Origin of the sequence: Pseudomonas sp. ADAK18 (genome assembly GCF_012935695.1) — a bacterium.
In the GTDB taxonomy this organism is placed as follows: Bacteria; Pseudomonadota; Gammaproteobacteria; order Pseudomonadales; family Pseudomonadaceae; genus Aquipseudomonas.
The window spans coordinates 789,684-903,408 of record NZ_CP052859.1; the positions used below are offsets into that span (position 1 = coordinate 789,684).

Consider the following 113,725-nt stretch of genomic DNA (forward strand, 5'->3'; position numbering starts at 1 on the left):
AATCAGTGCCTGCAGGTGGTCGTCGAGCTTTTCCAGGCCGTTAAAATAGGCGCTGAAAGCCCGGTCGAACTTGTCGAAATGCCGTTCGTCCTTCACCAGGATCGCGCGGGCCAAGTAATAAAACTCGTCCATGTCGGCGAAGGTCACGCGCTGTTTCAGCGCGTTGATCAGGTCCAGCAGCTCACGCACCGAGACCGGCACTTTGGCTGCACGCATTTCATTGAACAGGTTGAGCAGCATGGCAATTGCCCTTATCGAGTGCCGCGACGGCTCATGAACGCCAGGCGCTCGAGCAGTTGCACGTCCTGCTCGTTCTTCACCAGGGCACCGGCCAGGGGCGGAATCGCCTTGGTCGGATCACGCTCGCGCAGCACCGCTTCGCCGATGTTGTCGGCCATCAGTAGCTTCAGCCAGTCCACCAGTTCGGAAGTCGATGGTTTTTTCTTCAGACCGGGCACCTTGCGCACGTCGAAGAACACGTCGAGGGCTTCGCTGACCAGGTCTTTCTTGATGTCCGGGTAATGCACGTCGACGATTTTCTGCAGTGTGGTGCGGTCGGGGAAGGCGATGTAGTGGAAGAAGCAGCGGCGCAGGAACGCGTCCGGCAGCTCTTTTTCGTTGTTGGAGGTAATGATGATGATCGGGCGCTTCTTGGCCTTGATGGTCTCGTCGATTTCGTAGACGTAGAACTCCATCTTGTCGAGTTCTTGCAGCAGGTCGTTGGGGAACTCGATGTCGGCCTTGTCGATTTCGTCGATCAGCAGAATCACCCGCTCCTCGGACTCGAAGGCCTCCCAGAGCTTGCCCTTTTTCAGGTAGTTGCGTACGTCGTGGACCTTGTCTACACCCAGCTGCGAGTCGCGCAGGCGGCTGACCGCGTCGTACTCGTACAGACCCTGATGGGCCTTGGTGGTGGATTTGATATGCCAGGTGATCAAGCGGGCGCCAAAGGATTCGGCCAGTTGCTCGGCGAGCATGGTCTTGCCGGTGCCCGGTTCGCCCTTGACCAGCAACGGCCGCTCCAGGGTGATGGCGGCGTTGACGGCCAGTTTCAGGTCATCGGTGGCAACGTAGGCCTGGGTGCCTTCGAACTTCATCGGTCATTCCTCGAGCGTGACGCCCACAGGCAGCGGGCCTGGGGACGAATCATCAGTAATGGGCCGACTATACCGCGCAGGCCCGGCGACTGTGAACGCAGACGGGCTATTCAGTCTCTGAATGGGCGGTCACATTGAGTTCAGTCCGCGCTGGGCTTGGGTTGTTCATAGCGGGCATTGAACGCCTGGACGAAACCGTTGCGCAAAATCTGTAAAAACGCCTGGAACGCGCTGATATCTTGCTGATGCACGCTTCCGCTGAGTTCCACGCGGGTAGCGAATTGGTTCTTGCGCTGGTTTTTCAGCACCGTCTCGCCGGCACCGACCACTGCTTCCCAGATTGACCGGAAAAGCCCCTTGTCCTTGTTTTCCACGTCCTGCTGCCAGTTGAACACCTCGACATCCCGCAGCAACGGCTTGATATAGCCGCTCAATTGGCCTTTTTCAGCCTGGGCTTCGATCACCACATCGCCGGTACCTGCATTGAAGTCGAACTTGCCGTAGGCCGACGCGAAGTCGTTCAAGCGCTTGAGTTGAATATCACGGGCGCGAAAACGGAATTCAAAGTCTTCGAAATTACTCAGCGGATCGAAGGTAGCCGTCGCCTCCAGTGGCGCATGGCCCAGCAGCAGGGCTTTGCCGTCGAAACGCGCGTCGCGCTTGCCTTGGACGTCCACCACGTTGGTCAGGTTGTAGAGCGTGGCATTGACCTCGGTGGCGCCGATGTTGACCGGGGGTTTGGAGCTGAAGTTATGGAACGCGATCGTACCGTCGTTGATGTGCACTTCGTTGAGGGTAATCGGCAACAGTTTGCCCAACTGCGCGCGCCAGTCGGTGCCTTGACCGGTCTGAGACGCCTGTTTGTTGGGGCCACCGTCGACGAAGTTCAGTTCCGGCGTGATGAACTGCACCTCGGCGACCACCGCATGGTCGTACCACAGCGAATGCCAACTGACCGACAGGTCGATCACCGGGGCCTTGACGAACGGTACCGGGACTTTGCCGTCGACCTTGACGATCTGCAGGCCGTTGATCCGATAGGCGCCACGCCACAGGGCCAGGTCCACATCGGTTACCTGGCCACGGTAATCACCCATGTCGGCGAGTTTGTCATTGAGGTAGTTGCGCACCAGGTAGGGCAGGGCGATATCCAGGGCAACCAACACCACCACAATCACAGCGAAGGTCCATAGCGGCCAGCGGTAGCGACGTTTCATAGGGCGTTTCTCCATCCGTATAGGCGATTGACTACGGTGACCGCTGGACGTTCGCCTTGACTGGACGCTTCGGGACACGAGGCATACCCTTGGGACCTCTCCAAATGGTGCAATGAGGACCCGTCATGAGCCGCATTTTTGCAGACAACGCGCACTCCATCGGTAACACGCCCCTGGTTCAGATCAACCGTATCGCGCCCCGTGGCGTGACGATCCTGGCCAAGACCGAAGGGCGTAACCCGGGGTATTCGGTGAAGTGCCGGATTGGCGCGAACATGATCTGGGACGCTGAAAGCAGCGGCAAACTCAAACCGGGGATGACCATTGTCGAGCCCACGTCGGGCAATACCGGGATCGGTCTGGCGTTCGTCGCCGCGGCCCGGGGTTACACATTGCTATTGACCATGCCGTCGTCCATGAGCATTGAGCGGCGCAAGGTGCTCAAGGCCCTGGGGGCCGAGTTGGTGTTGACCGAGCCGGCCAAGGGCATGAAGGGCGCGATTGAAAAGGCCGGGGAAATTGTCGCCAGTGATCCGGCCAAATACTTTATGCCGGCCCAGTTCGATAACCCAGCCAACCCGGCGATCCACGAGAAAACCACTGGTCCGGAAATCTGGAACGATACCGATGGCGCGGTGGACGTGTTGGTAGCGGGCGTGGGGACGGGTGGCACCATTACCGGAATATCCCGCTATATCAAGAACACCCAGGGCAAGCCGATCTTGTCGGTGGCGGTGGAGCCCATCACTTCCCCGGTGATTACCCAGACGTTGGCCGGCGAAGAGATCAAGCCCAGCCCCCACAAGATTCAGGGTATTGGTGCCGGCTTTGTACCGAAAAACCTCGATCTGTCGATGGTCGACCGGGTTGAGCTGGTCAGCGATGACGAATCCAAGGCCATGGCCCTGCGGTTGATGCAGGAGGAAGGAATCCTCTGTGGTATTTCCTGTGGCGCGGCGATGGCCGTGGCGGTGCGCCTGGCCCAGAAGCCGGAAATGCAGGGCAAGACCATCGTCGTCATACTGCCGGACTCCGGTGAACGGTACCTGTCGAGCATGTTGTTCAGCGATTTGTTTACCGATCAGGAAAACCAGGCTTGACCCAAATCAGCCCGATTGCATGGGCCTTATGCATAATTGGCCCATCATCGCGCATTGCTTAACACCGATTGTTGGATTGCGCGGGTTTTTCCCGAGGCCCGGAGTGTTTATCATGGCCGGCTGCTACGTCTGGTTTCCCTTCAACGGGAGGTTGTTGGCCAGGCGCCTATTTCCAGGAGTTGCTGCATGACCTTTTCTTTGGCCGCCAAGTTGTCGGTGTTGCTGCTGTTTATCGGCAGTACGCTTTATGTGCATTTGCGTGGCAAGGCGCGTCTTCCGATGTTGCGTCAGTTCGTCAACCACTCGGCGCTGTTCGCCCCCTATAACGCCTTGATGTACATCTTCTCTGCGGTGCCGTCCAAGCCCTACCTGGACCGCAGCAAGTTCCCGGAGCTGGATGTGCTCAAGAACAACTGGGAAGTGATCCGCGAAGAGGCCATGCACCTGTTTGACGAGGGCTATATCCGCGCCGCCGAGAAGAACAACGACGCCGGCTTCGGTTCGTTCTTCAAGAAAGGCTGGAAGCGTTTCTACCTCAAGTGGTACGACAAACCACTGCCGTCGGCTGAACTGCTGTGCCCGAAAACCGTGGCTTTGGTCAGCAGCATTCCTAACGTCAAGGGCGCGATGTTCGCCTTGTTGCCAGGCGGCAGCCACCTCAACCCGCATCGTGATCCGTTTGCCGGCTCCCTGCGTTATCACCTGGGATTGTCGACACCTAATTCCGACGACTGCCGCATCTTTGTCGATGGCCAGGTCTACGCCTGGCGCGACGGTGAAGACGTGATGTTCGACGAGACCTACGTGCACTGGGTGAAGAACGAAACCGAGAAAACCCGGGTGATTCTGTTCTGTGACATCGAGCGGCCTCTGAGCAGCCGATTGATGACCCGTATCAACCGCTGGGTCAGCGCCCAATTGGGTCGTGCTACTGCGCCGCAGAACCTGGATGACGAGCGCGTTGGCGGGATCAACCAGGCCTACGCCTGGAGCAAGCGGTTCAGTGACAGCTTCAGTGGTGGGGTCAAGCAGTGGAAGCGCAAGTATCCGAAGGCGTACCGCATCCTGCGGCCAGTATTGGCGGTGGTGGTGTTGGCGGCGTTGGGGTATTGGTTGTTTGGTTGAGGCCTTTGCAGGCATAAAAAAACCGCTCGGATGAGCGGTTTTTTTATGCCTTTGGCTTATCTGGACAGCCTGCCAAAAGAGAGGGCTCTTCGGCGTTGCTTGTCATGGCTGCATTCAGAAAGCGGCGCTGATTAGCGGTAAGCGGGGCAGTCTTGAGCCCTCTGACTGCCTTGGAAGATGCTTTCCGGGTGCCGGTTTTTTTCAAAAAGTGCTTCCATATTGGTCATTGGTGAGAGGCCTCCTGAGGTTGAGTGCATTGGTTTTTCCCAAGGCTAGGTGCGGTGCCTCCAAATGTCCTTACTGGCCTTTTGGCGAAGTCGTTGCAAAGCATGTCGCCGGCTGGTTATAGTCAGCCTCAGGTGTTTCACAGCACCTTTTTATCCCTTCAAAAAAGATCAGCACATGCCAGCTTCCTTGCGCATAGCGGTAGTCGATTCAGCGGTCAGCGCTGTGGTCGTGCCGTGCGGGAATCAACAGCCTGTGCAGATCAGTCATTACCCCCCACCTGTCAGTAGCACGCCGGTATACGCAGTCGTATCACCGCCGGGCGTTGGCATTTCGGGCTGATCAGCTGATTGCTGTTGCCCCGTGCCCGCCTGAAGAAAACCTACTGAATTTCAGCCTCGGCTGAGTTGGCTTTTTGCCTGATGACAGGTGGTATCCATGTCTGTTCTTTCGAAACAATCCGTGGCCGCGGCGGCCTCGACGAGTCTGTTTGTCTTGCTGTGGAGCAGCGGGGCGATTTTCTCCAAATTGGGCCTGGCCCATGCGTCGCCCTTTGCCTTTCTGCTGATCCGTTTTGCCATTGCCCTGCTGGGGTTGGTGATCCTGGTGCCGATCCTCAAGCTCAAGTTGCCGCGCCCCGGTCAACCGATGCGGTATGCGGTGGCCACCGGTCTGGTGTTGTTGGGGGCGTATCAGATTTTCTATCTGCTGGCCCTGGACCTCAAAGTCACTCCGGGCGTCATGGCGACCATCATGGGTGTGCAACCGATCCTGACCGTGGTGCTGATGGAGCGTCAGCGCTCCTGGCGTCGGATGTTTGGTCTGGCGTTGGGGTTGGCGGGGTTGATCATGGTGGTTTACCAGGGCATCGGTTTGTCCGGGATGTCCCTGGCGGGGATGCTCTTCGGCTTGCTGGCCCTGGCAAGCATGACCTTCGGCGCCATCATGCAGAAGCGCATCACTGATAACCCGCTGGGCACGCTGCCCGTGCAGTACCTGGCAGGCCTGTTGTTGTGTGCGGTGTTCGTGCCGTTCCAGCCGTTTCACTTTGAGCACAATACGGGCTTTTACCTGCCAGTGCTGTGGATGGGCTTGGTGGTGTCGCTGCTGGCAACGTTGCTGCTGTATCGGCTGATCGCGCGGGGCAACTTGGTGAATGTCACCAGTCTGTTTTACCTGGTGCCCGCCGTGACGGCGGTGATGGATTACCTGATCTTTGGCAACAAACTGGCGATGTTGAGCCTGGTGGGAATGGGGTTGATCATCATCGGATTGGCTTTTGTGTTCCGTAAAAGCTGATCAATAAACACCCTGTAGGGGCGAAAAAGCTTCTACAGGGTTTTAGCCAATTTCCCCGGCCTGAGCACTAACCATAACGCCCCAGCAATCAACACCCCACCATACAGATGGGCCATCGACAGCGGCTCATCCAGCAGCAGTGCGCCCCACAACACGCCGAACGGCGGAATCATAAAGGTGACGGTCATCGACTTCACCGGCCCAATAGATGTCAGCAAGCGGAAGTACAGGATGTAGGCAAACGCCGTGCATACCAGCCCCAAGCCCAACAATGACAGCCAAACATGCCAACCGCCCCAACTGGCCGGTGGATGGCTGATCGCGCTCCAGCCGAACCAGGGCAATAGAAACAACGTTGCGCCGAGCATGCTGCCAAGGGCTGACAAGCGACTATCAAGGCCACCTTGTTGATCGAGCCAGCGCCTGGCCAGGAACCCGGCGAAACCGTAGCACGTCGTTGCCAGCAAGCAGGCGAGGGCGCCCATCAGCAGTTCTATGTCGAACGCCACCGGGCCGGCTCGGGTCAGGATGCCGACACCGAACAGCCCCAGGCAGACGCCGGTGATCTTGGAGGGGGTCAGACGCTCACTGAAGAACAGGCCGCCAATCAACACCCCCATCAGCGGCGTGGTGGCATTGAAAATCGCCGAATAACCGGCGGGTAGCACTTGGGCAGCCACCGAATACATGGTGGCGGGAATCCCCGAGTTGATGACTCCCAGTAGCAGGACAGTCTTGAACTTGCCTTGAAAATCCCAGCGTACGCGCATCATCGCCAGGATCACCAACAGGCCGGTGGCGGCAATCGACACGCGAAAGAACGCCGTAGGAATCGTGCCTATTTCAGGCGCGATGATCCGCATGAACAGAAAGCTCGCGCCCCAGATAGCGGCCAGCACCAGCAGGTGCAGGGTGTCGACAGGTCTCACGGAAAACTCCTACTTGATGGGGGTGGAAGTGTTGCCCAGCGGCCTGCCTGACACAATTACTAATCCACTATTTACAGAACAAATCGGGTCACAGCGCCTGCTGACGGCTGGCCGGAAAAATGACCCTTCTCCTGTTCCCCGACACTGGCTAAGCTCAGGTCTTCCAAATGCCGTAGAGGTTTCCCTTATGTCGCAGCAAACGCCCGCCCTCGACATTGCGCAAATGATCCTCGACGGCTTCGACGATTACCGCGAGCATTTTCGCCAGATCACTGACGGCGCCCGGGAACGTTTCGAAAAAGCCCAGTGGCAATTGGGGCAGGCAGCGTCGGCAGCCCGTATCAACCTCTACGAAGAAAAAGTCAGCGAGGTGATCGCGCGGCTGAGGGCCAGCTTCGACGACGCATCGTTGCTCGACATTGCCGCCTGGCCGCTGGTGAAAAGCGCCTACATCAACCTGATCGACCTGCGCTTCGACGATGAGTTGTCCGAGACCTGGTACAACTCGACCTTTTGCGGGCTGTTCAGCCATGACCTGATCAGCGACGGCTGCATGTTCATCCACACCACCCGCCCAAGCCTGCGCCGGGCCCGGGCCGCGCAAACCCGCACCTACAAGCCGCAAGGCAAGCTGTCAGGCATGCTTGAGCAAATCTTTGCCGACTACAGCTTCAGCGAACCCTACGCCGATTTGCCGGCGGACCTGCGCCGACTGGAAGCGCAGTTGCGGGAGAACCTGCCGGATTGGGTGTGCAAGGATCCGGACCTCAACGTCGAGCTGTTTTCCTCGGTGCTGTACCGCAACAAAGGCGCGTACCTGATAGGGCGTATCTACACCCGCGACGAGCAGTGGCCATTGGTAATTCCGCTGTTACACCGGGAGGGGCGCGGCATCCAGATTGACGCGCTGATTACCGATGAGGCGGATGTGTCGATCATCTTCTCCTTTACCCGTTCCTACTTCATGGTGGATGTACCGGTGCCGGCGGAATTCATCGGCTTCCTCAAGCGCATCCTGCCGGGAAAACACATCGCCGAGCTCTATACCTCCATCGGCTTCTACAAGCACGGCAAGTCCGAGTTCTACCGGGCGCTGATCAACCACCTGGCCACCACCGACGACCAATTCATCATGGCGCCGGGAGTGCGTGGCATGGTCATGAGCGTGTTTACCCTGCCGGGCTTCAACACGGTGTTCAAGATCATCAAGGACCGCTTTTCTCCGTCGAAAAACGTTAACCGCGCCACGGTGATCGAGAAGTATCGATTGGTGAAAAGCGTCGATCGCGTCGGACGCATGGCCGACACTCAGGAGTTCGCCGACTTCCGTTTCCCCTTGAGTAAATTCGAGCCCGAATGCCTTGCTGAATTGCTTGAAGTGGCGGCCGGCACGGTCGAAGTCGAAGGCGATACCGTGTTGATCCGTCACTGCTGGACAGAGCGGCGAATGACCCCGCTCAACCTCTACCTGGAAAACGCCAACGAGGCCCAGGTACGCGAAGCGCTGGAAGACTACGGTTTGGCGATCAAGCAGCTGGCGGCGGCCAATATTTTCCCCGGTGACATGCTGCTGAAGAACTTCGGCGTCACCCGCCACGGGCGTGTCGTGTTCTATGACTATGACGAAATCTGCTACCTGACCGAAGCCAACTTCCGCCACATCCCGGCACCGCGTACGCCGGAAGATGAAATGGCCTCGGAGCCCTGGTATTCCATCGGGCCGCTGGACGTATTCCCCGAAGAGTTTCCTCCGTTTCTGTTTGCCGACGCTGGCCAGCGCAAACTGTTCGATCAGTTGCACGGCGAGTTATACAACGCCGACTACTGGAAAGGTCTGCAGGAAGCGATTCGCGCCGGCAAGGTAATCGATGTGTTTCCGTATCGGCGCCACGGGCTGCCGGATGAATAACGCCTGGGTGCATTGGCTTGAACTGGCGTAGGTGTCTATCGAGCACCCGTTGGCGGAGACGGTACGGGATGTTCGATAGACCTGAGACTTGCTTGATACTGATGTGATCATCTACCGGAGAAGGTGACCATCAAGCTCCTGGCCCGCAAGCTATGGCGGCTTGGGAGCTCAGGGGCTTCCTTTTACTGACTTGACCAATTTTCTTTGCGGATGCCTTGGAGCCAGGGTTGATTCTTGCCCAAGCCTGTCAGGGTGTCCGTCACATTGGAGGCGCGGTTCTTATCTGTTTCATTGGTGCTATTGAGTTGGATGTCCCTGACTTTTTTGTACAGTGAGCCCATTTCTTTGTTCAGCTCTTTCTCATCTCTTTTATTTTCCCTGTGGTTGCTGATCTTTGTGAACGGATTCTTAGAGTCAGTATTGTTCGCCAGTTTGTCGATTCTCTGTTGTATCAGGCTAACGGGGCGTTGATAGTCTTCGGATGTAAGGCTGCGGATCGGAAAGTCTTTCGGGAGTCTTTCAAGGGTGTCTTTCGTGTTCTTCGCCTGATTGAGCTTTTCCTGTGTGGATTTGCTCAAGCTGGATAGCGGTGTCTGATTCACCAGTGGGGTGGACGAGCTCTGAGCCCACGAGCCGTGAGGTGCTTGACTTTCAGGTGCGATACTTTGGTATTTGTTAGCGTAGCTGGAAGTATTGTTGTAGGTATTAGGATACGAGTTACCATCGATCGGCATAAAGTACTCCTTGGCGATTACACTAAAGGTTGCGTTATAGCGATTACATTGGAACCGATCCCTCTTTTCATAAGTTGTCAGCCTTTTATGATGGTGTTTGATACCTTTCCTTATCAGCTGTGGGAGCGTTCTCCTATTCGGTAGGACATTTTCCAGGGAGAGCGGGGGTGTCGTAAGCGGTCGCCTCGTCCGCAGGTACGGAATCTGCGACAATCCTTCGTTACGAGAATGTCACCGCAGGCTTACCTGCCTCACTAAAAAGACCTTTGCCCACCCGATGACTGACCAAGCACCCGCTATCGACCAACTGCTGAAAAACCTCGATCACGCCATGCTCACCGACCGCCACCGGTTGCGTCGGCAGCTGCTTGAGCTGCGCAAGAAGCCCGATGAGGAGAAACTTGCGCAGTGGGTGACGAAGATGCAGGCCTCCTGTGCTCAGGTGACGGCGCGGCGGGCCAGCCTGCCTGTGATTCGTTATGACGACAGCCTACCGATTGCCGCCAAGCGTGACGAAATCAAGGAAGCGTTGCTAAAGCATCAGGTGCTGATCATTGCCGGTGAAACCGGCTCGGGCAAAACCACCCAGTTGCCAAAAATCTGCCTGGAGATCGGTCGTGGCCAATATGGCTTGATCGGCCACACCCAGCCACGGCGGATTGCTGCGCGCAGTGTGGCGAGTCGGGTCGCCGAGGAATTGGCTACCCCGCTTGGGTCGTTAGTGGGCTATCAGGTGCGGTTTGAGGACCAGAGCGACTCCAGCACCCTAATCAAGCTGATGACCGACGGCATCCTGCTGGCGGAAACCCAGAACGACCGTTACTTGGAACGCTACGACACGATCATCGTCGACGAAGCCCACGAGCGCAGCCTGAACATCGACTTTCTGCTGGGTTACCTGAAAACCCTTCTGCCGCGTCGTCCGGACCTGAAAGTCATCATCACTTCGGCCACCATCGACCTTGAACGCTTTTCCAAGCATTTCGACGACGCGCCGATTGTCGAGGTGTCCGGTCGTACGTTCCCGGTGGAAACCTGGTACCGCCCGCTGACTCTGGAGCAGGACGAGGAGGGCAATCGCGTCGAGGACGACTTGACCGTGGATCAGGCGATCCTGGCCACCCTCGATGAAATCGCCGCATTTGAACGCAGCGAGCACAAGAGCCCCGGTGATGTGCTGGTGTTCCTGCCGGGCGAGCGAGAGATCCGTGACGCTGCCGATATGCTGCGCAAGGCCCAGCTCAAGCACACGGAAATTCTGCCGTTGTACGCACGGCTGTCACCGGCCGAACAGCAGCGGATCTTCCAGTCCCATCCAGGTCGACGCGTGGTGTTGGCGACCAACGTCGCTGAAACCTCGCTGACCGTGCCGGGTATTCGCTATGTGATTGACAGTGGCACCGCCCGCATCAGTCGCTACAGCTATCGCGCCAAAGTCCAGCGCCTGCCGATCGAGGCGATTTCCCAGGCCAGTGCCAACCAGCGCAAAGGCCGTTGCGGGCGGGTCGAGCCGGGCATCTGCGTGCGCCTGTTTAGCGAGGAAGACTTTGTTGGACGGCCGGAGTTTACAGATCCGGAAATCCTGCGCACCAACCTGGCAGCAGTGATCCTGCAGATGCTGCACCTGCGCTTGGGTGAAATCACCGACTTCCCGTTTATCGAACCACCGGATGGCAAGGCCATCAGCGACGGTTTCAACCTGCTGCAAGAGTTGTCGGCGGTGGACCGCAATAGCCAGTTGACCCCGATGGGCCGGCAGTTGGCGCGTTTGCCGGTGGACCCGCGCATGGGCCGCATGTTGCTGGAAGCGGCCAAGCTAGGCAGTTTGCAGGAAGTGTTGATCGTCGCCAGTGCCATGTCGATCCAGGACCCGCGCGAGCGTCCGCCGGAGCGTCAGCAGGCCGCCGACCAGGCCCACGCACAATGGAAAGATCCCGATTCGGACTTCGCCGGGCTGGTCAATCTGTGGCGTGGATTTGAAGAGCAGCGCCAGGAACTGACCGCCAGCCCGCTGCGCAACTGGTGCCGCAAGAACTTCCTCAACTACCTGCGTTTGCGTGAGTGGCGTGACTCCCATCGTCAGTTGAGCCTGATCTGCCGTGATATGCAGCTGACGCTGAATAAAGAACCGGCAGACTTCCCGAAACTGCACAAGGCCGTGCTCTCGGGCTTGCTGAGCCAGGTCGGCCAGAAGACCGAAGACGGCGACTACCTCGGTGCCCGCCAGCGACGTTTCTGGATTCATCCTTCGTCGGGCATCGGCAAGAAGCGTCCGCAATGGTTGATGACCGCCGAACTGGTGGAAACCACCAAGCTCTATGCGCGGATGGTGGCCAAGATCGATGCCGACTGGATCGAGCCGCTGGCCGGGCACCTGATCAAGAAAAATCACTTCGAGCCCCATTGGGAGAAGAAGCGCGGACAAGTCGTGGCGTTTGAGCAGATCACCCTGTTCGGGTTGATCGTGGTCGGTCGCCGGCCAGTGCATTACGGGCCGATTGATCCGGTGACCTCCCGTGAGCTGTTCATCCGCGAAGGGCTGGTGAGGGGCGAGATTCAGTCTCGGGCCAAGTGCCTGGCGGCCAATCAGCAACTGCTGGAACAACTCGACGAACTGGAAGCCAAGGCCCGCCGTCGCGACATCCTGGCGGACGAGGAAACTCTGTTTGCCTTCTACGACGCGCGCTTGCCGGCGGAGATCCACCAGACCGCCACCTTCGACAGCTGGTACAAGGTCAACAGCCAGAAGGACCCGCAACTGCTGATCATGCGCGAGGAAGACGTGCTGGCCCGCGAAGCCAGTGAAGTCACCGCTGCACATTACCCGGACACCTTGCACCTGGGCGACCTGGCCTTGGCCTTGAGTTATCACTTCGAGCCCAACCATCCCCGCGATGGTGTGACCTTGCGCGTGCCGGCGCCGTTGTTGCCGGCACTGCCTGCCGAGCGTCTGGAATGGCTGGTGCCGGGTGTAATTGAGGCCAAGTGCATCGCCCTGGTGCGCAACTTGCCCAAGGCCCTGCGCAAGAACTTCGTGCCGGTGCCGGATTTCGTCAAGGCAGCCCTGCAACGTATCGAGTTTGCCCAGGGCTCGCTGCCTCAGGCCTTGGGGCGCGAGTTGTTGCGCATGACGGGCGCGCGGGTCAGCGACGAAGCCTGGGCTGAATCTGCTCAGCAGGTGGAAAACCACCTGAAGATGAACCTGGAAGTGGTCGACGGTCAGGGCAAGTTCCTTGGTGAGGGACGCGACTTGGCCGAACTGACGGCGCGCTTCGCTGAAGCCAGCCAGGCGGCCTTGGCCGTGCCACAAACGGCGAAAAGCCAACAGCCGGTGGAGGCCAAGGTGTTCGCGGCAGTGGCCGAGAAGACCCAGCAGAAGATCGCCGGGCTGTCGATGACGGTCTATCCGGCGTTGGTGGAGGAGAACGGCACGGTCAAGGAAGGACGTTTCTCCACCGCCGCCGAAGCCGAGTTCCAGCACCGTCGGGCCTTGCAGCGGCTGTTGATGCAGCAATTAGCGGAGCCGGCAAAATTCCTGCGGGGTAAATTGCCTGGTTTGACCGAACTGGGGCTGATGTACCGTGAACTGGGGCGCATCGATGCCTTGGTGGAGGACATTCTGCTGGCCAGCCTCGACAGCTGCGTGTTGGAAGGGGAAGCCAGTCTGCCTCGTGATGGTGCCGGCCTGGCTGCCTTGGCCGAGCGTAAGCGCGGCAGTTGGACCGAACATGCCGAACGCCTGGCACGCTTGACCCTAGAAGTGTTGAAACTGTGGCACGGCCTGCAAAAACGCTTCAAAGGCAAGATTGACCTGGCCCAGGCTGTGGCTCTCAATGACATCAAGCAGCAACTGAGCAACCTGGTGTACCCGGGCTTCGTGCGGGAAACCCCAGCCCAGTGGTTCAAGGAATTGCCACGCTTTCTCAAGGCCATCGAGTTGCGCCTGGAAAAATTGCCGAGCCAGGTGCAGAAGGATCGGGTTTGGAGTGCCGAGCTGAGCGGGTTGTGGAGTCAGTATCAGGCGCGCCTGAACAAACACGCCCAGGAAGGCAAGCACGACCCCCAGCTAGCGTTATACCGCTGGTGGCTGGAAGAGTACCGGGTATCGTTGTTTGCCCAGCAGTTGGGGACCAAAGTGCCGATTTCCGACAAGCGCTTGAGCAAACAATGGAGCCAGGTGGAAGCCTGACCGCACTCCGGAGGCTGGCACGCTTTGCAAGTGGCGCCAAACCCCCGGCTTTATGGCAAACTTCGCTGTTATAAATGCCGGGATCGTCGAGAAGGGCTGGTGCAGCTGCGACGCGATGGAATAAAGCGTTTCCAGTTTGATGTCCGCTGGGCGGAATTGAACTACTTACGGTGTGGTACGACGGTACCAATACCATCTGCCTGAACAGATTTAGAGGAACGACCGTGCATAACGTCGTCATCAGCGGCACAGGCCTGTACACCCCGGCCGACAGCATCTCCAACGAAGAGCTGGTGCAGTCTTTCAATGCTTACGTACAACAGTTCAACCTGGATAACGCAGCGGCCATTGAACGTGGTGAGGTGCAGGCACTGACCGAATCCAGCGCCGCCTTTATCGAAAAGGCTTCGGGCATCAAGAGCCGCTTTGTCATGGACAAGGCCGGTATTCTCGACCCCCAGCGCATGGCGCCACGCCTGCCCGAGCGTTCCAACGACGAGTGGTCGGTGCTCTGCCAGATGGCTGTCGGCGCTGCCGAACAAGCCTTGCAGCGCGCCGGCAAGACCGCTGCCGACATCGACGGTGTGATCGTCGCCTGCTCCAACCTGCAACGGGCTTACCCGGCCATCGCGATTGAAGTCCAGGAAGCCTTGGGCATCCAGGGTTTTGGCTTCGACATGAACGTGGCTTGTTCTTCCGCGACATTCGGCATCCAGAACGCGTGCAACAGTATCCAGCTGGGCCAGGCGCGGGCGATCCTGGTGGTCAACCCGGAAGTCTGTACTGGCCACTTGAACTTCCGCGACCGTGACAGCCACTTCATCTTCGGTGATGCAGCGACGGCGGTGATCCTTGAGCGGGCCGACCTGGCCACTTCCAAGTACCAGTTTGACGTGGTCAGCACCAAGCTGCTGACCAAGTTCTCCAATAACATCCGCAACAACTTCGGTTTCCTCAACCGCGCCGCGGAAGAGGGCATCGGCGCACCGGACAAGCTGTTCGTGCAGGAAGGCCGCAAAGTCTTCCGTGATGTCTGCCCGATGGTCGCCGAGTTGATCGGCAAGCACCTGGCGGAAAACCAGTTGAATGTAGATGACGTGAAGCGCTTCTGGCTGCACCAGGCCAACCTGAGTATGAACCACCTGATCGTCAAGAAACTGCTGGGCCGCGAGGCTACGGTGGAAGAAGCCCCGGTGATCCTCGATACTTACGCCAATACCAGTTCGGCGGGTTCCGTGATTGCGTTTCACACCTACCAGGATGACTTACCCAAGGGCGCTGTGGCGGTACTCAGCTCCTTTGGCGCGGGCTATTCGATTGGTAGCGTGATTCTGCGCAAGCGCTGATTAACAAAGGGACTCGGTCAGTATGGGAGCTGGCTTGTGTGGGAGCGGGCTTGCTCGCTCCCACACAAGCCTGGTTCCCACACTGACTGTGTTCTTATCTTGAAATGTGTTTGTACCGAGGTCTGAATGGCAGCAGCGGACGACTCGCACCTGCTCGAACGATTGCTCAAGGGCGAGCAGCGTGCCTACAAAGAATTGGTCACCACCTATCAAAGCGCCATGCGCGCTGTCGCCTACGCCATTGTTGGCCAGCGTCATGCTGATGAAGTGGTGCAGGACGCCTGGCTCTCGGTGGTGCGCAACCTGGGCAAATTCGAGGGGCGTTCCAGCCTCAAGACCTGGCTACTGACTATTACCGCTAACGCTGCCAAAGGCCGCTACAAACAAAATCGCCGGGAAGTCCTGCTGGATGACCTGCCGTCTCCCCACGGTACCATCGGTGATGATCGCTTCGTGCCGGAGGATGGTCACTGGTTGATCGCACCGTTTGCTTGGCACCAGGACACGCCTGAAGCGTTGCTCACCGAGAATGAGCTGCGCGAATGTCTGGAGCACACGCTGTTGAGCCTTTCCGAATTGCAAAGCAGCGTGTTGCTGTTGCGCGAGCGCCAGGGGCTGGAGTTGGAGGAAATTTGTAATCTTCTGGAGATCTCACTCTCCAATGTGCGTGTGCTGTTGCATCGGGCACGGCTTAAAGTCTTCGCCACCGTGGAGCATTTTGAGGAAACCGGCGAATGTTGACCTGTAAAGAACAAGTGGCACGTTCCAGCGACTATCTCGACGGGCAACTGACCTTTCGCGAACGCTTGCTGGTGCGTCATCACTTGATGTTCTGCCCCAATTGCCGGCGTTTCATCCGTCAGATGCGCCTGATGCAAGCCACCTTGCGGGTCATGCCCGAGCCACCTGTGACGGATGTCGACCAGTTGGCTGAACGCTTGGCCGCCGAGCGCTCTCGCGACCCGCAGTAACCTGACAGTTTTCACAGCAACACCCAAACCCGCGTCGGCCTCAGACGCGGGTTTTTTTTCGTTCGAAAAATCACCTTATTAAAAAGATTTCATTTTTGTCATTGTTTTTACATTTTGTTTCATTTGGCGTTTTCGGTACTTTTTTGCCGCAAGACGCTTGCCAGGCATGGCTTTGAGCTTATTTCCATTGGCTATAAAAAAGTTCCCATGTAACAAAATCTTTATGTTGCAGCAACCCGGCTGAAATATCCCCTCCCCAAGATCCCCACCCAACACAAGCGGCTCTAGTCCGCGTGTTTTGCCGATGCACAAGACCATCAATTAGGGGAATTCTTCGATGATCCGTAAGCACTTCGCCGGTTTCGTGGCCAGCGCTCTGGCCCTGGCGGTTACCGCCCAGGCTTCCGCTGGTACTGTCACTACTGACGGCGCCGATATCGTGGTCAAAACCAAGGGCGGCCTTGAGGTTGCGACTACCGACCAGAACTTCAGCTTCAAGTTGGGTGGTCGTCTGCAAGCCGATTACGGTACGTTTGATGGCTTTTACACCAAGAATGGTAACTCGGCGGATGCCACTTACTTCCGTCGCGCCTACCTGGAACTGGGCGGCACCCTGTACAAGGATTTCAAGTACCAGGTCAATTACGACTTCTCCCATAACTCGGGCAACTCCGACGACGGCTACTTCGACGAAGCGTCCATGTCTTATGTGGGCTTCAAACCGGTCACGATTCGTGTGGGTCGCTTCGACGCAGATTTCGGCCTGGAAAAAGCCACCAGTTCCAAGTGGGTCACTGGCATTGAGCGCAACTCGGCTTACGAATTGGCTGACTGGGTCAACTCCCACGAAAACGGCATGGGCATTCAAGTCAGCTCGGTAGTGGGCGATATGGCTTACCTGTCCGCCAGCGTTGCGTCCAAGGACATCAACGACAAGGACGGCAAGGGCGTGAAGCAATTCAACGGCCGTGCTGTGTTTGCGCCGATGCATGAAACCGGCAACGTCTTGCACGTGGGCCTGGATGTCGCGGTACGTGATTTGAAAGACACCGCATTCGACTCCCGTATCCGTCCTCGCCTCGGCGCACGTGGTGTATCCACCTCCGGTGGCAACGACGCTGGCACCAACGGTAACCGCGCCACCTTTGGCGGCGGTGTGGGGCTGGATGCCAGCAACCTGACCAGCACCGACGCCTACGACACCGACACTGTATTCGGCGGCGAATTCGCCTTCGCTACCGGCCCCTTGTCCCTGCAGGCTGAATACCTGAACCGCAAGATGAAGGCTGACAGCAGCGCCTATCAGGACGTGAAAGCCACCGGCTTCTACGGCCAGGTGGCTTACACCCTGACCGGCGAGGCCCGTGTCTACAAACTTGACGGCGCCAAGTTCGACACTATCAAACCCGAGAACAAACAGTACGGCGCGTGGGAAGTGTTCTACCGCTACGACAACATCAGCGTTGACGACAAGAACATCGTTCGTAACAGCGCCACCCGCGAAACCGGCGACGCCAAGGCCAACCTGAACACCATCGGGGTCAACTGGTACGCCAACGAGTCCGTCAAAGTATCGGCCAACTACGTCAAAGTCAGCACCGACAAGATCAAGAACGCCAATGGCGATGACAGTGGTGACAACTTTGTCGCCCGAGTGCAGTACGTGTTTTAAGCAACCTGCAACACTGTTTCAAAGCGCTCTTCCTTCATCCGTTAAAGCGCTCCTCGTTTTTTGCCCCGCCGTTTGGCGGGGTAATGAGATGGTCACCCCCAACACCCTGTGAGGGCTACGCTTTCACGGGGTGTTTTGTTTTCGGAGGCCATCATCATGAGCGAGTCAGCACTGATCGGTATCGATCTCGGCAAACATACTTTCCACCTGCACGGCCAGGATAAGTCGGGCTGTGAGGTGTTTCGCAAAAAATGCTCACGGACGCAAATGATGCAGTTTTTCGGCAACTCGCCGAGCTGTATCGTGGTGATGGAGGCCTGTGCGGGGTCGCACTATGTTGCTCGTCAGTTGGCGGCAATGGGGCACACGGCCAAGCTGATTTCTCCGCAGTTCGTTAAGCCCTTCGTCAAGGGCAATAAAAACGACTTTGTCGACGCTGAGGCAATCTGCGAAGCCGCTTCGCGCCCATCTATGCGCTTCGTCACGCCTAAAACCGAATCCCAGCAAACCCTGTCCGTGCTACACCGGATGCGCGAATCGCTGGTGCATGACCGCACCAAAACGGCTAATCAGATGCACGGTTTCCTGCTGGAGTTTGGGATCAGTCTGCCCAAAGGGTTGGCCATCATGAAGCGTCTGGCGAGCGCCTTGGCCGAGCATGAATTACCCGTTCGTCTGACGATATTGTTGCAACGCCTGCACGACCACTTTGCCTACCTGGATGAGCAAATCAAGGTCTTGGACAAAGAGCTGGCGGGCCAACTGGCCGACGATGATCTGGGCAGTCGTTTGCTGAGTCTTCCATGTGTCGGCCCGATCACCGCCAGCCTGCTGGCTGTAGAAATGGGCGACGGCAAGCAGTACCGATGCAGTCGGGACTTTGCCGCCTCAGTGGGCTTGGTGCCCAGACAGTACAGCACCGGTGGCAAGGCCAACTTGCTGGGAATCAGCAAGCGTGGTGACAAGCACCTGCGACAACTGTTGGTGCAGTGTTCCAGGGTCTATATGCAAAATCTGGAGCACCAAAAAGGCGCCTTGGCCGATTGGGTGCGCTCATTGCTAAGTCGACGACATTCGAATGTCGTGGCCTGTGCCCTGGCTAACAAACTGGCGCGTATCGCTTGGGCGATAGCCGCTCACCATACGCAATATGAAGCAGGGCCAGACGCCTTGAACGCCTGACCCCGCGGTTGTTGCAGTACCACGATTCACCTTCAGGTTTTGCGATAGCTGAACAACAGATGATGTGAACGGCACACCGGCCTGGCGAAGATCCTGACATAAAAATCGGCTTCAGAAGCCGACGGGTTTTTAAGGATCGTCAGGCGCGACTCTCATCGTGGCGCTGGGGCATGCCCCAAACAGACGCCGGATAGATTTAAGCAAGCCAACCACACCACCCGTTAATCAGTATTGCAAAAATGGGGGTGACCATAGATTTTTTATGGGTCAAGCCTTACTCGGCAGCAGGCGCTTCTGGCTTGCGACGCTTGAGCGGGGCCATGCCGTCCTTGCTGACCAACGACAGGTTGTCGGTCTTCGGTCGGTTGGCGATCTTGCGCTTGGTTGGCGACTTGGCGCCGGTTTTCTTCTTGTCGCCCTTGGCGTCGACCTTTTTCTTCTTCACGCCAACAGCCTTGCCCGACGCCTTGACCTTTTTCGGTCCGCCGTAGGTGCCTTTGACTTCCTTGATCGTGCGGCGCTCGAAAGACTGCTTCAGGTAGCGCTCGATGCTCGACATCAAGTTCCAGTCACCGTGGCAGATCAGCGAGATGGCCAAGCCATCATTGCCAGCACGGCCGGTACGACCGATACGGTGCACGTATTCGTCGCCGCTGCGGGGCATGTCGAAGTTGATCACCATATCCAGGCCATCCACGTCCAGGCCGCGGGCGGCCACGTCGGTGGCAACCAGGATCTTCACGCCGCCTTGCTTGAGGCGGTCGATGGCCAGCTTACGGTCCTTCTGGTCTTTCTCACCGTGCAAGACAAACGCCTTGTACTCCTGAGCCACCAGGCGGCCGTAGATACGGTCGGCCATGGCCCGGGTGTTGGTGAAGACGATGGCCTTCTGATAGGTCTCGTTGGCCAACAACCAATTGAGGATCTGTTCTTTATGCACATTGTGGTCAGCGGTGATGATTTGCTGACGGGTAGTGGAGTTCAGGTCGCTGACGCTGTTGACCTGCAGATGCTCAGGGTTGTTCAGGACCTTGGCGACCATGTCGCGCAAGGTCGAGCCACCGGTGGTGGCCGAGAACAGCATGGTCTGCTGGCGATTGGTGCACTCTTGCACCAGGCGTTGCACGTCATCGGCAAAGCCCATGTCGAGCATGCGGTCGGCTTCGTCGAGGACCAGGACTTCAACTTCCTTGAGGTCCAGGTTGCCGGCGTTCAGTTGTTCAATCATCCGACCTGGCGTGCCGATCAGAATGTCCGGCACCTTGCGCAACATGGCGGCCTGGACCTTGAAGTCTTCACCGCCGGTGATCAGGCCGGACTTGATGAACGTGAACTGGGAGAAGCGTTCAACTTCCTTCAAGGTCTGCTGGGCCAGCTCGCGGGTCGGCAGCAGGATCAGGGTCTTGATGCTGACACGGACTTTTGCCGGGCCGATCAGGCGGTTGAGGATCGGCAGGACGAAAGCGGCAGTCTTACCGCTACCGGTTTGTGCCGTCACCCGCAGGTCACGCCCTTCGAGCGCGAGCGGGATGGCCGCTGCTTGCACAGGCGTTGGCTCGACAAATTTAAGCTCGGCCACGGCTTTGAGCAGGCGTTCGTGCAGGGCGAATTGGGAAAACACGGGTGCTACCTCGAAGAAATACAAAAAAACAGCTGCATAGGGTAACGGTTTCGGGCGCTCAGGCCGAGTTTCTTTACGCGAACAACGCTAATCAGGCGCTTTTTTGTCAGGGGATTTGTCCGCAACACTAACTTTGAAGCACTTCAATGCTCTAATCGCCCCGTCAGTCCTACAGAAGAATCGCTTTAACCCATGGATATCAAACAGCTCTGGCTCAACGTCCAAGACCTCTGGGGCGCCCTCGACCAACACCCACTGCTGCATTCAAGCCTGGCGCTGGTGGTGTTGCTGGTGGTGGCCCTGCTGCTCGGACGGGTGGCACGTTACCTCATCCTCCACGCCGTCAAACTGCTGGGTCGGCAACCGGCCCTGCACTGGCTCAATGACCTGCGGCACAACAAGGTCTTCCATCGCCTGGCGCAGATGACCCCGTCCCTGGTGATTCAGTTCGGCCTGTACCTGGTGCCGGAGCTGAGCAAAACCAGCACCGTGTTCATCGGCAACGTCGCCCTGGCATTCACCATTCTGTTCCAGGTCCTGGCCCTGAGCGCCCTGCTCAATGCCCTGCTGGACATCTACGCCCGCACCGAACACGCCCGCACCCGCTCCATCAAGGGCTATGTGCAACTGGCGAAGATGGTGCTGTTCGTGTTTGGCGCCATCATCATCGTCGCCACCTTGATCGACCGCTCGCCGCTGTTACTGCTCTCAGGCCTGGGCGCCATGTCGGCCGTGATTCTATTGGTCTACAAGGACACCCTGCTGTCATTCGTCGCCAGTGTGCAACTGACCAGCAACGATATGTTGCGGGTCGGCGACTGGATCGAAATGCCTCAGGTCGGTGCCGACGGCGATGTGGTGGACATCACCCTGCACACGGTCAAGGTGCAGAACTTCGACAAGACCATCGTCTCCATCCCCACCTGGCGGCTGATGTCCGAGTCGTTCAAGAACTGGCGCGGCATGCAGGCTTCTGGCGGGCGGCGGATCAAGCGCAGCCTGTTTATCGACGCCAGTGGTGTGCGTTTCCTGCGGGACGATGAAGAAGTACGCATGACTCAGGTGCACCTGCTGACCGACTACATCGGCCGCAAGCAGGCGGAATTGAAAGCCTGGAATGAAGCCCAGGGCCACAGCGCGCAACTGACCACCAACCGTCGACGGATGACCAACCTGGGGACCTTTCGAGCTTATGCCCTGGCCTACTTAAAGAGCCATCCGGACATCCAGCCAAACATGACCTGCATGGTCCGCCAGATGCAGACCACCGCCCAAGGCGTACCCCTGGAAATCTACTGCTTCACCCGCACCACGGCGTGGGCCGACTACGAGCGGATCCAGGGCGATATCTTCGATTATTTGCTGGCGGTGCTGCCGGAGTTTGGCCTGAGCCTGTACCAACAACCCAGCGGCAATGACTTGCGGGCCAGCCTGTTTCCGGTGAAGCAGAACGCCAGGGCCATGGAAGCCCTGGAAAACTGATATCGACGACTGCGAGGGGTGCTACGAGCGCTGGAACTGCGGATCACCCGTCAGTTGGAACAGCAATTGAGCCCCCTCACTTTAGAACACCCGTAAGACTGATCACGCCGCCGGCTTTACGCCAGGTCCGGACTTTATCCCCAACCGGCTGATCCACACCGCCCCCAGAATCACCATCCCTCCAAGGAACAACCGTCCCAACGGCTCATGCTGATTCCAGATCAATAAGTTGATCAGCAAGCCCACCGGCACATGCAGATTGTTCATCACCGCCAAGGTGCCGCCGCTGACCAGGCAAGCGCCTTTATTCCACCAGTACATCCCCAACGCAGTACTGACCAGGCCGAGGAACACCAGCACACCCCATTGCAACGGCGCCTCCGGCAAGAAGTTGGCCTTGCCGAACAGCAGGAACGCCGGTAATGCCACCGCCAACGCCCCCACGTAAAAGTAGCCAAACCGCCGATAGTGCGGCAGATCGCTGGGATGACGCACCACTAGATGCTTATAGAGCACCTGCCCGGCGGCATAGGTGAAGTTGGCCAGTTGCAGCAGCAGGAAGCCCATGAAGAAGTTCGGCGTGATCTGGTCAAAGCGAATCACCGCCGCGCCCGCCACAGCCACCAGTGCCGCAATCAGTGCCCAAGGGTTGAAACGCCGGTTCAAGGCGTCTTCGATCAGGGTCACATGCAACGGTGTCAGGATGGTGAAAAGCAACACTTCCGGCACCGTCAACACGCGAAAGCTCAAGTACAGGCAGACGTACGTCACGCCAAACTGCAGAGCGCCGATCAGCAACATGCCACGCATGAACGCGGGCTCCACGGAGCGCCAGCGGGTCAACGGAATAAACACCAGGCCTGCCAGCAGTACGCGCACCAATACCGCGAAGTAACTGTCGACGTGCCCCGCCAGATATTCGCCGATCAAGCTGAAGGAAAATGCCTGGATCAGGGTGACAATCAGTAGGTAGCCCATGTTCGCCTCATATCGAATGGGCGGGACCTTAGCGGTTTTCGAACACTTGCGAAACTCAAGGCAAAAAAAACCCGATCTCGCTAAAGCGTCAATCGGGCAGGAGCACTCAGGAGCAACAAGTGCAAAGGGAGGTTCGATACGCGTACTTGAAGGGTTGCGTGGCCTTATATAAACAGCGGGCGATTATCTGGAGATTAACAATCAGGCCACCTGGGCCAGCAGTGCCTTGGCCTGGTTCAGGCCCTTTTCCTGGAAGTCGCCGCCCATGTTCACCCCTTCGGCGTGAATGAAGGTGACATCGTGGATGCCGACAAAGCCCATGACCTGGCGCAGGTAAGGTTCCTGATGGTCACTGGCGCCACCGGCATGAATGCCACCACGCGCGGTCAGGACAAAGGCGCGCTTGCCATTGAGCAAACCCTGGGGACCGGTAGCGGTGTACTTGAAGGTCACACCGGCCCGCAGCACATGGTCGAGCCAAGCCTTGAGCGTGCTGGGAATGGCAAAGTTGTACATCGGAGCGGCCATCACCAGAACGTCGGCTGCCAGCAACTCATCGGTCAATTCATTGGAACGGTCCAGGGAGGCCTGTTCAATATCGTTGCGTTGTTCGACCGGCTTCATCCAGCCACCCAGCAGGTTCGCGTCCAAGTGCGGCACTGGGTTGATGGCCAGGTCACGCACGGTGATCTGATCGGCCGGATGGGCGACCTGCCACTGGCTGATGAACTGTTGGGTCAGTTGGCGGGAGATTGAATCCTGCTGGCGGGCGCTGCTTTCGATGATCAGAACACGGGACATGGCTATGTAGGCTCCATCGGTAAATGCTGTAAGTTGATGGAGTGAAGGTTAAACAGAGCTCATTCGATAAAAAAGCGTAAAAAACTGCTATAACCCATCTATAAATTTGTTTATAAGCGGAGTATTGCTGTAGGCGTGCTCCGCTTATGCGTTATTTCGGTGCGCAGGTCAGGGCGATGCGCATCCGGATAATGTCGCGGGTGAACTTGGCCGTGGTGTTGGTGCTCTTCCCCGCGGGGACCGTGACTTGGCGAGTGCGAGGGGATTCCGGGCCGTTGGTGAAGACTACCTTGCACACCGCGTCGTTGGTGCCGTAGTTATTGAGTTGGATCGAACTGATATCGCCGTCAACGTCAGATGCTTTGTAGTCGACACTGACGCCCTCGATCTTTTTCGTCACGTCAATGGGATAGGCAAACGCACTTAACGGCAGCAGCGTCAGCAGCACACAACAGAATTTTCTCATTCGGCAGTCTCCAGTAAGGACTGCCAGCTTAGGACAAGAGGAGCTCATCTTGAAAGCGCCCCGCGTTACCCTTGATCAATGGCGCACGCTGCAAGCCGTGGTCGACCATGGAGGCTTTGCCCAGGCGGCCGAAGCGCTGCACCGTTCGCAATCCTCGGTGAGCTACACCGTGGCCCGTATGCAGGACCAACTGGGCGTGCCATTGCTGCGCATCGACGGGCGCAAGGCCGTACTGACCGAAGCCGGCGAAGTGCTGCTGCGTCGCTCCCGACAACTGGTGAAAAACGCCAGCCAGCTGGAAGACCTGGCTCATCACATGGAACAGGGCTGGGAAGCCGAAGTGCGCCTGGTGGTCGACGCTGCCTACCCCAACGCCCGGCTGGTGCGCGCCCTGACCGCCTTTATGCCGCAAAGCCGCGGCTGCCGCGTACGCCTGCGCGAAGAAGTGCTGTCCGGCGTCGAGGAGCTGCTGATCGACGGCATGGCTGACCTGGCCATCAGCGGCTTCATCATCCCTGGCTACCTGGGCACTGAAATGAGCGACGTGGAATTTATCGCCGTGGCCCATCCAGAACATTCGTTGCACCGATTGAACCGTGAATTGAGCTTCCACGACCTGGAGAGCCAGATGCAGGTGGTGATCCGCGACTCGGGGCGCCAGCAGCCGCGAGACGTCGGCTGGCTTGGCGCCGAGCAACGCTGGACGGTCGGAAGCCTGCCCACCGCCGCCACCTTCGTCAGCAGCGGCCTGGGCTTTGCCTGGCTGCCCCGGCACATGATCGAACGCGAACTCAAGGAAGGCTTGCTCAAGCAGCTACCCTTGGAGAAAGGTGCCAGCCGCAACCCGACATTTTACCTGTACTCGAACAAGGACAAACCCTTGGGCCCGGCCACGCAGATTCTCGTCGAGCTGCTGCGTACCTTTGACACCGCACCGCTGGACGCAGCTTTTGCCGCACCGCAGCAAGCCTGAACAGGAGTTCATCAATGGCCTATTTCGAACATGAAGGTTGCACCCTGCATTACGAGGAATACGGCCACGGCCACGGCACACCGCTGATCCTGATCCACGGCTTGGGCTCCAGTTGTCTGGATTGGGAGTTGCAGGTGCCGGTGCTGGCACAACATTACCGGTTGGTCGTCGTGGACATACGCGGTCATGGCCGCTCCGACAAACCCCGGGAGCGCTACAGCATCCCAGGGTTTACCGCCGACCTGGTGGCGCTGATCGAGCATTTGCATCTGACACCTGCCCACGTGGTGGGCCTGTCCATGGGCGGCATGATCGCCTTTCAACTGGCCGTGGATGAACCCCAGTTGGTCAAGAGCCTGTGCATCGTCAACAGCGCGCCTCAGGTCAAGGTCCGCACCGCCAGCGATTATTGGCAGTGGGTCAAGCGCTGGAGTCTGGCGCGAATACTGAGCTTGAATACCATCGGCAAGGCCTTGGGCACGATGCTGTTCCCCAAGCCTGAGCAGGCCGAATTGCGGCGCAAGATGACCGAACGCTGGGCAAAAAACGACAAACGTGCTTATCTCGCCAGCTTCGATGCGATTGTCGGTTGGGGCGTACAGGAACGACTTTCCAGGATCACCTGTCCAACTCTGGTCATCAGCGCCGACCACGACTACACCCCGGTGGCGCAGAAAGAAATCTATGTAAAACTGCTGCCTGATGCGCGGCTGGTGGTGATCAACGATTCCCGCCATGCCACGCCCTTGGACCAACCCGACGTCTTCAATACCACCTTGCTCGATTTTCTGAATACAGTCGAAACCACTACCCAGGATCACTGACCCATGCTGAAAAAAATCGCATTCTTTGCAGGCTCCGTTCTGTTTGCTGCCAACCTGATGGCCGCTGAACCTGCCAAGGCGCCCCACGTACTGATCACCACCACCAATGGCGATATCGAAATCGAACTGGATCCGGTCAAGGCGCCGATCAGCACCAAGAACTTCCTGGCCTATGTCGATAAGGGCTTCTACACCAATACCATTTTCCACCGTGTGATCCCGGGTTTTATGGTTCAGGGCGGTGGGTTCACTGCACAGATGTCGCAAAAACCGACCGAAGAGCCGATCAAGAACGAAGCCAGCAACGGCCTGCATAACGTGCGTGGCACCTTGTCCATGGCCCGTACCAACGACCCGAACTCGGCCACCAGCCAATTCTTCATCAACGTTGCAGACAATGCGTTCCTTGATCCAGGCCGCGATGCTGGCTACGCAGTCTTCGCCAAAGTCGTCAAAGGCATGGACGTGGTCGACGTCATCGTCAACTCGCAAACCACCACCAAACAGGGCATGCAAAACGTGCCAATCGATCCTGTCCTGATCAAGTCGGCCAAGCGCATCGACTGAGGTCTACAGGGAGTTTCGCGCGGCGCCCACAAGGCCCCGCGCGTATTTGAACAGGAGAGCCCGCCCGGCGGGCGTCAGACCTAATGCTCTATCGTCGTTTTGAACAACTGATCGATATTTTCCGCGACGCCCCCACCGCGTCTCCTCCCGATAAAGTCCTGCCGTTCTATCTCTATTACCTGCGTCAGGTGTGGCCATGCTTTGCCGCGCTGCTGGTGGTGGGCCTGATCGGCGCACTGATCGAAGTGGCGCTGTTCAGCTACCTGAGTCGCATCATTGACTTGGCCCAGGGCACGCCGCCGCCCGACTTCTTCCAGATTCACGCCACCGAGCTGATCTGGATGGCCGTGGTCGCCTTGCTGTTGCGCCCGATCTTCGGCGCCCTGCATGACTTGCTGGTGCACCAGACCATCAGCCCCAGCATGACCAGCCTGATCCGCTGGCAGAACCACAGCTATGTACTCAAACAGAGCCTGAATTTCTTCCAGAACGATTTTGCCGGGCGTATTGCCCAGCGCATCATGCAAACCGGCAACTCCCTGCGGGACTCCGCAGTCGCTGCGGTGGATGCCATCTGGCACGTGGCGATCTACGCCATCAGCGCCCTCGTGCTGTTCGCCGAGGCTGACTGGCGCCTGATGATCCCGCTGGTCGCCTGGATCGTCTGCTACAGCCTGGCTTTGCGTTACTTCGTCCCTCGGGTCAAGGAACGCTCGGTGATCTCCTCCGAAGCGCGCTCAAAATTGATGGGCCGGATCGTTGATGGCTACACCAACATCACCACCTTGAAGCTGTTCGCTCACACCCACTTCGAGCAGAACTACGCCAAGGAAGCCATCGTCGAGCAGACCGAGAAAACCCAACTGGCCAGCCGTGTCGTCACCAGCATGGACGTGGTGATCACCACCATGAACGGCCTGCTGATCGTCACCACCACGGGCCTGGCCCTGTGGCTGTGGACCCAATCGATGATCTCCGTCGGCGCCATCGCCCTGGCGACTGGCCTGGTGATTCGGATCGTCAACATGTCCGGCTGGATCATGTGGGTGGTCAACGGCATTTTCGAGAACATCGGCATGGTCCAGGACGGCCTGAAAACCATCGCCCAACCGGTCGCCGTCACCGACGTGGCAAATGCCCAGCCCCTGAGCGTGCCACACGGCGAAGTGCGTTTTGAGCAGGTGGATTTTCACTACGGCAAGAAAAGCGGAATCATCGGCGGCCTGAACCTGGAGATCAGAGCCGGGGAAAAAATCGGCCTGATCGGCCCGTCCGGTGCGGGCAAGTCCACGTTGGTGAACTTGCTGCTGCGCCTGTATGACCTGCAAGGCGGGCGCATCCTGATCGACGGCCAGAACATCGCCGAGGTCGCCCAGGAAAGCTTGCGCGAACAGATTGGCATGATCACCCAGGACACCTCGCTGCTGCACCGCTCGATCCGCGACAACCTGTTGTACGGCAAGCCCGACGCCACCGACGAAGAGCTCTGGGCCGCCGTGCACAAGGCTCGCGCTGATGAGTTCATCCCGCTGCTGTCGGACTCCGAAGGCCGCACCGGCCTGGATGCCCATGTCGGCGAACGTGGTGTGAAACTCTCCGGCGGCCAGCGCCAGCGGATTGCGATTGCCCGGGTCCTGCTCAAGGATGCGCCGATCCTGATCATGGACGAAGCCACCTCAGCCCTCGACTCGGAGGTTGAAGCGGCGATCCAGGAAAGCCTGGAAACCCTGATGCAAGGCAAGACCGTAATCGCCATCGCCCACCGGCTCTCGACCATTGCCCGGATGGACCGGTTGGTAGTGCTGGAAAAGGGGCAGATCGCCGAAAGCGGCAGCCATGCCGAGCTGCTGGCTCATCGCGGGCTGTATGCGCGGTTGTGGCAGCACCAGACGGGAGGTTTTGTAGGAATCGACTGACGCCAACTGTCTCAAAATCCGAACAATTCTGACAGTTTTTCTCTATCAAACTGGTCATACGCCATAATCCTGCTGTACTGCAATCAGGATTCAGGAGGATCCTGACATAAGCGGCAAGGAAGCTTCACCGACCAGTTAATCAGATAGAGCAATCTATTAAGGACGTGTTCATGTCTTCTCTGTTCAAACGTTCCGTTACGGAAGGATTAGGTACGTTTTGGCTGGTGTTGGGCGGCTGCGGGAGTGCCGTATTGGCCGCATCGTTCCCCAATGTCGGGATTGGTCTGCTCGGTGTGGCCCTGGCATTCGGGCTCACCGTGCTGACCATGGCCTATGCCATCGGTCATATCAGCGGTTGCCACCTTAACCCGGCAGTATCCGTGGGGCTGGTAGTGGGCGGGAGGTTCCCGGCCAAGGAGTTACCGGCATACATCGTATCTCAGGTTATCGGCGCCATCGTCGCGGCTGCGCTGCTGTACTTCATTGCCAGCGGCAAACCAGGCTTTGAACTGGCCGGCGGCCTGGCATCCAATGGCTATGGCGAGCATTCACCGGGTGGTTACTCGATGGCTGCGGGCTTTGTCACTGAGTTGGTGATGACAGCGATGTTTGTGCTGATCATCCTCGGCGCCACCGACCGTCGTGCTCCAGCTGGCTTGGCGCCAATTGCCATTGGCCTGGGGTTGACGCTGATCCACCTGATCTCGATCCCCGTCACCAACACCTCGGTCAACCCGGCTCGCAGCACTGGCCCGGCGCTGATTGTCGGCGGTTTGGCACTCCAGCAGTTGTGGATGTTCTGGGTCGCGCCGATCCTCGGTGCAGTGGTCGGCGGTGTGGTTTATCGCTGGTTGGGCAAAGAAGAGAAAGCCTGAGGCAAACGGGTTCAGCCCTGCCGATAAGGCAGGGCTGTTCTCGCCTCCTCGGCGTACGCCACAATCCCCACACGCTCCCGCTCCAGAAAGTCCGCCACCGCCGTCTTCAAACCGGGATGGCGCAGGTAATGCCAGGAATGGGTAATGACCGGCTCGAACCCACGAATCAGTTTGTGCTCGCCCTGGGCACCGGCGTCGAAACGCTGCAAACCGTGGGCAATCGCGTAATCCATACCTTGATAGAAACATGTCTCGAAATGCAGGCGGTCGAACTCCGCCAGGCAGCCCCAGTAACGCCCATAAAAACTGCCGCCGCCGATCAAGCTGAAGGCCATTGCAACAGGCCGTGATCCTTGCTTGGCCAGCACCACGCGAATCACTTCAGGCATGCGTTCGGCCAACAGGCTGAAAAAAGCCCGTGTCAGGTAAGGCGACTGCCGGCGCACGGCGTAAGTATTGGCGTAGCAGGCATAGACAAAATCCCACTGAGCCTCGCTCAGCTCGTGACCTTGCAACCACTCGAACTCGATGCCTTGCCCCGCTACCTGTTCGCGCTCCTTGCGCATCTGCTTGCGCTTGCGCGAACTCAAGGCGTCGAGGAAGTCCTGGAAATCTCGGTAACCACGGTTCTGCCAATGGAACTGGCAACCCAATCGCTGCAGCCAGCCTGGCTGCAGGGCCAGGGCGCTGTCGGTCAACTCATCGGTGAAGTTGATATGGGCACTGGAAAGACCTTCGATTTCCAGGTAGCCAGGCAGGCTTTTGAGTAACTCAAAACCGTCCTCTGCACTGGCTGCCAGCAGGCGCGGCCCACTCACCGGACTGAAAGGAACGGCCGTCAGGAGTTTGGGGTAGTAGTCGATACCGGCACGCTCGCAGGCATCGGCCCAACCATGGTCGAAGACGTATTCGCCATAGGAATGCCACTTGCGATAGCTGGGCAACGCGGCGATCAGGCGCCCGTCTTCATAATGCAGCAAGTGCTCAGGCTGCCAGCCGGAGTGCGGACCGAGGCTGGCGCTGTCTTCCAGGGCACTGAGGAAGGCATGGCGCAGGAAAGGCTGGTCGACGGGGACCAGTGCATTCCAGTCGTCGGGGGCAATCTCGGACAGGTTATTCAAACGTTGTAACGGCATCCGCTTCCCCGACGATGATTGCTGGTAGACGGGGCGAGTATCGCAGTTCCAGCACTTTCACGGCCATAAAAAATCTATGGTCACCCCCATTTTTGCAATACTGATTAACGGGTGGTGTGGTTGGCTTGCTTAAATCTATCCGGCGTCTGTTTGGGGCATGCCCCAGCGCCACGATGAGAGTCGCGCCTGACGATCCTTAAAAACCCGTCGGCTTCTGAAGCCGATTTTTATGTCAGGATCTTCGCCAGGCCGGTGTGCCGTTCACATCATCTGTTGTTCAGCTATCGCAAAACCTGAAGGTGAATCGTGGTACTGCAACAACCGCGGGGTCAGGCGTTCAAGGCGTCTGGCCCTGCTTCATATTGCGTATGGTGAGCGGCTATCGCCCAAGCGATACGCGCCAGTTTGTTAGCCAGGGCACAGGCCACGACATTCGAATGTCGTCGACTTAGCAATGAGCGCACCCAATCGGCCAAGGCGCCTTTTTGGTGCTCCAGATTTTGCATATAGACCCTGGAACACTGCACCAACAGTTGTCGCAGGTGCTTGTCACCACGCTTGCTGATTCCCAGCAAGTTGGCCTTGCCACCGGTGCTGTACTGTCTGGGCACCAAGCCCACTGAGGCGGCAAAGTCCCGACTGCATCGGTACTGCTTGCCGTCGCCCATTTCTACAGCCAGCAGGCTGGCGGTGATCGGGCCGACACATGGAAGACTCAGCAAACGACTGCCCAGATCATCGTCGGCCAGTTGGCCCGCCAGCTCTTTGTCCAAGACCTTGATTTGCTCATCCAGGTAGGCAAAGTGGTCGTGCAGGCGTTGCAACAATATCGTCAGACGAACGGGTAATTCATGCTCGGCCAAGGCGCTCGCCAGACGCTTCATGATGGCCAACCCTTTGGGCAGACTGATCCCAAACTCCAGCAGGAAACCGTGCATCTGATTAGCCGTTTTGGTGCGGTCATGCACCAGCGATTCGCGCATCCGGTGTAGCACGGACAGGGTTTGCTGGGATTCGGTTTTAGGCGTGACGAAGCGCATAGATGGGCGCGAAGCGGCTTCGCAGATTGCCTCAGCGTCGACAAAGTCGTTTTTATTGCCCTTGACGAAGGGCTTAACGAACTGCGGAGAAATCAGCTTGGCCGTGTGCCCCATTGCCGCCAACTGACGAGCAACATAGTGCGACCCCGCACAGGCCTCCATCACCACGATACAGCTCGGCGAGTTGCCGAAAAACTGCATCATTTGCGTCCGTGAGCATTTTTGCGAAACACCTCACAGCCCGACTTATCCTGGCCGTGCAGGTGGAAAGTATGTTTGCCGAGATCGATACCGATCAGTGCTGACTCGCTCATGATGATGGCCTCCGAAAACAAAACACCCCGTGAAAGCGTAGCCCTCACAGGGTGTTGGGGGTGACCATCTCATTAAACCGGACGCTGTCCGGTTTTTTTTCGCCCTCAGTTTTTGGCTTTGGCAGCGGCTTCATCCAGTTCCTGGAGCCTTTTGTCGATTAGTTGACACTTGTCCGGCAGATCGGCGCTGGCGGTGTCCAGGTCCATGTGCTGCAGCTCTTCGTTTATCTCTTTGGCTTTGGTCGGGTTCTGTTCCGTGAGTTTGCTCACTTCCTTGGCCAGTTGTTCACGCTTGGCGGTGGCTTCTTCCGGAGTACACGCCCAGGTGGGCAGGGCAGCGAACAGCGTGGCGGCAACGAACATATTCAGCAGGTTTTTCATCGTTCTGACCTCCATGACGGTGATGTTCAGTTGAGGTGGCGGCCAATGCAAAAGTTCAGTGCAATGACGCCTGTCCACAAGGCTGAACGGCTGTTGACGCTGCATGTCACAACCTATGAAGGGCATCTATCCGTGTGCCTGAAGGAGGAATCAGGATGACGACTTACAATTGGGATTTGATTGAACGTCTGCTTCATGAAGTGCAGAACAGTGCGGGTGACAGTTTTGCCCCGCGCAAGTATGCCGAGCAACACGCCGCGCAAAAGGCTACGGCGGGCGAGTCCACTGGCAACCTCGACGAACTGAAAGTCACCGCCACCGAATACGAAAAGCTGCTATTGGACCGTGGCTTTATCGAGTCGCGTCCCGAGGAAGAGGGCGGCAATGGCGAGAACTTCATCCTGACGCTCCGTGGCTCCCAGCTGCTGAGCCTGATCGACAGCTGCATTCCGGGTAACGATCACCCGCGCCAGGTACTGGATGAACAGGTGGATGCGTTGGATCCAGCGACGTTCGATGAAGTGGCGTCCAAAGCGCAGATAGCCTGAATCCAGAGGTGCTGATTGCGCCTGTGCGCAAGGCGAGGATCGCAGTGAATTGCGCTGAGGCTATAGTGAGGCGCTTCGCAAACACTTGAGCGCCTTGAAATCACTGCGCACCTTGTCGATTTTTTGCGCCAGCTTCTGCCGTTGCTGCACGGTGCTTTCGGCCATCAAGTCAACGATCAGGCTGCGGGCCGCCTGTTCCGTCTGGGCATAGGCCTGCCGATAAGCCGGGGTCCACAGGCTTTCACGGTCCACCAGCAGTTGCTGCATTTTCTGCGAGAAGTCGCTGCTCTGGCGTTGCTCCACAGAAGCGATGAACTGCGTCTGCCAATGGGCGCGATTGCCGATCCACTGCTGGTTCTGTTCACCCAGGGTAATTGACCAGGCCATTACTCGATTCTGTTGGCTGGGGCTAAGCGAACCGAGCCAGGTATCCAGGCGCTGGATCATGCGCTCGCTGCGCTCGTTGATCTGTTGTTCCAGTGATGGCTTGAGGTATTCGTCCTGGCGTTTGCGCAGATCCTTCGCCAGCGCCTGTTTCATGTCGTTGACCTGCTGATCGTCCAGGCCACGCAACAGTTCGGTCGCCGACGGGGTGATTTGCCGGGCGACTTCGGCAATCGCCTGCTTGGCCTCTGCGGTGCGGGTTTGCAGGGCGGCGTCGGTGACTTGATTGCTGTCGACCATCTGTTGCAGACGGTCCAGCCAATCCAGGTAGCCCGGCAGTTGGGTGGTGCAATGCCAGGCCAGGTGTTCCTTGAGGGTATCGTTGAACCAGCTCTTTTGCCCGGCGTTCATGTCCAGGTAGTCGTTGAGGGTCCAGGGGATGATTACGTCGAGGTTGCGATAGGCCAGGCCCACCCGATTGCAGCCGGCAAGCACGAGGCTCAGGGCCAGCAGGACCACCAGTAGTTTTAACCGACGCAGCATGGGCGAGTCCTTGCGCAGATGGGATAGTTCATCTGAACCCGCCACGAGGGCGACAGTTCAGCCCATCAATAAAACGACCGCTCGGCCTTCAAGGTCAACAGGCCGTCACATTGCGAGTTGTGTCCAGAGTATGCCGAGCAATCGCCGCCACTGAGACTGGAGTCGCTGTAGATCAGGTTGAGATCGATGCCCATGAACGGCCGGGAGAACTTCACTGACCAGTCGCTGAAGCTGGAAATCGAGCCGCCATCAGTCACCGACACCGGACTGCCCAACTGATGGGTGGTGTACTTGATGCTGACGCCGATGCCGAAGGGCTGGGTTCCACCACCCAAGTCGGCAAACAGCGTGCTGTCGCGGCGGTCCGGGTCGTTGCTGAAGGCGGCGCCAAAGCGATTGCCCAGCAGGGTCAGGCCGCCATAGAACTCTTGGCTGTCGAGGGGGCTTAACTTTGGATAACTGTAGTGAATCATCCCCAGTTCATAGCCCAGAGTTTGATCGAAAGGGTGCTTGAAGCCCATGTAGGAGTCGACTTCAAGGTTAGTGGCCGATGAAAGCCCCATGCTAGGCGACCATTGGCCGAAATACAGGCCGCTGTCGTGGGACAGGTCCAGGCCACCGTGGAAAGAATCGCTACCGGCAGACGTGGGTTTGACCAGGCCTTGGGCCATGCTGCGGCTGGGGGTGGTGCCTAGCTTGAGGTCGAAGTCCCCCAGTTCACGCTGGAAAACCTGCGCTTCGGCGAGAGGGCTGGCCAATAGGGCGCAGGCCAGGAAAATGCAGGTTTTGAGCATGCTTCACTCCGTGGAAAGCGAGGAGCAGTAACAGGAAGTATCAGGCAAACGCCCGATTTAGACGTGTGCAAGCATACCGGCGAAAGCCTGGTGATGAGGCCCGTTCGTCGATTAGCTCAATAGAAGGTGGAGCAAGGAGGGTATTTCGGGCTCTAGTCCTAGCGCCTTGGAAGGCAAAGCGCTTAGGGACCAGGTGTCACGCGCGGGTGTTACTTTTTACCCAGGGTGATCTGCTTGGACGGGCCGAAAGTCTGGCCGCTCACGCCTTTGGCAATCTGCTGGATTTCGCCACCGGACTTGAGGAAAGCAGCAATCTGGCTGTTGATCGATTCGCTGGTTTCAACGGCGGGAGCTGGCTTTGCTTTGCTGTTGGATGCTTTTACACGCATGGCGGCCACTAACCTGTAGAAAATTAACTTGGCCAGGCATCGTACATGAAAAGCTTGACAATTGCTTGACAAATATCCCCCTGAAATAAGCGGCACTCTTCTGAAATGCCTAAGTTGATGTTTGAAATAAACGCCTAACTCGCTGTTTTAACTAGAAACCGATGGTCAGAAAACAGCCTGGATCATGGGCGAAATGTAGGGTGCTGACCAGACGAGCGGAGGCCTACTGGGAAAAGACCAGCCCAGGCCATGATTTTTCGGGGCTGTGGACCCGGTCGGGGCTCCGTTGCCGTCAAACTCGGGTAGAATGCCGCCCACGTAACGAGGGTATTGGAAATGGCTTTAGTCGGGCGCTACAACAGCTTGCAAGTGGTTAAACACACTAACTTTGGTTTGTACCTGGACGGTGATCAAGAGGGCGAAATCCTCTTGCCTAATCGTTATATTCCCAAAGATATTCCCAGTGAAGATGAAGACTGGCTTAACGTTTTTATTTATCTGGACAGCGATGACAAACTTATCGCTACCACCGAAAAGCCAAAAGTACAGGTGGGTGAATTTGCCAGTCTGAAAGTGGTTGAAGTCAACAGCATCGGCGTGTTCCTGGACTGGGGGCTGCCCAAGGATCTGTTGCTGCCGTATTCCGAAGAAAAGCGCCAGATGACCGCCGGTGAATACTGTGTGGTGCACGTCTACCTCGACAAACACACCAAGCGCATCACCGCCACTGCGCGTCTTGACCGCTATCTGGACAAGACCCCGGCCAACTACAAAGTCGGCCAGGAAGTTGATCTGCTGGTTGCTGAAGCCACCGATATGGGCTTCAAGGCGATCATCAACAACAAGCACTGGGGCCTGATCCACAAAAACGAAGTGTTCAAGTTCCTGCGCCCGGGTAAAGAAGAGAAAGGTTTTATCAAGGAAATCCGCGCCGACGGCAACATCAGCCTGAGCCTGCAACCGGTGGGTGAAGAGGCGGCCTCCAGCCTGAACTCGAAGATCCTCGCCAAGTTGCGTGACAACAACGGCACGTTGCCGGTCAGCGATAAAAGCGATCCGGCCTTGATCAGCAGTTTGTTCGGCGTCAGCAAGGGCAACTTCAAGAAGGCCATTGGTGCGCTCTACAAGCAGGGGCACATTGTGATTCATGCGGATCGCATTGAGTTGAGCTGACCGAGATGGGTTGTGTTGCGGGAGCACGTCTGCTCCTGCAAGCAGCAGCTGTGCAATTGATTGTGTACAGGATTGAGCTGCACCGTTGCTGAGCGCATCTGCACCGTTTAATCGCTTTATCTCCCTTTCTGTTGGCTGATCCCTCTCTCTTTTGACCCTTGTCCTAGAGGGATTGTGTCGTCTTTTATTCCGTTGGCACGCATTCTGCTCATCATCTCGTATACAAACCATGCCGCCTCCCGTACGCACTCCCGTTGCGGGTGGCAGGCCGGTATTTTCGAGGAGCCCTGCGATGTCCGAACAATTGCCCAAAGGCTACAGCCCGCGCCTGTACAACCAGGACCTGGGACCGCTGCCGCAAAAATGGAACTGGTACAACATCTTCGCCTTTTGGATGAGTGATGTGCACAGCGTCGGCGGTTATGTATTTGCGGCCAGCTTGTTTGCGTTAGGGTTAGCCAGTTGGCAGGTGTTGATCGCCTTGCTGGCCGGTATCTGCATTGTTCAGTTGATTGCCAATCTGGTGGCCAAGCCGAGCCAGCAGGCCGCCGTCCCATATCCGGTGATCTGCCGGATGGCCTTTGGTGTGTTCGGGGCGAATATTCCGGCGGTGATTCGCGGTTTGATCGCCGTTGCCTGGTATGGGATTCAGACGTACCTGGCGTCCAGTGCCTTGATCATTGTGGTGCTGCGCTTTTTCCCACAGATGGCGGCGTACGCTGAGCCGCATTTTGCCGGCCTGTCTTACTTGGGTTGGTTCGGTTTCCTCAGTTTGTGGTCGCTCCAGGCATTGGTGTTCTGGACCGGCATGGAATCCATTCGCCGTTTTATCGACTGGGCCGGTCCCGTGGTCTATGCGGTGATGTTCGTGCTGGCCGGCTGGATTGTCTGGAAAGCAGGCTGGGCGAATATCAGTTTTACCCTGTCGGAAAAGTCCCTGTCTGGCTGGGAAGCATTCGGTCAGGTGATCGTCGCCACGGCGCTGGTGGTCTCGTATTTTTCCGGACCTACTTTGAATTTCGGCGATTTCAGTCGCTACTGCCGCACCATGAAGGACGTGCGGCGCGGTAATTTCTGGGGGCTGCCGGTGAACTTCCTGGCGTTCTCTGTGGTGACCGTGGTGATTGTCTCGGGCACCTTGCCGGTGTTCGGTGAAATGCTCCACGACCCGATTGCGACCGTCTCGCGCATCGACAATGACATGGCCGTATTGCTGGGGGCGTTTGCGTTCGTCACCGCGACCATTGGCATTAATATCGTCGCGAACTTTGTCTCGCCAGCCTTCGATTTCGCCAACGTGGCTCCAAGCAAGATCAGTTGGCGTGCCGGCGGGATGATCGCGGCGGTGGCTTCGGTCTTCATCACCCCTTGGAACCTGTTCAATAATCCGCTGATGATCCATTACACCCTGGACATACTGGCGGCGTTTATCGGGCCGTTGTTCGGGATTATGTTGGTGGATTACTACCTGATCAAAAATCAGAAGATTGATGTCGACGCGCTGTTCGATGACAGCCCGAGTGGACGTTATTACTTCGACGGCGGGGTCAACTGGACGGCAGTCAAGGCGCTGGTGCCCGCGACGCTGGTGGGTGTGGCGATTACCTTCATTCCCGTGCTGCAGCCGATGGCCAACTTTGCCTGGTTCACCGGTTGCTTTCTCGGCGGTGCGTTTTTTCTGGTCCTGGCTCGCCGGGAGCAGGTCCGTGCCCCGGCGACACTGGTTACTGGCTGAGCGGATTTGCGCCGGTCACGGTAGCGGCGGCGGGGCGCAGCAACAGCGCCCCCGCCAGCAACAAACCGCTACCGGCCACGATCAGGGCGGGCTGCAGCCCGCCACTGAAGTGACTGCTCACCGCCGCCAGCAGCGGGCCACTTAGTTGGCCAACGGCGAAACATGCGGTCAGCAAGCCGGCATTGCGTTGGGTGCCGTGCGGTGCGATTTCACGTAGACGTTGCATCACCAACTGCATGCACGCCAGGAACGGCATCCCACACAGCAGTACCCCCAGCGCCAACCCCGCGCCATTGCCCAGCAGACAAGCGGAGACGCCGGCGCCTTGCAGCCATAACGTCGCGATCAACCAATGCCGGGTAGCGTTCGGGTTGTGTCGACGCAGGCTGACCAGCAGCACGCCAATCGCCGAGGCCAAGCCAAAGCACGGCCAGAACAAATCAGCCTGCCAGGCACCTTTGAACTGGGCACTGGCCATCTGCGACAGAAACGTCGCCGGAATGATGTAGCCCAGACCGTAGAGGCAATAGATCCAGCCCAAACGCGCAATGCTGCCGTTGGTGCCACCCTGAGCATTGGCGGCAGGCGCCGTGGTGGCGTTTGCCTGGGGCAACAGCGGCAGAATCACCAGCAACATCACCAGGGCGACCGCTGCGTAGATCAGCCATAAAGTGGCAGACGTCTGATTCAGCAAGTGTGAGCCGAGCGCGAGAAGCCCGGTCAGAAAAATCCCCAAACCCGGTCCGGCAAAGACCAAGGCCCCCAGGCGTGGGCGACCAGCGGCAATAGCCAGTGGCTGGCTCAAGCCTGTGATCATCACCAGTACCCAGGCGCTGGCGACGCCGGTACCAAAGCGCAATAACAGGTGTGACCAGAACCCATTGGCCCAGAACGAAGCCAGGGTCAGCAGTACACACAACCACAATCCACCGAGCAGCCGCCCGCGCACATGATGATGGCTACGGGCGAACATCGAATCCACCGCCCCGACGAAATAGCCCAGGTAGTTGGCCGCCGCGATCAGGCCGGCCTGTGTCAGGTCGATCTGCCCTTCACTGAGCAAATGGGGCATTTGGGGAGTAAGGGCGAAGCGGCCAATGCCCATGGCCATCATCAGAGCGATAAAGCTGGCGAGTAAGCGGATGAGGGGGGACATGGTCAGTTTTCCTGCAAGCAGCGAGTGACCGTTAGGCTAGGACGGATTGACTTTCTTTAAAATTGAATAATAGTGAGTAACTTGTTCTGTTTAGGAGAATGGTGTGGAGTTCAGTCAATTGCGGATTTTCCAGGCCGTGGCCGAGGAGGGCTCCATCACTCGTGCCGCCGAGCGCCTGCATCGGGTGCCGTCCAACCTGTCGACCCGGCTCAAGCAGATGGAAGAACAGTTGGGTGTAGAGTTGTTCGTCCGTGAGCGCCAGCGCTTGCAGTTGTCACCGGCCGGCAAGGTCCTGCTGGACTACAGCGCACGGCTACTGGCCTTGCATGACGAAGCCCATGGCGCCGTGCAGGGCGGGCAGCCCGCCGGGGACTTTGTCCTGGGCAGCATGTACAGCACGGCGGCGATTCATTTACCGACGTTGCTGGCGCGTTATCACAAGGCTTATCCGATGGTGAACTTGCAGGTGCAATCGGCGCCCAGTGGTGAGTTGCTAGAGGGCCTGATCACCGGGCGTCTGGACGCAGCATTGGTGGATGGGCCGCTGACCCTGGCCACGCTGGACGGCGTGCCTCTGTGTGAAGAGCGTTTGGTGCTGATTTGTGAAGCTGATCACCCACCGGTGCGCGGGCCCCAAGACGTCGCCGGGCGCTCGGTGTTCACCTTCCGACGCAGTTGTTCCTACCGGGCGCGGCTGGAGGCGTGGTTTTCCCACGATCGTGTGGCCATGGGCCGGGCCATCGAAATTGAGTCGTATCAGGGCATGCTGGCCTGTGTCATCGCCGGTTCCGGGGTGGCATTGATGTCTGAATCGATGCTCGAGAGCTTGCCCGGCAAGGACAGCGTGTCCGTTCATCCGCTGGCGGAGCCTTTTGCCAGTGCCACCACCTGGCTGATGTGGCGCAAGGGTATGCTCGGGGCTAACCTCAATGCGTGGATTGATCTGCAACAAGAGGGCAAGGTAGAACCCGTACAAGATGCCCGAGCGATTGCTTGAACGATCCGTCAGGATTTTGATCCATTCAGTAATAGTTCGTTGTGCTTTCAAGCAAGCATTACGTAGGACTTAGGGCTACTATCTGTATGAAACGGCGACAGAACTCTGCCGTTCGGCATTACCCCAAGGGGGCACCATGAAAGAGAAACTGCAAAACTGGCTGCACGACCTCGGCGTCGCACTGGGCTTGATCGAGCCTCCGCTGCAACCGGTGCCTATTCGCACCGATGATGAGCAACGTCGGCCGCGTCGCAGGTAAGTCCTGAAAGGCGCTCACGCGAAGGTTGGGTTTATCGTGCGAGCGCTGCCGGGTGGGTTACTCAGGGTTGTTTTGGCCCCTGAGGCTGGGCCTGCAGGCTAAAATTTCCCAAATCTTGTTTTCGCTGAATCATTGAATTTGTCTGACTATGAAACCGTTCTGGTCGGACATCTCCTGTTGCGGTACCCGCCAGTATTTTCATTGTTCTAAAGCCCTATGTTGTTGCTTCCCTCAAGGCAAAAGCAGAGCGATGTGCATATGAGCTCCGGGTTTCGGTTGTCGGGCATTGTGGTGCTTATCGCAGGCTGCGTAAGCCCCCATGCCTCAGACTCTAAAAACAACGTAGAAGACATCGTCATCTCCCACTTCCAGTCTCTGGAACCTCAAAGCTGTCGTCCTTCAGACGTCCCTCTTGATCGGAACCAGGTACGGGATTTTTTCCAGCGCGCCGCAACTATTGATAGTCGCACGTTGCATGATCGCTACGAGTGGGCGCCTTGTTACCTTGAAGGTACGTTGAAATACCAGGGGCAAGCGTGCACGTGGCAGGTGAGGGCGGGAGCCACCGGGGTGATTGAGTGTCTGGCGCTGGAGCAATATTTTGCGTGTGAGGAGTGCGACGATCTATTTGTCAGGGCTGAGCGCTAGATCAGGTAAAAAAAACGGGTGCGACAACCGACGTCGCACCCGTTGAAGAAAGCTTCGTTATCAGACCGCGCGAACAGCCGCTGCCTCAGGCCGACGAGACAACAAACTCACCAGCACAAAACTCACCAGACCCACGCCGAGGCTGTAATAGATCGGCGTATTGGCGTCCAACCCATCCTTGATCATGAATGCCAGGGCCGTGACAAAACCCAGCGTCATGGACGTGATCGCACCCGAGGTGGTCGCGCGTTTCCAGAAAATCGCCCCGATCAGCGGGATCAGCATGCCGCCCACCAGCAGGTTGTAAGCCAGGGTCAAGGCGCTGATCACGTCGCTCACTACCAGGGCAATGCCCAGCACGGCGATGCCGGTCAGCAGGGTAAACAGGCGGTTGATATTCAGGCTCGACTGTTTACCACCCCGCAGGCGCGGCAGCAGGTCTTCGGTCAATACAGTGGAGGCGGCCAGCAAGCCGGCGCTGGCGGTGGACATCATCGCAGCCAGTGCGGCGGCAATCACCAGGCCGCGAATACCGTCAGGCAGCGAGACTTTGACGATGGCGGCGAAGGCGTTGTTGACGTTGTCCAGGTCCGGAAGCAGTACATGGGCGGCCATGCCGATCAGTGCACAGGCCAGGCCGTAGAGGATGCAGTAGAAACCAGCGAAGGTGCCCGCGTACTTGGCGACCTTTTCGTCACGGGCGGTGAACACTCGCTGCCAGATGTCCTGGCCGATCAGGATGCCGAAGAAGTAGATCATGAAGTAGGTGATGATGGTGTCCCAGCCGATTTCGGTGAAGCTGAAATTCGACGCGGGCAGCTTGGCCACCAGTTCGTCCCAGCCGCCGACGCGGTACAGGCAGATCGGCAACAGGATAAACATCAGGCCGACGGTCTTGATCACGAATTGCACGATGTCGGTCAGGGTCAGCGACCACATGCCGCCGATGGTCGAGTAGACCACCACCACGCCGCCGCCCACCAATACCGAGATCCAGAACGGCAGGTCGAACAGCACTTGCAGCACGGTGCCGATGGCCAGGATCGAGGTCACGCCGATCATCAGCGCGTAGGCCAGCATGATCACCGCACTGGCCTGGCGGGCCATGGGGTTGTAGCGCTTCTCCAGGACCTGGGTCACGGTGAAGATTTTCAGCTTGAGCAGCGGTTTGGCGAGGAACAGGTTCAGCGCAATGATTCCCGCGCCCAACGCGGCGCACAGCCAGAACCCGGAAATGCCGTGGACATAGCCCAGGCGTACGGTGCCAACGGTGGACGCACCACCGAGCACGGTAGCGGCCATGGTGCCCATGTACAGCGTCGGGCCCAGGTTGCGGCCGGCCACCAAGTAGTCTTCATGGGTCTTGGCGCGGCGCATGCCGTAGTAGCCGAGCACCAGCATGCCGGCGGCGTAGATGAGGACGACGAATAGATCTAAAGCCATGACGGCGGGTCTCCGATTATCTTTTTTATGGGCTATCAGGCGGCTTGTTGCATCGCCGGTTTATCGAGCGCATCCGTGCGCTTGCTACGAGAATCGTTTGGCCCGTAAACCGAAGCCGGTTCCGGAAACAGACGAAGCAAGGTCAGGTACACCACCGAGGCCAGGCCCAAGGTCACTGGCAGGCTGATGTCGATGCCATCGGCCAGGTTGCCCAGTGGCCCGACAAACTGCCCAGGCAAGTTGACGAAGCACAGCCCCACCAGCGCACTGGGAATCCAGGCGCCCAGGCCGCGCCAGTTCCAGCCATGGCTGAACCAGTAGCGTCCGCCGGTCTCACCGCGGGTGAAGACTTGCAGGTCGTCCGGGCAGTAGAAGCCTCGGCGTACGATCAGGCCGATGATCATCATCACCATCCACGGCGTGGTGCAGGTAATGATCAGCACGGCGAAGGTCGACACGCTCTGCACCAGGTTGGCGGCGAAACGTCCGATGAAGATGAAGGCAATCGACATCACACCGATCAGCAACGTCGCCTTGACCCGCGACAACAGCCGTGGGAACACGCTGGACATGTCCAGGCCGGTGCCATACAGCGAGGTGGTGCCGGTGGACATGCCGCCGATCACCGCGATCAGGCATACCGGCAGGAAGAACCAGCTTGGCGCCACCGCCAGCAGGCCGCCGACGTAGTTATTGGCTGCGATATAGTCCGGCGCTTTGATCGCCACGATGGTCGCAGTGGCCAGGCCGAACAGGAACGGAATCAGGGTCGCGATCTGCGCGGCGATTACCGCCAGCATGATCCGGCCTTTAGGCGTTTCCCGAGGGATATAGCGCGACCAGTCGCCAAGAAACGCGCCGAAGGAAATCGGGTTGCTCATGGCTACCAGTGCGGCACCGATAAAGGATGCCCAGAAGCCGGTCTGGCCGAGGCCGACGGTGCCCGCGAAGTGGCTGTCGAAAGTCGGTGCGAAGGCAAAGATCCCCAGCAAGAACAGCAAGCTCGCCGCCCACACGGCAATACGGTTGACCCACAGCATGAAGCGGAAGCCGTAGATGCACACCGTCAGTACCAGGATCGCGAATACGCCGTAAGCGAGGCCCAGGGTCAGGTCGGTTTCCGGCAAGCCAATCAGCCGTTTCGCACCACCGACCAATGCATCGCCTGAACTCCACACCGACAGTGAGAAAAACGCGATAGCGGTTAGCAGTGATAGGAACGAGCCGACAATCCGCCCGTGCACACCGAAATGCGCACCCGAAGACACTGCGTTGTTGGTGCCATTGAGCGGCCCGAACAGGCCCATGGGTGCCAGGATCACCGCGCCCACCAGCACGCCGAGGACAATCGCCCAGACGCCGGCCTGGAACGACAAGCCAAACAGCACCGGGAAGCTGCCCAGTACTGCGGTGGCAAAGGTGTTGGCACCGCCGAAAATCAGGCGAAACAAATCCTTGGGCCCGGCTGTGCGCTCATGGTCCGGGATCTGTTCGACGCCGTTGGTTTCTATGTTGCGAATACTGTTTTCGTTGTTTTTATTATTCATGATCTGCTCCGATCACATTGGCTAAGGGGGCGGCAGCCCTTCCGGCATAGCGGACAAATGTTCGTGACAGGCCAGCCACAGGCCTTTTTGTTGTTGTGTGCGCAAACCTTGTCGTTTGAAGACAATGGTCTCGCGTTCCTGGCTAAAGCTTTGCTCCCCGTTCATGCGCAGCTCGGTGGCCACGTCATGAATAAATATCGCCACGTCACCTTGCAGGTTGACGAAAGCGTTGCTTGAGGTGCAGGACAGCACCTCGAAGCCTTCATCCCGGCGCCAGCTGTCCCACAACACCTGATAGGCATCGCGACTCAGCAGCGGCTCGGGAAGGGTGTAGAACACGAAGCTGGCGTGCGCACTGAACGCGCCGAAGTAGGCGTCGCGATCATTGCGGGCGAAGGCCGACACCAGGTCGGCCGCCGCGTCCAAAACCTCGTCGCGTTCGTTCATTAGCGGTGGACCACGCCCGGCAGTACGCAGAGCATTTCGTACAGCAGGTTGGCGCCCAGCAGCGAGGTGTTGCCGGTGGTGTCATAGGGCGGCGAAACTTCTACCAGATCGCAACCAATCAGGTCCAGGCCTTGGCAGCCACGGATGATCTCGATCGCCTGGATGGTGGTCAGCCCACCGATTTCCGGGGTGCCGGTGCCAGGCGCCCAAGCCGGGTCGATGCCGTCGATGTCGAAGCTCAGATAGACCGGGCCACCGCCGACCTTCTCACGCACTTCGGCCATCAATGGCGCCAGGGAGTGGTGCCAGCATTCCTCAGCCTGGACTACGCGAAAGCCCTGCTTGCGGCTCCAGTTGAAGTCTTCAGCGGTGTAGCCCTGGGCTCGCAGGCCGATCTGCACCACGCGGTCGCAATCGAGCAGACCTTCTTCCACGGCGCGGCGGAAGGTGGTGCCGTGGGCGATTTTCTCGCCGAACATATGGTCGTTGACGTCAGCGTGGGCATCGATGTGCACCAGCCCGACCTTGCCGTGTTTCTTGTGGATCGCCCGCAGGATCGGCAGGGTGATGGTGTGGTCGCCGCCCAGGGTCAACGGAATCACATCGTGCTCAAGGATCTCATCGTAAGACTCTTCGATGATCCGCACAGCGTCCAGCAGGTTGAAGGTATTGATGGCGACATCGCCGATGTCCGCAACGGACAACGAGTCAAACGGCGCGGCGCCGGTGGCCATATTGTAGGGGCGGATCATCACCGACTCGGCGCGGATTTCACGGGGCCCGAAGCGGGTGCCGGCGCGCAGGGAGGTGCCGATATCCAGGGGCACGCCGATAAAGGCGGCATCGAGACCCTCGGCCGATTGCAAATGGGGAAGACGCATCATGGTGGCGATGCCGGCGAAGCGCGGCATTTCGTTGCCGCCCAGTGGTTGGTGGAAAATCTTGTCCACGGGATTGCCTCATCGTTGTTTTGTTTATTAGAGGCCGATTCTGCGAAATGCCGGGGAGGGGAAGAATCGCTGGGCGCAAATACTTAGTTCAGATTTTTCTAAACTAATCTCTGAGGTAGACTTTACCGATTGTTACTCGGAGCCACTCATGGCCAACGCCTTGCCCGACCTGAAACTCCTGCGCATTTTTGTCAGCGTGGTGCGGCACCAGGGGTTTGCCAACGCCCAGCACGAACTCAACCTGTCGACGTCGGCCATCAGCACCTACATGAGCCAACTGGAAGGCGCGTTGGGCCTGGTGCTGTGCCATCGCGGGCGGGGCGGTTTCAGCTTGACCAGCAAGGGCGAACTGTTCCACCAGGAAACCTTGCGTCTACTCGGCGAACTGGAAGGCTTCGAGCAATACGCCGCTGCGCTCAAGGGCGAGTTGCGCGGCACCCTCAAGCTCGGCGTGCTGGACTCCACCGTCAGCGACAAGGCCCTGCCGTTCGCCGAGGTGATCGGTGCCTACAGTCTTGAACACCCGGCGGTGCATTTGCACCTGTCGGTAATGAGCCCCTACGAACTGCAACTGGGGGTGCAGGACAATCGTCTGGACTTGGCCATCGGCGCTTTTTCCACGCGCATGAGCGGGCTGATCTACATGCCGCTCTATCGGGAGCAGCACTGGTTGTATTGCAGCACACGTCACCCGTTGTTCAACGAACGGCGCATTCCTGAACAAGTGATCACCCAGCAACGCATGGTCGGTCGTGGTTACTGGAGCCAGGCCGAACTGGCACGCCACGGCTTCAAGCACAGCGCCGCTACCGTGGAAAGTATGGAGGCGCAACTGATCCTGGTGCTGTCAGGTGCCTACATCGGCTACCTGCCGGAGCACTATGCTCAGGCCTGGGCCGACAAGGGTGACCTGCGGGTGCTGTTGCCAGCGACTTTTGGTTATCAGGCGCCGTTTTCGATGATCATGCGCCGGGGCCGCAGTCGCGAACCGCTGATCCAAACCTTCCGCGACTTGCTCAAAGCCCAGCTCAACCAGGCCTGAAAACTCATGTCCAGACCCCAATGTTCCCGCTGCCTCAGGCCGCTCACTCACTGCTTGTGTCCGCTGATCCCGAGCCTGGATAGCCGCACCCGCGTGTTGCTGCTGCAGCATCCCAGTGAGGTCAACCACGCCTTGAACACTGCGCGGTTGGCGGCGCTGGGGCTGATGAATGCGCAGTTGGTGGTGGGGGAGGTGTTTGAGAATCTGCCAGCCTTATTGAACGTACCCGGGTACCGGACGCGACTGTTGTTTCCTGCCGAGGATGCGCAACCGTTGCAGGCGTATACGCCGTCCGACGAGCCGTTGCTGTTGGTAGTGCCCGACGGTACCTGGCGCAAGGCGCGCAAATTGCTGCACCTCAACCCCTTGTTGGCGGCGTTGCCGCGAGTCACGTTGGCCGAGGGCGCCGTGTCCAGATATCGGCTGCGCAAGGCGCCGGGGCCAGGGGCGTTGTCGACGGTGGAGGCGATTGTGCAGGCGCTTCAGGTATTGGAGGCCCCCGTGTCGTTCGAGCCGTTGTTGAAGCCGTTCGAGGCGTTGATCGAAGGGCAGATCGCAGCGATGGGCGATGAGGTTTTCCAGAAAAACCATGGTCCAGGATGATTGTTTTGTTACTTATTCCATTAAGCGATAAACACCATACTTTGCGTGATATGGCCCGCCAGCGTTTGCCGGTATGATGGGCGCCCCCGCAGTCTGGATTGCGAATACGCCATGACCTTGCAGTACCCAACTATCGCCGATTGCGTCGGCAACACCCCGCTGGTCCGCTTGCAGCGCATGCCGGGCAATACGAGTAATACCTTGTTGCTCAAGCTCGAAGGGAATAACCCTGCGGGCTCGGTCAAGGACCGCCCGGCGCTGTCGATGATCACCCGCGCCGAGCTGCGTGGGCAGATCCAGCCCGGCGATACCCTGATCGAAGCCACCTCCGGTAATACCGGGATTGCCCTGGCCATGGCCGCGGCGATCAAGGGTTACAAGATGATCCTGATCATGCCCGACAACGGCAGCGCCGAGCGCAAGGCAGCGATGACCGCCTATGGCGCCGAGCTGATTCTGGTGACCCAGGAAGAAGGCATGGAGGGTGCACGCGATCTCGCCGAGCGCATGGCTGCCGAAGGCCGTGGCCAGGTGCTGGACCAGTTCGCCAACGGTGATAACCCGGAGGCGCACTACACCAGCACCGGTCCGGAGATCTGGCGCCAGACCCAAGGCACCATCACCCATTTCGTCAGTTCCATGGGCACCACCGGCACCATCATGGGCACGTCGCGCTTCCTCAAGGAGCAGAACCCCGAGATCCAGATCGTCGGTTTGCAACCCATGGAAGGTTCGGCGATCCCCGGGATTCGTCGCTGGCCGCAAGAGTACTTGCCGAAGATCTACAACGCCGAGCGCGTCGATCGCATCATCGACATGGCCCAGCGTGAAGCCGAAGACACCACCCGGCGCTTGGCCCGTGAAGAGGGCATCTTCTGCGGCGTGTCCTCAGGTGGCGCTGTGGCGGGGATGTTGCGCTTGTCCCAGGAGCTGGAAAACGCGGTGATTGTTGCGATCATCTGTGACCGTGGCGACCGTTACCTGTCGACCGGCATTTTCGACGCGCCTAACTGATGGCCAAGCACGAGAGAGGCTTGCGCTTCCAACCGACGGGCGGCAGCCGGGCCCCACAAATACCGACGGGCAAGAAACAGCGCCTGACCATCGAGCGCCTGGCCAATGACGGCCGTGGCATCGTGTTCTTCGAAGGCCGCACCTGGTTTGTGATCGGTGCACTGGCTGGCGAAGAGGTCGAGGCGCGGGTGCTGGGCGCCCATGGCAAAGTGGTCGAGGCCCGTACCGAGCGGGTGTTCAAGGCCAGCGAGTTGCGCCGTCCCGCACCCTGTGTGCATGCCGGCCGCTGTGGCGGTTGCAGCCTGCAGCACTTGCCCCACGACGAACAACTCGCCCTGAAACAGCGCATGCTCGCCGAGCAGTTGTCCCGCGTGGCGGGTGTCGAACCCCAAGAGTGGGCCGCGCCATTGAGCGGCCCGGAATTCGCCTATCGCCGTCGTGCCCGGGTGGCCGTGCGCTGGGATGCCAAGGCGAAAAAACTTGAGGTGGGTTTCCGCGCTGTCGCCAGCCAGGACATCGTCGCTATCGACGATTGCCCGGTGCTGGTACAGGCCTTGCAACCGATCATGCAGCGTTTGCCGAATATGCTACGGCGTCTGAGCAAGCCTCAGGCTCTGGGCCATGTCGAACTGTTCAGCGGATCGTCCATCGCCGTGTTGTTGCGGCACATGTCGCCGTTGTCCGAAGCGGACCTGACGATCCTGAAAGAATTTTGTACGTTCCATGAAGCGCAACTGTGGCTCCATGGCGAAGGCGAGCCGCAGCCATTCGAACCAGATCAGGCCCTGGGTTATCGGTTGGAGCGCTGGGATCTGGAGCTGGCCTATCGGCCGGGGGATTTTATCCAGGTCAACGCCGGGGTCAACGAGGCGATGGTTGCCCAGGCCCTGGAGTGGCTGGCGCCGAAGTCTGATGAACGGGTTCTGGACCTGTTTTGCGGCCTGGGCAATTTCGCCTTGCCCCTGGCGCGTCAGGTGCGGGAGGTGGTGGCGGTAGAAGGTGTGCAGGCGATGGTTGATCGTGCTGCGGCCAACGCCATCAGCAACAATTTGCATAATGTGCAGTTTTTTCAGGCCGATTTGTCCCAGCCTTTGACCGACGCAGAGTGGGCCAAAGAGGGCTTTTCTGCGGTACTCTTGGACCCACCTCGCGATGGTGCCCTGGAGGCTGTGCGCAAGCTCGCCACTCTGGGGGCCGATCGCCTGGTGTATGTGTCCTGCAACCCAGCGACGCTGGCGCGGGACACGGTCGAGTTGGTCAAGCAAGGCTACCGGCTAAAGCGTGCCGGGATCCTCGACATGTTTCCGCAGACGGCCCATGTCGAGGCCATGGCGTTATTTGAAGCGGGCTAGGATGCCTGTTTAATCCGACTGGCCTGCATCTCTGGGCCTGTGACCTGCCAGGGAGTGTGCGCAAGCTTGTTTTGTAAAGCAGGTCAGCGATGATTTTGATGCACTAAAGGTGCGTCGTAGGGAAGGTAAGCAAGATGGTACAGGTGAGAGCACACCAGCCGATCAACACCGACGGCAGTATCAATCTCGAGGCATGGCTGGATCATGCCGTCAGTGTCGACCCGGCACTGGACCGTGAAGCCTTGAAAGCAGCCTGCGAGTTCGCTCGTGAGTCTGAGCAGCAAGACAATGCGGCCAAGAACCTGTGGGCCGAAGGCACCTCAAGCTTTCGCACAGGGTTGGAAATCGCCGAGATCCTCGCCGATCTCAAGCTCGATCAGGATTCGTTGATCGCGGCCGTGCTGTATCGCGGCGTGCGCGAAGGGCATATTGCGCTGCCCACCGTCAGCCAGCGGTTTGGCGCCGTGGTCGCCAAGTTGATTGATGGTGTGGCGCGCATGGCCGCCATCAGCGCCAGCCTCAGCCCGCGTCAGTCCATGGTGATGGGCACCCAGGGCCAAGTGGAAAACCTGCGCAAGATGCTGGTAGCGATGGTCGATGACGTGCGCGTTGCCCTGATCAAACTGGCCGAGCGTACCTGCGCGATTCGTGCGGTAAAAACTGCCGACGACGAAAAGCGCAATCGCGTTGCCCGGGAAGTTTTCGATATCTACGCGCCGTTGGCCCACCGTCTGGGCATCGGTCATATCAAGTGGGAGCTGGAGGACCTGTCCTTCCGCTACCTCGAACCCGATCAATACAAACAGATCGCCACGCTGCTCCACGAGCGGCGGCTGGACCGTGAGCGCTTTATCAGTGACGTGATGGGCCAGTTGCGCTCCGAGTTGCAGGCTACTGGCGTCGAGGCTGACATCAGTGGCCGGGCCAAGCACATCTATTCCATCTGGCGCAAAATGCAGCGCAAGGGTCTGGCCTTCAGCCAGATCTACGACGTACGCGCCGTGCGGGTGCTGGTGCCGGAAATGCGCGATTGCTACACCGCGCTGGGCATCGTCCACACGCTGTGGCGGCACATTCCCAAGGAGTTCGACGACTACATCGCCAACCCCAAGGAAAACGGCTATCGCTCGTTGCACACCGCAGTGATCGGCCCCGAGGGCAAAGTGCTGGAAGTGCAGATCCGCACCCACGCCATGCACGAAGAGGCTGAGCTGGGTGTGTGTGCTCACTGGCGCTACAAGGGCACCGACGTCAAGGCCGGCTCCAACCAGTACGAAGAGAAAATCTCCTGGTTGCGCCAGGTGCTGGAATGGCACGAAGAACTCGGCGATATCGGCGGCCTGGCCGAACAGTTGCGGGTGGATATCGAACCCGATCGGGTCTACATCTTCACCCCCGACGGTCACGCCATCGACCTGCCCAAGGGCGCCACGCCGTTGGACTTTGCGTACCGCGTGCACACCGAGATCGGCCACAACTGCCGTGGCGCCAAGATCAACGGGCGCATCGTGCCGCTCAACTACAGCCTGCAGACTGGTGAACAGGTCGAGATCATCACTAGCAAGCACGGTACGCCGAGCCGCGACTGGCTGAACCCGAACCTGGGCTACATCACCACATCCCGGGCGCGGGCGAAGATTGTCCATTGGTTCAAGTTGCAGGCGCGTGATCAAAACGTCGCGGCCGGCAAGACCTTGCTCGAGCGCGAGCTGGCACGTCTGGGGCTGCCGCAGGTCGACTTCGACAAGCTGGCCGAAAAGGCCAACATGAAGATCGCCGAAGACATGTTCGCCGCCCTCGGTGCCGGCGATTTGCGCCTGGCGCAGTTGGTCAACCTGGCCCAGCAGTTGGTGGAGCCGGAGCGTGGCAGCGAGCAGTTGGAACTGATCCCGCGCAAGGCCACGGGCTACAAACCGGGCAAACGTGGTGATATCCAGATCCAGGGCGTCGGCAACCTGATGACGCAAATGGCTGGCTGCTGCCAGCCGCTTCCGGGCGACGCAATCGTCGGTTACATCACCCAAGGCCGTGGGGTGAGCATTCACCGTCAGGATTGTGCCTCGGTGTTGCAGCTGGGCGGGCGTGAGCCGGAGCGGATCATCCAGGTCAGTTGGGGCCCGGTGCCGGTGCTCACCTATCCGGTGGACATCGTCATTCGCGCCTACGATCGCTCCGGTCTACTGCGGGATGTGTCGCAAGTGCTGCTCAATGAGCGGATCAACGTATTGGCGGTCAATACACGCTCGAACAAGGAGGACAACACCGCGTTGATGTCCCTGACCATCGAGATTCCGGGGCTGGACGCGCTGGGACGGCTGCTGGGGCGTATTTCCCAGTTGCCGAACATCATTGAGACCCGGCGCAACCGGACGCCTTGAGTAGTGGGATGAGCGCGCACTAGTGTGGGAACAGGCTTGTGTGGGAGCCGGGCTTGCCCGCGATGCAGGCGCCTCGGTGTATCAGATACACCGAGTCGATGCCGTCGCAGGCAAGCCAGCTCCCACAAGCCCGCTCCCACATTTGAGCTTCAGCGTTCCCATTTCAGCGGACAGAGATTGATTGATGTATTCACTTGAAGACTTGCTGCACCTGATGAGCCGCCTGCGGGACCCGCAATACGGTTGCCCGTGGGACATCAAGCAAACCTACGCCACCATTGTTCCGCACACCCTGGAAGAAGCCTACGAAGTCGCCGATGCCATCGAGCGCGGGGATTTTGATCACCTGCAAGGTGAGTTAGGCGACCTGTTGTTTCAGGTCGTGTATTACAGCCAACTGGCACGGGAAGAAGGGCGTTTCGAGTTTGCCGGGGTGATCGACAGCATCACCCGCAAGCTGATTCGTCGTCACCCCCATGTGTTCCCGACGGGAGATCTGTACGCACCGCTGGATATCCCACAGTTAAGTGAAGAACAGGTCAAGGTACGTTGGGAGGAGATCAAAGCTGAGGAGAGGGCAGAAAAGTCCGATACACCTGAGCAGTTATCCTTGCTCGACGATGTGCCCACAACCTTGCCCGCTTTGTCCCGCGCAGCCAAATTGCAAAAACGCGCAGGGCAAGTCGGTTTCGATTGGCCAGCGGCGTTGCCGGTAGTGGATAACGTGCGCGAAGAGCTGGATGAAGTACTTGAAGCCATGGCCGATAACGACCCGGCGGCTATCGCTGATGAAGTCGGTGACCTGCTGTTTGCGGCGGTCAACCTGGCTCGTCATCTCAAGGTTGACCCGGAAACCGCCCTGCGCGGCGCCAATGCCAAATTCGAACGACGTTTCCGATTTATCGAACAGGCATTGCGCGAGACCCACCGTCCCATAGAAGATTGCACCCTCGAAGAGTTGGACGCCCTGTGGGGCGAAGCCAAACGTCAGGAAAAGAATGTGTCCAGCTGCGGTTGAGCAGTTGCCTAAGTGAGTAAGCACCATGAGCCTTTCCCTTCGCGACCAGTTGCTCAAAGCAGGTCTGGTCAATCAAAAGCAGGCCAAGCAGGTCGGCAAGGATAAACAGAAACAGCAGCGTCTGGTCCATAAAGGCCAGGTCGAAGCTGATGACACCCAGGCGCGTCTGGCCATTGAGGCGCAGGCCGAGAAGGTCAAGCGTGACCAGGAACTGAACCGCCTGCAGCAGGAAAAGGCCGAGGCCAAAGCGCGCACAGCTCAGGTCAAGCAATTGATCGAAACCTCGCGCTTGCCGAAGTTGACCACCGAGGATTACTACAACTTCGTCGATGACAAGAAGGTCAAGCGCCTGTCGGTCAACACATTGATGCGCAATAAGCTGAGCAACGGCTCCCTGGCGATTGTCCATCACGGTGGCGGTTACGAAGTGATTCCGCGTGAGGCGGCGCTGAAGATTCAGGAGCGGGCGCCAGAGCGAATTGTCCAACTCAACATCCTGACCGAGAGCCAGGTGCCGGATGAGGATGATCCGTATGCGGCCTACCAGATCCCTGATGATCTGATGTGGTAAGGCAACATTGTGGCGAGGGGGCTTGCCCCCGTTGGGTTGCGCAGCATCCCCAGTAGGCCCATAAAACAACAAACCCCGCTCAACGGCGGGGTTTTTGTTTGCCGGTACCGCGGCTGCGTGGGCCGGGTACCAGCGGGATTTCAATGCTTCAGGAGCTTTGCGCCTGGCGTTTCATCTCTAGGGTTTCGAGCTCGCTTTTATAATTGTGGGCATCGATTTCGGAGTGAAACATACCTACCAGCAGGTCTTGTTGATGTACATCCCAGATACGGATGCCATTGGCTACGCCTTCATGGGACATATGTGCATCGTCGCGTTCAGTTACTTTTACAGTCATCTGCTTGCTCCAATCTCTGGTTGATCTGCGGCAAGGCGTCGCAGGCCTTTGTTATATGGTTTGTTAGCTTGCTAAGTAAATAAGCAAAAAGTGCAACAGACCTTTACTGAAATTGGAACAGTCCTTCAGCCCCCGAAAACCGCGACATTGCGTCGCAGGCGGTTGAGTTTTATGACAAAAGTTTCATGTTTGCGTCATTTGAGAGGAGAGGAGAGGAGAGGAGAGGAGAGGCTGTGGCGAGCGGGCTTGCCCGCGTTGGGCTGCGTAGCAGCCCCAGTACCTTATTCCCAACCTGTTTGAATAGCGCGCGGTGCTTACTGGGGTCGCTTCGTGCCCCAACGCGGGCAAGCCCGCTCGCCACATGAGGCGAAAAAAAGCCCCGCATTCAGCGAGGCTCTCTATATCGATAGCGGTGGATCAGCTGCCTTTGACAGCCTTGCCGTCCACAGTACCGTCTTGCAGCATGATGTTGTATTCCTTGCCGTCGGTTTCTACCTGACGCAGGGCAACCAGGATGCCGCCCCAGTCCTTGGCAAACCACATCTGGGTAATGCGCTTGGTTTGTGTCGGGTCACGCACACGCTCGACCTTGATGGCATCAATGGAGCCTGCCTTGGTCTGGACCTTTTCCGGGCCGATCACGCGGAAATCATAGGTGTCTGTATCGGTGCCTTCGGCCACCCGATAGCTCATGCTTTTCTTGCCAGCGGCGACATCACGCTGCAAAACCAACTGGTAGGTGGACTTGTCCAGCATCCCGCTTTCCAGTGGGAGGTTGACCGCGTCCTTGTTTTCAAAACCGGTGACCTTGTTGGCGGTCCAGTCGAAATCCAGGTTGATCTTCTTCGTCTTGCCCAGGCCACCTCGTTCGAAGGTGTAGCTCTGTGGCTGCAGGGCATTTTTGTCGAGACGGATGACGCTGGTCTCGGTCAGGCTGGCGATCATCATGGAAGCCTTGAAATTCAAGGTCCAGGTGCCGTTGTCATTCTTGGTCAGGCTGCGTTCGGCCGAACCACTCATGGGCAACTGTTTCCAGTCGGCGGTGTAGCTGGCGGAGAACGGTTGAAGGTCTGCCGCTTGCACGGCAGGCAAGGCAAACAGCGCAAAAGCGAAGAGCAGGGCGCGACGCATAAAATCTCCTAGGTTCGAATCAAGTGGCCGCTGGCCGCGAGTAACTGACCGTCCAATAATGCACCCTGTTCACTGAGAATCAACCGCTCCTCAGCGAACCAGCGAACAGCCAACGGGTAAATCCTGTGTTCCTGGGTATGAACCCGTTGCGCAAGCGTCTGCGCAGAGTCCGCAGACTCTACCGGAACTACTGCCTGTACGACCAGAGGCCCGCCATCGAGTTCCTCGGTGACGAAGTGCACGCTGCAGCCGTGCTCCGCATCGCCGGCCTCAAGGGCGCGTTGGTGCGTATGTAACCCTTTGTATTTGGGCAGCAGGGAAGGGTGGATATTCAGCAGGCGCCCCTGGTAATGCCGCACGAAGTCAGCGCTGAGAATGCGCATGAAACCGGCCAGGACCACGAGCTTGGGGTTAAAGGCGTCGATCAGTTCGATCAAGGCTGTATCGAAGGCCTCGCGGCCTTCGAAAGCCTTGTGATCCAGGGAGCGGGTATCGATACCGGCGTCCCTGGCGCGTTGCAGGCCGTAGGCGTCGCTGCGGTTGGAAATCACCGCAGCGATGCGCACAGGGCTATCGCCCGTGCGCGTGCTGTCGATCAAGGCCTGCAAGTTACTGCCGGTGCCGGAGAGCAGCACCACGACATCACAGGTTGCGGGCATCCGCTCTTGCATCAATGTGCCTTAAGGTTTTTCAGTTCAACCTGAGCTGCGCCTTCGGCGGCAGTTGCGATCTGGCCGATGACCCATGGCTGCTCGCCGGCTTCACGCAGGACGTTCAACGCGGTTTCAACGTGCTCTTGAGCTACGCAGATCACCATGCCTACACCGCAGTTCAGCACGCGGTGCATTTCGGTTTCGTTGACGTTGCCTTTCTCTTGCAGCCAGTCGAATACCGCCGGACGCTGCCAGCTGGCCACGTCGACAATTGCCTGGGCGCCTTTAGGCAGTACGCGTGGGATGTTGTCCAGCAGGCCGCCACCGGTGATGTGGGCCATAGCTTTGACGGCGCCGGTGTCTTTGATCAGCTTGAGCAACGGCTTGACGTAGATACGGGTCGGGGCCATCAGCAGATCGGTCAGTGGCTTGCCGTCGAGCTGGATGTTTTCGATGTCTGCACCGGACACTTCGATGATCTTGCGGATCAGCGAGTAGCCGTTGGAGTGCGGGCCGGACGATGGCAGGGCCAGCAGGGCGTCACCGGCAGCCACTTTGGAGCCGTCGATGATTTCGGATTTTTCCACAACGCCGACGCAGAAGCCGGCCAGGTCGTAATCTTCGCCTTCGTACATACCTGGCATTTCAGCGGTTTCGCCGCCGACCAGGGAGCAACCGGACAGCTCACAGCCTGCGCCGATGCCTGTTACCACCTGGGTGGCGGTTTCGACGTTGAGCTTGCCGGTGGCGTAGTAGTCGAGGAAGAACAGTGGCTCGGCACCGCAGACCACTAGGTCGTTGACGCACATGGCGACCAGATCGATGCCGATGCTGTCGTGCTTGTTCAGGTTCAGTGCCAGGCGCAGCTTGGTGCCCACGCCGTCGGTGCCGGACACCAGGACAGGCTGCTTGTAACCGGCCGGGATTTCGCAGAGGGCGCCAAAACCGCCCAGGCCGCCCATGACTTCGGGGCGCGCAGTGCGCTTGGCGACGCTCTTGATGCGTTCGACCAATGCTTCACCGGCGTCGATGTCTACACCGGCGTCCTTGTAGCTCAGGGAGGGTTGCTTGCTCATGATCCAGGCCTTTAGGGGGGATTCAGGGGTAACGACCGAATGGCGCGGGGCACTTGGAAAAATGCCCAGACGTTGCCGGTCTGCGAAGGCGCGCGATTTTATCAGGCTTGAGGGGCAGCGGCCATCCTCGGGCCGACGGGCAGGGGCATATGGTGTTAAAAAAAACGCTAATCGACGCGCTTCGAGGCTGTATTAAGGTATAGCCTTTAACCGGCTATCGTTATGACAGTACGAAAACTTACCAAGACCCTGTGAATGTTTTACTGCTTGCTGTGGTCACAGCCTTGCCAAGCGGTCTTCATTTGGTCTGTTCCAGCCGTTTTTTGTGTCGGGAATCTTCCATGCGTCTGTGTAAATTCTTCTTTGTGGGCTGTTTGTCATTGGTCAGCCTGGCGAGTCATGCCGAAACCCTCCATGGCCTTTATCAAGTATTGGAACCGGTCAGCGGCCAGTCTCCGGATGAGCGCGCCCAAGCGACACAGCGCGCCCTGGAGACCCTGGTCATCCGCTTGACTGGTGACGCCAAGGCCGCTCAAGGCCCGGGCCTGGCGGAGATTCGCAAAGACCCGCAACAGATCATCAGCCAGTACGGTTATGACGCAGGGCCACCCGAAAGCCTGCAGGTGGATTTCGATCCGGTCAGCACCGATCGCGCCTTGCGCGGGGCGGGTTTGGCATTGTGGGGCAGTAATCGGCCGTCGATCCTTGGCTGGTGGCTGAATGACTCCACCGAGGGCAGCAGTCTGGTGGGTGATGGCCAAGCCATCGCCCAGCCGTTGCGGCGTGCAGCTCAGCACCGGGGTTTGCCGCTGCGCCTGCCCCTGGGCGATCTGGATGAGCAGATTGTTGCCACCGCGCCCAACCTTGAAAGCCCGGATGCGACGCCATTACGAGCGGCGTCCGAGCGTTATGGCGCTGATGCGTTGCTGGCGGTGCACGCCCGTGAAGATGGCGGCCAGTGGCAGGCCAAATGGCGACTGTGGTTGGGTGACAAAAGTGAGCAGGGCACCGCGCAGGCGGCTGATACCGCAGCTCTCGCCGATGCCGTATTGCTGGCAGTCAGCGAGCGCCTGGCACCGCGCTTTGCGGTCAAACCTGGGGTAAGCAGTGAACAATTGCTGGAAGTGCAGGGCATGAACCTGGAGCGCTACGCCGCTTTAGGCCGCTTGCTTGAGCCTTTTGGCGGGCACCCTTTGCGGGTGGATGGCAGTCGTATTGTCTACCGGGTCAATGGCAGTGCCGACCAGTTGCGTACGCAGTTGAGCCTAGCCAAATTGCAGGAGGTTCCGGCGGGTGAAACCCCGGCACCTGTGCAGCAACCCGCTGTAGACGGTGCGCAGCCAGCACCGGCAGAGCCGCAGGCGCAGTTACGTTTTCGCTGGTAAATGTTCTTCCTTATATAGCAGCAACTGAAAAATGGAGTGGGTTATGGCGGATACGCGTCGTTGGGTGTGGCTTGGCGGGATCGTCCTGCTGTGTGTGTTTGTATTTTTGCTGCATTCGATCCTGACGCCGTTCCTGGTCGCCTTGTTGCTGGCCTATCTGTTCGATCCGGTGGTGGATCGCCTGGAGAAGGCTGGCCTGTCGCGGACGTGGGGCGTGGTGACGGTGTTTGCGCTGTTCACCCTGATCATCATGGCGCTGCTGCTGGTGTTGGTGCCGATGCTGGCCAAGCAGTTGTTTCGCCTTTATGAACTGGCGCCGCAAATGCTCGACTGGCTGCAGCACACTGCCATGCCTTGGGCCCAAACCAAGCTAGGCCTGGCTGATGGCTTCTGGAAGTTCGACAAGGTCAAGGCCGCCATCAGTGAGCATATGGGCCAGACCACGGACATTGTCAGCGTGGTGCTCAGCCAGGCCACGGCGTCCAGCCTGGCGTTGATTGGCTGGTTGACTAACCTGGTGCTGATTCCGGTGGTGGCGTTCTACCTGCTGCGGGACTGGGACATCATGATGGCGAAGATCCGCAGTCTGCTGCCCCGTAACCGCGAAGAGCGCATCGTGTCTCTGGCCGAGGAGTGTCACGAAGTGCTTGGTGCTTTCGTCCGTGGTCAGTTGCTGGTGATGCTCGCCCTGGGGATCATCTATGCCGCTGGGCTGATGGCTATCGGCCTTGAGCTGGGGCTGTTGATTGGCCTGATTGCGGGCTTGGCAGCGATTGTGCCGTACATGGGCTTTGTCATCGGTATTGGCGCGGCGCTGGTGGCCGGGTTGTTCCAGTTTGGTGGCGACTTGTATCCGATGCTGGGGATTGTCGCGGTGTTTATGGTTGGCCAAGCCCTGGAGGGCATGGTGTTGACGCCGTTGCTGGTAGGGGATCGGATCGGCTTGCACCCCGTGGCGGTGATCTTTGCGATCCTGGCTGGCGGCGAGTTGTTCGGTTTTACCGGTATCTTGCTGGCGCTGCCGGTGGCGGCGGTGATCATGGTGCTGGTGCGCCATGTGCATGATTTGTATAAAGACTCGGATATCTACGCTGGCGTCGACGAGCCTGACTTATAAATCCAAGGCTTGGCTCCCTCTTTCAAACCCGGCCTGGCGCCGGGTTTGTTGTTGATGGAGCCTGGGCATTTGGCCATCGCGTCAAACAATCTCCACGAAATCCAACGAGTTAACGCAAACCTTTGATTTTGCTTGTGGTCTGCTGCATTGTGCGCCCGGCGTCACGGGTATAAACTTTGCAAACTTTACACAGAGGCCCCTAACGGTTCGATGGGAACTGTTCAGTCAGCATGAAACCGATTCAGCTGCCCCTAGGTGTGCGTCTGCGTGACGACGCTACCTTTATCAATTACTACCCAGGCGCCAATGCCGCTGCACTCGGCTATGTCGAGCGGCTATGCGAAGCCGACGCCGGGTGGACCGAAAGCCTGATCTATCTGTGGGGCAAGGACGGCGTGGGGCGTACCCACTTGCTACAGGCCGCTTGCCTGCGTTTCGAGCAGATGGGGGAGCCCGCGGTTTACCTGCCGCTGGCGGAGCTGCTGGACCGTGGTATCGAGATCCTCGACAACCTTGAGCAATACGAGCTGGTCTGCCTGGATGATTTGCAGGCGGTAGCAGGGCGGGCGGATTGGGAAGAGGCGCTGTTCCATCTGTTCAACCGATTGCGTGACAGCGGCCGGCGCTTGCTGATTGCGGCGTCTACTTCGCCCCGGGAACTGCCGGTGAAGCTGGCGGACCTCAAGTCCCGCCTGACCCTGGCGCTGATTTTCCAGATGCGCCCGCTGTCCGACGAAGACAAATTGCGCGCCCTGCAACTGCGTGCCTCCCGTCGTGGCCTGCACCTGACCGACGAAGTCGGGCACTTTATCCTTACCCGTGGCACACGCAGCATGAGCGCGCTGTTCGAATTGCTCGAACGGCTCGATCAGGCCTCTTTGCAGGCTCAGCGCAAGCTGACCATTCCCTTCCTCAAGGAAACCCTCGGCTGGTAGCCAGCCCTTTAAAAATGTGGGGTTCGGCAAATTTCAGGCGCCAGAAAACCTGCGTTTTTGCCGGTTTGGCCACGCAAAAGGGTCTAAATGGGGTTTAAGGGCTTAGATGGCATAGGCCAAACAAGAAGTCACATAGATCACGATTGAATTTGCAAATCGATGTGATAGAAGGCATAGTCTCGGCTTCTTTACACATTCAGCCACGGTCGTGCCCATGCTAAATCGCTTCGCACCCCTCGTGCCTCTCGCACTCGTTACCCTGTTGTTTGGTTGCGCCACCCACCCTCAACAAGTGGCTGAGCAGCAAAAACCTCAACAACAGAATCAACAAAAATTCGTCGCTGCGCAGTCTTCCACTGTTTACCAAGAAGAGCTCGCAACGGAAAAAGAACTGGTCGCCTTCGCCGGCAGCAAGCCTTACCAGCTTCCAGTTCTGGCCGACAGCATCCTCGAACGCGGCATGTCCCTGATCGGTACCCGTTACCGTTTTGGCGGTACTTCTGAAGCCGGTTTCGACTGCAGCGGCTTCATCGGTTACCTGTTTCGTGAAGAAGCTGGCATGAATTTGCCGCGTTCTACTCGCGAAATGATCAACGTGGATGCACCGTTGGTCGCACGAAACAACCTCAAGCCCGGTGATCTGCTTTTCTTTAGTACCAATGGTCGTGGTCGTGTCAGCCACGCCGGTATCTACTTGGGTGATGACCAGTTTATCCACTCCAGCAGCCGCCGCAGCGGTGGTGTGCGGGTCGACAAACTGGGCGACAGCTACTGGAGCAAGACCTTTATCGAAGCCAAGCGCGCCCTCGCCATGGCCCCTACTAGCGTTACCGCTCGCAAGTAAAGTTAAAGTGATACTTGAAGTTTGACGTGTAAGAGCTAGAATCTCTGGACATTGTTGTGAACTGATCGCGCGAGCCTTGCTTGCGCGATCTGGTTTCCAGCGTTCGGCAGCGAAAGCCGCATCCAGATCAGGATTGTTCTGCCCATGTCGACCTCGGCCCGCCTAATTCTTCTCGTTTGCGCCGCGCTGCTTAGCGCCTGCGCAAGTCACCCCCCACCTGCGCCCGTGGCCGTCAAGCCCAGGCCGGTGTTCAACTATTCCAGCCAAACCTTTTCGCCAGCGGCCGAAGACGTGCTTTTTCGTGCGCTGGGCCTGGTCGGTACGCCTTATCGCTGGGGCGGCAATACGCCGGACTCGGGTTTTGATTGCAGCGGTTTGATTGGCTTTGTCTACCGTGATGCTGCGGGCATCTCTCTGCCGCGTACCACGCGTGAGCTGATTGTGATGCGCGCCCAGGATGTGAGCGAAGACGCCTTACAGACCGGTGACTTGATCTTCTTCGCCACCGGTGGTGGCTCGCGGGTCAGCCACGCCGGGATCTACGTGGGTGAAGGGCGTTTTGTACACGCGCCGCAAACCGGCGGTACGGTGAAGCTGGACACACTGTCCAAAGCTTATTGGCAGAACGCCTACCTGAGTGCCAAGCGTGTATTGCAGCCTGAGCATCTGGCGCGCAACCCCTAGAATTGCGCTGATCAAAATGTGGGAGCGGGCTAGTGTGGGAGCGGGCTTGCTCGCGAAAGCATCACCTCGGTGTAACTGATACATCGAGGCGCCTGCATCGCAGGCAAGCCAGCTCCCACACAAATCCACAGTTATTATGTGGTGTTCTCTAGGTCAGCTATTTAGCCGCCGATACCCGCCACACCTTGTTTCCCACATCATCCGCCACCAGTAAATCCCCTTGTTTATCGATCACCACGCCCACCGGCCGGCCCATGGCTTTCTCGTCGCTATTAAGGAACCCGGTCAGTACATCCACCGGCATCCCTTTCGGCTGGCCTGCCTCAAACGGCACAAAAATCACCTTGTAACCACTGTGGGGCTTGCGGTTCCACGAGCCGTGCTGGCCGATAAACGCTCCGTTGCTGAATTGTGCGGGCAACGTGCTGCCTTCGGCGAAGGTCAGTCCCAGTGAGGCCGTGTGTGGCCCAACGGCGTAGTCCGGTGCGATGGCCTTGGCCACCAGTTCAGGATTCTGCGGTGTTACTCGCACATCGACGTGCTGTCCGTAGTAGCTGAACGGCCAGCCATAGAAGGCGCCGTCTTTGACCGAGGTGATGTAGTCCGGCACCAGGTCGCTGCCGATTTCATCGCGCTCGTTGACCGCCGTCCACAGTTTGCCGCTTTGGGGTTCCCACGCCATGCCGTTGGGGTTGCGCAGGCCTGAGGCGAAGATTCGGTGCTGACCGGTGGCGCGGTCCACTTCCCAGATGGCGGCTCGGCCCTGTTCCGCTTCCAGGCCGTTCTCTGCAACATTGCTGTTGGAGCCGACGCTGACGTACAGCTTATTGCCGTCCTTGCTGGCCACCACGTTTTTGGTCCAGTGATGGTTAAGCGGGCCGCCGGGTAAATCGACGACCTTGCTTCCCGCCTCCTTGATGGCTGTTTCGCCCGGCTGATAGGGGAAACGCAGCAATGCATCCGAATCGGCGACATACAGGTCGTTGCCCACCAGCGTCATGCCAAACGGCGAGTTGAGGTTTTCCAGGAATACGGTGCGAGTTTCGGCGACACCATCGTGGTCGGTATCCCGCAGCAGAGTGATGCGGTTCGGGCTGGGCACCCCGGCACCGGCGCGCCCCATGACTTTCCCCATGACCCAGCCACGAATGCCCTTGGCGTCATCCGGCTTGGGTGGCGCGTTGGTTTCGGCTACCAGCACGTCGCCGTTGGGCAGTACGTACAACCAGCGCGGGTGATCCAGGCCTTCGGCAAACGCTGCAACCTGGGTGCCGGCGGCTGCGGTGGGCTTGACGCCTTCAGGCCAGCCGATCGCCGGGGCGATGTTTACAGTGGGGATCAGGGTCTTGTTGGGTTCCGGCAGTTTGGGCGAGGGCCCGGTGCCGTCGGAGACTTGCAGGCTAGAGCTTTCACCGCAGGCGGCGAGGCTGCTTGCGACCATGATGAGTAAGGCGAGTCGGGTCTTGTGCATGGTTTTCTCCTTAATACCTGTAGTGATAGAGGCACTTAGCAGGCTGATGGTTCAAGTCTGTCGGCGGCTTTAATTGACGCTCCACCCCCAACCCACTAACCTTCGCGGCTTGTTTCAGGTGCTCTGTGGCGTGTGCGTCGACAGAGTGAAACAGGGAAGCCGGTGAGTGAGCACACTTTTCAACAGTGAGGCCGCGATCCCGGCGCTGCCCCCGCAACGGTAAATGAGTCAAAACGGTGCTTTCAGCCACTGTATCGCCCCGCGATATGGGAAGGCGCACCCCCGACATGCTCTTGAAGAGAGCGTCGCTCATGAGCCCGGAGACCGGCCTGATTCATCCAACAGCATCACGGTGGGCGATGCTTGGCTGTCTGTTTTTTCTTTTCCTGCCCGCCGTTTTTGTCCAGCCCCAACGGAGAGCTGCCATGACTGATTCCCCTGATCGTGACGAACGCCACCTGGCGCGCATGCTGCGCAAAAAAGCGGTGATCGACGAACGTATTGCCAATTCACCGAACGAGTGCGGATTGCTGCTGGTGCTGACCGGCAACGGCAAAGGCAAGAGCAGCTCGGCCTTTGGCATGCTCGCCCGGGCCATGGGCCACGGCATGCAGTGCGGTGTGGTGCAGTTCATCAAGGGCCGCACCAGCACGGGCGAAGAGTTGTTCTTCCGCCGCTTTCCCGAGCAAGTGCGCTTCCATGTGATGGGCGAGGGCTTTACCTGGGAAACCCAGGACCGTCAGCGCGACATCGCCGCCGCCGAGGCCGCCTGGGTAGTTTCCCGGGAAATGCTTCAGGACCCGTCCATCGGCCTGGTGGTGCTGGATGAGTTGAACATCGCCCTCAAGCACGGTTACCTCGACCTGGATCAGGTGCTTGGCGACTTGCAAGCCCGCCCGCCGATGCAGCATGTAGTGGTCACCGGCCGCGGTGCCAAGCCTGAGCTGATCGAAATGGCCGACACCGTCACTGAAATGGGCATGCTCAAGCACGCGTTCCAGGCTGGGATCAAGGCACAGAAGGGCATCGAACTTTGAATCAGCCCCGTCATTGCCCTGCCGTCCTAATCGCCGCACCGGCGTCAGGCCAGGGCAAAACTACCGTCACTGCCGCATTGGCCCGCTTGCACCGCAACCTTGGGCGCAAGGTACGGGTGTTCAAGTGTGGCCCGGACTTTCTCGACCCGATGATCCACGAGCGCGCCAGCGGTGCGCCGGTCTATCAATTGGACATGTGGATGGTCGGTGAGCAGGAAAGTCGCCGGTTGCTGTGGGAAGCGGCAGGGGAGGCCGACCTGATCCTGATTGAAGGTGTCATGGGCTTGTTCGACGGTACGCCTTCCAGCGCCGACTTGGCGCGGCACTTTGGTGTGCCGGTACTGGCGGTGATCGATGGCACGGCCATGGCCCAGACCTTTGGCGCCCTGGCGCTGGGGCTGGCGCGTTACCAGCCGGACCTACCGTTTGCCGGTGTCCTGGCCAACCGCGTCGGTACGTTGCGCCATGCGCAGTTGCTGGAAGGTAGCCTCACTGAGGGCTTGCGCTGGTATGGCGCGCTGTCCCGTGAGACGGGTATTGAGTTGCCCAGCCGTCACCTTGGACTGGTGCAAGCCAGCGAGCTGAATGACCTGGATGTGCGCCTCGACGCCGCCGCCCAAGCCTTGGGTGGCAGTTGCGAGGTAGCGCTGCCACCTCCAGTGGAGTTCGCCGCGCCCGAGGTCATCGAGGTCGAGCCGCTGCTGGCCGGTGTGCGCATTGCCGTGGCCCGTGATGAAGCGTTTGCCTTCACCTACGGTGCCAGTCTCGATCTGTTGCGGGCGATGGGGGCCGAGTTGCGCTTCTTCTCGCCGATCCATGATCGTGAGTTGCCCGATGCCGACAGCTTGTACCTGCCCGGCGGCTACCCGGAGCTGCATCACAGGGCGTTGTCGGAAAACACCACGATGTTGAGTGCGATCCGTGCCCATCATGCCGCTGGCAAGCCGTTACTGGCTGAATGCGGTGGCATGCTCTATCTGCTGGACTCGCTGACCGATGTGGACGGCACTCGCGCAGAACTGGTTGGCCTGCTTCAGGGCGATGCCGTGATGCAAAAGCGCCTGGCAGCCCTGGCCTTGCAGAATGTCGAGTTGCCGGAGGGCCTGTTGCGTGGCCACACCTATCATCACTCCCTGACCAGCACCGAATGGCAGCCTATTGCCCGGGGCTTGAGCCCCAATGGCGGGCGCGGCGCCGAGGCAGTTTATCGGCAAGGGCGGATGACGGCTTCTTATGTGCACTTTTATTTCCCATCGAATCCAGCTGCGGTGGCTGCACTGTTTGCGCCTGACCGCGAGGCCACCCTCGCAGGCAAGCCAGCTCCCACGGTGGGTCTGTGTGAGTCCCCCATTGACGGATCAATCCAATCCAATGTGGGAGCGGGCTTGCCCGCGATGAGGCCATGAGCCACAACGCCTTCCCCGAAACCGAACGCGCCGCCGTCTACCGCGCCATCGCTGAACGCCGCGATATGCGCCACTTCAGCGGCGGCATCGTCGCTCCCGAACTGCTGCAACGCTTGCTGCACGCCGCGCATCAGGCCCCCAGCGTCGGCTTGATGCAACCCTGGCGCTTTATCCGCATCAGCGACCGCAACCTGCGAGGGCAGATCCAGCAGTTGGTGGAGGAAGAGCGGGTGCGTACTGCAGAAGCCTTGGGCGAGCGCTCCGACCAGTTCATGAAGCTCAAGGTCGAAGGCATCAACGATTGCGCCGAGGTGTTGGTAGCGGCGCTGATGGACGATCGCGAGCGGCATATCTTCGGCCGCCGTACCCTGCCGGAAATGGACATGGCGTCGTTGTCCTGCGCGATCCAGAATCTGTGGCTCGCGTCCCGGGCCGAAGGGCTGGGTATGGGCTGGGTCTCTTTATTCGAGCCCCAGGCTCTGGCCGATCTGTTGGGCTTGCCGCCCGGCGCAAAACCTTTGGCGGTGTTGTGTCTCGGGCCGGTCACCGAGTTCTACCCGGCACCGATGTTGCAACTCGAAGGCTGGACCGAACCGCGTCCATTGAGCGACATGCTGTATGAAAATTATTGGGGAGTGAGTCAATGAGTGTGGCCTTGCTGAGTGTCGCTGCCGTGGCGCTGGATGCGCTGCTGGGCGAACCCAGGCGCTGGCATCCGCTGGTGGCGTTCGGCAATTTCGCCGGGCGCATCGAGCAACGTTTCAACTCCGCCGGTCGTGGCTGGCGCAGTCATGGCGTCACCGCGTGGGTGATCGCGGTCATACCGTTGACCTTGCTGGCCACGGCCCTGTCGTGGGCGCCCTACGTGGGTTGGGTGATTGAGATTCTCGCGCTGTATTGCGCCCTCGGTATGCGCAGTCTGGGCGAACACGTGGCACCCGTGGCCCAGGCCCTGCGCAGTGATGACCTCGAAGAGGCGCGTAAACGTGTTGGCTATCTGGTCAGCCGCCAGACCAGCGAACTGGACCGTACCGAAGTCGCTCGTGCCGCTACCGAATCGGTGCTGGAGAACGGCAGCGATGCAGTGTTCGCTGCGCTGTTCTGGTTTGTCGTCGCCGGTGTACCCGGTGTGGTGCTCTATCGCCTGAGCAACACGCTGGATGCCATGTGGGGCTATCGCAATGAACGTTTTGAACGTTTCGGCTGGGCCGCAGCCAAGATCGACGATGTGTTGAACTATATTCCTGCGCGGCTGGTGGCCTTGACCTACGCATTGCTGGGCAAAACCCGGCTGGCCCTCAAATGCTGGCGCACCCAGGGCTCGACCTGGGACAGCCCCAATGCGGGTCCGGTGATGGCCGCCGGTGCCGGTGCGCTGGGTGTCGAGTTGGGTGGCGCGGCGATTTATCACGGTGAACTGCATCAGCGCCCACAACTGGGCGAAGGTGTGCCAGCGGATGCCGATTCCATCGACCGTGGCTGGCAACTGGTGCAGCGTGGGGTGTGGCTGTGGTTGCTGGTTCTGTGTGTGGGGGCTGAGTTTTATGCTTGAGCATGGCGGCCGGCTGCGCAAGGCAGCCCTGCAATATGGTGTCCCCGAGGCTGATTGGCTGGACCTGTCCAGCGGTCTGGCGCCTTGGCCTTGGCCGATCCCGGAGATCCCGTTGCGGGCCTGGGCACGCCTGCCAGAGACCGATGACGGCCTGGAACAGGCGGCTTGCGAGTATTACGGCGCTACCCAGGTGCTGCCGGTGCCCGGTTCCCAGGCCGCAATCCAACTGCTGCCGCGTTTGCGGCGTGCGGGCAAGGTCGGGGTGCTGTCACCGTGTTATGCCGAGCATGCCGAAGCTTGGCGCCGCGCTGGCTATATCGTCCGTGAAGTGCTGGAGCAGGAAGTCGACTTCTTCCTCGACAGCCTCGACGTGCTGGTGGTGGTCAACCCCAACAACCCCACTGGCTTGAGTTTGCCCCCGCAACGCCTGCTGGATTGGCATGCACGGCTCGCCGAGCGCGGCGGCTGGCTGGTGGTAGACGAAGCCTTTATGGACAACACCCCGCAACTGAGCCTGGCGAGCCAGGCTGATCAAGTAGGCTTGGTCGTGTTGCGTTCGTTCGGCAAATTTTTCGGCCTGGCCGGCGTGCGGCTGGGCTTTGTCCTGGCCGAACGCAGGTTGCTCAAACTGCTCGCCGAACAGGTCGGGCCGTGGGCGGTCAGCGGGCCGACGCGGGTGCTGGGCCAAGTGTGCCTGAGAGACAGCGCCGGTCACGTCCAGCAGCGACTGCGTTGTGAAGAGGCCAGTCGGCGACTGTGCGAGCTGTTGCAGCGCTTCGACCTGCAACCCCAGGGTGGTTGTGACTTGTTCCAGTGGCTGATCACCGAGCGTGCCGAGCACCTGCACGAATTCATGGCCCAGCGCGGCATTCTGCTGCGCTTGTTCGTCCACGACAGCAGCCTGCGTTTCGGCCTGCCGGGGACCGACGCCGATTGGCTGCGGCTGGAACACGCCTTGATCGCCTACAGGGAAGCCTCATGAGTACCTTGATGGTGCAGGGCACCACGTCCGATGCGGGCAAAAGCACTTTGGTGACCGCGCTGTGCCGTTGGCTGGTGCGCCAGGGCGTGGCGGTGGTGCCGTTCAAACCGCAGAACATGGCGCTCAACAGCGCCGTCACTGCCGAGGGCGGCGAGATTGGCCGGGCCCAGGCGGTCCAGGCCCAGGCGGCGAACCTGGCGCCGCACACTGACATGAACCCGGTGCTGCTCAAGCCCAACAGCGACACCGGCTCCCAGGTGATCATCCATGGTCGCGCCGTCGCCAGCATGAACGCGGTGGCCTATCACGACTACAAGGCCATCGCCATGCAGGCGGTGCTGGCTTCCCATGAGCGCTTGAGTGCGGCGTATTCGGTGGTCATGGTCGAAGGCGCGGGCTCGCCGGCGGAGATCAATCTGCGGGCCAACGATATTGCCAACATGGGCTTTGCCGAGGCGGTGGATTGTCCGGTGTTGCTGATTGCCGATATTAATCGTGGCGGGGTTTTCGCCCATTTGGTGGGGACGCTGGAACTGCTATCGCCGACCGAGCAGGCGCGGGTCAAGGGTTTTATCATCAACCGGTTTCGTGGCGATATGGCTTTGTTGCAGCCTGGGCTGGACTGGCTTGAGGCGCGCACAGGCAAGCCGGTGGTGGGTGTTCTGCCTTATGTGATGGACTTGCATCTGGAGGCCGAGGACGGCATTGACCAGCGCCAGATTGATAAGGCCGCGCATGTGCTCAAGGTGGTGGTACCGGTGTTGCCACGTATCAGTAATCACACGGATTTTGATCCGCTGCGGTTGCATCCCCAGGTGGATTTGCAGTTTGTCGGGCCGGGGCAGGGGATTCCTGCGGCAGACCTGATTATCTTGCCGGGGTCGAAAAGTGTGCGCAGTGATTTGGCATATTTGCGGGCCAATGGGTGGGACACGGCGATTGCCAGGCATTTGCGCTATGGCGGCAAGGTGTTGGGGATTTGTGGTGGGCTGCAGATGCTCGGTGAGCAGGTGCATGACCCGTTGGGGTTGGAGGGGCCTTCGGGTTCCAGCGATGGTCTAGGGTTGTTTGCGTTCAGCACTACGTTGGAAGAAGAGAAGCAGCTGCGTAATGTGTGTGGGCGGTTGTTGCTGGAGGATGCTGAGGTCAGTGGTTATGAGATTCACGCGGGGGTGACCACAGGTCGTGCCTTGGAGCAGCCGTTGGTGGCGCTGGATGATGGGCGCTTTGATGGTGCTCGAAGTGATGATGGGCAGATTCTTGGCACGTATTTGCATGGGGTGTTTGAGACGCCTGCGGCGTGTGGTGCGTTGTTGCGGTGGGCGGGGTTGGAGGATGTGCAGGCGGTGGATTATCACGGGCTGCGTGAGCGGGATATTGAGCGGTTGGCGGATTTGGTGGAGCGGCATTTGGACACGGGGTTGTTACGGTCTTTATGTGGGGTTTGAGTTGGGCTGGGGACATATCCATTTCTTTGGTAACGACCACCTAAGGTTCCGCTCTTACAGCGGCTCACTTTTGAAAAGCGCAAAAGTAAGCAAAACGCTCTTGCCCCACCACTCGGCACCTCGCTCAGGCTCGGTGTGCCCGAACGGAGGCATTACTCCGTGGGCCGCCGCGACGGGCCATCCATGGCCCAACGCGGCTATCCCGGCATCCATGCCGGGATGCCCACTGCGTAATGCCTGCGTTCGGCCAGCGTGGTTTAACGGGGCGCCTCAGATCAAAGTCAAAAGCCAAAGCAACAACCAGATCAAAAGACCGCTGACTTTGTCAGCGAATAAGGATGTAAAAGCCACAGCGCGCATGCTTCAAAGATTAGGTCGGCTACTAGGCCGCCTCGCTCTGTTTTTGATTTCAGGCGCCCCGTTAAACCACGATGGCTGAACGTAGGCATTGGTCCGTGGGTAAACCGGCAGGACGCCGGTTTAGCCGCACTGGGCCAGGGATGGCCCATTGCGGCGGCCCACGGAGCAATGCCGGAGAGAAGGCATGCCGAGCCTAGGCGAGGCACCAAGTGGTGGGGCAAGAGCCCTTTGGTTACTTTGGGGCTTTTCCAAAGTGACCCGCCGTAAGGGCGGAACCATAACTAGCCGTAACCGCAGAAACGGATATACACCCAATCAAAACGAGGCCAAACCCGATGCTCCAGCTGATCCTAGGCGGCGCCCGCTCCGGCAAAAGTCGCCTGGCCGAAACACTCGCCACCGACAGCACCCTGCCAGTGACTTACATAGCCACCAGCCAACCCCTGGACGGCGAAATGAACGAACGCGTGGCTCATCATCGCCAACGTCGCCCAGCCGAGTGGGGCCTGATCGAAGAGCCCATCGAACTCGCCCGCGTCCTGCGCGAAAACGCCGCCCCCGACCGTTTCCTGTTGGTGGACTGCCTGACCCTATGGCTAACCAACCTGCTGATGCTCGAAAACCCCAAACGCCTCACCGAAGAACGCGAAGCCCTGTTACAAACCCTGGCATCCCTGCCCGGTGAAATTGTTTTTGTCAGCAACGAGACCGGTCTGGGTGTCGTGCCGCTGGGCGAATTGACTCGCCGCTATGTCGATGAAGCCGGTTGGCTGCATCAAGCCCTGGCCGAGCGTTGTCAGCGTGTTGTCCTGACCGTTGCCGGCCTGCCCCTGACTTTGAAAGGTACTGCGTTATGACCGACACCTGGTGGCTCAACCCCTGCAAAACGATCGACGCCCAGGCGCACGAACAAGCCCTGGCCCGTCAGCAACAACTGACCAAACCTGCAGGCTCCCTCGGCCAGCTGGAAGCCGTGGCCGTACAACTGGCCGGCTTGCAAGGGCAGGTCAAACCCAATGTTGATCAGGTATGGATCGCGATCTTTGCCGGTGATCACGGGGTTGTGGCTGAAGGCGTTTCGGCGTTTCCCCAGGAAGTCACCGGGCAGATGTTGCACAACTTCGTCACCGGCGGCGCGGCCATCAGCGTTCTGGCGCGTCAGTTGGATGCGCAGCTGGAAGTGGTCGACCTCGGCACCGTCACGCCATCGCTGAACCTGCCGGGTGTGCGTCACCTGAATATCGCGGCAGGCACCGCCAACTTCGTCAACGGTCCAGCGATGACTGAGGCTCAGGGGTTGCTCGCCCTGGAAGCCGGCCGTGACAGTGTGCGTCGCGCCATCGCGGCGGGTGCTCAGTTGTTTATCGGCGGCGAGATGGGCATTGGTAACACGACTGCCGCCAGCGCGTTGGCATGTGCGTTGCTGGACTGCCGGGTGGCTGATTTGACCGGTCCCGGTACCGGCCTGAATGCCCAGGGTGTCAGCCATAAAGTGGCCGTCATCGAGCGGGCGCTGGCATTCCACGCGGCGCAGCGTAGTGATGCCCTGCAAACCTTGTTCAACCTTGGCGGCTTCGAGATTGCGGCGCTGGTGGGCGCTTATCTGGCGTGTGCCCAAGAGGGTGTGGTGGTGTTGGTGGACGGCTTTATCTGCAGCGTCGCAGCGCTGGTGGCCACACGTTTGAATCCGGCATGTCGTGAATGGTTGTTGTTCGGCCATCGGGGCGCTGAGCCGGGTCATCGGCATGTGCTGCAAAGCCTCGAGGCCGAACCCTTGCTGGAGTTGGGTCTGCGCCTGGGCGAGGGCAGTGGTGCGGCGTTGGCGGTGCCGTTGTTGCAACTGGCCTGTGCGTTGCACGGGCAGATGGCGACTTTTGCTGAAGCGGCCGTGGCGGATCGTCCGGCATGATTTTGCACCTGGACTTGCTTCGCCATGGCGAAACCGAGTTGGGCGGTGGCCTGCGGGGCAGCCTGGACGATGCGCTGACCGCCAAGGGCTGGGAGCAGATGCGCACCGCCGTGGTGGAGCAAGGGCCTTGGGACCGGTTGGTCAGCTCGCCGCTGCAACGCTGCGCACGGTTTGCCGATGAGTTGGGCGCACGCTTGGACATACCGGTCACCCTGGAAAAAGACCTGCAGGAGCTGCATTTCGGTGCTTGGGAAGGGCAGAGCGCGGCGAAGTTGATGGAAACTGATGCCGAGGCGTTGGGCCTGTTCTGGGCCGATCCCTACCGCTTCACGCCGCCACAGGGTGAGCCGGTTTTGCAGTTTTCCGAACGGGTGCTTGGGGCTGTTGCCCGGTTGTATCAGGCCTATGCTGGGCAGCGAGTGCTGTTGATCAGCCATGGCGGGGTCATGCGGTTGCTATTGGCTCAGGCTCGCGGCTTGCCCCGTGAACAGTTGTTGAATGTTGAAGTCGGCCACGGCGGGTTGTTCTGTCTGAAGGTCGAAGCCGATGGCGTCTTGAGGGAAGGACTCTGATCATGCTGCCGTTCTGGATTGCCCTGCAGTTTCTCAGCAGTTTGCCGATTCGCTTGCCGGGCATGCCGCAGCCTCAGGAGCTGGGCCGCTCGTTGCTGTTTTATCCGCTGGTGGGTCTGCTGTTCGGGCTGCTGTTGTGGGGCTTGAACGCCGTGTTGATGGGCGCGCCGTTGCTGTTGCACGCTGCGTTGTTGCTGACGGCGTGGGTATTGCTCAGCGGCGGCTTGCACCTGGACGGCTTGGCAGACAGCGCGGACGCCTGGTTGGGCGGCTTTGGCGACCGTGAACGCACCCTGACAATCATGAAGGATCCGCGTAGCGGGCCGATTGCCGTGGTCACCCTCGCACTGGTGTTGCTGCTCAAGTTCACCGCGCTGGTGGCGCTGATTGAACAGCACAACGGTGCTGCGCTGATTCTCGCGCCATTGATCGGCCGCAGCTCGATGCTGGCATTGTTTCTGACCACACGTTACGTGCGGGCGGGTGGTTTGGGTCAGGCGTTGTCGGATCATTTACCTAGAGTTGTCGGCCAACAGGTGCTGATTCTCAGTGGCCTGGCCTGTGTATTGATCGGTGGTTTCAGCGGCGGGCTTGCGGTGTTGCTGGCGTCACTGTGTTTTATCGGGCTGCGGCAACTCATGGTCAATCGACTCGGCGGCACTACCGGCGATACGGCAGGGGCCTTGCTGGAACTGCTGGAAGTGGCGGTGTTGATCGGCCTGGTGCTGTAACAGTTTCTTGCATTTCCTTAATCGCGGGTATATACACGCTCCATGCTTGCCTCTCAATGTTTATGTACCAACCTGCGTCGTGCCGCTCGTGGCGTCAGCAGGCATTACGACGGCGCTCTCGACGGCTTCGGGATCAACGTCGCCCAGTATTCTTTGCTGTGCAACCTGCAGCGCCTCGATCAACCGAGCATTTCCAGCCTGGCCGAAGCCATGGGCCTGGATCGCAGCACCCTGGGGCGCAACCTGCGGGTTCTGGAAGGCGAAGGTCTGGTGCAGTTGGTCGAAGGTGATGATCTGCGCAATCGCCTGGTGTTGCTCACCGAGACGGGCCATCAGCGACTTGCTGCGGCCTTGCCGGCGTGGGAAGCGGCGCAGCAGAAGTTGATTGACCGGTTGGGAGCAGAAAAGCGCGAAACCCTATTGGCCTTGCTGGACGAACTCGCTTAAACGCGGGTTTGTTCGAATACAAGCGGGTATATACCCGCGAGCGGAGAATAAGAAATGACCTCGATGTGGCGGACCAGCGGCTGGATTCTTGTCGGGAGCGCACTGATCCTGGCGTTGTCCCTTGGCGTGCGACACGGCTTCGGCCTGTTTCTGGCGCCCATGAGTGCCGAATTCGGCTGGGGCCGTGAGACCTTTGCCTTTGCCATCGCCTTGCAAAACCTGATCTGGGGCCTGGCGCAACCGTTCACTGGCGCTCTGGCCGATCGCTTCGGCGCGGCCAAGGTGGTGGTGATCGGTGGCGTGCTTTATGCCTTGGGCCTGGTGTTCATGGGCTTGTCCGACTCGGCGTGGTCGCTGTCCCTGAGTGCGGGGTTGTTGATCGGCATTGGCCTGTCGGGCACCTCGTTCTCGGTGATCCTTGGCGTGGTGGGCCGTGCTGTTCCAGCAGAAAAACGCAGCATGGCGATGGGCATTGCCAGTGCTGCGGGCTCCTTTGGCCAGTTCGCCATGCTGCCGGGCACCTTGGGTTTGATCGGCTGGCTCGGCTGGTCGGCGGCGTTGCTGACACTGGGCCTGTTGGTGGCCTTGATCATCCCGCTGGTGAGCATGCTCAAGGATCGCCCGCTGCCGACGATGGCGGGTCAGCAGACCTTGTCCGAGGCGCTGCGCGAAGCGTGTTCCCATTCCGGGTTCTGGCTGTTGTCTTTCGGCTTCTTTGTTTGCGGTTTCCAGGTGGTCTTTATCGGCGTGCATCTGCCGTCGTATCTGGTGGATCAGCACTTGCCGGCCTCGGTGGGCACCACGGTGTTGGCACTGATCGGGTTGTTCAATATCTTCGGGACTTACACCGCCGGCTGGCTGGGTGGACGGATGTCCAAGCCGCGCTTGCTGACTGGACTGTATTTGTTACGGGCGGTGGTGATTGTGATCTTCCTGTGGGCGCCGGTGACGCAAACCAGCGCTTATCTGTTCGGCATGGCCATGGGCTTCCTGTGGTTGTCGACGGTGCCGCTGACCAATGGCACGGTGGCGACCTTGTTCGGGGTCAGAAACCTTTCCATGTTGGGTGGGATCGTGTTCCTGTTCCATCAGTTGGGTTCGTTCCTCGGCGGTTGGTTGGGTGGTGTGGTCTATGATCGAACCGGCAGCTACGATTTGATCTGGCAGGTGGCGATTCTCCTGAGTCTGCTCGCCGCTGCCTTGAACTGGCCGGTGCGTGAGCGCCCTGTGGCGCGATTGCAGGCGCAGATGGAGGCGGCATGAGTACGACGTGGTATTGGCTCGGTGCAGCGGGGGTGTTGACGCTTCTGCTGCTCCTGGCATGGTGGGGTTGGCAGCGGGGCGGCCTGGCGTTGATGCAGTTGGGCATGGCGATCTGTTAAGTTCTGTGTCTGACCCTATTCAAGGACACTCGACATGCTGATGCGCTGGTTTGCAGTTCCAGCCCTGATGGTGGCTTTTAGCAGCGTCGCCATGGCCGCCGATTGCCCGCCGTTGCTTGAAGGCCAATTGCCCAAGTTGCGCGCCAAGGAATCCATCGACGTGTGCCAGCGCTTTGCCGGCAAGCCACTGGTGATCGTCAATACCGCCAGCTTCTGTGGCTTTGCGCCCCAGTTCAAAGGCCTGGAAGCCTTGTACCAGCGCTACAAGGGCGATGGCCTGGAGGTGATTGGCGTGCCGTCCGATGACTTCAAGCAGGAAGCCAAGACTGGTGAGGAGACGGCCAAGGTTTGTTATGTCAATTACGGTGTGACCTTCACCATGACCGAGCCACAAAAGGTCAAGGGACCGGATGCCGTGCATCTGTTCAAGGTCCTGGCGCAACAGAGCAGCGCGCCGAAGTGGAATTTCTACAAGTATGTGGTGGATCGCCAAGGCAAAGTGATTGCCAATTTCTCCAGCCTGATCAAGCCCGACAGCCCTGACCTGATCAAGGCGGTCGAGCAGGCACTGGCCTCCAAGCCCTGATCTGCGCCCATTGAAAAGCCCCGCCTCTTTCACAAGAGAGCGGGGCTTTTTGTATTCAACTGGCGAGCCCATCAGGCTCGCAGTGAATCAGAACTTGTAGGTCGCACCCAAAGCGTAACCCCAAGCACTGTTGTCGTACTGGGCGCTGTAGTTGTTGCCTTTGCCACTACGGTTGACGTCGACTTTCTCTTCCCACAGGTAGGACAAGGCCGCATCGATAGTCAGGTCATCGGTGGCGTTGAAGCCCGCACCAAAGCTGACGGCTTTACGATCGCCCGTAGGGATACGAACCGAACGGTCGGTGTTGTTGGTTGGCGACTGGTCAACCGAGAAACCGGTACGCAGAACCCACTGCTTGTTGACTTGGAACGATGCACCAATGGCCGAGGCCCAGGTGTCGTGCCAGTTCTGTGGTTCGCTGATGGTGCCGATCGGGCCGGCTGCGCCACCGAGTTGCGCTGGAACGCCGTCGTTGTTGACGGTGATATCTTTCAGGCGGCTCCAGCGAGTCCAGGTGCTGCCCGCGTACACAGTCCACTGGTCATCCAGTTTTTGTGTGATCGAGAAGTCCACCGACTCTGGTGTGGTGATGTCCAGCGATGCGCCGTAGCGGCCACCGTTGAATGGGCCGAAGCCGGCACCGGAAATATTGGTGTGGCCGTCCAGCTTGTATTTGACCTTGGAGGTATACGTCAGACCAATGTTGGTCTTGTCGGTCGGAGTGACCAGAATACCGACCTTATAACCCCATGCAGTGTCATCACCCTTGATGTCCACCAGGCCATCATTACGGCCGAAGGTTTGTGCCAGAGGTGTGGACGACGTCAACTGACCGCTGATCTTGTTGATCGTCGGACCGAAACCCACGGAAACGTATTGGTTGAAGGCGTAGCTGACCGTTGGCTGGAAGGTGACGACTTTAACGTCGCTCTTCTTGCCGTAGTAACGGCCACCGAAGCTGTCTTCGTAGTTGGTTATCAGACCAAACGGAGCATAGATACCGAGACCAAAGGCCAGATCATCAGTGGCTTTCTTGACCGCAAACAGCATCGGGACTTTGGTAAATGGAACCATGTCGCCGTCATTGGTGCTGCCAGGTGGCCCACCGTTGGCATGTCTGATATCGGTCTTGGCGTCGATGGCTGCGACACCACCAGTAATTTGGTCGCGCTTGAGGCGAGACATACCGGCAGGGTTGCCAGCAACAATACTTGCATCATCGGCAGATGAAGATCGCCCCGCATAACCGGTACCCATCCCACTGATGCTCTGTTCGTTGAGGGCGAAGCCGCTCGCGAACAGTTGGGAGGAAGCCATTGCAACGGCGAGGCTAAGTGTGGTCTTGAGCATTACTTTTTTCATTATTAGAACTCCGTGGTGATCACCGCTGCGGAAAGTATCAATAAATTTACGTTAGCGCTATAGGCTGTAACGCAGGAGATAGAGCGGTTTTGTAGGACAATCTGACGAAAATCTCTGATTTTTACTGAATCTTGCAAATTGCCCGGTCAACAGGCCACTTGATTCAAGGGGGATACACAGGTTTGCCAGGCGCGGGTGTAGTCCCGCAGTCGGCCCTGAGGGTGAAATATTTCTCGCCAGATGCGCGCCATCGCCAGCACATCGTCTGGCGGGGGCAGTGCAGGGCGGTGTTGTTCTACCAGCAGCCAGGCAATGGCTGTGGCGTAACGCAGGTTGACCGTCAACTCCAGTTGCGGGCCGCTGAAGAAAGCATGCTGGCTGGCCAAGCCACGTACCAGGCTGGCACGTTCTGGATCCAGGGCCAGGTAGTCGTCCCACAGGGCACGGTGGCGCGGTTCGGTAATGCTATAGAGGCCATGGCCGCGGCGGTCATGCAAGGCTGAACCGAGGGCTGACTGGCTGGCAGCGATACCCAGCAGCAGGAATTCTGCGGTGGGGCTATGACGGCCCAAGTAAATCAAGGTGGGCCGGATCACATAACGACACAATTCGCTGGCGGCGATACCCATAATTGCCTCGATCCATGAAAGTAGTCGGCGAGTCCTGAGAGGATAGGGCTTGGCAGCGGTGGATCGGATCTCAGGCTCACCGGAAGCGGATCATGCCGCTTGAGTTGAAGTGTAGTGTCATACTCACGATGTAAAGGACTGTTTTTAAAATATTTTCATCATTTAGTTATAATGTTTATATCTATTTGCTCTTAGGTAAAACAGCGAATACTTGAATTTCAGGCAATAAAAAACCCCGCCATTTAGACGGGGTTTTGTGTTTCAGCGATCCGGGTCGATCAGGCAATCAATGCCTGACGGGTACGCTCGATCACGGCCTGCAGCGGCTCTGCGCTGGAGTATTGATCGGGGTACAGGCGTTCGCTGTGACGAGCGATGCCGTGTTCGTTGACCAGGGTGAAGCTGAAGCAGCCTTTGCGAGCAGCCATGATCAGGCAGTTCATTGGAGCAAAAGCATTAGTGAGGGTGCGAATGGCATCCTGAGTGTGGATTTGATTAGACATATTATGGGTGTTCCTACAAATGACACGGATAAGAACCGTGCAACGTTAAAACGTTCCAGTGACGCTGATCACCATTGATCAAGCGAAGAACCCGACTGGAACAAAGCAGCCAGTTTGAAGCGCTAAATAGTTTGGCGCGCTTGGGCTGGCAGGTAGGTACTTAGGAGGGCAGGCAACACAACAGGGGCAAAGGTTCTGGGCCCAGGGTGAAGATCCTGATCAATTTGCAGGTTGGTTCGGTCAGAGTATTGAGACTTCGCGACACCCTTTGCATTATTCAAAGGCTGTGTCGTCGCAAGTGATACCTGGAAACCATCGAGGTGGTCGATCCCGTGTTGTCGGCAGGTGCTCTCTTTAGGGAGGGTGCCGTGGGGATTTGTTCGACCAGAATTGACTTTCAGCTTGGTACTAACGCCGCGGATAGTAACGGATTGAAACAGAGAAAGGAAGTGTGCTAGGTAAAATACTTTGGGCGCCCCCTGCAAACGTCGGCAGGCCCGGGGCTGCGTACACACCGGCGCTGTAGGACCAGGCAGGTGACGTACCAAGGATATGGGAGCGGTGCACGTTTCGGGGGGGGGGGCGGTAACGTTATGGGGTAACCCTGGGCCAAAAAGAGGTAGTGATATAACCATCCAGTGGGTAGTTGTGCACATTGGTTGCGTAGTGTGTCACCGCACTGTCACCTCGCCTGCGAGACCTTCGGTTGCCTGCAATGAAAATTTAAGTCAATGAAAAATCTGGCTTTTTTTTATTGGTGAAAAAATCGTCAGTTTGACTGCGGCCCCCATTCCATGGGGCTTTGCGCGAGTTAAAGAACGGTTGTCCACTGAGTTATCCACAGCTTCTGTGGATTGTCCCAAGCGCTTGCTCTAGGACGGGCGTGCAGGGTTTTTTCAGCTTTACCTGTACGAAAAAAGGAGTAGAGTTGCGCGCCTTTCGTCCTGTCCCACAGTGCTTTATGAAGTTTCGCTCAGTATCACCATCTGTTACCGACAGCCCTCAGGTTGTTACCGCCCCCAAGCGTTTTTCCTTGAAAGTGGCTTTGTGGTTGCTCGATAGCCCGCGCCTGGGTGATAACCCCAACGTCAAACATTTCGCCGGGCATCTGCTCAAGCAGCCGGCTCGTGAAGGTATAGTCGCGGCGCAAAGCCGGCTGGGCCAATTGATGTGCCGTGAGTGCGGCAATGCCCGGGACCGTCGCATTGGCCATGACTTACTGCGTCAAGCCGCTCGCGCCGGCGACCGTCGCGCCCTGCGGGAATTGGGCCAGATCGAAGACTGAGCTGTCCTCCTCGCGTCAGCTTGGTTAACCTTCCTTTTTCAGAGTATTGGCAGGAATGGCTATGGCTTTTGACTGGACCAGTGTGGCGCTGGGTCTCGCCGGTGCGGCATTGCCGCTTTTGGCGTTGTGCTGGCAGGTTCAGCGACGGCTGAATGAGCGGATGGCCGGCAGAGAGCTGTTGGAAGAGCGCCTGGCCATGGCCCAACTGGCGCAGGAAGGGCTGGCGGCGCAACTGGATGCCAGTCGCGATGAGATCAGCGACCTGAGCCAGGCCAATGCCGTCAAGCAGGCGGATTTAGCTGCCGTGCGCCGGGAAGTCGAATTACTGCAGATAGACCGCGACAATGCCCGTGACGCTGCTCACGCCTGGAACCTGGATCGCTCCGCCAAGGAAGTCGAGTTACGTCGCCTGGACGCTTTGTCCGCTTCCCTGCGCGCCGAACTGCGTGAACAACAGGAAAGCCACCAACAACGCCTCAACGACCTGCAAGGCTCACGGGACGAGCTGCGCGCGCAGTTCGCCGAGTTGGCCGGGAAAATCTTCGACGAGCGCGAACAACGTTTTGCCGAAACCAGCCAGCAGCGCCTTGGGCAGTTACTCGATCCGCTCAAGGAGCGCATCCAGTCCTTTGAAAAGCGTGTGGAAGAAAGCTACCAGACCGAGGCGCGGGAGCGGTTCTCCCTGGCCAAAGAGTTGGAACGCCTGCAACAGCTGAACCTGCGTCTTTCCGATGAAGCCACCAATCTGACCCGTGCGCTGAAGGGGCAGAAGACCCAGGGTAACTGGGGGGAGTTGATTCTTGAGCGGGTGTTGGAACATGCGGGCCTGGAGAAGGGCCGCGAGTACCAGACCCAGGTCAGCCTCAAGGGCCCGGACGGCGAGCGCTTCCAGCCTGACGTGTTGATCATGCTGCCGGGCGACAAACAGGTGGTGGTGGATTCCAAGGTCAGCCTGACGGCGTATCAGCAGTATGTGGTCGCAGATGATGAGGTCATCGGCCAGGCGGCACTCAAGCAGCACGTACTGTCCCTGCGCACCCATGTCAAAGGGCTGGCGGGCAAAGATTACAAGCGTCTGGAAGGTCTGCACAGCCTGGACTTTGTCCTGCTGTTCGTGCCCATCGAAGCGGCATTTTCGGCCGCGCTGCAGGTCGAGCCAAACCTGTTCCAGGAGGCGTTCGATCGCAATATCGTCATCGTTAGCCCGACAACGTTATTGGCGACCTTGCGGGTGATCGACAGCCTGTGGAAGCAGGAACGGCAAAGCCAGAACGCCCGGGAAATTGCCGAGCGCGCCGGCTGGCTGTACGACAAGTTCGTACTGTTTATCCAGGATCTGGATGAGGTGGGCAATCGCCTGCAGCAGTTGGACAAGGCTTACAGTGCGGCGAGGAACAAGCTGACAGATGGGCGTGGGAATTTGGTCAGTCGGACCGAGCAACTGAAGCTGCTCGGTGCTCGTGCCAGTAAAAGCCTGCCGTCGGATCTGCTGGAGCGGGCGATGACCGATGAAGACGGTGTGGCGCAGTTGCCGGAATAAGTTCGGTCACAGCGGCAAATGCCGACTCAGCAACGCCCGCAACGCCGCCGGTTTCACCGGCTTGGCCAGATAATCCAATCCTGCCCCATGCACCTCGGCGACCATCTCCGGCCGCCCATCGGCACTGATCACTACGCCCGGGATCGGTTCCGCCAATTGGGCACGCAGCCAACCCATCAATTCGGTGCCAGTCTCGCCGTGGTCCAAGTGGTAGTCCACCAGCGCCAGTTGCGGTCGCATCCCTTCGGCCAGCAACGCGGCGCATTGTGCCTGGTCGCGGGCGGTAAAGACCTCGCAGCCCCAGCGGCTGAGCAGGCTGCGCATGCCAATCAGGATGCTCTCTTCGTTGTCCACGCACAGCACCTGGGCGCCGCTCAGTGGCAGGCCATTTTCCAGCGTCGGCTTGACCTGCGGGCTGGACTGCGTCCGAGCCAATGGTACCCGGACACTGAACACGCTGCCCTTGCGTGGCCATGAGCGCACGCTCAAGCGGTGACCGAGCACTCGGCACAGCCCATCGGCAATCGCCAACCCAAGCCCCAGGCCTTTTTCGGCGCGGGTTTGATGGCTGTCCAGGCGTTTGAACTCTTCGAAAATCACTTTCTGCTTGTCTTGGGGGATGCCGGGGCCACGGTCCCAGACCTCCAGGCACAACTCACCTTGGCGGCGTCGTACGCCTAATAGCACCGGGCCGTCGGCATAGCGGAAAGCGTTGGTCAGGAAGTTCTGCAGGATCCGTCTTAGTAGCTTGATATCGCTGTCGACGCGCAAGCGACTGCCCCGTAAGCGGAAGCGCAAGCCTTGCTCCTGGGCCAGGGCCTTGAACTCGGCGCCCAAGGTGTCGAACAGTTCGTTAAGGACAAAAGGCTGGCGCTGTGGGTTGATCTTGCCGTTCTCCAGGCGCGAAATATCCAGCAGGTCGCTGATCAGGTCTTCGGCCGAACGCAGTGAACTGTCCAGGTGCTGCACCAATTGCCGGGCTTCCCCGGACAAGCCGTCGTTCTGGTGGGAGAGGGCGGCGGAAAACAGTCGCGCAGCGTTCAGCGGTTGCATCAGGTCATGGCTGACGGCCGCAAGAAAGCGGGTTTTCGATTGGCTGGCCGACTCGGCAACGCCCTTGGCATCGGTTAGTGCGACGTTCAGTTGCGATAACTCATGGGTTCGTTCGGTAACCCGCTGTTCCAGGCCTTCGTTGGCCTCCGTCAATGCCTGCTCGGCCTCGCGGAAGGCGGTGATGTCGGTGAAACTCATGACAAAGCCGCCGCCGGGCATCGGGTTGCCGATCAGCTCGATCACTCGGCCATTGGGGAACAGCCGCTCTGAGGTATGGGCGCGCCCCTGGCGCATCCAGTGCAGGCGACGAGCCACGTGCACTTCGGCTTCGCCGGGACCGCACAGCCCGCGCTCGGCGTTGTAGCGAATAATGTCGGCAATCGGCCGGCCGACGCTGATCAGCCCATCGGGGTAGTTGAACAGTTCCAGGTAGCGGCGGTTCCAGGCCACCAGCTTGAGGGACTGGTCGACCACGCTGATGCCTTGGGTGATGTTTTCGATGGCTCCTTGCAGCAGGGCACGGTTGAACTGCAGCACTTCGGACGCTTCGTCGGCGATCCGCACTACGTCCTCCAACTGCATTTCCCTGCCTTCAATGGCTGCTTTCACTACGGCTCGGGTCGACGAGGCCCCCAGCACACCAGCCAGCAGCCGCTCGGTGTGGGCGATCCAATCGTTGTCGGCGTTCTGGTTCGGATTGAAGCCTTTGCCCTGGCGATAGGCGAAGCGGACAAAACTCTGCTGCGCTCGTTCCTCACCGACAAATCGCGCGGCCAGGCTGAGCAAATCGTTGATCTGCACCGAGAGCATGGAGCGGGCGCTGGCTCGCTGGCTGGTTTCCTGGCCGATAAACCGCCCGGCCTGCCAGTGCTCCGACACCCGCGTGCGCGACAGCATCGAGACCCAGACAAACAGCGTGAAGTTACCCGCCAGAGACAACACCACGCCTTGAGTCAGCGGGGTGATGGGCAGGCCCAGAGGATTGCCGTGCAGCCAGGTCAGGCCTGGGAAAACACTCAGCGACCAGCCCAGGCTATGGGCGGCAATCGGCAGGATCAACGTGTAGAACCACAGGAATGTCCCGGCCGCGAGTCCGGCAAACACGCCGCGACGGTTGGCTTGTTTCCAGTACAGCGCGCCGAGCATCGCAGGGGCCAATTGGGTGACGGCGGCGAAGGCGATCTGGCCGATGGTCGCCAGGCTTGCGGTGGAGCCCAGCAGGCGGTAGCTGACGTAGGCCAGCAGCAGAATGATCACGATGCTGACCCGGCGCACCGAGAGCATCCAGTGACGGAACACTTCGAACGGACGTTCGGCGTTGGTGCGGCGTAGTAACCACGGCAACAGCATGTCGTTGGAGACCATGGTCGACAGCGCCACGCTGGCCACGATCACCATGCCGGTGGCCGCCGAGGCACCGCCGATAAATGCCAGCAGCGCCAGGGCTGGATGCGCTTCGGCCAGTGGCAGGCTGATCACATAGGAGTCGGGCAGCACGGATCCCGGCAGCAGCATTTTCCCGCCCAGGGCAATCGGTACCACGAACAGCGCGGCAAGAATCAGGTACGCCGGGAATACCCACTTGGCCAGGCGCAGGTCCTGGGGTTCGATATTTTCCACCACCGTCACATGAAACTGTCGTGGCAGGCAGATGATCGCCATCATCGCCACGCCGGTCTGGACCACCATCGATGGCCAGTTGATGGTTTCCTTCCAGTACTCCTCTAGCCGTGGTGCCAGCATCGCCTGGCTGAACAGGTCATCGAAACCGTCGTACAGGCCGTAGGTCACGAACGCACCGACGGCAAGGAAAGCGAACAGCTTGACCAGGGATTCAAAGGCAATCGCCAGCACCATGCCGCGATGGTGCTCCGTGGCATCGAGGTTGCGGGTGCCAAAGACTATGGTGAACAGTGCCAGCACCAGGGACACGATGAGCGCGGTGTCCTGGGCGCGGGTGCCAGTGGCGTCGGCGCCAGCGCCAATCAACAGGTTCACGCCGAGTACGATGCCTTTGAGCTGCAGGGCAATGTAGGGCAGCACACCCACCAGGCAGATCAGCGCCACCACCACCGCAAGGGATTGGGATTTGCCATAGCGGGCAGCGATAAAGTCAGCGATGGAGGTGATGTTTTCCTGCTTGCTGATCAGAATCATCTTTTGCAGCACCCAAGGTGCCAGCACCAGCAGCAGTACCGGTCCCAGGTAAATCGGTAAAAACGCCCACAACTGTTCGGCCGCCTGGCCCACGGCGCCGAAGAAGGTCCAGCTTGTGCAATAAACCGCCAGCGACAGGCTATACACCCAGGCACGCACTCGCGGTGGCAACGGCGCGTGGCGACGGTCACCGTAAAAGGCAATGGCAAACATAATGGCCATATAGGCCAGGGCAACGGCGGCGATCAGCCCGCTGGACAGCGTCATGGGAACTCCGGACATAAGAACACCGGGCATTCCAGGCCCGGTCAGACAGTCTCGCATGATGCCGGGGGTTAGTCAGTGTCGACCAAGGTCGTGTGGGAGTTGTCGAGCCTTGGCGAGGCTTCGATGGGATCGCTGCGGCCTGACAGGTACATCGAGGTGACCCCATCGCAGCCTCGCTAAAGCTCGACAGCTCCTACAGTGATCCTCAACGCCGGGGCAGGGTCTTTTGCCTCAGGATATAGATCGTCACCAGCACCGCACTGGTCAGCATGAATCCGCGTGCCCAGGGCAGCGGCACTAGGTAGCAGGATAAGCCAATACTCAGCCACATCAGCCCGATGGCGTACACCTTGCCCTTGAGAGGAATGCCGTTGCCGTCCAGGTAATCACGAATCCACGGGCCCAGGCGCGGGTGCTCCACCAACCATTGGTAGACGCGCGGTGAGCTACGGGCAAAGCAGGCGGCAGCCAGCAGAAGGAAGGGCGTAGTCGGCAGAACCGGAAGGAAGATGCCGATCACCCCAAGCGCTACGCTCAACCAGCCGATGGCCAGCAGAACGTAACGCAGGATCAGGGAGCGGTTGCCCATGGGGCCCACGGGCGAGGGGCTTAGTGGTGGCGAGGCTTGAGGATCGCCGGTTTTTCGTCAGGCGCGTTGCACAGCAGGTACAGGGCGGTGAGCGCTTCCGGGATCTGTACGATCATGTCGTCCATCAGGTTCGCGTCGGCAGCGATGTCGGAGAATTCAGGCTGATCATCGAACAGACCGGAGCCGACCATGATCGGCAGCAGCATTTCGCTGACTTCTTCTTCGGCGGTTTCGAACCAGGCTGCTTCGCGCAGGAACACGCCTTCCATGAAGCCGATGCACCAGCCGCGCAGGTCGGAGTCGTCCGGGTCTTCACCCAGGTCCAGGTCGCACGGCAGCTCGAACTCCTCATCGGAGGCCAGTTGGCGACCAATGTGGGCCTTGAGGGCCAGCAGGGTGGATTCGATTTCTTCGCGCTGGGCGGCATCACTGTAGTGAGGCTCTTCGGAGAACAGCGCGTCGATCCATTCACGCTCGGGAACGACTTCGGAGCAGATCGACAGGGCGGTCAGATAGCCGTGGCCGGCCACGTAGTCCAGCGCCTCGTCATGCAGCTCATCGGCGTCGAGGAAGGCTTGCAGGCGGGTTAGTTGCTCAGCGAAGGACATGAAGGACTACCTTGGGAATAAACGATGCTGAATTCTAGGCTTTCTTGAGCGCCCCGGCCAGCTGTGGGAGCGGGCTTGCTCGCGATGAAGGCAATTTAGTCGGTCTGACGGAACGGGCTGTCAGCGTTTCGGGGGCCAATTATCCCTCTCCCGCTATTCGTCAGCGGCGCCCTTTGCCGGGTGGCGCTCGGGTATACTGCCGCATTTTGTGATGCCCTTGCAGGCCAAGCGCTGTAGCGGGAAAAGTTCGCTTACGGATTATTTTCCGTCGGGGCACGCTTTTTCGGCCAGCCTGTACAGAGGGATTTCGGCGATATTTGGAGTTTTTCATGCTCGAGCAGGCTCAACGCGTCCTCAAGGACATCTTCGGCTACGACAGTTTTCGTGGCCGCCAGGGTGCGATCATTGAGCGCGTGGCCAACGGTGGTGATGCCTTGGTCCTGATGCCCACCGGCGGTGGCAAGTCCTTGTGCTTCCAGGTGCCGGCGCTGTTGCGTGAAGGGCTCGCCGTGGTGGTGTCGCCGTTGATCGCATTGATGGACGATCAGGTGGCCACCCTGGAAGAGCTCGGCGTGGCAGCCGCTTCGCTGAACTCGACCCTCAGTGCCGAGCAACAGCGTGACCTGGCCAACCGCATTAAACGTGGCGAAGTGAAGATGCTCTACCTGGCTCCCGAGCGCCTGGTGCAGCCACGGATGCTGGCCTTCCTGCAGAGCCTGGAAATCGCCCTGTTCGCCATCGACGAAGCTCACTGCGTATCCCAATGGGGCCACGACTTCCGTCGCGAATACCTGCAACTAGGGCAATTGGCGGAGCTGTTCCCCAACGTCCCACGCATCGCCCTGACCGCTACCGCCGACAAGCGCACCCGGGAAGAAATCGTCGAGCGCCTGCACCTGCAAGACGCCGAGCGTTTTCTCTCCAGTTTTGACCGGCCCAATATTTTTTATCGCATCGTGCCCAAGGAACAGCCGCGCAAGCAGTTGCTGGCATTCCTCTCTGAGCGGCGCAGCGATGCCGGCATCGTCTATTGCCTGTCGCGCAAGAAGGTTGATGAAGTGGCCGCATTCCTCTGCGAGCAAGGCTACCCGGCGCTGCCGTATCACGCAGGCCTTCCCAATGACCTGCGCGCCTACCATCAGAAGCGCTTCCTCAACGAGGAAGGCCTGATCATGGTGGCGACCATCGCCTTCGGCATGGGCATCGACAAATCCAACGTGCGTTTTGTCGCTCATATGGATTTGCCCAAGTCCCTCGAAGCGTACTACCAGGAAACCGGTCGTGCCGGCCGTGATGGCCTGCCGGCGGACGCCTGGATGGTCTATGGCCTGCAGGACGTGGTGATGCTCAAGCAGATGCTGCAGAACTCCGAAGGTGACGAACGCCACAAGCGCCTGGAGCAGCACAAGCTCGACGCCATGTTGTCGTTGTGCGAAGAAACCCGTTGCCGCCGTCAGACCTTGCTCGCCTACTTCGACGAAGACATGCCCCAGCCTTGTGGGCATTGCGACAACTGTGTGGACGGCGTTCAGACCTGGGATGCCACGGAGCCGGCCCGTCAGGGGTTGTCAGCGATCTTTCGCACGGGCCAGCGTTATGGCGTCGGGCATCTGGTGGATGTATTGCTAGGTAAGGACAACGAAAAGGTCCGCAGCTTTGGTCACCAGCATCTTTCGGTCTTCGGTGTCGGCAAGGACCGTGCTGAAGGCGAATGGCGCTCGCTGTTCCGGCAGATGGTCGCGCGTGGCCTGGTGGATATCGACCTGGAAGGTTATGGCGGCTTGCGCCTGAACGACAGCTGCCGGCCGCTGCTCAAGGGCGAGGTCAGCCTGGAGCTGCGTCGCGACCTCAAGCCACAAACCACCGCCAAAAGCAGCACCAGCCAGGCCAGCCAGTTGGTACGTTTCGAAGAGCGCGAACAGTGGGAAGCCTTGCGCGCGCTGCGAAAAAAACTCGCGCAAGAACACAGCGTACCGCCTTATGTCATCTTTCCCGACTCTACCTTGCTGGAAATGCTTCGCGAGCATCCCACCACGCTGGGCGAGATGGCCAAGGTCAGCGGTGTGGGTGCACGCAAGCTGGAGCGTTATGGCCAGGCGTTCCTCGAGGTGCTCGGCGGCCAGGCCGAAGCGCCGAAAGAAGTCGCCGATATTCGTCACGAGTTGATCAGTTTGGCCAGGGCCGGCATGACCCCGATCCAGATCGCCGGGCAACTGCAATGCTCGGAAAAGAACGTCTATACCTTGCTGGCCGAATCCATTGGCAAGCAACAACTGTCTTTGGAACAGGCCCTTGATTTGCCGGAAGATTTGCTCGGCGAAATCCAGGATGCGTTCCTCGACGGGGAAGGCGAATTGCCACCTGTTTCCGAGATTGCGACGTTGTTTACCGGCCGCGTTCCGGAGGGTGTTTTGTACTGTGTTCGGGCTGCTTTGCAGTCGGAATTCGAGATTTGATGTGCCAAATACGACAATGTAACGAATCAGTACATACCAGGTCTTGCCTACTGACATGGGTCATGCTTAGCTGACTAATAATTAGCCACACTTTATTTTCAGTCTAATCCATGAGTTTTTTATGCCGTTAACCGATCAACACCGTTTTGGCATGCAGCTGGCACAGATGTCCCGAGGTTGGCGTGCCGAGCTGGATCGCCGTTTGGCTGGCCTGGGTCTGTCCCAGGCGCGCTGGCTGGTATTGCTGCATCTGGCGCGTTTTACGGACGCGCCCACCCAGCGTGAGCTGGCGCAAAGTGTTGGGGTGGAAGGGCCGACCTTGGCGCGTTTACTTGATAGTTTGGAAGGTCAGGGGCTGGTGCAACGCCAAGCCGTGGTAGAAGACCGTCGTGCCAAGCGCATTGTCCTATGTGATACCGCTCGCCCTTTGATCGAACAGATCGAAACCATTGCCACGGCCTTGCGCCATGAGCTGTTCGTGGGTGTCGACGAAGAAGATCTGCGAGTGTGCATGCGGGTTCACGGGCACATTCTGTCGAATCTGGAAAAGTCCTGAATTCAGTGCGCAGATGATCAAATTGTGGGAGCTGGCTTGCCTGCGATAATGGACTTTCAGTCAATACCTCTGGTGACTGATACACCGCTATCGCAGGCAAGCCAGCTCCCACATAGGTCTTGCAGCGTCTTCAGAATGTCTGGCCCAGATTCAGATACACCGCTTTCTGATTGTCATCGTTAAAGCCATAGCTGAAATTCAACGGCCCCAGCGGCGTATCGAACCCCAGGAAAATACTCGCGGCATTGATGTAGCCGCTGTCGTATTCATTGTCGTTGTTCCACGCCCGGCCCCGTTCCAGGGAGGCGCCCAGGTACAGCGGGAAATCCAGTGGCAGGTATGAGCGTGGGGTCAGGCGACGATAGTAGACCGCTCGCATCAGGCTGATGTTCTGCCCGGAAATCGCGTCCTGGCGGAAGCCCGACAACTGCCGCGCGCCCCCCAGCAGGAAGCTGGAAATCACCACGTCCGACTTATCCAGCGTACGCCCATAACGCCCGCCGAGGATCAGTGTGTCCGGCCCGCTGCTCATGGCCTTGTCCAGCTTGAACTCCCATTGCCGGTAACGCTGGTCGGAGCCCAGGCCGGGTTCGAATTCGCGGAACGCCAGGCCAATGTCTTCACCCGTGTGGGGGAAGTAGACGTTGTCCAGGGAGTCGAAGGAGTACTTCAACTCATAGAAGCCCTCGCTGAAGTTCACGCTCGGCGTATCACGATCGCCAATACGCACATCCGCCTTGCCCCAGGCCTCACCGACGCCGAAGCGGATCTCGCCGCTGTTGCCGATTTGCCGGCCGACGTTCAGGCCAAAACCGTAGCGCTCCAGGCGGTATTCGGAGATGGGGTTGTTGTCTTCAATCAGCTCGACGTTCTGCGCCTCGGCGCTGATATAGGGCGCGACGAAGTAGCGTGAACCGGTGTCCAGCGGTTGATAAAACTCGCTGTACAACTCTTGCCGATCGCCGATCTGCACCCGTGTCAGCCACTCGGCCCCCAGGCGATTGATGCCGTTGATGCGATAGCTGGCGCCGAGGTTGAAGGCGCTGTCACCGCGCATGTCATCGGAGAGATTGAGGCCCAGGCGCAGATAGTCGGTGCCGCTGCGTTTGCCTCGCGCGCTGATGACCAAGGTATTGTCCTGGCCTTTTTTTACTACTCGGTATTGCACCTGCTCGAAATAATCCAGGCCATACAAGGTGCCCATGTCGGTTTGCAGGCGACCCATGTCCAGCGGTTCACCGATGTTTTGCCGGATGTAGTAGCGGATCACGTCGTCACCGACCTTGGAGTCGTTTTCAACCTTGATCGCGGTGATGACCGGAGTGCGTTGGCCGGGTGTACGCGCGGCCACTAGTTCAGCGTCCACCGGCTGGGTAGGACGCAGGTGGGCGAGGCGCACATCAAGGGCGCGGGTGGCGCGGTAGCCGGCGTCGATCATGTCCTTGGCCCGGCCAAAATCCGCTACGCCATAGGCGGCCAGGGGCGGCTGGATCAGTACGTCGCCAGGATGCAGGGCCTTGAGCTGTTCTTCGGAGTTACGGCGGGTCATCAGGGTGATGGACTGGTTAAGCACATCTATTACGGTCGCCAGCTGTTTGCGTGAGCGCAGTGGTGTGCCGATATCCACCACGATGGCGATGTCGACGCCCATCTCCCGTGCCACGTCCAGCGGGATGTTATCGGTCATGCCGCCGTCCACCAGCAATCGACCTTCCAGCTCTACCGGAGCGAACACTGCGGGAATCGACATGCTGGCGCGGATCACCTGGGGCAAGTGGCCCTTGCGGAAGACAACCTTTTCGCCGCTGGTGATGTCGGTGGCCACGGCGCGGAAGGGGATCGGCAACTTATCGAAGTCACGGATGTTACTGGTGTGGGCAAACATGCTTTCCAGCAGCAACGCCAGGTTCTGGCCCTGGATCACGCCCAGCGGTAGGCCGAGGCTGCCGTCATCGCGAAAGCTGAGTTTCTGTTTGACCAGGAAATCCCGGTCATCCTGCTTGCGTCGAAACGGCACATCTTCCCGGGGAGGCGCATCGGACAGCGCCAGCTTCCAGTCGATGTTCAACGCCAGTTTTTCCAGCTCGTCGATCTTGTAGCCCGACGCATACAGCCCACCAATCACCGCGCCCATGCTGGTGCCGGCGATGGCATCAATGTGAATGCCTTGTTCCTCCAGGGCCTTGAGCACGCCAATGTGGGCCAGGCCACGGGCGGCGCCGCCGGAGAGCACCAGGCCGATCTTTGGGCGTGGGGGCTCTGTAGCGTGTACGAGGACAGGGAGCAGGCACAACAGCAGGCAGGACAACAGGCGGCGCATCATGAATCTCGGGGCTGAACGATAAAGGCCGGTATTATAGCCACTTGATCCTTTCAACCCGTCAAGCAGGAGCCAGTCAATTCATGTCTGCGGCCAAGCCCGAGATTGTCATCACCTACTGCACCCAGTGTCAGTGGTTACTGCGCGCCGCATGGCTGGCCCAGGAGTTGTTGAGCACCTTCGCTGATGACTTGGGGAGAGTGGCGCTGGAGCCGGCCACCGGTGGCGCGTTTCGTATTACCTGCGACGGCGTGCAAATCTGGGAGCGCAAGGCCGATGGAGGCTTCCCGGAAGCCAAGGTGCTCAAGCAACGGGTGCGCGACCAGATCGACCCGCAACGGGATCTGGGGCATAACGACCGCACTCAATAAAGGAAAGGCCACCGCTGTTGAGCAGGCAGTGGCCTTTTGGTCCAGACCTACTTGGTGGCCATCTTGTTTTTGATCCAGCCGACGACAAACGTCAGGACCAGGCCGCCAACACCGCCGCCAATAATATTGCTGCCGACTGCCGCGAGATCCAGCGCATTGCCGGACTCCACACCGGTGATGGCCGCGACGATCTGGCCCAGCACTAATCCGCCAACACCACCGACGACCGTATTAAGCCCGGTGCCGAGACCTTGTTTGCCCAGGCCCGCTATTTGGCCGCCGACGGCGCCGCTGATGATTTGGATGAGCAAGTTGATGAGCATTTCCATGGTGCAACTCCTGCATAGCGTTAATGGAATGACCACTCGCTTGCAGCAACTTCAAAAAGCACCCTGGCTGTCGTCGAGGAGTCTGGGTCCGTTGAATGACAACACACTGCTACGGACACACAAAGTATAGATCAGGCCGTGGCGGCGGGTTGTTTGACCGGTTTGCTGCTGCCCATCAGCCCTGACACGATGATGGCGACGATGATCAAGGCGCCACCGGCGAGCATGCGCAAGGTCGGGTTTTCACCAAACAGCAGCCAGGCCACGGTGATGCCGTACACCGGCTCCATGGCAAACACCACGGCGGCCGTGCGTGCCTTGATCACCGCCAGACTGGCGACAAACAGGCTGTGGGCCAGGCCCGTGCAGAACACCCCCAGCAGGCCGATCCACAACCAGTCCAGGGCGCGTACATCGGCAAGGCCAGGTGCGGCAACTGGTAACAAACACAGCGCGACGACTACGTTTTGGCACAGTGCAGCCTGTACCGCCGGGATACGTCCGCTGGCACGATTGTTCAGCGACAGCAGCGAGAACAACAGCCCCGAGCCCACGGCCCAAAGCAGGCCGCTGGTGGCTTGGCTGGCGAGGTCGAAGTCCGGCGTGACCAGCACCAGGCCGATGCTGACCAGCGCCACCAGGAGGATTTCATTGGCGCGAATCCGCTCGCGGAAAATCAGCCCTTCGAGGATCACCGTGAACGCCGGGAAACTGGCAAAACCCAGGGTGGCGATGGCCACGCCGGCGACTTTCACGGCAATAAAGAAACTCACCCAATGCCCAGCCAGCAGCAAACCGCTGAGCAGCAGCCTGCGATAGTCACGGCTGTACAGTTTTTGCCAGGCGGTATTACTGGCAAAGCGGGCGAACACCGCCAGGGCAATTACGGCAAACGCCGCCCGGCCGAACACGATAATGGCCGGCGACGCTGTCGCGAGCTTGCCGAACACACCAGTGAGGCCAAACATCAGTGCGCCGATATGCAGGGCGCCGAGGGCAGTGCGGGGAGTCATTGCGATCCTTGAATGGCTGGCTGACAAGGCCCTCAGTCTAGAGGGGGCGCTGCGGGGCGTCTGTCGTGAAACTCGCGGGTTTTGTCGCCGGGCTAGCGTTTACGCCGCAACGCGCCGGGAGATGCGCCAAACTCGCGCAACATAGCGGCCGCAAAAGCGCTTTGGGAACCATAGCCGACCCGCACCGCAATTTCACCGATGGCGAGCTGGCTGTCACGCAACAGGCTGTGAGCTATCTGCAAGCGCCGGCCGCGCAGGTAGTCCATTGGCGTCTGTCCGCACTCGGCGACAAAGCGGGCATGCAGCCGGGCGACTGACAGGTTGGCGATCCGCGCCAGGTCTGCCACTTCCAGCGGTTGTGCGGCGTGTTGGTCGATGTGCGCGTTGAACGCCGCATAGGGCAACCGGCGACCGTCGCTGCCGGCCTGGCCGTTGAGACTGGCCAGCAACAGGGCCGCGCCTTGCTGGGCAATCAACGGATCATCCAGCTGACTGCTGGCCAACCACTGCACCAACTGACTTTGCCGGGCATCCAATGCGACCCGAGCGGGCTGATCGAGCAAGCGGCGGCTGGCATCGGCATGTGCGCCCAGGGACTGCACCAACCATTGTTCGTCGGGCACATCCAGCACCAGGCAGTGGCTACCGTCGGGACTGCCGCAGGCATGATGGGCCGAGAAGGGCAGCACCATCACCGCTTGGGGGCGGATCTCGCTGCCCAGGCCTTCCACCTCGAAATCCAGACGCCCGGCCAAGGCGAATACCAACTGCGCGTGGTCGTGGCTGTGGGCAATCAAGTCATGGCTGTAGTGGCGTAGCGTGAGGATCGGTCTCATCGCAGTCTCCTGGGCAGGGCCGCAGTTTACACCGCGTAGCGGCAGATGAGCGCTGTCATCAGACTGACGCACGACTGTCATGGGCTATTAATCGCATGGGAGCAAGCTCGCGAAAACACCGTCGAGGTATGCCCATGACCAGTGCCGAGCTCGCCAAACCCAGCCGCAAGCAACGGGTGCGTACCCTGTGGATTTCCGACGTGCACCTGGGCACTCGGGATTGCCAGGCCGAGCACCTGTCGCAATTTCTCAAGCGCTACCATGCCGACCGCGTGTACCTGGTGGGCGATATCATCGACGGTTGGAAGCTGCGTAGCGGCATGTATTGGCCCCAGGCTCACACCAATGTGATCCGCCGTCTGCTGACCATGAGCAAGCGCGGCACTGAGGTGATCTACGTCACGGGTAACCATGACGAATTCCTGCGGCGCTATTCCAAGCTGATCCTGGGCAATATTCAGTTGGTGGACGAGGCGGTACACGTGACGGCCGATGGTCGCCATCTGCTGGTGATTCATGGTGACCAGTTCGATGTCATCACTCGCTATCACCGCTGGCTGGCCTTTCTCGGTGATTCGGCCTACGAGTTCACCCTGACCCTCAACCGCTGGCTGAACCACTGGCGAGCGCGTTACGGATATGGCTACTGGTCACTGTCGGCCTACCTCAAGCACAAGGTGAAAACTGCCGTTAGCTTTATCAGCGACTTTGAAGAAGCCATCGCCCACGAAGTGACCAAGCGCGAATTGCACGGCGTGGTATGCGGGCATATCCACCATGCGGAGATTCGCAAGGTGGGCGAGGTGGATTACCTCAACTGCGGGGATTGGGTGGAGTCGTGCACGGCGTTGATCGAGCACTGGGACGGGCATATCGAGCTGTATCGGTTGGCGGATGACCAGGCGAAAGAGGCGCAGCTCAAGGCGGAGATGGTGGCGGGCTAAAGGCACACTCGGTCTAAATGTGTGCGGGCTTGTGTGGGAGCGGGCTTGCTCGCGAAAGCGTAGTGTCAGTTAAATGTATATCAACTGACCCACCGCCTTCGCGAGCAAGTCGAATCGTCGCACCGCCGCTCCCACATTTAGTTCCGGTTTCGTCAGTTAGAGGCGGGACACATCTGCAATCGCTTCAGCCAATAACGCCAGCCGTGTCGCATCAATCCCAGCCACGTTGGCACGGCCAGTATTGACCATGTACACGCTGTGCTTGTCCCGCAGTTGCTTCACCTGTTCTGCGTTCAACCCGGTATAGGAAAACATCCCGCGCTGCACGCCGATATGGGCGAAACGCTCTGCCAAACCATGTGGTTGCAAGGCCTCGACCAGCCCCGAGCGCAGCTGTGCAATCCGTACGCGCATCGCCTCGACTTCCTCGCTCCAGAGCTTTTTCAGCTCGGCATCGCCCAGGATGGTAGCGACCACGGCCGCACCATGGTCCGGCGGTGTCGACCACAGGTTGCGCGCAATAAACGCCAGTTGGCTGCGCACATCCAACAGCTTCTCGGCATCCGCCGCACACACAATCAGTGCGCCGACACGGTCACGGTACAGGCCGAAGTTTTTCGAGCAGGAACTGGTGATCAGCACTTCAGGCAGTTCGGCAGCAAACAACTGAACGGCCCAGGCATCCTGTTCCAAACCATCGCCGAAGCCTTGGTAGGCGAAGTCGATCAGTGGCAGCAGGTGGCGCTCGCGAACGATCTTCAGCACCTGGCGCCAGTCATCCTGGGACAGGTCGAAACCGGTCGGGTTGTGGCAGCAGGCGTGCAGCAGCACCACGTCACCCTCAGGCACTTTGGCGAGCGTGGCCAGCATCGCCGCGACATCCAGGCGGTTGTCACTGCCCACATAAGGGTAGTGGCTGACCTTGAGCCCGGCCTTGGCGAAGATGGTTTCATGGATCGGCCAGGTCGGATCGCTCAGCCACACGCCGCGACCGGGCAGGCTGTGGGCGATAAAGTCGGCGCTCAGGCGCAGGGCGCCAGTGCCCCCCGGCGTCTGGGTGACACCGGCACGGCGTTCGCGCAGCAGCGGCGAATCGGCGCCCAGCACCAGTTCGCCGATCAGTTTGCCGAACGTCGCATCGCCGTGGCCGCTGACGTAAGTCTTGGTGGTCTGTTGCTCCACCAGGCGCTGTTCCGCCAGTTTCACCGAATGAGGAATCGGCGTCAGGCCCTGGGCGTCTTTATAGACACCCACGCCAAGGTCGAACTTGTTCGGGTTGGCGTCCTGGGCATACAGCTCCATCAGCCCGAGGATCGGGTCCCCGGGCACCCGGCCAATGGCATCGAAATGCATTACTTGCGCCCCTCGGCATCTTTGGCCACTTCGTCAGTGCGCGCCGCCATGATGAAGTCGTTGCGGTGCAGGCCCTTGATGGAGTGGCTCCACCAGGTCACGGTGACTTTGCCCCACTCGGTGAGCAGGCCTGGGTGGTGACCTTCGGCTTCGGAGATCACGCCAACCGCGTTGGTGAAGGCCAGGGCGAATTTGAAGTTCTTGAACAGGAAGACCTTTTCCAACTGCATCACGCCGTCGCGGACTTCGATGTTCCAGTCGGGGATTTGCTTGATCAGCACCGGCAGTTCTTCGTCGCTGACTTGTGGGGCGTCGGCGCGGCAGGCTTCGCAGTGGGCTTGGTTCAACGTGGTCATGTGGGATGTCCTGAAATCGAGTGTTTGGAAAACGGTCGTCAGTGGCGTCACCCTAAAGCAACGCGGGGCCAGGGAACAGACTCACCTGGCCTTAAAAGGCGAGGCTCACGCGGCTTTGGGCTTGGGCGGAAACTTTGGTTTGTGAAGACCCAACTGCATACCCCGTTCGACCATGCCCATGATGTCTTCCTGCGCCACTTCAAACAGACGCTTGAGGTTGGGCAGGGCGAAGTACAGGGGTTGCAGGATGTCGATGCGATAAGGCGTGCGCATGGCTTCCAGCGGATCAAAGGCCTGGTGCTCGGGCTCGTCCGACAGGCAATACACCGTCTCTTTGGGAGAGGACAGAATGCCGCCGCCGTAGATGCGCCGGCCCTCAGGTGTGTCCACCAAACCGAACTCGATGGTCATCCAGTACAGGCGCGCCAGGTACACGCGCTGTTCCTTGGTGGCCGCCAGGCCGAGCTTGCCGTAGGTGTGGGTAAATTCCGCGAACCAAGGGTTGGTCAGCAGTGGGCAGTGGCCGAATATCTCGTGGAAAATGTCTGGCTCTTGCAGGTAATCCAGCTCTTCACGGGTACGTATAAATGTCGCCACCGGAAACTGCTTGTTGGCGAGTAATTCGAAAAAAGTCTGGAAGGGAATCAGTGCGGGCACTCGGGCCACTTGCCAGCCGGTGGTGTCGGCCAGCACTTGGTTGACCTCTGCCAATTGCGGGATGCGGTCATGGGGCAGGTCGAGCTTGTCGATGCCGTCCAGGTATTCCTGGCAGGCACGTCCCTCGATCACTTTCAGTTGGCGGGTGATCAGGGTATTCCACACCGCATGCTCTTCGGGCGTGTAATGGATAAAACCTTGCGCGTCGGGCTCGCGGGCCACGTACTGCGTCTGTTTCATACGGCTCTCCTGCTAGGCATTCATTCTTGTTATGTCCTGCGATGAGCCTATTGATACTCCGGCTGGATAAAGAATCCATCCACCCTCAGCCGTTGCTTGTAGGAAAACATACTGCATTTCGTAAAGTATTCGTTACGGATGACGGGATTGTCGCTGCACATTGCGATTGGTCGGTTTGAAAAGGGCGGAATCTGTCACATAATCTTGACGACTATCTGCGCCCAGCGGCAAAAAGACGCAGCACCTTTAGCCCTTCAACAACAATCCGGGCCTTTTCATGCGTATCAAAGTGCATTGCCAGAACCGCATCGGCATCCTGCGGGACATTCTCAACCTGCTGGTGGAATACGGCGTCAACGTCGCCAAGGGCGAGGTCGGCGGTGAACACGGCAATGCCATTTACCTGTTCTGTCCGAACCTGGTGAACATGCAGTTCCAGGCGTTGCGCCCGCAGTTCGAGGCGATTGCCGGGGTGTTTGGCGTCAAGCGGGTAGGGCTGATGCCCAGTGAACGTCGGCACATGGAACTCAATGCGTTGCTTGGGGCCCTGGAGTTTCCGGTGCTGTCCATCGACATGGGTGGCTCCATCGTCGCGGCCAACCGCGCGGCGGCGCAGTTGCTCGGGGTACGGGTGGACGAGGTGCCGGGCATTCCCTTGTCCCGTTACGCCGAGGACTTTGATTTACCGGAGCTGGTACGGGCGAGCAAATCGCGGATCAATGGCTTGAGGGTCAAGGTCAAGGGCGATGTGTTCCTCGCCGATATCGCACCGCTGCAATCTTCGGAACACGATGACAGCGAAGCCATGGCGGGGGCTGTGTTGACCCTGCACCGTGCCGACCGGGTCGGTGAGCGTATCTACAATGTGCGCAAACAAGAGCTGCGGGGCTTCGACAGTATTTTCCAAAGCTCGAAAGTCATGGCCGCGGTGGTCCGCGAAGCCCGGCGCATGGCGCCCCTGGATGCACCGCTATTAATAGAAGGCGAAACCGGCACCGGCAAAGAACTGCTGGCCCGCGCCTGTCACCTGGCCAGCCCCCGTGGGCAATCGCCCTTGATGGCCCTCAACTGCGCCGGCTTGCCGGAATCCATGGCCGAGACCGAGCTGTTTGGTTATGGCCCGGGCGCCTTTGAAGGCGCACGAGCGGAAGGCAAGTTGGGGCTGCTGGAATTGACGGCAGGCGGCACCTTGTTTCTGGACGGTGTTGGGGAAATGAGTGCGCGGTTGCAGGTGAAGTTACTGCGCTTCTTGCAGGATGGCTGCTTCCGCCGTGTAGGCAGTGACGAGGAGGTGTACCTGGATGTGCGGGTGATTTGCGCGACCCAGGTGGATCTTTCGGAACTGTGTGCCCGGGGCGAGTTTCGCCAAGACCTTTACCATCGGTTGAACGTGCTGTCCCTGCATATTCCGCCGCTACGCGAATGCCTGGATGGCTTGACGCCGTTGGTGGAACACTTCCTCGACCAGGCCAGCCGCCAGATTGGCTGCCCGCTGCCCAAGTTGGCCCCGGCGGCGATGGATCGCCTCAGTCACTACCATTGGCCGGGCAATGTGCGGCAGTTGGAAAACGTGCTGTTCCAGGCGGTTTCGCTGTGTGATGGCGGCACCGTCAAGGCCGAGCATATTCGCCTGCCGGACTATGGCGTGCGCCAGCCCTTGGGGGACTTTTCCCTGGAGGGTGGGTTGGACGCGATTGTCGGCCGGTTCGAGAAGGCGGTGTTGGAGCGGCTGTATTCCGAGCATCCCAGCAGCCGGCAGCTGGGTAAGCGGTTGGGGGTTTCTCATACCACCATTGCCAACAAGTTGCGGGACTATGAGGTTGTCAAAGGCGACAAATAAGCCTCCGAAGTAAATACGGTAAAAACTGTGTGGCTTGCCTGCGATGGGTTTGGTGCGGCATTCCGACGTAGCGGCCCCAAGGGCGGTCCTGCGGACACGCATCGCAGGCAAGCCAGCTCCCACATTTAATCTTCGTCGTTGCCGTAAGCGGCATAAGTCCGCCGTTTTTTCGACTCTTGTGCCTCCTTCATTTCCGCATACCTGCCAGCAACCCATTGCCCCGCCTGGCTTTCCCTTCGTTTTAAGAAGTTGGTTCGCAAATTGCTTAAGCCTCCTTAGTACAGCGGTGGGCGGCAAGCGTCCGTCAGAAAGAGGAATGAGCGTGGACAAGTACCTTTATGTGGCAATGACCGGCGCCAGCCAGAACGCACTGGCGCAAAAGGCTCATGCCAACAATCTGGCGAACATCTCCACCAATGGTTTTCAGCGTGACCTGGAGCAGGCGCGCTCGATGCCGGTGTTCGGTGACAGCTTTCCGGCGCGGGCGTTTGCGCTGACAGAGCGGCCAGCGACGGATTTTGCCGCCGGCTCGATGATTGAAACCGGCCGCGACCTTGATGTGTCGGTCAGCGGCGACGGCTGGATCGCGGTGCAATCGCCAGACGGCAGCGAAGCCTACGTGCGCACCGCCAGCATGAACGTTGATGCCCTTGGTGTGCTGCGGGCCGGCAACGGTATGCCGATCATGGGCAACGGTGGCCCGATTGCCGTGCCGCCAGAGCAGAAAATTGAAGTGGGCGAGGACGGCACTATCAGCATCCGCGCCATGGGCGAAGGCCCGCGAGTGATGGCTGAAGTGGACCGGATCAAGCTGGTCAAGCCGGACTTCGCCAACATGACCAAGGGGTTGGACGGTGCGATCCACACCAAGGACGGCCAGCCGGCCCCGGCAGACGCTGGCATCAAATTGGTCTCGGGTTTCCTGCAGTCGAGCAACGTCAATGCCGTCGAAGAAATGACGGCGGTGCTGGCCCTGTCCAAGCAGTTCGAGTTGCACATCAAGATGATGAACAGCGCCAAAGAAGACGACCAGGCGATGACCCGTGTCATGCAGATGAGCTGATTGCGGTTTCATTACTTGGCTTATTAAACAGATAGCGCAACGCAGCGCCAACAAACAGGCGCACGAAGGAGAACAGCATGCTTCCGGCTCTATGGGTTGCCAAAACAGGTCTGTCCGCCCAGGACACCAACCTGACCACCATTTCCAACAACCTGGCGAACGTATCAACCACGGGCTTCAAACGTGATCGCGCCGAGTTCCAGGACTTGCTCTATCAGATCAAGCGCCAGCCAGGCGCCAATTCGACCCAGGACAGCGAACTGCCGTCGGGTCTGCAATTGGGTACCGGTGTGGCGATTGTCGGCACCCAGAAAAACTTCAGCGCCGGTAACCTGCAACAGACCGGCCAGCCGTTGGACATGGCGATCAACGGCCGTGGTTTCTTCCAGATCCTGCAACCGGATGGCACCACGTCTTACACCCGTGACGGTACGTTCCACTTGGATTCCAACGGCCAGATCGTGACGGCCAACGGTTTCGCCCTGGAGCCGGCGGTTGTTGTGCCCGCCGATGCCAAGACCTTTACCGTCGGCAACGACGGCACCGTGTCCATCACTGTCGCCGGCAACCCGGCTTCGCAAGTGATCGGCAACCTGCAAACCGCCGACTTCATCAACCCGGCCGGCCTGCAAGCCATGGGCAACAACCTGTTCCTGGAAACCGCTTCCAGCGGCGCGCCGCAAATCGGCACACCTGGGCTCAATGGTTTTGGTACCACCCTGCAAAGCACCCTGGAAACGTCCAACGTCAGCACCGTTGAAGAGATGGTCAACATGATCACCACTCAGCGCGCCTACGAGATGAACTCCAAGGTGATTTCCACCGCCGACCAGATGCTTTCGTTCGTTACGCAGAATCTGTAATCAAGTCTATGGGGCGTCTTGAAGGCGCCTGCAGCACCGTGAGGTAAGGGTCATGAATCGCTATGTTTCCGTCTTGGCATTGAGTGGGATCGCCGTGCTCGCGGGCTGTGTCGCCCCGACGCCAAAACCCAATGACCCGTACTATGCGCCGGTGTTGCCGCGCACGCCGTTGCCGGCGGCGGCCAACAATGGCTCGATCTACCAGGCCGGTTTCGAACAGAACCTGTACAGCGACCGCAAGGCGTTCCGGGTCGGTGACATCATCACCATCACCTTGAACGAGAAGACCCAGGCCAGCAAAAACGCCAACTCCCAGGTGGGCAAGACCAGCAAGACCAACATCGGCCTGACGTCGCTGTTCGGCGGCGGCCTGACCACCAACAACCCTTTGGGTGACGGCGATCTGAGCCTGAACGCGGGCTACAGCGGCGACCGCGCCACCAACGGTAAAAGCACCGCAGGGCAGGGCAACAGCCTGACCGGTTCGATCACCGTGACCGTGGCGGATGTGTTGCCCAACGGCATCATCGCGGTACGTGGCGAGAAGTGGATGACCCTCAACACCGGTGACGAGCTGGTGCGCATTGCCGGGATGGTCCGCGCCGATGATATTTCCACTGACAACACCGTGCCGTCGACACGGATTGCCGATGCACGCATTACCTACTCGGGTACGGGTTCGTTTGCTGACGCCAGTCAGCCGGGCTGGTTTGACCGTTTCTTCCTTAGCCCGCTGTTCCCTTTCTAGGTGATCACTTTGAAACTCAAACAGCTGATGGCCGCCGCATTATTGCTGGCCTTGAGCGCAGGCGCCCAGGCTGAGCGTCTGAAAGACATCGCCAGCATTTCCGGCGTGCGCAGTAACCAGTTGATTGGCTACGGGCTGGTGGTGGGTCTTAACGGCACGGGTGACCAGACCACCCAGACTCCGTTCACCTTGCAGACCTTCAACAACATGCTTTCGCAGTTCGGGATCAAGGTGCCGCCTGGGTCGGGCAACGTGCAGTTGAAAAACGTGGCGGCGGTGTCCATCAGTGCTGATTTGCCGGCGTTCTCCAAGCCGGGGCAGGTGGTGGACATTACGGTCTCGTCCATCGGTAACTCGAAAAGCCTTCGCGGCGGCACCTTGCTGATGACCCCGCTCAAAGGTATCGACGGCAATGTCTACGCCATCGCCCAGGGCAACCTGGTGGTGGGCGGTTTTGATGCCGAAGGCCGCGACGGTTCCAAGATCACCGTCAACGTCCCGTCAGCCGGTCGGATTCCCGGTGGTGCCATGGTGGAGCGTACCGTGCCCAGCGGTTTCAACCAGGGCAACAGCCTGACCCTGAACCTCAACCGTTCGGACTTCACCACCGCCAAGCGTGTGGTGGACAAGATCAACGACATGCTCGGCCCAGGCGTGGCCCAGGCCATCGACGGCGGCTCGGTGCGTGTGACCGCGCCGCTGGATCCAAGCCAGCGTGTGGATTACCTGTCGATCCTGGAAAACCTCGAAGTGGATCCAGGCCAGGCGGTAGCCAAGGTCATCATCAATTCGCGCACCGGTACGATCGTGATCGGTCAGAACGTCAAGGTGTCGCCGGCGGCGGTGACCCACGGCAGCCTGACCGTGACCATTACCGAAGACCCGATCGTCAGCCAGCCGGGCGCGTTCTCCAACGGCCAGACTGCGGTAGTGCCACGTTCGCGTGTTAATGCCCAGCAAGAAGCCAAGCCGATGTTCAAATTCGGCCCCGGTACCACCCTGGATGAAATTGTCCGTGCGGTGAACCAGGTGGGCGCAGCGCCCGGCGACTTGATGGCAATCCTTGAAGCCCTGAAACAGGCCGGCGCTTTGCAAGCCGACCTGATCGTGATTTAAGGCCATGGCCATAGACATGCGCAAAAGCGGCCTGAGCAGCACGGCGGACTCGGGTTCCTATTCCGACCTCAACCGGCTTAACCAGCTCAAGGTCGGCGACAAGAACAGCGAAGGCAACATGCGCAAGGTGGCGCAGGAGTTCGAGTCGTTGTTTCTCAGTGAGATGCTCAAGTCCATGCGTTCGGCCACCGAAGCCCTGGGCAAGGACAATCCGCTGAACACGCCGGCGGCCAAGCAGTACCAGGAAATGTACGACCAGCAACTGGCGGTGTCGTTGTCTCGCGAGGGCGGTGGTATTGGCCTGGCGGACGTGCTGATGCGCCAGATGAGCAAGGACAAACCGGTGGTCGCGGCCGATGCGACCCTGCAAGGCCCGGCGGTACCGGCGAAGAAAGTCGATGTACCGACGGAGATTGGCGCAGGCACGTTGCCGGACGGTCCGTTGGGGCGTTCCAACGGCCAGCGTCCATTGTGGGCTTACCGTGTGGCGACCACTGACCGCTCCAACGATCCGGCCGCCCACGCCAACGACATGGAACTGATGAATCAGCGCCGCATTGCGTTGCCGAGCAAGCTGACCGATCGCCTGTTGGCCGGCATTGTGCCTGCCACTGGATTAAACGGCAGCGATGCCAAGGCCGCGCCGTTGCGTAACAGTGCCGCCGATGACGGTGTGATCAACAGCGCTGCCCGCAGTTTCGCGGTGCCGAGCGGGCGCATGCAGGTTTATGGTCGCGCTATCGCGCAGCCGCCGCTGGCGCCTGCGAAGAAGGCGTTCAGTTCGCAAGATGAGTTTGTGGCCACCATGTTGCCGATGGCCAAGGAAGCGGCCTCGCGCATTGGCGTCGACCCGCGGTACCTGGTGGCCCAGGCGGCCCTGGAAACCGGTTGGGGCAAATCCGTGATGCGTGCCCAGGACGGCACCAGTAGTCACAACCTGTTTGGTATCAAGGCCGGCCAGAGTTGGCAGGGCGACCAGGCACGGGCGATCACCAGCGAGTTTCGCAATGGCGAGATGGTCAAGGAGACGGCGCAATTCCGTTCTTATGCTTCCTATAAAGACAGCTTCCATGACCTCGTCACGTTGTTGCAAAGCAATGATAGGTATCAAGAAGTTCTGAAATCGGCCGACAACCCGGAACAGTTTGTACGCGAGTTGCAAAAAGCCGGTTATGCAACCGACCCGGACTACGCCAGCAAGATTTCGCAGATAGCCAAAACGATGAACAGCTACCAAAACTACGCTGCGGCGGGCGCTTCCACACATTTATAAGGTCTGAATCATGAGTTTGCTCAATATCGGGATGTCGGGGCTCAATGCCGCCCAAGGATCGTTGTCGGTCTTAAGTAACAACATTGCCAACGTCAACACCCCGGGCTACTCACGTCAGCAGAGCTCTCAGAACGCCAATGCGTCGAACCAGTTTGGCGGTGTGTTTATCGGCAGCGGTACGACCCTGGCGGATGTGCGCCGGGTGTACAACCAGTACCTGGACACCGCTTATCAGAACAGCACCTCGCTCAATAGTGATGCCAATGCCTACCTGGGCCAGGCCAGTGCGATAGACAAGACCCTGTCGGACAAGACCACCGGCATGTCTGCGGTGCTCAGCGCCTTTTTCGCGGCCGCGCAGACCGCAGCGGCTACGCCCAGTGATGTGTCCGCCCGACAACTGCTGCTCACCAGCGCCCAGACCTTGAGCAACCGTTTCAACGCCATTTCCTCGCAGTTGACCCAGCAGAAAGAAAGCATCAATGGCCAGTTGAGCAGCCTGAGTGATCAGGTCAATACACTGACCTCATCGATTGCCTCGCTCAACAAGCAGATTGCCCAGTCCCAGGGCTCGTCCAGCAACGCGCCAGCCAATCTGCTGGATGCGCGTACCGAAGCGGTACGTTCGCTCAATGAGCTGATCGGGGTCACGGCCACCGAGAAGAACGGCCAGTTCAGTGTGACAACGGGTACGGGGCAGTCGCTGGTGGAAGGCGGTATTGCCAGCACAATTTCGGCAGTGCCAAGCAAGAGTGACAACAGTCAGTACACCATTCAGCTCAACCTTGGCAGCACCACGATGGACATCGGTTCGGTGGTCAGCGGTGGCAGCATTGGTGGCCTGATGCGTTACCGCAGCGACGTGCTGATGCCGGCCATCAATGATCTGGGTCGTATTGCCATCGCCACCGCTGACACCGTCAATAACCAACTGGGCCAGGGCCTGGACCTGAACGGTGAATTCGGTTCGTCGCTGTTCAGCGATATCAACAGTGCGGCGGCCATCGCCCAACGGAGCCAAGGGGCTGCGGGCAACAGCGCGGGCTCGGGCAATCTCAATGTGACGATCGCGGACAGCAGTAAACTGACGACCTACGACTACAAGGTCACGTTTACCAGCGGCAACCAGTACAACGTCGTGCGTTCCGACGGTAAGTCCATGGGGTCGTTCGATACCACTACCACGCCGCCACCGGTTATTGACGGTTTCACCCTGGCGCTCGATGGCAAGGGGCCGATGGCTGCCGGCGACAGTTTCAAGGTTAGCCCGACCGCCAATGGCGCCAGCGGGATCGGTGTCGACCTCAAGGATGCCAATAAACTCGCGTTCGCCGGGCCATTGGCGGGTAATGCCAGCAAGACCAATACGGGGACTGGCATCTTCAATCCACCCCAATTGACCCTGCCGCTGGATATTCATGGCGGTGCCAATACCGCGCAACTGCGCACCGGGATTGAAAACTCGATGCCGGTGAAAATGGTGTTCGGCAAGCCTGCGGCCGACGGTACCCAGTCGTACACGGTCAACGATGCCCAAGGTAACCCGATCGGTACCGGCAGCATCATTCCGGGCCAAGGCAACAAGGTCACCGTCAATGTGCCAATGCGCGATGCCAGCGGTGCGTTGATTCCGGGCAAGAGTTTCAGTTTTGATACCACCGTCTCCGGCTCACCCTCCAATGGCGACAGCACCACCTTCGCCTTCAATGATGCCGCCAAGTCCGATGGTCGCAACGCCCAGCAGCTGCTTGGCCTGCAAACCAAGGCCACGGTGGGCGTGGCGGATGGCAGCTCGGGTGTGAGCCTGGTCAGCGCCAATAGCCGTCTGGTGTCCCAAGTAGGTTCCAAGGCTGCCCAGGCCGGCACCGACAGTACCGCGACCGCTGCATTGCTGGCGGCGAACAAGGCGGCCAGCAACTCGGTGTCCCAGGTCAACCTGGATGAAGAGGCGGGCGACATGATCAAGTTCCAGCAGTACTACACCGCGTCGTCGCAGATCATCAAGGCCGCGCAAGAAACCTTCAGCACGCTGATCAATGCCCTTTAAAGGAGTCTGGAACGATGCGTATTTCGACACAGCAGTACTTCGATACCAGCGCCAGCAAGTATCAGGATAACTATTCCAGTGTGGTGAAGGCCCAGGACCAGGCAAGTTCCGGGGTTCGGGTGCAGACGGCTGCCGATGATCCGGTGGCCGCCGCCCGTTTGCTGATGTTGCAGCAGCAGAAGGACATGTTGGGGCAGTTCAACGGCAATATTAATAGCCTGCAAAACTCCCTGACCAATGAAGAGAGTGTGCTCGATAGCATCAACACGGCCATGCAAAGGGCCAGTGAGTTGGCACTGCGGGCCGGTAACATTGGCATCAGTGATGATGATCGCAAGTCGATCGCCAGCGAAGTGGGGGCGCTGGAGGATCATGTGCTGAGCCTGCTCAACTCCAAGGACGCCAATGGCAATTACATGTTTTCCGGGGCCAAGACCGATACGCCGCCCTACAGTCGTAACAACGATGGAACCTACACATATCAAGGGGATGAGACGCCGCTGAGCTTGCAGGTTTCGGATAACTTGTCGATTCCCGTCGGTGATACCGGCAAGTCGATCCTTGAGGGCGCCTCTAACACCGGTCGTACTCGGGCCACCTTGTTGCCGCCGGCCGTCAATGACGGCAAGGTCGCGGTCTCGTCCGGGCTGATTACCTCCGGCACCACGTACAGCAAAAGCTTTTCTGATGGGCAGCCTTACAAGCTGACGTTCTCCAGCAGCACCCAATACAGCGTGACCGATAAAGACGGTAATGACGTCACCTCCGAGATTGCGGGTAATGGCACCTTTGATGCCACCAAGGAAGGCGCATCCAGCGTCAACCTGCGGGGTGTCAAGTTCGATATCAGCCTGAACCTGGGCAAGGACGTCGCGCCGGGCGCTGCCTCCGATGCGCTGGTGGCGGGCAAGGCGTTCACCCTGGAAAACAAGCCGGATACATTCAGTCTTTCGCGCACGGCGAGTAACTCCTCCACCGCGCAACTGACTGGCGGTAAGGTGACGGACCAGGCGGCCTATGCCAGTACCTTTCCCAGCTCGGGTGCTCTTATCAAGTTCACCAGTGGCACCAGCTACGAGGTATACGCCCAGCCGTACACGGCAGATAGCAAGTCTATCGCCTCAGGTACCATGGCTGCTGGCGCGACGTCGATCACTACGGCGGGGGTGACCTTCGACATCAGTGGTACGCCTGGTACGGGTGATCAGTTCTCGGTCGGGGCCACCAGCAACAAAAATCAGAATGCGCTGGATACCTTGAGCCAGTTGCGTAAGGCCCTTGAAACCCCGGCGGATGGTAATTTGGTTGCGCAAAACAAGCTCAAGGATGTGGTGGCCACGACCATTGGCAACCTGAACAACGCCAAGTCGCAGATTGATCTGGTGCGCGGTTCCATTGGTGCACGAATGAACGCCCTGGAGATTCAGGGCGCAGAAAACACCAGCTTGGGGGTAGCCAATACCGCCACCATGTCGTCACTGGCCAACGTCGACATGGGCGAGGCAGCGATCAACCTGACGCTGCAGCAGACCATGTTGCAGGCCTCCCAGCTGGCATTCGTGAAAATCTCCCAGTTGAGCCTGTTCAGCAAAATGTGATTCAGCGGCTGTAGACCGGCGGCTCACCCTGGAAACGGGGTGGGCCGTTGTCGTTTTTGGCCCCTGTATGTCCCCAGGTTTCGCACAAAGCGCAGAAAATTGAGTGACCTGTGAGTCATAAAGCGCATCTTCACTGTATCGTGTGAAAAGGATAGGTCGTCGCCAGGTCTCTGCGAGGGCCTGCTGCCAAGGTGTAAGGGCGGTTTTCGGCGAGTTTTTTTGCGGGGTTATCCCCTTTATTGTCAGCACCCCCCGGCCTGTTCCGAGGGGTGTTCTCCAGCTATTTAGTATTGGGAAGCCACAATGATTGGCATAAAAAGCATCGCCAGTTACGTGCCGGCAGACGGGATCGATAACTACGCCCAGGGTGCCAAGTTCGCCAAGGATGAAGAATTCATCATTGGTAAGATCGGTTCAGCGTTTCTGCCGCGCAAGGAAGCCGCGCAAGAAACCTCCGATCTGTGCGTCGAGGCCGTCAATGCCTTGTTCGCCAATAATCCGGATTTGAAGCGCGAATCCATCGACGCGCTGATCGTCGTCACCCAGAACGGCGACGAAGAGGGCTTGCCTCACACGGCAGCCATCGTCCAGGACAAACTGGGCCTGCCTACCCACGTGGCCGCCTTCGATATCTCCCTGGGTTGCTCCGGGTATGTGTACGGCATCTATGCCATGAAAGGCTTCATGGAAGCCACCGGCCTGAAAAACGGCCTGTTGGTGACCGCCGATCCGTATTCGAAGATCGTCGATCCGGAAGACCGCAACACCACCATGCTCTTCGGCGATGCCGCCACGGCCACCTGGATGGGCGAAGGCGCTCCCTGGGCGCTGGGCAAAGCCAAGTTCGGTACTGACGGGTCCGGCGCGCCGCACCTGAAGGTCAGTAACGGTGTGTTTTTCATGAACGGCCGCCAGGTGTTCAACTTTGCCTTGCTCAAGGTGCCGGCGCATTTGCATGAGCTGCTCGATGAGTCGAACCTCAAGGCCGACGATATTGATGCGTTCTGCATTCACCAAGGCAGTGCGGCGATTGTCGATGCCGTGGCGCGTCGCTTCGAAGAGGCACCTGTGGAGAAGTTCATCAAGGATATGGTCGAGACCGGCAACACCGTGTCGTCGAGCATTCCCTTGCTGCTGGAGAAGCACATGATGGACGCAGACTGGCAGCGCGTGGCGATCAGCGGTTTCGGCGTTGGCCTGTCTTGGGGCTCGGCGATTCTCTATCGGCCGTGATGCTGTAATAGAGCTGCACAAAAAACGCCCATGATCGAAAGATCATGGGCGTTTTGTTTTTTCTGGCGTTCAGCCGTGAAGACCCCGGATTCCGGGATTTTTGCCTGATGTAAATGCTTGAATTGCAAGGAGTGGCCCCGTGCTAGTAAAAAAAATCAAAAAAGTCCTCAAGCAACTTGCTTTCACGACGATAACTATTACGAAGGTTCTCTAGGCCACACCCGGCGGTTGCCAGGGCCGGAAGCCGCAGTACACCACCCACGAGGATTTCGTCATGGCATTAACAGTAAACACCAACCTTGCGTCGTTGACCGTTCAGAACAACCTGAACAAGGCTTCCGGTAACCTGCAAACCTCCATGCAGCGCCTGTCTTCCGGCCTGCGTATCAACAGCGCAAAAGACGACGCTGCTGGCCTGCAGATCTCCAACCGTCTGACCAGCCAGATCAACGGCCTGGGCACTGCCATCAAGAACGCCGGTGACGGTATCTCCATTGCGCAAACTGCTGAAGGCGCAATGCAGGAATCCACCAACATTCTGCAAAAAATGCGTACCCTGGCACTGCAATCCGCCAACGGCTCGCCAAGCGCTGACGACCGTAAGTCGAACAATGCGGAATACGCTGCTCTGACCGCAGAACTGACCCGTATTTCGGCTACTACCACTTTCGGTGGTCGTAACCTGCTGGACGGTTCGTTTGGTACTACTTCTTTCCAGGTAGGTGCCAACGCTAACCAGACCATCAACATGACTCTGGGCGACGTATCGGCTAAAAGCATCGGTTCCCAGCAGGTCAAGAGTGCGGCGATCAAGCCGGCTGCAGGTTTCACTGCTGACACACTGACTGTTACCGGTAGCGGTCAAAGCTCCCCTGTTGCGGTACTGGCCACTGACTCTGCTGGCTCCATCGCTGCCAAACTCAATGGTGCGGTCAGCGGCCTGAGCGCCACGGCGAGCACTGAAGCTCAGTTCGTTTTTGACTCTGCCACCATCAACGCTGCTACCCCTGCCAACTTCACTATGACCGTTGGTGGCGCAGCCGTTAAATTCGTCGGTGTGACCGATGCTGCCAGCATGGCAGAGCAATTGAAGTCCAACGCTGCCAAGTTGAATATCAGCGTCAACTTCGACTCCAAGCTGGGCTCCCTGTCGATCAAGTCCGACAGCGGCGACAACATCTCTTTCAGCGCCAGTGGTGGTGCAGTTGGTGGTATCACCGTAAACACCAAGGGCGGTGATGGCGCTTATGTTCCAGCTAACGCCACCGCACTGGCTGACGGCATCGTTGCGGTAGGTGCTGTTTCGCTCAACTCCAGCAGCGGTTATGCCATCAGCGGTGCTGCCGGTGCCACGGCCCTGTTCGGCGCTGCTGCTACCAGCTCCACCAAAACCAGCGTTTCCAACACCGACGTACTGACCGCTACCAGCGCTCAGAACGCTGTCGACGTGATCTCCCAGGCGATTTCCAACATCGACTCCCAGCGTGCTGACCTCGGTGCTGTACAAAACCGTTTCGACAGCACCGTCGCTAACCTGCGTAGCATCTCGGATAACTCTACCGCTGCTCGTGGTGTGATCCAGGACGTCGACTTCGCTGCTGAAACCGCCCAACTGACCAAGCAGCAAACCCTGCAACAGGCATCCACTGCGATCCTGTCCCAGGCTAACCAGCTGCCGTCTGCTGTACTGAAGCTGCTTCAGTAATAGCGACGCTTGATGACTGACGGAAGGGCGCGTTTACGTGCCCTTTTGTCTTTTGCGTGATGAGGAGATTGGACATGGACATGAGCGTCAAGTTGAACCTGTCTTATCCTGCTGCGGTACCGCAGACGGTGCCCGCACCCGTAGCCGCGAGGGCCGATCAGGCCGACGCCAAGCCTCAAGCCAAGGATCAGCCGGCTGCCGAGGCCCGGCGCGCGGATCTGGAAAAGGCGGTCACGGATATTCGCGAATTCGTCCAGGCTGCCCAGCGCAAACTGGATTTTTCCATCGATGATTCCACCCACCAGGTAGTGGTTAAAGTCATCGCGACGGAAAGTGGCGAAGTCATTCGCCAGATTCCCTCGGAAACTGCATTAAAACTCGCCCAAAGCCTGCATGACGCCAGCAGCTTGCTGTTTGATGCAAAGGTCTGAAGTGGCATGAATTTTGTTGCTGTTGCTGTCTGAGACATAGTCCGTCAAGAAAGCAACAGGCCCTGGAATAGGAGAAAGACGATGGCAGGCCCAACGATTAGCGGTCCGGGTTCGAATATCGATACCCAGAAGATTGTGGCGTCTTTGGTGGCCGCTGAAAAAGCGCCCAAGCAAACGGCGATCAACGACCAGACGCTGAAAGCTACCACCCAGCTGTCGTCGATCGGCAAGATCCAGGCAGCCCTGGACGCCTTCCGTGGCGCCATCGACAACATGTCCAAGAACACCAGTTTCAGTGGCTTGTCCGCCTCATCTTCGGATGAAAAGGTTGCCACGGTGACCATGGGGGCAGGGGCCGCCTCGGGTAGTTACTCACTGATAGTCACCCAACTGGCGACGGCCTCGAAGGTGGCCACTCAGACATACAAGGACGGTAACAAGACCGTCGTCAATAATGGTACGTCTCCCACCACGCTGACGATTACTCAGTCTGGCAAAGAGTATGACCTGAGCATTCCGGCCGGATCGACCCTCCAGCAGGTGCGCGACTCGCTCAACACACAGTTTGCTTCTGCGGGATTGAGCGCCAACATCCTGACCGACTCCAATGGCTCGCGGCTGGTTGTCACTTCGACCAGTACCGGCGTGGGCACTGACTTGACGCTTTCGGGAAATTCAGGCCTGGACGTTGGTTCGAGTGTGGTGGGTCCTGCGCCACAGAACGCCAAGTACATCCTGGATGGCAGTGCGCAAGAGTCCACGAGCAACACGCTGACTGAGGCAATCAGCGGTGTCAGCATCAAGCTGCTGGCTGAATCGCCTAAAACCACCACAACCCCCTCGGGACCCATCACCAGCACTATTTCGGTGGCTGCCAGCAACGCTACATTGAAGTCATCCGTCAAAGGCTTCACTGACAGCTACAACGCCTTGATGAAAGCGATCAACACCGAAACCCAAACCACCAAGAATCCCGACAACACCATTACTGCGGCGGCCCTCACCGGTGATGCTTCGGTTCGCTCACTGATGACGTCGGTACGCAATGAGTTGAACGCGTTGTCGGGTTCGGGAACGTTGAAGTCACTGGCATCGTTCGGTATTACCACCGACCAGCAAACAGGCCTGTTGTCGATTGATGACAAGAAATGGGATGCGGCGCTTAAAACCAATGCCACGGATATCAACACGATCTTCACCGGGGATAGTGGCCTGCTGACGCGTCTGACCAAGGCAACCGATAGCTTTGCACTGAGCAGGACGGGTGTCTTTGCCCAAAGATCCACGACCCTGAGTGACAGCCTCACTGACCTCAAAAAGCAGCAGGATGCCTTGGATGAGCGAATTGCCGGCCTGCAACTCAGCTTGACCGCCAAGTACACGGCGATGGATAGCCTGGTGGCCCAGCTCAATGCTCAAAGCTCTAGCATCATGACCACCCTCAATGCCCTGAATAATCCAAAATCCAACTAGTTCCTGAGTGACGAGAGCCTGCCAGGCGGGCTCTTCACCAGATGATCGGGTTAAAGTTTTTGGCGGCACCGTCGACATAATATTCAGCGCATCCCCCTTTCCATCGTTGCCTGTCACGAGGTAGAAACATGAATCCCATGAGAGCCCTTCGCCAATACCAGAAGGTTAATTCCCATGCCCAGATCTCCGAAGCCAACCCGCATCGCCTAGTGCAGATGCTGATGGAAGGCGGCCTGGATCGCATGGCTCAGGCCAAGGGCGCCCTGGCTCGTGGTGATATCGCGCAGAAAGGTTTGATGTTGGGCAAGGCTGTCGACATCATCGTCGGCCTGCGTGATGGTCTGGATGCGGAAAAAAGTGATGACAAGGCTTACGTACAACAGTTGGAAGGTTTGTATGTGTACATGACTAACCGCCTGATGGAAGCCAATCAACATAACGATGCCGACATGATTGACGAAGTCGCCCGCTTGTTGATTACCGTCAAAGAAGGCTGGGATGCCATCGCAACACAATAAGGCCGTGGGCCTGGAGTACGTCATGAGCCAAGCATTGCAACGCATTGATGAAACCCGTGAAGCCTTGATCGGCGCGCTGGCTGAGCGTAATTGGGACGCTATTGGCGAACTGGATATGGGGTGCCGCGCCGTGATCGATGAAGCGCTCAGCAACATACCGGTGGATGAAAATGTCTTGCGGGAAAAACTGGAAAGCCTGTTGGTGGTGTACCAGCAGCTGCTTGAGGTGACGACTGGGGAGCGTCAAGCGATCTTCGAAGAGATGTCGCAGATCAACCAAGCGAAAAATGCGTCAAAGGTTTACCATCTGTTCGGCTGATCTGGCTCAGTTAATCCGAACATAGCGCGTCATAAATTTGACTGTGCACGTTTTTTTGACTTAACTAGTGCTATTTTCAGACATCAGATGGCTGTAACGCAGTAAATGCCTACAGCTTTCTAGATTGCCCCGACTCGAGGGCATTTGAGTTTACTAGGGAAGTTGCTATTGCATGTGGCGTGAAACCAAAATTCTGCTAATCGATGACGATAGCGTTCGACGCCGCGATTTAGCGGTGATTTTGAATTTTCTTGGTGAAGAAAATCTACCCTGCGGTAGCCACGACTGGCAGCAGGCGGTCAGCTCGTTGTCGTCGAGCCGTGAAGTCATTTGTGTACTGATCGGGACGGTAAACGCTCCTGGGGCAGTTCTGGGCCTGTTAAAGACACTGTCGACCTGGGATGAGTTCCTTCCAGTGTTGCTAATGGGCGATATTTCTTCTGTGGACCTTCCGGAAGACCAGCGCCGTCGGGTGCTTTCCAATCTGGAAATGCCTCCCAGCTACAGCAAATTGCTCGACTCCCTGCACCGTGCCCAGGTCTATCGCGAGATGTACGACCAGGCCCGCGAGCGTGGACGTCACCGTGAACCCAATCTGTTCCGTAGCCTGGTCGGCACCAGCCGTGCCATCCAGCACGTGCGTCAGATGATGCAGCAAGTGGCCGACAC

105 protein-coding genes, 1 pseudogene and 1 riboswitch (2 of these 107 only partly in view) are annotated in these 113,725 nt (G+C 59.0%); of the genes and pseudogenes, 68 read left to right on the plus strand and 38 right to left on the minus strand.

Annotation, left to right across the window (positions count from 1 at the left end; genetic code table 11):
• From HKK55_RS03635 to HKK55_RS03645, 3 genes are all read right to left on the minus strand, one after another.
• Positions 1–240, minus strand: the beginning of a protein-coding gene (locus tag HKK55_RS03635; RefSeq protein ID WP_169353406.1) for a VWA domain-containing protein. 939 nt of this gene lie to the left of the window's left edge; the window shows 240 of its 1,179 coding nt (coding positions 1–240); it begins with the start codon at positions 238–240; its stop codon lies off the left edge, out of view.
• An 11-nt stretch (positions 241–251) separates the two neighbouring features.
• The gene (locus HKK55_RS03640; RefSeq protein WP_029292347.1) at positions 252–1,097 is read right to left on the minus strand and encodes a MoxR family ATPase; all 846 of its coding nucleotides are present in this window, start codon (positions 1,095–1,097) and stop codon (positions 252–254) included.
• A 140-nt stretch (positions 1,098–1,237) separates the two neighbouring features.
• On the minus strand, positions 1,238–2,314 hold the full coding sequence (locus tag HKK55_RS03645) for a DUF748 domain-containing protein (protein ID WP_169353407.1): 1,077 nt from the start codon (positions 2,312–2,314) through the stop codon (positions 1,238–1,240).
• Between the two features lie 125 nt (positions 2,315–2,439).
• Here HKK55_RS03645 and cysK point away from each other — a divergent pair, with 125 nt between their 5' ends.
• The 3 genes from cysK (at position 2,440) to HKK55_RS03660 (ending at position 6,063) form a co-directional block, all read left to right on the plus strand.
• On the plus strand, positions 2,440–3,414 hold the full coding sequence (gene cysK, locus HKK55_RS03650; protein ID WP_169353408.1) for a cysteine synthase A: 975 nt from the start codon (positions 2,440–2,442) through the stop codon (positions 3,412–3,414).
• Between the two features lie 186 nt (positions 3,415–3,600).
• Positions 3,601–4,539, plus strand: coding sequence for an aspartyl/asparaginyl beta-hydroxylase domain-containing protein (locus tag HKK55_RS03655; RefSeq protein WP_169353409.1), 939 nt, complete (start codon positions 3,601–3,603; stop codon positions 4,537–4,539).
• A 663-nt stretch (positions 4,540–5,202) separates the two neighbouring features.
• Positions 5,203–6,063 (plus strand): DMT family transporter, encoded by an 861-nt coding sequence (locus HKK55_RS03660; RefSeq protein ID WP_169353410.1) that lies wholly within the window; start codon positions 5,203–5,205, stop codon positions 6,061–6,063.
• A gap of 32 nt (positions 6,064–6,095) precedes the next feature.
• Here the strand turns inward: HKK55_RS03660 and HKK55_RS03665 are convergent, their stop codons facing one another.
• Complete coding sequence (locus HKK55_RS03665; protein ID WP_169353411.1) at positions 6,096–6,992, minus strand: DMT family transporter; 897 nt, start codon at positions 6,990–6,992, stop codon at positions 6,096–6,098.
• A 187-nt stretch (positions 6,993–7,179) separates the two neighbouring features.
• On the opposite strand from HKK55_RS03665, the gene aceK reads away from it, so the two are divergent.
• Entirely contained in the window at positions 7,180–8,901 is a 1,722-nt protein-coding gene (gene aceK / locus HKK55_RS03670) for a bifunctional isocitrate dehydrogenase kinase/phosphatase (protein WP_169353412.1), read from the plus strand.
• A gap of 182 nt (positions 8,902–9,083) precedes the next feature.
• Here aceK and HKK55_RS03675 read toward each other — a convergent pair whose 3' ends face one another.
• Positions 9,084–9,635: a hypothetical protein gene (locus HKK55_RS03675; protein ID WP_169353413.1), complete on the minus strand. Its 552-nt coding sequence runs from the start codon at positions 9,633–9,635 to the stop codon at positions 9,084–9,086.
• A 277-nt stretch (positions 9,636–9,912) separates the two neighbouring features.
• Between HKK55_RS03675 and hrpA the strand changes: the two genes are divergently transcribed.
• The 6 genes from hrpA to HKK55_RS03705 all read left to right on the plus strand — a co-directional run bounded on the left by hrpA (position 9,913) and on the right by HKK55_RS03705 (position 18,995).
• The gene (gene hrpA, locus HKK55_RS03680; RefSeq protein ID WP_169353414.1) at positions 9,913–13,824 is read left to right on the plus strand and encodes an ATP-dependent RNA helicase HrpA; all 3,912 of its coding nucleotides are present in this window, start codon (positions 9,913–9,915) and stop codon (positions 13,822–13,824) included.
• A 224-nt stretch (positions 13,825–14,048) separates the two neighbouring features.
• Positions 14,049–15,170 carry a beta-ketoacyl-ACP synthase III gene (locus HKK55_RS03685; protein ID WP_169353415.1) on the plus strand — a complete coding sequence of 374 codons (1,122 nt, stop codon included), beginning with the start codon at positions 14,049–14,051 and terminating at the stop codon, positions 15,168–15,170.
• 126 nt (positions 15,171–15,296) lie between these two features.
• The gene (locus HKK55_RS03690) at positions 15,297–15,911 is read left to right on the plus strand and encodes an RNA polymerase sigma factor (protein ID WP_169353416.1); all 615 of its coding nucleotides are present in this window, start codon (positions 15,297–15,299) and stop codon (positions 15,909–15,911) included.
• Positions 15,905–16,141, plus strand: coding sequence for an anti-sigma factor (locus tag HKK55_RS03695; RefSeq protein ID WP_169353417.1), 237 nt, complete (start codon positions 15,905–15,907; stop codon positions 16,139–16,141). The genes HKK55_RS03690 and HKK55_RS03695 overlap by 7 nt, the downstream gene beginning before the upstream one ends.
• Before the next feature lie 337 nt (positions 16,142–16,478).
• A complete protein-coding gene (locus tag HKK55_RS03700; protein ID WP_169353418.1) occupies positions 16,479–17,813 on the plus strand; it encodes an OprO/OprP family phosphate-selective porin in 1,335 nt (444 codons plus the stop codon).
• 156 nt (positions 17,814–17,969) lie between these two features.
• The gene (locus HKK55_RS03705; RefSeq protein ID WP_169353046.1) at positions 17,970–18,995 is read left to right on the plus strand and encodes an IS110 family transposase; all 1,026 of its coding nucleotides are present in this window, start codon (positions 17,970–17,972) and stop codon (positions 18,993–18,995) included.
• A gap of 274 nt (positions 18,996–19,269) precedes the next feature.
• On the opposite strand, the gene HKK55_RS03710 is transcribed toward HKK55_RS03705, so the two are convergent.
• A complete protein-coding gene (locus HKK55_RS03710; RefSeq protein ID WP_169353419.1) occupies positions 19,270–20,616 on the minus strand; it encodes a DEAD/DEAH box helicase in 1,347 nt (448 codons plus the stop codon).
• Positions 20,617–20,808: 192 nt separating this feature from the next.
• On the opposite strand from HKK55_RS03710, the gene HKK55_RS03715 reads away from it, so the two are divergent.
• Positions 20,809–22,098, plus strand: a complete 1,290-nt coding sequence (locus HKK55_RS03715) for a mechanosensitive ion channel family protein (protein ID WP_169353420.1) — start codon at positions 20,809–20,811, stop codon at positions 22,096–22,098.
• 102 nt (positions 22,099–22,200) lie between these two features.
• Here HKK55_RS03715 and HKK55_RS03720 read toward each other — a convergent pair whose 3' ends face one another.
• From HKK55_RS03720 to HKK55_RS03730, 3 genes are all read right to left on the minus strand, one after another.
• Positions 22,201–23,076 carry a carboxylate/amino acid/amine transporter gene (locus HKK55_RS03720; protein ID WP_169353421.1) on the minus strand — a complete coding sequence of 292 codons (876 nt, stop codon included), beginning with the start codon at positions 23,074–23,076 and terminating at the stop codon, positions 22,201–22,203.
• Between the two features lie 201 nt (positions 23,077–23,277).
• Entirely contained in the window at positions 23,278–23,877 is a 600-nt protein-coding gene (locus tag HKK55_RS03725; RefSeq protein WP_169353422.1) for an FMN-dependent NADH-azoreductase, read from the minus strand.
• A gap of 151 nt (positions 23,878–24,028) precedes the next feature.
• Positions 24,029–24,343 (minus strand): 3-phosphoglycerate kinase, encoded by a 315-nt coding sequence (locus HKK55_RS03730; RefSeq protein WP_169353423.1) that lies wholly within the window; start codon positions 24,341–24,343, stop codon positions 24,029–24,031.
• A 49-nt stretch (positions 24,344–24,392) separates the two neighbouring features.
• Here HKK55_RS03730 and HKK55_RS03735 point away from each other — a divergent pair, with 49 nt between their 5' ends.
• The 5 genes from HKK55_RS03735 to aqpZ all read left to right on the plus strand — a co-directional run bounded on the left by HKK55_RS03735 (position 24,393) and on the right by aqpZ (position 29,498).
• The gene (locus tag HKK55_RS03735; RefSeq protein ID WP_169353424.1) at positions 24,393–25,316 is read left to right on the plus strand and encodes a LysR family transcriptional regulator; all 924 of its coding nucleotides are present in this window, start codon (positions 24,393–24,395) and stop codon (positions 25,314–25,316) included.
• A gap of 14 nt (positions 25,317–25,330) precedes the next feature.
• Positions 25,331–26,140 (plus strand): alpha/beta fold hydrolase, encoded by an 810-nt coding sequence (locus HKK55_RS03740; protein WP_169353425.1) that lies wholly within the window; start codon positions 25,331–25,333, stop codon positions 26,138–26,140.
• A gap of 3 nt (positions 26,141–26,143) precedes the next feature.
• The gene (locus HKK55_RS03745; protein WP_169353426.1) at positions 26,144–26,707 is read left to right on the plus strand and encodes a peptidylprolyl isomerase; all 564 of its coding nucleotides are present in this window, start codon (positions 26,144–26,146) and stop codon (positions 26,705–26,707) included.
• An 83-nt stretch (positions 26,708–26,790) separates the two neighbouring features.
• On the plus strand, positions 26,791–28,623 hold the full coding sequence (locus HKK55_RS03750) for an ABC transporter ATP-binding protein (RefSeq protein WP_169353427.1): 1,833 nt from the start codon (positions 26,791–26,793) through the stop codon (positions 28,621–28,623).
• Between the two features lie 170 nt (positions 28,624–28,793).
• On the plus strand, positions 28,794–29,498 hold the full coding sequence (aqpZ, locus tag HKK55_RS03755) for an aquaporin Z (protein ID WP_169353428.1): 705 nt from the start codon (positions 28,794–28,796) through the stop codon (positions 29,496–29,498).
• 11 nt (positions 29,499–29,509) lie between these two features.
• On the opposite strand, the gene HKK55_RS03760 is transcribed toward aqpZ, so the two are convergent.
• From HKK55_RS03760 to HKK55_RS03770, 3 genes and pseudogenes are all read right to left on the minus strand, one after another.
• A complete protein-coding gene (locus tag HKK55_RS03760) occupies positions 29,510–30,634 on the minus strand; it encodes a GNAT family N-acetyltransferase (protein ID WP_169353429.1) in 1,125 nt (374 codons plus the stop codon).
• 329 nt (positions 30,635–30,963) lie between these two features.
• Positions 30,964–31,988 (minus strand): annotated as a pseudogene (locus HKK55_RS03765) (IS110 family transposase).
• A 105-nt stretch (positions 31,989–32,093) separates the two neighbouring features.
• Complete coding sequence (locus HKK55_RS03770) at positions 32,094–32,369, minus strand: hypothetical protein (protein ID WP_169353430.1); 276 nt, start codon at positions 32,367–32,369, stop codon at positions 32,094–32,096.
• 155 nt (positions 32,370–32,524) lie between these two features.
• On the opposite strand from HKK55_RS03770, the gene HKK55_RS03775 reads away from it, so the two are divergent.
• The gene (locus HKK55_RS03775; RefSeq protein ID WP_169353431.1) at positions 32,525–32,917 is read left to right on the plus strand and encodes a transcriptional regulator; all 393 of its coding nucleotides are present in this window, start codon (positions 32,525–32,527) and stop codon (positions 32,915–32,917) included.
• A gap of 60 nt (positions 32,918–32,977) precedes the next feature.
• On the opposite strand, the gene HKK55_RS03780 is transcribed toward HKK55_RS03775, so the two are convergent.
• From HKK55_RS03780 to HKK55_RS03790, 3 genes are all read right to left on the minus strand, one after another.
• Positions 32,978–33,844 carry a DUF6279 family lipoprotein gene (locus HKK55_RS03780; RefSeq protein ID WP_169353432.1) on the minus strand — a complete coding sequence of 289 codons (867 nt, stop codon included), beginning with the start codon at positions 33,842–33,844 and terminating at the stop codon, positions 32,978–32,980.
• A gap of 65 nt (positions 33,845–33,909) precedes the next feature.
• Entirely contained in the window at positions 33,910–34,638 is a 729-nt protein-coding gene (locus HKK55_RS03785; RefSeq protein WP_169353433.1) for a TorF family putative porin, read from the minus strand.
• A 209-nt stretch (positions 34,639–34,847) separates the two neighbouring features.
• Positions 34,848–35,027 carry a hypothetical protein gene (locus HKK55_RS03790; RefSeq protein WP_034146402.1) on the minus strand — a complete coding sequence of 60 codons (180 nt, stop codon included), beginning with the start codon at positions 35,025–35,027 and terminating at the stop codon, positions 34,848–34,850.
• 336 nt (positions 35,028–35,363) lie between these two features.
• On the opposite strand from HKK55_RS03790, the gene HKK55_RS03795 reads away from it, so the two are divergent.
• Together HKK55_RS03795 and HKK55_RS03800 are read left to right on the plus strand one after the other, a co-directional pair.
• Positions 35,364–36,200, plus strand: coding sequence for a S1 RNA-binding domain-containing protein (locus tag HKK55_RS03795; protein ID WP_169353434.1), 837 nt, complete (start codon positions 35,364–35,366; stop codon positions 36,198–36,200).
• A 292-nt stretch (positions 36,201–36,492) separates the two neighbouring features.
• Positions 36,493–37,935 (plus strand): NCS1 family nucleobase:cation symporter-1, encoded by a 1,443-nt coding sequence (locus HKK55_RS03800; protein WP_169353435.1) that lies wholly within the window; start codon positions 36,493–36,495, stop codon positions 37,933–37,935.
• Here HKK55_RS03800 and HKK55_RS03805 read toward each other — a convergent pair.
• Positions 37,925–39,091, minus strand: a complete 1,167-nt coding sequence (locus HKK55_RS03805; RefSeq protein ID WP_169353436.1) for an MFS transporter — start codon at positions 39,089–39,091, stop codon at positions 37,925–37,927. The genes HKK55_RS03800 and HKK55_RS03805 overlap by 11 nt on opposite strands.
• A 103-nt stretch (positions 39,092–39,194) precedes the next feature.
• Here HKK55_RS03805 and HKK55_RS03810 point away from each other — a divergent pair, with 103 nt between their 5' ends.
• Together HKK55_RS03810 and HKK55_RS29390 are read left to right on the plus strand one after the other, a co-directional pair.
• Positions 39,195–40,088 carry a LysR family transcriptional regulator gene (locus HKK55_RS03810; RefSeq protein ID WP_169353437.1) on the plus strand — a complete coding sequence of 298 codons (894 nt, stop codon included), beginning with the start codon at positions 39,195–39,197 and terminating at the stop codon, positions 40,086–40,088.
• Positions 40,089–40,224: 136 nt separating this feature from the next.
• Entirely contained in the window at positions 40,225–40,347 is a 123-nt protein-coding gene (locus HKK55_RS29390) for a PA1414 family protein (protein ID WP_003210728.1), read from the plus strand.
• 708 nt (positions 40,348–41,055) lie between these two features.
• On the opposite strand, the gene HKK55_RS03815 is transcribed toward HKK55_RS29390, so the two are convergent.
• The 4 genes from HKK55_RS03815 to speB are packed head-to-tail and all read right to left on the minus strand — an operon-like array spanning position 41,056 to position 45,382.
• Positions 41,056–42,438: a sodium:solute symporter gene (locus tag HKK55_RS03815; RefSeq protein ID WP_155583365.1), complete on the minus strand. Its 1,383-nt coding sequence runs from the start codon at positions 42,436–42,438 to the stop codon at positions 41,056–41,058.
• A gap of 35 nt (positions 42,439–42,473) precedes the next feature.
• Positions 42,474–43,985 carry a cytosine permease gene (locus HKK55_RS03820; protein ID WP_169353438.1) on the minus strand — a complete coding sequence of 504 codons (1,512 nt, stop codon included), beginning with the start codon at positions 43,983–43,985 and terminating at the stop codon, positions 42,474–42,476.
• A 21-nt stretch (positions 43,986–44,006) separates the two neighbouring features.
• A complete protein-coding gene (locus HKK55_RS03825; RefSeq protein ID WP_169353439.1) occupies positions 44,007–44,432 on the minus strand; it encodes a nuclear transport factor 2 family protein in 426 nt (141 codons plus the stop codon).
• Positions 44,432–45,382 (minus strand): agmatinase, encoded by a 951-nt coding sequence (gene speB, locus HKK55_RS03830; protein WP_169353440.1) that lies wholly within the window; start codon positions 45,380–45,382, stop codon positions 44,432–44,434. Before speB ends, HKK55_RS03825 begins: the two co-directional genes overlap by 1 nt.
• Before the next feature lie 148 nt (positions 45,383–45,530).
• Here speB and HKK55_RS03835 point away from each other — a divergent pair, with 148 nt between their 5' ends.
• The 7 genes from HKK55_RS03835 to HKK55_RS03865 all read left to right on the plus strand — a co-directional run bounded on the left by HKK55_RS03835 (position 45,531) and on the right by HKK55_RS03865 (position 53,360).
• Positions 45,531–46,424 (plus strand): LysR family transcriptional regulator, encoded by an 894-nt coding sequence (locus tag HKK55_RS03835; protein ID WP_155583362.1) that lies wholly within the window; start codon positions 45,531–45,533, stop codon positions 46,422–46,424.
• 6 nt (positions 46,425–46,430) lie between these two features.
• Entirely contained in the window at positions 46,431–47,027 is a 597-nt protein-coding gene (locus HKK55_RS03840; RefSeq protein ID WP_169353441.1) for a tRNA-uridine aminocarboxypropyltransferase, read from the plus strand.
• A gap of 111 nt (positions 47,028–47,138) precedes the next feature.
• A complete protein-coding gene (gene cysM, locus HKK55_RS03845) occupies positions 47,139–48,041 on the plus strand; it encodes a cysteine synthase CysM (protein WP_169353442.1) in 903 nt (300 codons plus the stop codon).
• Positions 48,041–49,393, plus strand: a complete 1,353-nt coding sequence (gene rlmD, locus HKK55_RS03850; protein WP_169353443.1) for a 23S rRNA (uracil(1939)-C(5))-methyltransferase RlmD — start codon at positions 48,041–48,043, stop codon at positions 49,391–49,393. The genes cysM and rlmD overlap by 1 nt, the downstream gene beginning before the upstream one ends.
• Before the next feature lie 134 nt (positions 49,394–49,527).
• Positions 49,528–51,771, plus strand: coding sequence for a GTP diphosphokinase (gene relA / locus HKK55_RS03855; RefSeq protein WP_155583358.1), 2,244 nt, complete (start codon positions 49,528–49,530; stop codon positions 51,769–51,771).
• Between the two features lie 184 nt (positions 51,772–51,955).
• Positions 51,956–52,789 carry a nucleoside triphosphate pyrophosphohydrolase gene (mazG, locus tag HKK55_RS03860; RefSeq protein WP_169353444.1) on the plus strand — a complete coding sequence of 278 codons (834 nt, stop codon included), beginning with the start codon at positions 51,956–51,958 and terminating at the stop codon, positions 52,787–52,789.
• A gap of 25 nt (positions 52,790–52,814) precedes the next feature.
• Positions 52,815–53,360 (plus strand): DUF2058 domain-containing protein, encoded by a 546-nt coding sequence (locus HKK55_RS03865; RefSeq protein ID WP_169353445.1) that lies wholly within the window; start codon positions 52,815–52,817, stop codon positions 53,358–53,360.
• A gap of 148 nt (positions 53,361–53,508) precedes the next feature.
• Here the strand turns inward: HKK55_RS03865 and HKK55_RS03870 are convergent, their stop codons facing one another.
• The 4 genes from HKK55_RS03870 to purM all read right to left on the minus strand — a co-directional run bounded on the left by HKK55_RS03870 (position 53,509) and on the right by purM (position 56,557).
• The gene (locus HKK55_RS03870) at positions 53,509–53,697 is read right to left on the minus strand and encodes a hypothetical protein (protein WP_169353446.1); all 189 of its coding nucleotides are present in this window, start codon (positions 53,695–53,697) and stop codon (positions 53,509–53,511) included.
• 417 nt (positions 53,698–54,114) lie between these two features.
• Complete coding sequence (locus tag HKK55_RS03875; RefSeq protein WP_169353447.1) at positions 54,115–54,828, minus strand: DUF3108 domain-containing protein; 714 nt, start codon at positions 54,826–54,828, stop codon at positions 54,115–54,117.
• A gap of 8 nt (positions 54,829–54,836) precedes the next feature.
• On the minus strand, positions 54,837–55,487 hold the full coding sequence (gene purN / locus HKK55_RS03880) for a phosphoribosylglycinamide formyltransferase (protein WP_169353448.1): 651 nt from the start codon (positions 55,485–55,487) through the stop codon (positions 54,837–54,839).
• Between the two features lie 11 nt (positions 55,488–55,498).
• The gene (gene purM / locus HKK55_RS03885; protein WP_124359311.1) at positions 55,499–56,557 is read right to left on the minus strand and encodes a phosphoribosylformylglycinamidine cyclo-ligase; all 1,059 of its coding nucleotides are present in this window, start codon (positions 56,555–56,557) and stop codon (positions 55,499–55,501) included.
• A gap of 341 nt (positions 56,558–56,898) precedes the next feature.
• Between purM and HKK55_RS03890 the strand changes: the two genes are divergently transcribed.
• The 5 genes from HKK55_RS03890 to HKK55_RS03910 all read left to right on the plus strand — a co-directional run bounded on the left by HKK55_RS03890 (position 56,899) and on the right by HKK55_RS03910 (position 61,522).
• Positions 56,899–57,942 (plus strand): DUF2066 domain-containing protein, encoded by a 1,044-nt coding sequence (locus tag HKK55_RS03890; protein ID WP_169353449.1) that lies wholly within the window; start codon positions 56,899–56,901, stop codon positions 57,940–57,942.
• 43 nt (positions 57,943–57,985) lie between these two features.
• Positions 57,986–59,059 carry an AI-2E family transporter gene (locus HKK55_RS03895; RefSeq protein ID WP_169353450.1) on the plus strand — a complete coding sequence of 358 codons (1,074 nt, stop codon included), beginning with the start codon at positions 57,986–57,988 and terminating at the stop codon, positions 59,057–59,059.
• Between the two features lie 230 nt (positions 59,060–59,289).
• Entirely contained in the window at positions 59,290–59,994 is a 705-nt protein-coding gene (gene hda / locus HKK55_RS03900; RefSeq protein WP_054049492.1) for a DnaA regulatory inactivator Hda, read from the plus strand.
• Between the two features lie 214 nt (positions 59,995–60,208).
• On the plus strand, positions 60,209–60,838 hold the full coding sequence (locus HKK55_RS03905) for a C40 family peptidase (protein WP_169353451.1): 630 nt from the start codon (positions 60,209–60,211) through the stop codon (positions 60,836–60,838).
• A gap of 144 nt (positions 60,839–60,982) precedes the next feature.
• Positions 60,983–61,522: a C40 family peptidase gene (locus HKK55_RS03910; RefSeq protein WP_169353452.1), complete on the plus strand. Its 540-nt coding sequence runs from the start codon at positions 60,983–60,985 to the stop codon at positions 61,520–61,522.
• Positions 61,523–61,679: 157 nt separating this feature from the next.
• Here the strand turns inward: HKK55_RS03910 and HKK55_RS03915 are convergent, their stop codons facing one another.
• Entirely contained in the window at positions 61,680–62,993 is a 1,314-nt protein-coding gene (locus HKK55_RS03915) for a sorbosone dehydrogenase family protein (RefSeq protein ID WP_169353453.1), read from the minus strand.
• A 99-nt stretch (positions 62,994–63,092) separates the two neighbouring features.
• Positions 63,093–63,341: riboswitch (cobalamin riboswitch) on the plus strand.
• 77 nt (positions 63,342–63,418) lie between these two features.
• Here HKK55_RS03915 and cobO point away from each other — a divergent pair.
• The 14 genes from cobO to HKK55_RS03980 all read left to right on the plus strand — a co-directional run bounded on the left by cobO (position 63,419) and on the right by HKK55_RS03980 (position 75,405).
• Positions 63,419–64,030 carry a cob(I)yrinic acid a,c-diamide adenosyltransferase gene (gene cobO, locus HKK55_RS03920; RefSeq protein WP_169353454.1) on the plus strand — a complete coding sequence of 204 codons (612 nt, stop codon included), beginning with the start codon at positions 63,419–63,421 and terminating at the stop codon, positions 64,028–64,030.
• Positions 64,027–65,436 (plus strand): cobyrinate a,c-diamide synthase, encoded by a 1,410-nt coding sequence (locus HKK55_RS03925; RefSeq protein ID WP_169353455.1) that lies wholly within the window; start codon positions 64,027–64,029, stop codon positions 65,434–65,436. Before cobO ends, HKK55_RS03925 begins: the two co-directional genes overlap by 4 nt.
• On the plus strand, positions 65,433–66,083 hold the full coding sequence (gene bluB / locus HKK55_RS03930; RefSeq protein ID WP_169353456.1) for a 5,6-dimethylbenzimidazole synthase: 651 nt from the start codon (positions 65,433–65,435) through the stop codon (positions 66,081–66,083). The genes HKK55_RS03925 and bluB overlap by 4 nt, the downstream gene beginning before the upstream one ends.
• Positions 66,080–66,988, plus strand: coding sequence for an adenosylcobinamide-phosphate synthase CbiB (gene cbiB, locus HKK55_RS03935; protein WP_169353457.1), 909 nt, complete (start codon positions 66,080–66,082; stop codon positions 66,986–66,988). Before bluB ends, cbiB begins: the two co-directional genes overlap by 4 nt.
• Positions 66,981–67,970: a threonine-phosphate decarboxylase CobD gene (cobD, locus tag HKK55_RS03940; protein WP_169357773.1), complete on the plus strand. Its 990-nt coding sequence runs from the start codon at positions 66,981–66,983 to the stop codon at positions 67,968–67,970. Before cbiB ends, cobD begins: the two co-directional genes overlap by 8 nt.
• Positions 67,967–69,418: a cobyric acid synthase gene (locus tag HKK55_RS03945; RefSeq protein ID WP_169353458.1), complete on the plus strand. Its 1,452-nt coding sequence runs from the start codon at positions 67,967–67,969 to the stop codon at positions 69,416–69,418. The genes cobD and HKK55_RS03945 overlap by 4 nt, the downstream gene beginning before the upstream one ends.
• Before the next feature lie 695 nt (positions 69,419–70,113).
• Positions 70,114–70,635: a bifunctional adenosylcobinamide kinase/adenosylcobinamide-phosphate guanylyltransferase gene (cobU, locus tag HKK55_RS03950; protein ID WP_169353459.1), complete on the plus strand. Its 522-nt coding sequence runs from the start codon at positions 70,114–70,116 to the stop codon at positions 70,633–70,635.
• Positions 70,632–71,687, plus strand: a complete 1,056-nt coding sequence (gene cobT / locus HKK55_RS03955; protein WP_169353460.1) for a nicotinate-nucleotide--dimethylbenzimidazole phosphoribosyltransferase — start codon at positions 70,632–70,634, stop codon at positions 71,685–71,687. The genes cobU and cobT overlap by 4 nt, the downstream gene beginning before the upstream one ends.
• On the plus strand, positions 71,684–72,259 hold the full coding sequence (gene cobC, locus HKK55_RS03960; RefSeq protein WP_169353461.1) for an alpha-ribazole phosphatase family protein: 576 nt from the start codon (positions 71,684–71,686) through the stop codon (positions 72,257–72,259). Before cobT ends, cobC begins: the two co-directional genes overlap by 4 nt.
• A 2-nt stretch (positions 72,260–72,261) precedes the next feature.
• On the plus strand, positions 72,262–72,990 hold the full coding sequence (locus HKK55_RS03965) for an adenosylcobinamide-GDP ribazoletransferase (RefSeq protein WP_169353462.1): 729 nt from the start codon (positions 72,262–72,264) through the stop codon (positions 72,988–72,990).
• A gap of 42 nt (positions 72,991–73,032) precedes the next feature.
• Positions 73,033–73,437, plus strand: coding sequence for a MarR family winged helix-turn-helix transcriptional regulator (locus HKK55_RS03970; RefSeq protein ID WP_169353463.1), 405 nt, complete (start codon positions 73,033–73,035; stop codon positions 73,435–73,437).
• Positions 73,438–73,500: 63 nt separating this feature from the next.
• Positions 73,501–74,700, plus strand: a complete 1,200-nt coding sequence (locus HKK55_RS03975) for an MFS transporter (RefSeq protein WP_169357774.1) — start codon at positions 73,501–73,503, stop codon at positions 74,698–74,700.
• On the plus strand, positions 74,697–74,819 hold the full coding sequence (locus HKK55_RS29395; RefSeq protein WP_272902579.1) for a hypothetical protein: 123 nt from the start codon (positions 74,697–74,699) through the stop codon (positions 74,817–74,819). The genes HKK55_RS03975 and HKK55_RS29395 overlap by 4 nt, the downstream gene beginning before the upstream one ends.
• A gap of 34 nt (positions 74,820–74,853) precedes the next feature.
• Positions 74,854–75,405: a glutathione peroxidase gene (locus tag HKK55_RS03980; RefSeq protein ID WP_169353464.1), complete on the plus strand. Its 552-nt coding sequence runs from the start codon at positions 74,854–74,856 to the stop codon at positions 75,403–75,405.
• 87 nt (positions 75,406–75,492) lie between these two features.
• Here HKK55_RS03980 and HKK55_RS03985 read toward each other — a convergent pair whose 3' ends face one another.
• From HKK55_RS03985 to HKK55_RS03995, 3 genes are all read right to left on the minus strand, one after another.
• Entirely contained in the window at positions 75,493–76,767 is a 1,275-nt protein-coding gene (locus HKK55_RS03985; protein ID WP_169353465.1) for an OmpP1/FadL family transporter, read from the minus strand.
• Positions 76,768–76,913: 146 nt separating this feature from the next.
• A complete protein-coding gene (locus HKK55_RS03990; protein WP_169353466.1) occupies positions 76,914–77,396 on the minus strand; it encodes a hypothetical protein in 483 nt (160 codons plus the stop codon).
• 278 nt (positions 77,397–77,674) lie between these two features.
• A complete protein-coding gene (locus tag HKK55_RS03995) occupies positions 77,675–77,899 on the minus strand; it encodes a hypothetical protein (protein ID WP_155583332.1) in 225 nt (74 codons plus the stop codon).
• A gap of 961 nt (positions 77,900–78,860) precedes the next feature.
• Between HKK55_RS03995 and HKK55_RS04000 the strand changes: the two genes are divergently transcribed.
• Positions 78,861–79,184: a sel1 repeat family protein gene (locus HKK55_RS04000; protein WP_169353467.1), complete on the plus strand. Its 324-nt coding sequence runs from the start codon at positions 78,861–78,863 to the stop codon at positions 79,182–79,184.
• A 175-nt stretch (positions 79,185–79,359) separates the two neighbouring features.
• Positions 79,360–80,724: a DNA recombination protein RmuC gene (gene rmuC, locus HKK55_RS04005; protein ID WP_169357775.1), complete on the plus strand. Its 1,365-nt coding sequence runs from the start codon at positions 79,360–79,362 to the stop codon at positions 80,722–80,724.
• 6 nt (positions 80,725–80,730) lie between these two features.
• On the opposite strand, the gene HKK55_RS04010 is transcribed toward rmuC, so the two are convergent.
• From HKK55_RS04010 to HKK55_RS04020, 3 genes are all read right to left on the minus strand, one after another.
• Positions 80,731–84,201, minus strand: coding sequence for a PAS domain-containing hybrid sensor histidine kinase/response regulator (locus HKK55_RS04010; RefSeq protein ID WP_169353468.1), 3,471 nt, complete (start codon positions 84,199–84,201; stop codon positions 80,731–80,733).
• 205 nt (positions 84,202–84,406) lie between these two features.
• The gene (locus tag HKK55_RS04015) at positions 84,407–84,790 is read right to left on the minus strand and encodes a YbaN family protein (protein ID WP_169353469.1); all 384 of its coding nucleotides are present in this window, start codon (positions 84,788–84,790) and stop codon (positions 84,407–84,409) included.
• A gap of 20 nt (positions 84,791–84,810) precedes the next feature.
• The gene (locus HKK55_RS04020; protein ID WP_169353470.1) at positions 84,811–85,398 is read right to left on the minus strand and encodes a YecA family protein; all 588 of its coding nucleotides are present in this window, start codon (positions 85,396–85,398) and stop codon (positions 84,811–84,813) included.
• Positions 85,399–85,727: 329 nt separating this feature from the next.
• On the opposite strand from HKK55_RS04020, the gene recQ reads away from it, so the two are divergent.
• Entirely contained in the window at positions 85,728–87,854 is a 2,127-nt protein-coding gene (recQ, locus tag HKK55_RS04025) for a DNA helicase RecQ (RefSeq protein WP_169353471.1), read from the plus strand.
• Positions 87,855–87,975: 121 nt separating this feature from the next.
• Positions 87,976–88,410: a MarR family transcriptional regulator gene (locus HKK55_RS04030; RefSeq protein ID WP_169353472.1), complete on the plus strand. Its 435-nt coding sequence runs from the start codon at positions 87,976–87,978 to the stop codon at positions 88,408–88,410.
• A 130-nt stretch (positions 88,411–88,540) separates the two neighbouring features.
• Here HKK55_RS04030 and HKK55_RS04035 read toward each other — a convergent pair whose 3' ends face one another.
• Entirely contained in the window at positions 88,541–90,730 is a 2,190-nt protein-coding gene (locus tag HKK55_RS04035) for a patatin-like phospholipase family protein (RefSeq protein WP_169357776.1), read from the minus strand.
• Between the two features lie 83 nt (positions 90,731–90,813).
• On the opposite strand from HKK55_RS04035, the gene HKK55_RS04040 reads away from it, so the two are divergent.
• Positions 90,814–91,101, plus strand: a complete 288-nt coding sequence (locus HKK55_RS04040; protein WP_169353473.1) for a SelT/SelW/SelH family protein — start codon at positions 90,814–90,816, stop codon at positions 91,099–91,101.
• Positions 91,102–91,148: 47 nt separating this feature from the next.
• Here the strand turns inward: HKK55_RS04040 and HKK55_RS04045 are convergent, their stop codons facing one another.
• The 3 genes from HKK55_RS04045 to HKK55_RS04055 all read right to left on the minus strand — a co-directional run bounded on the left by HKK55_RS04045 (position 91,149) and on the right by HKK55_RS04055 (position 93,279).
• The gene (locus tag HKK55_RS04045) at positions 91,149–91,430 is read right to left on the minus strand and encodes a hypothetical protein (protein WP_169353474.1); all 282 of its coding nucleotides are present in this window, start codon (positions 91,428–91,430) and stop codon (positions 91,149–91,151) included.
• 131 nt (positions 91,431–91,561) lie between these two features.
• Positions 91,562–92,443, minus strand: coding sequence for a DMT family transporter (locus HKK55_RS04050; protein WP_169353475.1), 882 nt, complete (start codon positions 92,441–92,443; stop codon positions 91,562–91,564).
• Between the two features lie 92 nt (positions 92,444–92,535).
• Positions 92,536–93,279 (minus strand): AraC family transcriptional regulator, encoded by a 744-nt coding sequence (locus HKK55_RS04055; RefSeq protein WP_169353476.1) that lies wholly within the window; start codon positions 93,277–93,279, stop codon positions 92,536–92,538.
• A 134-nt stretch (positions 93,280–93,413) separates the two neighbouring features.
• Between HKK55_RS04055 and HKK55_RS04060 the strand changes: the two genes are divergently transcribed.
• Positions 93,414–94,223 (plus strand): UDP-2,3-diacylglucosamine diphosphatase, encoded by an 810-nt coding sequence (locus HKK55_RS04060; RefSeq protein ID WP_169353477.1) that lies wholly within the window; start codon positions 93,414–93,416, stop codon positions 94,221–94,223.
• 156 nt (positions 94,224–94,379) lie between these two features.
• Here the strand turns inward: HKK55_RS04060 and HKK55_RS04065 are convergent, their stop codons facing one another.
• From HKK55_RS04065 to phhA, 3 genes are all read right to left on the minus strand, one after another.
• Entirely contained in the window at positions 94,380–95,576 is a 1,197-nt protein-coding gene (locus tag HKK55_RS04065) for an amino acid aminotransferase (protein ID WP_169353478.1), read from the minus strand.
• Positions 95,576–95,932, minus strand: coding sequence for a 4a-hydroxytetrahydrobiopterin dehydratase (locus tag HKK55_RS04070; protein ID WP_003214616.1), 357 nt, complete (start codon positions 95,930–95,932; stop codon positions 95,576–95,578). Before HKK55_RS04070 ends, HKK55_RS04065 begins: the two co-directional genes overlap by 1 nt.
• Positions 95,933–96,037: 105 nt before the next feature.
• Positions 96,038–96,829, minus strand: a complete 792-nt coding sequence (gene phhA, locus HKK55_RS04075; protein ID WP_169353479.1) for a phenylalanine 4-monooxygenase — start codon at positions 96,827–96,829, stop codon at positions 96,038–96,040.
• Between the two features lie 277 nt (positions 96,830–97,106).
• Between phhA and HKK55_RS04080 the strand changes: the two genes are divergently transcribed.
• From HKK55_RS04080 to HKK55_RS04150, 15 genes are all read left to right on the plus strand, one after another.
• Positions 97,107–98,669: a sigma-54-dependent transcriptional regulator gene (locus tag HKK55_RS04080; protein ID WP_169353480.1), complete on the plus strand. Its 1,563-nt coding sequence runs from the start codon at positions 97,107–97,109 to the stop codon at positions 98,667–98,669.
• 322 nt (positions 98,670–98,991) lie between these two features.
• Entirely contained in the window at positions 98,992–99,732 is a 741-nt protein-coding gene (locus HKK55_RS04085; protein ID WP_169353481.1) for a flagellar basal body rod protein FlgF, read from the plus strand.
• A gap of 77 nt (positions 99,733–99,809) precedes the next feature.
• Positions 99,810–100,595 carry a flagellar basal-body rod protein FlgG gene (gene flgG, locus HKK55_RS04090; protein ID WP_155583314.1) on the plus strand — a complete coding sequence of 262 codons (786 nt, stop codon included), beginning with the start codon at positions 99,810–99,812 and terminating at the stop codon, positions 100,593–100,595.
• Positions 100,596–100,647: 52 nt separating this feature from the next.
• Complete coding sequence (gene flgH / locus HKK55_RS04095; protein ID WP_155583313.1) at positions 100,648–101,343, plus strand: flagellar basal body L-ring protein FlgH; 696 nt, start codon at positions 100,648–100,650, stop codon at positions 101,341–101,343.
• A gap of 27 nt (positions 101,344–101,370) precedes the next feature.
• Positions 101,371–102,459 (plus strand): flagellar basal body P-ring protein FlgI, encoded by a 1,089-nt coding sequence (locus tag HKK55_RS04100; protein ID WP_169357777.1) that lies wholly within the window; start codon positions 101,371–101,373, stop codon positions 102,457–102,459.
• 4 nt (positions 102,460–102,463) lie between these two features.
• Positions 102,464–103,732 carry a flagellar assembly peptidoglycan hydrolase FlgJ gene (flgJ, locus tag HKK55_RS04105; RefSeq protein WP_169353482.1) on the plus strand — a complete coding sequence of 423 codons (1,269 nt, stop codon included), beginning with the start codon at positions 102,464–102,466 and terminating at the stop codon, positions 103,730–103,732.
• 10 nt (positions 103,733–103,742) lie between these two features.
• Positions 103,743–105,779, plus strand: a complete 2,037-nt coding sequence (flgK, locus tag HKK55_RS04110; RefSeq protein ID WP_169353483.1) for a flagellar hook-associated protein FlgK — start codon at positions 103,743–103,745, stop codon at positions 105,777–105,779.
• A gap of 14 nt (positions 105,780–105,793) precedes the next feature.
• Positions 105,794–107,377 (plus strand): flagellar hook-associated protein 3, encoded by a 1,584-nt coding sequence (locus HKK55_RS04115; protein ID WP_169353484.1) that lies wholly within the window; start codon positions 105,794–105,796, stop codon positions 107,375–107,377.
• A gap of 303 nt (positions 107,378–107,680) precedes the next feature.
• Positions 107,681–108,610: a ketoacyl-ACP synthase III gene (locus HKK55_RS04120; protein ID WP_169353485.1), complete on the plus strand. Its 930-nt coding sequence runs from the start codon at positions 107,681–107,683 to the stop codon at positions 108,608–108,610.
• Positions 108,611–108,884: 274 nt separating this feature from the next.
• A complete protein-coding gene (locus HKK55_RS04125) occupies positions 108,885–110,315 on the plus strand; it encodes a flagellin (RefSeq protein ID WP_169353486.1) in 1,431 nt (476 codons plus the stop codon).
• A gap of 74 nt (positions 110,316–110,389) precedes the next feature.
• The gene (locus tag HKK55_RS04130; RefSeq protein WP_169353487.1) at positions 110,390–110,746 is read left to right on the plus strand and encodes a flagellar protein FlaG; all 357 of its coding nucleotides are present in this window, start codon (positions 110,390–110,392) and stop codon (positions 110,744–110,746) included.
• 81 nt (positions 110,747–110,827) lie between these two features.
• A complete protein-coding gene (gene fliD, locus HKK55_RS04135) occupies positions 110,828–112,219 on the plus strand; it encodes a flagellar filament capping protein FliD (RefSeq protein WP_169353488.1) in 1,392 nt (463 codons plus the stop codon).
• Positions 112,220–112,347: 128 nt separating this feature from the next.
• Entirely contained in the window at positions 112,348–112,737 is a 390-nt protein-coding gene (gene fliS / locus HKK55_RS04140; RefSeq protein WP_169353489.1) for a flagellar export chaperone FliS, read from the plus strand.
• A 22-nt stretch (positions 112,738–112,759) separates the two neighbouring features.
• Complete coding sequence (locus tag HKK55_RS04145; RefSeq protein WP_169353490.1) at positions 112,760–113,056, plus strand: flagellar protein FliT; 297 nt, start codon at positions 112,760–112,762, stop codon at positions 113,054–113,056.
• Between the two features lie 172 nt (positions 113,057–113,228).
• Positions 113,229–113,725: the 5' end (the start) of a sigma-54 dependent transcriptional regulator gene (locus HKK55_RS04150; protein ID WP_169353491.1), read on the plus strand. The gene runs 979 nt beyond the window's last position; only the first 497 of its 1,476 coding nucleotides appear in the window; its start codon is at positions 113,229–113,231; its stop codon lies off the right edge, out of view.

What these genes read in the sequence shown, in the direction of transcription:
- HKK55_RS03640 (WP_029292347.1), bottom strand. Translation starts at nt 1,097, where the DNA reads ATGAAGTTCGAAGGCACCCAGGCCTACGTTGCCACCGATGACCTGAAA.
- HKK55_RS03645 (WP_169353407.1), bottom strand. Translation starts at nt 2,314, where the DNA reads ATGAAACGTCGCTACCGCTGGCCGCTATGGACCTTCGCTGTGATTGTG.
- cysK (WP_169353408.1), top strand. Translation starts at nt 2,440, where the DNA reads ATGAGCCGCATTTTTGCAGACAACGCGCACTCCATCGGTAACACGCCC.
- HKK55_RS03655 (WP_169353409.1), top strand. Translation starts at nt 3,601, where the DNA reads ATGACCTTTTCTTTGGCCGCCAAGTTGTCGGTGTTGCTGCTGTTTATC.
- HKK55_RS03660 (WP_169353410.1), top strand. Translation starts at nt 5,203, where the DNA reads ATGTCTGTTCTTTCGAAACAATCCGTGGCCGCGGCGGCCTCGACGAGT.
- aceK (WP_169353412.1), top strand. Translation starts at nt 7,180, where the DNA reads ATGTCGCAGCAAACGCCCGCCCTCGACATTGCGCAAATGATCCTCGAC.
- HKK55_RS03675 (WP_169353413.1), bottom strand. Translation starts at nt 9,635, where the DNA reads ATGCCGATCGATGGTAACTCGTATCCTAATACCTACAACAATACTTCC.
- hrpA (WP_169353414.1), top strand. Translation starts at nt 9,913, where the DNA reads ATGACTGACCAAGCACCCGCTATCGACCAACTGCTGAAAAACCTCGAT.
- HKK55_RS03690 (WP_169353416.1), top strand. Translation starts at nt 15,297, where the DNA reads ATGGCAGCAGCGGACGACTCGCACCTGCTCGAACGATTGCTCAAGGGC.
- HKK55_RS03695 (WP_169353417.1), top strand. Translation starts at nt 15,905, where the DNA reads ATGTTGACCTGTAAAGAACAAGTGGCACGTTCCAGCGACTATCTCGAC.
- HKK55_RS03700 (WP_169353418.1), top strand. Translation starts at nt 16,479, where the DNA reads ATGATCCGTAAGCACTTCGCCGGTTTCGTGGCCAGCGCTCTGGCCCTG.
- HKK55_RS03705 (WP_169353046.1), top strand. Translation starts at nt 17,970, where the DNA reads ATGAGCGAGTCAGCACTGATCGGTATCGATCTCGGCAAACATACTTTC.
- HKK55_RS03715 (WP_169353420.1), top strand. Translation starts at nt 20,809, where the DNA reads ATGGATATCAAACAGCTCTGGCTCAACGTCCAAGACCTCTGGGGCGCC.
- HKK55_RS03720 (WP_169353421.1), bottom strand. Translation starts at nt 23,076, where the DNA reads ATGGGCTACCTACTGATTGTCACCCTGATCCAGGCATTTTCCTTCAGC.
- HKK55_RS03725 (WP_169353422.1), bottom strand. Translation starts at nt 23,877, where the DNA reads ATGTCCCGTGTTCTGATCATCGAAAGCAGCGCCCGCCAGCAGGATTCA.
- HKK55_RS03730 (WP_169353423.1), bottom strand. Translation starts at nt 24,343, where the DNA reads ATGAGAAAATTCTGTTGTGTGCTGCTGACGCTGCTGCCGTTAAGTGCG.
- HKK55_RS03740 (WP_169353425.1), top strand. Translation starts at nt 25,331, where the DNA reads ATGGCCTATTTCGAACATGAAGGTTGCACCCTGCATTACGAGGAATAC.
- HKK55_RS03745 (WP_169353426.1), top strand. Translation starts at nt 26,144, where the DNA reads ATGCTGAAAAAAATCGCATTCTTTGCAGGCTCCGTTCTGTTTGCTGCC.
- HKK55_RS03750 (WP_169353427.1), top strand. Translation starts at nt 26,791, where the DNA reads ATGCTCTATCGTCGTTTTGAACAACTGATCGATATTTTCCGCGACGCC.
- aqpZ (WP_169353428.1), top strand. Translation starts at nt 28,794, where the DNA reads ATGTCTTCTCTGTTCAAACGTTCCGTTACGGAAGGATTAGGTACGTTT.
- HKK55_RS03760 (WP_169353429.1), bottom strand. Translation starts at nt 30,634, where the DNA reads ATGCCGTTACAACGTTTGAATAACCTGTCCGAGATTGCCCCCGACGAC.
- HKK55_RS03770 (WP_169353430.1), bottom strand. Translation starts at nt 32,369, where the DNA reads ATGAAAAACCTGCTGAATATGTTCGTTGCCGCCACGCTGTTCGCTGCC.
- HKK55_RS03775 (WP_169353431.1), top strand. Translation starts at nt 32,525, where the DNA reads ATGACGACTTACAATTGGGATTTGATTGAACGTCTGCTTCATGAAGTG.
- HKK55_RS03780 (WP_169353432.1), bottom strand. Translation starts at nt 33,844, where the DNA reads ATGCTGCGTCGGTTAAAACTACTGGTGGTCCTGCTGGCCCTGAGCCTC.
- HKK55_RS03785 (WP_169353433.1), bottom strand. Translation starts at nt 34,638, where the DNA reads ATGCTCAAAACCTGCATTTTCCTGGCCTGCGCCCTATTGGCCAGCCCT.
- HKK55_RS03790 (WP_034146402.1), bottom strand. Translation starts at nt 35,027, where the DNA reads ATGCGTGTAAAAGCATCCAACAGCAAAGCAAAGCCAGCTCCCGCCGTT.
- HKK55_RS03795 (WP_169353434.1), top strand. Translation starts at nt 35,364, where the DNA reads ATGGCTTTAGTCGGGCGCTACAACAGCTTGCAAGTGGTTAAACACACT.
- HKK55_RS03800 (WP_169353435.1), top strand. Translation starts at nt 36,493, where the DNA reads ATGTCCGAACAATTGCCCAAAGGCTACAGCCCGCGCCTGTACAACCAG.
- HKK55_RS03805 (WP_169353436.1), bottom strand. Translation starts at nt 39,091, where the DNA reads ATGTCCCCCCTCATCCGCTTACTCGCCAGCTTTATCGCTCTGATGATG.
- HKK55_RS29390 (WP_003210728.1), top strand. Translation starts at nt 40,225, where the DNA reads ATGAAAGAGAAACTGCAAAACTGGCTGCACGACCTCGGCGTCGCACTG.
- HKK55_RS03815 (WP_155583365.1), bottom strand. Translation starts at nt 42,438, where the DNA reads ATGGCTTTAGATCTATTCGTCGTCCTCATCTACGCCGCCGGCATGCTG.
- HKK55_RS03820 (WP_169353438.1), bottom strand. Translation starts at nt 43,985, where the DNA reads ATGAATAATAAAAACAACGAAAACAGTATTCGCAACATAGAAACCAAC.
- HKK55_RS03825 (WP_169353439.1), bottom strand. Translation starts at nt 44,432, where the DNA reads ATGAACGAACGCGACGAGGTTTTGGACGCGGCGGCCGACCTGGTGTCG.
- HKK55_RS03835 (WP_155583362.1), top strand. Translation starts at nt 45,531, where the DNA reads ATGGCCAACGCCTTGCCCGACCTGAAACTCCTGCGCATTTTTGTCAGC.
- HKK55_RS03840 (WP_169353441.1), top strand. Translation starts at nt 46,431, where the DNA reads ATGTCCAGACCCCAATGTTCCCGCTGCCTCAGGCCGCTCACTCACTGC.
- cysM (WP_169353442.1), top strand. Translation starts at nt 47,139, where the DNA reads ATGACCTTGCAGTACCCAACTATCGCCGATTGCGTCGGCAACACCCCG.
- rlmD (WP_169353443.1), top strand. Translation starts at nt 48,041, where the DNA reads ATGGCCAAGCACGAGAGAGGCTTGCGCTTCCAACCGACGGGCGGCAGC.
- relA (WP_155583358.1), top strand. Translation starts at nt 49,528, where the DNA reads ATGGTACAGGTGAGAGCACACCAGCCGATCAACACCGACGGCAGTATC.
- mazG (WP_169353444.1), top strand. Translation starts at nt 51,956, where the DNA reads ATGTATTCACTTGAAGACTTGCTGCACCTGATGAGCCGCCTGCGGGAC.
- HKK55_RS03865 (WP_169353445.1), top strand. Translation starts at nt 52,815, where the DNA reads ATGAGCCTTTCCCTTCGCGACCAGTTGCTCAAAGCAGGTCTGGTCAAT.
- HKK55_RS03870 (WP_169353446.1), bottom strand. Translation starts at nt 53,697, where the DNA reads ATGACTGTAAAAGTAACTGAACGCGACGATGCACATATGTCCCATGAA.
- HKK55_RS03875 (WP_169353447.1), bottom strand. Translation starts at nt 54,828, where the DNA reads ATGCGTCGCGCCCTGCTCTTCGCTTTTGCGCTGTTTGCCTTGCCTGCC.
- purN (WP_169353448.1), bottom strand. Translation starts at nt 55,487, where the DNA reads ATGCCCGCAACCTGTGATGTCGTGGTGCTGCTCTCCGGCACCGGCAGT.
- purM (WP_124359311.1), bottom strand. Translation starts at nt 56,557, where the DNA reads ATGAGCAAGCAACCCTCCCTGAGCTACAAGGACGCCGGTGTAGACATC.
- HKK55_RS03890 (WP_169353449.1), top strand. Translation starts at nt 56,899, where the DNA reads ATGCGTCTGTGTAAATTCTTCTTTGTGGGCTGTTTGTCATTGGTCAGC.
- HKK55_RS03895 (WP_169353450.1), top strand. Translation starts at nt 57,986, where the DNA reads ATGGCGGATACGCGTCGTTGGGTGTGGCTTGGCGGGATCGTCCTGCTG.
- hda (WP_054049492.1), top strand. Translation starts at nt 59,290, where the DNA reads ATGAAACCGATTCAGCTGCCCCTAGGTGTGCGTCTGCGTGACGACGCT.
- HKK55_RS03905 (WP_169353451.1), top strand. Translation starts at nt 60,209, where the DNA reads ATGCTAAATCGCTTCGCACCCCTCGTGCCTCTCGCACTCGTTACCCTG.
- HKK55_RS03910 (WP_169353452.1), top strand. Translation starts at nt 60,983, where the DNA reads ATGTCGACCTCGGCCCGCCTAATTCTTCTCGTTTGCGCCGCGCTGCTT.
- HKK55_RS03915 (WP_169353453.1), bottom strand. Translation starts at nt 62,993, where the DNA reads ATGCACAAGACCCGACTCGCCTTACTCATCATGGTCGCAAGCAGCCTC.
- cobO (WP_169353454.1), top strand. Translation starts at nt 63,419, where the DNA reads ATGACTGATTCCCCTGATCGTGACGAACGCCACCTGGCGCGCATGCTG.
- bluB (WP_169353456.1), top strand. Translation starts at nt 65,433, where the DNA reads ATGAGCCACAACGCCTTCCCCGAAACCGAACGCGCCGCCGTCTACCGC.
- cbiB (WP_169353457.1), top strand. Translation starts at nt 66,080, where the DNA reads ATGAGTGTGGCCTTGCTGAGTGTCGCTGCCGTGGCGCTGGATGCGCTG.
- cobD (WP_169357773.1), top strand. Translation starts at nt 66,981, where the DNA reads ATGCTTGAGCATGGCGGCCGGCTGCGCAAGGCAGCCCTGCAATATGGT.
- HKK55_RS03945 (WP_169353458.1), top strand. Translation starts at nt 67,967, where the DNA reads ATGAGTACCTTGATGGTGCAGGGCACCACGTCCGATGCGGGCAAAAGC.
- cobU (WP_169353459.1), top strand. Translation starts at nt 70,114, where the DNA reads ATGCTCCAGCTGATCCTAGGCGGCGCCCGCTCCGGCAAAAGTCGCCTG.
- cobT (WP_169353460.1), top strand. Translation starts at nt 70,632, where the DNA reads ATGACCGACACCTGGTGGCTCAACCCCTGCAAAACGATCGACGCCCAG.
- cobC (WP_169353461.1), top strand. Translation starts at nt 71,684, where the DNA reads ATGATTTTGCACCTGGACTTGCTTCGCCATGGCGAAACCGAGTTGGGC.
- HKK55_RS03965 (WP_169353462.1), top strand. Translation starts at nt 72,262, where the DNA reads ATGCTGCCGTTCTGGATTGCCCTGCAGTTTCTCAGCAGTTTGCCGATT.
- HKK55_RS03970 (WP_169353463.1), top strand. Translation starts at nt 73,033, where the DNA reads ATGCTTGCCTCTCAATGTTTATGTACCAACCTGCGTCGTGCCGCTCGT.
- HKK55_RS03975 (WP_169357774.1), top strand. Translation starts at nt 73,501, where the DNA reads ATGTGGCGGACCAGCGGCTGGATTCTTGTCGGGAGCGCACTGATCCTG.
- HKK55_RS29395 (WP_272902579.1), top strand. Translation starts at nt 74,697, where the DNA reads ATGAGTACGACGTGGTATTGGCTCGGTGCAGCGGGGGTGTTGACGCTT.
- HKK55_RS03980 (WP_169353464.1), top strand. Translation starts at nt 74,854, where the DNA reads ATGCTGATGCGCTGGTTTGCAGTTCCAGCCCTGATGGTGGCTTTTAGC.
- HKK55_RS03985 (WP_169353465.1), bottom strand. Translation starts at nt 76,767, where the DNA reads ATGAAAAAAGTAATGCTCAAGACCACACTTAGCCTCGCCGTTGCAATG.
- HKK55_RS03990 (WP_169353466.1), bottom strand. Translation starts at nt 77,396, where the DNA reads ATGGGTATCGCCGCCAGCGAATTGTGTCGTTATGTGATCCGGCCCACC.
- HKK55_RS03995 (WP_155583332.1), bottom strand. Translation starts at nt 77,899, where the DNA reads ATGTCTAATCAAATCCACACTCAGGATGCCATTCGCACCCTCACTAAT.
- HKK55_RS04000 (WP_169353467.1), top strand. Translation starts at nt 78,861, where the DNA reads ATGAAGTTTCGCTCAGTATCACCATCTGTTACCGACAGCCCTCAGGTT.
- HKK55_RS04010 (WP_169353468.1), bottom strand. Translation starts at nt 84,201, where the DNA reads ATGACGCTGTCCAGCGGGCTGATCGCCGCCGTTGCCCTGGCCTATATG.
- HKK55_RS04015 (WP_169353469.1), bottom strand. Translation starts at nt 84,790, where the DNA reads ATGGGCAACCGCTCCCTGATCCTGCGTTACGTTCTGCTGGCCATCGGC.
- HKK55_RS04020 (WP_169353470.1), bottom strand. Translation starts at nt 85,398, where the DNA reads ATGTCCTTCGCTGAGCAACTAACCCGCCTGCAAGCCTTCCTCGACGCC.
- recQ (WP_169353471.1), top strand. Translation starts at nt 85,728, where the DNA reads ATGCTCGAGCAGGCTCAACGCGTCCTCAAGGACATCTTCGGCTACGAC.
- HKK55_RS04030 (WP_169353472.1), top strand. Translation starts at nt 87,976, where the DNA reads ATGCCGTTAACCGATCAACACCGTTTTGGCATGCAGCTGGCACAGATG.
- HKK55_RS04035 (WP_169357776.1), bottom strand. Translation starts at nt 90,730, where the DNA reads ATGCGCCGCCTGTTGTCCTGCCTGCTGTTGTGCCTGCTCCCTGTCCTC.
- HKK55_RS04040 (WP_169353473.1), top strand. Translation starts at nt 90,814, where the DNA reads ATGTCTGCGGCCAAGCCCGAGATTGTCATCACCTACTGCACCCAGTGT.
- HKK55_RS04045 (WP_169353474.1), bottom strand. Translation starts at nt 91,430, where the DNA reads ATGGAAATGCTCATCAACTTGCTCATCCAAATCATCAGCGGCGCCGTC.
- HKK55_RS04050 (WP_169353475.1), bottom strand. Translation starts at nt 92,443, where the DNA reads ATGACTCCCCGCACTGCCCTCGGCGCCCTGCATATCGGCGCACTGATG.
- HKK55_RS04055 (WP_169353476.1), bottom strand. Translation starts at nt 93,279, where the DNA reads ATGAGACCGATCCTCACGCTACGCCACTACAGCCATGACTTGATTGCC.
- HKK55_RS04060 (WP_169353477.1), top strand. Translation starts at nt 93,414, where the DNA reads ATGACCAGTGCCGAGCTCGCCAAACCCAGCCGCAAGCAACGGGTGCGT.
- HKK55_RS04065 (WP_169353478.1), bottom strand. Translation starts at nt 95,576, where the DNA reads ATGCATTTCGATGCCATTGGCCGGGTGCCCGGGGACCCGATCCTCGGG.
- HKK55_RS04070 (WP_003214616.1), bottom strand. Translation starts at nt 95,932, where the DNA reads ATGACCACGTTGAACCAAGCCCACTGCGAAGCCTGCCGCGCCGACGCC.
- phhA (WP_169353479.1), bottom strand. Translation starts at nt 96,829, where the DNA reads ATGAAACAGACGCAGTACGTGGCCCGCGAGCCCGACGCGCAAGGTTTT.
- HKK55_RS04080 (WP_169353480.1), top strand. Translation starts at nt 97,107, where the DNA reads ATGCGTATCAAAGTGCATTGCCAGAACCGCATCGGCATCCTGCGGGAC.
- flgG (WP_155583314.1), top strand. Translation starts at nt 99,810, where the DNA reads ATGCTTCCGGCTCTATGGGTTGCCAAAACAGGTCTGTCCGCCCAGGAC.
- flgH (WP_155583313.1), top strand. Translation starts at nt 100,648, where the DNA reads ATGAATCGCTATGTTTCCGTCTTGGCATTGAGTGGGATCGCCGTGCTC.
- HKK55_RS04100 (WP_169357777.1), top strand. Translation starts at nt 101,371, where the DNA reads ATGGCCGCCGCATTATTGCTGGCCTTGAGCGCAGGCGCCCAGGCTGAG.
- flgJ (WP_169353482.1), top strand. Translation starts at nt 102,464, where the DNA reads ATGGCCATAGACATGCGCAAAAGCGGCCTGAGCAGCACGGCGGACTCG.
- flgK (WP_169353483.1), top strand. Translation starts at nt 103,743, where the DNA reads ATGAGTTTGCTCAATATCGGGATGTCGGGGCTCAATGCCGCCCAAGGA.
- HKK55_RS04115 (WP_169353484.1), top strand. Translation starts at nt 105,794, where the DNA reads ATGCGTATTTCGACACAGCAGTACTTCGATACCAGCGCCAGCAAGTAT.
- HKK55_RS04120 (WP_169353485.1), top strand. Translation starts at nt 107,681, where the DNA reads ATGATTGGCATAAAAAGCATCGCCAGTTACGTGCCGGCAGACGGGATC.
- HKK55_RS04125 (WP_169353486.1), top strand. Translation starts at nt 108,885, where the DNA reads ATGGCATTAACAGTAAACACCAACCTTGCGTCGTTGACCGTTCAGAAC.
- HKK55_RS04130 (WP_169353487.1), top strand. Translation starts at nt 110,390, where the DNA reads ATGGACATGAGCGTCAAGTTGAACCTGTCTTATCCTGCTGCGGTACCG.
- fliD (WP_169353488.1), top strand. Translation starts at nt 110,828, where the DNA reads ATGGCAGGCCCAACGATTAGCGGTCCGGGTTCGAATATCGATACCCAG.
- fliS (WP_169353489.1), top strand. Translation starts at nt 112,348, where the DNA reads ATGAATCCCATGAGAGCCCTTCGCCAATACCAGAAGGTTAATTCCCAT.
- HKK55_RS04145 (WP_169353490.1), top strand. Translation starts at nt 112,760, where the DNA reads ATGAGCCAAGCATTGCAACGCATTGATGAAACCCGTGAAGCCTTGATC.